The organism is Mycobacterium sp. Panama NTM2 (assembly GCF_054355555.1).
Map to the genome: position 1 here is coordinate 1,993,804 of NZ_CM135953.1, position 113,600 is coordinate 2,107,403.

Here is a 113,600-nt window from a genome sequence, read left to right on the forward strand (position 1 = left end):
AACGCCGGCGCCTTCTACGCCTACGTCACGCTGGGGTTGGGCCGGATCACCGGACTGGGCTCGGCCTCGCTGGCCATCTTCGCCTACAACGCCATTCAAGCCGGCTTGTACGGTGGATTCGGGTACTACGCGAGCGAGTTGCTCAATCCTGTTCTCGGCGTGACCATCCCGTGGTGGGTGTACGCATTCGTCGGACTGCTCGCGTGTCTCGGCCTGGGAGTACAAGGGGTGCACTCCGGTGCCAAGGTGCTCGGCGTGTTCATGACCCTCGAGGTCACGATGATCACCGTGCTGAGTGTGTGCAGCCTGTTCGGCGGCAATGAGCCGGTCTCGGAGTTCTCCCTGGAGCCCTTCGCGCCGAGTGCCGTGCTCGGCGGCGCACTCGGGGTGGCGTTGATGTTCGCCCACGCCTCGTTCATCGGTTTCGAGGGATCGGCCATCTACGGCGAGGAGGCGCGCGACCCCGCCCGCACGATTCCGCGAGCCACCTATCTGTCGATCGCGTTCATGGGCACCCTCTATGCGATCTCCGGCTGGCTCATCATGAACGCACTGGGTCTGGACAAGGTGGTCTCGATCGCGACCGACACCGGCGGCAACTTCATCTTCGCCGCCAGCGACACCATCATCGGCCACAACATCTCTCTTCTGTTCCAGATCCTCATCGTCACAGCGACATTCGCGGCGATCGTGACCTTCCACAACAACGTCTCGCGATACCTGTTCTCTCTGGGCCGCCAGGGTCTGGTGTGGAAACCGCTGGGCTGGACACTGCCGCGCCGCCAGACGCCGTGGGTCGCCTCGATCGTCCAGAGCGCGATGGTGGGCATCGTCATCGTCGCGTTCGCCGTCGCCGGCCTGGACCCGTTCGCCACCCTGTTCACCTGGGCGACGGGGATCGGCACCATCGGGGTGATCTTCTCCCAGCTGGTCGCCGGGGTCGCGATCTTCGTGTTCTTCCGGAAGTCCGACGTCGACAAGCGCCGGTGGAACACCGTGATCGCGCCGATCCTGGCGGTCATCGGGCTGGCCGCCTTCTTCGTCCTGACGCTCAACAGCCTCGACATTCTGCTGGGTGTGCAGGGCGCGATGGCGGCGGTCATGGTCTCGCTGGTGTTCGTCGCACTCTTCGCCGGGATGGCCTACGGCGCCTACCTGCGGTTCGTCGCACCCGAGCGGTATGAGCTCGTCGGCAAAGCCCTCAATGAACGTCAGTTGGACGAGCCGGCCCCCGAGGCGATGTAGGTCGAAGTTCTCGAAGGTGCGCGCGGCGGCGGATCGTTGGGTACGTTTGTCCTCATCGATACGTACACCTGTTCTTAACGGAAGGCGACCATGGCCACCGCAGCCCGCCGCGCACGTCGTCACGACCCGGACAGAAAGGAGCGCATCGTGGAGTCGGCATTGGCAGTCCTGGCCCGCGACGGTGTCGCCGGTATCACCCACCGCGCCATCGCCGAGGCTGCCGACGTCCCGCTCGGCTCCATCACCTACCACTTCGCGACGCTCGACGACATCGTCAACCAGGCCTTCCAGACCCATGTCGAGAAGCTGGCGACCCGGTTCGAGGATCGGCTGGCCTCCTGCGGGGCCGACGACGATCTCCTCGAGTGCATCGTCTCGGCCGTCACCGACGACCTGGCCGCCAACCCGAACGAGCTCGCCGTCACCTACGAGCTCTACGGCGACGCGGTGCGACGATCCGGCAACAAGCGCATCACCCAGCAGTGGATGGAGCGCGCAGAGGACGCCCTGTCGCAGCACTTCGACCGCGCCACCGCACGACTGCTCGACGTGGTCATCGAAGGCGTGATGGTGCACATGTCCATTGCCGCGCAGCCGATGTCCAAGGACGCGGTGCGTGCATTCCTCACCACGGCCGCCAACGCCGGCGCCGCTGACAACGACAATCCCCTTTCCCCAGAGAAGAATCGGAGTACGACATGACTTTTCACAGCACGATGTTCATCAACGGCGACTGGACTCCGTCGTCGAGCGGCGCGGTCGATCGGGTGCCTGCACCCGCTACCGGTGAGGCGTTCGCCGAGATCGCCCACGGAACCGTCGACGACGTCGATCGCGCGGTGGCCGCCGCCCATGCCGCGTTCGGGGACTGGGCCCGCACGCCTGCCGGTGAACGCGCCCGAGCCTTCCTCAAGCTCGCCGACCGCGTCGAAGAAGACGCCCGCACGCTCGCCGAGATCGAATCGCGCAACGTCGGCAAGCCGATCGGCCTGGCGTTGGAGGAGATGGAGATGATCCCCGATCACCTGCGGTTCTTCGCCGGGGCCGCCCGCACCATGGAGGGCCGTGCGGCGGGGGAGTTCGTGGCGGGTAAGACCAGCATCATCCGGCGGGACCCGCTGGGTGTGGTCGGCTCGGTCGCGCCCTGGAACTACCCGCTGCTGATGGCGATCTGGAAGATCTCCCCGGCGCTGCTGACAGGAAACACCCTGGTGCTCAGGCCTTCTGAGCACACCCCGTTCTCCGTGCTCCGCCTGGCCGAGCTGGCCGCCGACTTGTTCCCGGCCGGCGTGTTCAACGTCGTCACCGGTGACGGCGAGGATGTCGGGGCCCGGCTCGTCGCCCACCCGCTGGTGCGGATGTCATCGCTGACCGGTTCCGTCGACACCGGCCGGGCGCTCATGCGCGCCTCGGCGAACACCAACCTCAAGCGGCTCCACCTCGAGCTCGGCGGCAAGGCGCCGGTGCTGGTGTATCCCGACGCCGACATCCCGCTCACGGTCGCCAAGATCATGGAGGGCGCGTTCTGCAACTCCGGACAGGACTGCATGGCGGCCTCGCGGATCTACGTGCACGACTCGGTGCACGACGAACTGGTCTCAGGACTCGAAAAGGCGGTCAAGGCCCTCGATCTCGGTGACATCGCCGATGAGAACACCGCCATGGGACCGGTCATCACCGCCGAACACCGCGACCGCGTCGAGGGATTCGTCGAGCGCGCGAAGCAGACCGGACACACCGAGCTGATCCAGGGCGAGAACCCCGGCACCGGCTTCTACACCGCCCCCACCGTGGTCGTGGGTGCACGCCAGGACGACGAGATCGTACGTACCGAGGTCTTCGGCCCGGTCACCTCGGTGACCCGGTTCGGCGACAGCGACGACGTCATCGCACTCGCCAACGACACCGAATACGGGCTGGCCGCATCGGTGTTCACCCAGGACATCGGTCGCGCGATGAGCGCTTCCAGCGAGCTGCAGTTCGGCACCGTCTGGGTCAACGATCACCTGCCGGTGACGCCGGAGATGCCGCACGGCGGGTTCAAGCAGTCCGGTAACGGCAAGGACATGTCGGTCTACGCGCTCGAGGAGTACACCGAGATCAAGCACGTGATGATCAATCGCGAGAGTGCCTGACATGGCGGTCAGTGCGATCAACATGTTCCGCTTGCGCCCCGGCGTGACACTGGCCGACTTCGAGCGGTTCTCCGCCGAACTCGACCGCCCCGTCTGTCTCGCCTTCGACGTGGTGCTCTCCTTCGACGTCTACCTCGTCGATGACGCCGAACCCGACGGCGCCGATGTCATCGAGGTCATGACGGTGACGTCGTGGCCCGGGTGGCAACAGCTTCTCGCCGACGCACCCGAACTCAAACCCGTGCTGGCGCGGTTCGACGAACTCGTCGAGACGAGCAGCGTCACCACCGTCCTCACTCGACCCGCACAACCGCAGGAGCATTAGATGTCCACCACAACCGACTACGACGCCGTGATCATCGGCGCGGGCCACAACGGACTGGTCACCGCGAACTACCTGGCCCGCGCCGGCAAGCGCGTCCTGGTACTGGAAGCCCGCGAGATCGTCGGCGGCGCCTGCGTCACCGAAGAACTGATCCCGGGCTCGAAATGGTCGTCGTGTGCGTTCATCGCTGGTCTGCTGCGCCCGGAGATCATCGCCGAGCTGGAACTGGCCAAGTACGGTCTGGACCTGTATCAAGGAGATGCGCTGTCGTACAGCCTGTTCCGTGACGGTACGTGCTTCACGATGTGGAAGGAGACCGACCGCACGCTGCGCGAGCTCGAGAAGATCAACAAGAAGGACGCCCAGGCGTTCCTCGACTTCGGGGTGCGGCTACAACGGTTCGCGGGACTGGTCACCCCGTATCTGCTCCAGTCCCCGCCAGAGCGCTCCGAGGTGCTCGCCGCGTTCGAAGCCGCGGGGGAGCAGACGCTGTTCGACGAGTTCACCCTGCTGTCGGTGCGCGACCTGCTGGACCGGTACTTCGAGGACGAACGCCTCAAGAGCATGCTGACGTTCTTCGGGATGGTGTCCATCTTCGGCGGTCCCTCGACACCCGGCACCGCCTACACCTACGGGCACCACTCCTGGGGCGAGTTCAACGGCAATTTCGGGCAGTTCGGCCTCGCCCGGGGTGGCATGGGCGCGATCAGCGAGGCTCTCGCGGCGGGGGCACGCGCGCACGGCGCGACGATACGGACCTCCGCCCCGGTCGACACGATCATCGTCGAACGCGGGGTGGCCACCGGGGTGCGGCTGGCCGACGGGTCGACCGTGACGGCTTCGCAGGTGTTCTCCAACGCCGACCCGAAACGCTCGCTGCTGAAGCTTCTCGAACCCGGCGTGCTTCCGTCGCGGTTGGTGCGAGACGTCGAGAACATCGACACCCGCGGGTCCATGGCCCGAATCCACCTGCTGATCGACGAACTGCCGCAGTACCTTCCGTTCCCCGACGCTTCCGAGGGCCCGCAACACCACGGGCATCAGCTGCTCGGTCCCAGCCGGGAAGCCTTCGAGGAGGCCTACGAGGCGCAGCGACGCGGCACGTTCCCGAGCACCTTCGTCATCGAGGCCGTCACCCAGTCGGTCACCGACGATTCACTGGCACCGGCGGGGCTGCACACCATGACACTCGGCATCCAGCAGCTGCCGTCCGAACTCACCGGCACCACGTGGGCCGCGGAGAAGGAGAAGTGGGCCGACCTGGTGCTCGAGGATCTGTTCACCTATGCGCCGAACCTTCGCGACCACATCCTCGATCGGGTCATCATCACCCCCGACGACCTCGACAACGAGTACCTGATCACCGACGGCAACATCTTCCACGGGTCGATGATGCTGGATCAGCTGTTCGGTGCGCGTCCGTTGCCTGAGCTCGCGAATTACCGGACGCCGGTGCGAAATTACTACCTATGCGGCTCGGGCACGCACCCGGGCGGCGGGGTGATGGGCGCCAACGGCCACAACGCGGCCAAGGTGGCGCTCGCCGACGCCGCTGGTGTCCCGATCGCCACGGGCCGGGCCCCGGTCGGCGGAGCCCGGGTGCCCTGGCAGCAACGGATGGTGGGCACGCTGATGTCCACGCGGCCGGGCCGCTGGGTGGGATACCGGGCCGCGCGTCAACCCGCGCTGCGCAAGATCACCGCGTACGCCGCACGCGTCCGATGACTCTGCGCAGCGCCAAATGGTTCGCCGGCCAGAACGTCCCGGGCTTCGTCCACCGGTCGGCGATGCGCGCATCGGGATTCTCCCGGATGGCGTTCGAAGGCAGGCCGATCGTCGGGATCTGCAATTCGTGGTCTGAAGTCGTCAACTGCAACATGCACTTTCGCGGTCTCGCCGATTCGGTCCGGCGCGGGGTGCTCGCGGCCGGCGGCTTCCCTCTCGAGTTCCCGACGATGTCACTCGGCGAGCAGCTGATGAAGCCGACCACGATGCTGTTCCGCAACCTGATGGCGATGGACGTCGAAGAATCGATCCGGGCCTATCCCTTCGACGCGGTGGTGTTGCTGGGCGGATGCGACAAAACCGTGCCCGCTCAGCTGATGGGTGCGGCGAGCGCTGACGTGCCGGCCATCGCGCTGACCGGCGGGCCCGCCGCGCCCGCAGTGTTCGAGGGCAGGCAGCTCGGCGTGGGAACCGACCTGTGGGAGTACATCGACGACGTCCGGGCGGGACGGATGTCGATGACCGACTACGAGCGGTTGGAGGCGGCCGCCGGTCCGTCGCGCGGCCACTGCCCGGAGATGGGCACGGCATCGACGATGGCCACCATCGTCGAAGGGCTCGGCATGACCCTGCCGGGCACCGCGGCGGTGCCGGCGATGGACTCGCGGCGGATGCAGGTGGCCGAGGAGGTGGGCGCGCGAGCTGTCGGGCTGGCCACCGAGGGCGTGCGCCCGTCGCATGTCCTCACCGCGGAAGCTTTCGACAACGCCATCACGGTGATGTTGGCGGTCGGCGGCTCGACCAACGCGATCGTGCACCTGCTGGCGATCGCCGGGCGGGCCGGGGTGGCGCTGACGCTGGACCGCTTCCACGAATTGTCGGCGCGCACACCCTTGCTGGTGAACGTGCGACCGGCGGGCGAGCACCTCGTGGAACAGGTCTTCCACGCGGGCGGCATCCCGGCGGTGATGAAGTCGCTGGAGTCGTTGTTGCACACCGACGTGTTGACCGTGACCGGCAAGACGGTCGCCGACAACCTGCCCGCCCAGCCGGCCGCCGACACCGCGGTGATCACCTCGCTGGACCGGCCGTTCCAGCCGCCCCAGGGCCTTGCCGTCGTGCGTGGCAACCTCGCCCCGAACGGTGCGGTGATCAAGTGCGCGGCCGCGAGCCCCGAGCTGCTGGTCCACCGCGGCCCTGCGGTGGTGTTCGAGACCATGCGGGACATGTTGGCGCGCTTCGACGATCCCGACCTCGAGGTGACCGCGGACTCGGTGCTGGTGCTGCGCAATGCAGGGCCGCGCGGCGGTCCGGGTATGCCCGAATGGGGTCAGCTGCCGATCCCGAGCAAATTGCTCCGCCAAGGTGTCACGGACATGGTGCGGATCTCCGACGCCCGGATGAGTGGAACCGCGTACGGCACCTGCGTGTTGCACGTCAGCCCGGAGTCGGCGGCCGGCGGTCCGCTGGGGCTGGTCCGCGACGGCGACATCATCACTCTCGACGCGCACGCTGGTCTGCTGAACGTCGAGCTGACCGACGCGGATCTCGCCGAACGTCGCGCCGGCCTGGACTCGACGCCGCCGGTTCGGCATCGGCGCGGTTACGCGGCGATGTACGTCGACCGGGTGCTGCAAGCCGACCGCGGCTGCGATTTCGACTTCCTGGTGGGCCGCTCCGTCGATCTAGACGCCGAGCCGGACGCCGTCTTCGACGGTTGGGTGGGCGGCTGGTGACGCGCACCGGCGGCTAGCGCTCCGCCTCGTCCGGCGTCCACGCCTGTGGTAGGCCGGGCTGACCCGGGAACAGGAAGTCGACGAATGCTGCTGCGGTGGGCTGGGGTTCGTGATTGGCCAGCCCCGGCCGCTCGTTGGCCTCGATGAACACGTAGTCCGAGCGGGTCACGTCGGGTACGAGCAGATCGATGCCGGTGACGGGGATACCGATCGCCTCGGCCGCCGCGACGGCGACCCGGCACAGTTCCGGGTGCACGGTCGCGGTCACGTCGTGGATGGTGCCGCCCTGGTGCAGGTTCGCGGTGCGCCGCACCCGCAGCCGCTCACCTTCGGCCAGTACGTCGTCGAAGGAGTATCCGGCCTCCCGGACCGTGGTCTCGGTGACGACGTCCATCGGAATCCGGGACTCGCCGCCGGTGGCGGCAGCGCGCCTACGGCTCTGCGTCTCGATCAGTTCGCGGATGGTGTGCTTACCGGTGCCCGTCACCTCGGCCGGCAGCCTCAGCGCCGCCGCGACCACCTTCTTGTCGATGACGACCAGCCGCAGATCGTCACCCTCGGCACGCTGCTCGATCAGCACCTCGGGATGCTGCTCGCGCGCCCGGGCCAACGCGGCGTCCAGTTCCTCGTCCCCGTCGACCCCCACGGTGATGCCCTTACCCTGCTCACCGCGCGTCGGCTTCACCACCACGTCGCCGACCTCGGCGAGGAATTCGTGGTCGGCGGCGTCGAACGTCGCGAGGCGGCCCTTCGGCACGGAGATCCCGGCGTCCGACACGATTCTTCTGGTCAGTCGCTTGTCGTCGCAGCGGCTCATCGCCACCGCAGAGGTGTACTCCGACAACGACTCCCGGGTGACGACGCTGCGCCCGCCGTGCGACAGTCGCATCTCACCGGCCTCGGCATCGAGCACCTCGACCCAGATGCCGCGGCGCATCGCCTCGTCGGCGATGATGCGGGCATACGGGTTCAGGTCGTCGACCGTCTCCGGCGGATGGGTGAACAACGGCTCGTTGATGGCGTTCTTGCGTTTGACCGCCATCACCGGGACCCGGCTGAAGCCGAGCTTCTCGTACAGCGCGATCGCGGCGTTGTTGTCGTGGGTGACCGACAAGTCCATGTAGGCCCGCCCGCGATCGCGGTACAGCGAGGCGAGCGCGCGGGTGAGTGCCGCGCCGACGCCGGGGAGCGTTGCCGCCGGGTCGACCGCCAAGGTCCACAGGCTGGACCCGTCCTCGGGGTCGGCGAACAAGACAGCGTGGTCGACGCCGGTGACGGTGCCCAGCACGCTGCCGTCTTCGTCGCTGACCGCGACCAGGTAGTCGACCGACTCCTGGTCTTGATGGTTGGCCCAGATGACGTCGGTGGGGGCGGGCACCATGCCGCATCGCACGTACACCCGGTTGATCTCGTCGGCGTCGTCGCGGCTCTCCAACGTCCGCACGCGGAAACCGGTGGGCGCAGGCCCGTCGTCCTCCGCGTCGGAGAAACGCAGACGGTAGGTGTGGCTGGGATCGATGAACAATTCCGCAGGTGCTTTCGACACCAGCACGTGAGGTTCCCGCGCATAGATGCAGATGTCTCGCCGGCCGTGCGCCTCCGCCCGAAGCACATCGGCCAGCCGGGCGGGATCGCTGAATGTCTGTCCGAAGATCAGCCGGCCCCAACCCAGTTCGAGCACCACGTCGTCGGCCATCGCGTCGACCATGTCGGGCGGGGACGCTTCGTGTAGCGCGAGCGTGATGGCCTCGGAATGCTCCCCGGCCGGATCCGCCTTGTCGACGCTGGTCATGCGGCCGGTCCGTTGATCCCGTGCTTCTGCAGCCATAGTTCGAGAAGGGAGATCTGCCACAGTTCGTTGCCGCGCAGCGGGGTCAGTCTGCCGTTGGGGTCGGCCAGGAGACGTTCGACCGCCTCGGGCCGGAACAGGCCACGCTCCTTGGCTGCGGGTGCGTAGAGCGCATCGCGCACCAGATCCAGGTAGGGACCCTCCAGGTGAGTCAGCGCCGGCACCGGGAAGTAACCCTTCGGGCGGTCGATGACCTCGGACGGAATGACTTGGCGGGCAGCCTGTTTCAGGACGCCCTTACCCTCGTGGGCGGTCTTGAGCTGTGGCGGACAGGTGGCGGCCAGCTCCACCAGGTCGTGGTCGAGGAAAGGCACGCGTCCTTCCAACCCCCAGGCCATCGTCATGTTGTCGACCCGCTTGACCGGGTCGTCGACCAGCATCACGGTGGTGTCCAGACGCAGCGCGCGGTCCACACCCGTCGCGGCGCCGGCGCGCGCGAAGTGCTCGGTGACGAACTGCTCGCTCGGGTCGCCGTCGGCGAGGTAGGCCGCGGACACCAGCTCTGCGTAGCCGGCGCGGTCCCGATCGAAGAACGCGCCGCGGTAGCTCGCCACCGAGCCCTCCAGTGAGGCGGCGGCAGGTTCCCCCATCGGCGGATACCAGTGGTAGCCGGCGAAGACCTCGTCGGCGCCCTGCCCGGACTGCACCACCTTCACGTGCTTGGCCACTTCCTGACTGAGCAGGTAGAACGCCACGCAGTCGTGGCTGACCATCGGTTCGCTCATCGCGCCGATCGCGCCGTCGAGTGCGGGCAGCATGCGGGCGGTGTCGATGCGGATCTGGTGGTGGTCGGTGCCGAAGCGCTGGGCGATGATGTCGCTGTATTTGAACTCGTCGCCGGCGACGCCGTTGACCGATTCGAAACCGATCGAGAACGTCGCGAGGCCCTGCTGACCGGCTTCGGCGAGCAGGCCCACGATGAGGCTCGAGTCCACGCCGCCGGAGAGCAGGCAGCCGACGGGCACGTCGGCGACCAGTCGACGCTTGACCGCGGCCCGCAGCGACTCGAGAACCGCGTCCTCCCAGTCCTTCTCGGACCAATCGGCGCGATCGTCGCGGCGGCTGAAGTCGGGTTCCCAGTACGTGGTGGTGGTGCGGGTGCCGTCCGGTTCGATCGCCATCAGCGTGGCCGGCGGGAGTTTGGTGACCCCGCGCAGGATGGTGCGGGGCGAGGGCACCACCGAGTGGAACGTCATGTAGTGGTGCAGCGCGATCGGGTCGATGCGGGTGTCGACGTCGCCGCCGGCCAGCAGCGCGGGCAGTGAGGAGGCGAACCGGATCCGGTGGGCCGTCTCCGACAGATAGAGAGGTTTGATCCCGAGCCGGTCGCGGCCCAGCAGCACCCGCCCGCTGTCGCGTTCGGCGATCGCGAACGCGAACATGCCCTTGAGGCGGTCGACGAACCGGTCTCCCCAGTGGTGATAGGCCTTGATCAGCACCTCGGTGTCGCTGTGGGAGTAGAACCGGTATCCGTGGCCGGCCAGTTCGTCGCGCAGGCTCTCGTAGTTGTAGATGCAGCCGTTCCAGGCGATCGACAGCCCGAGCTCGCTGTCGACCATCGGCTGCGCGCCCGCTTCGGTGAGGTCGATGATCTTCAGTCGGCGATGACCGAGCGCGACCCGGCCCTGCGCCCAGACGCCTGCGGCGTCGGGACCTCGCGGGACCATGACCTCGGCCATCGCGGTGACAGCGCGGACATCTGGGTTGGTTCCGTCGAGGCGTACCTCGCCGGTGGCTCCACACACGTGTTCGACCCTACTCCGTGTCGGCGTTCCTCGTTCAGGCGATGCGGCCACGCTCCGGCGCGCGGCGATGTGAGGGTTTACCCGCGCGTCAGCGGGTCAAACGCCGTTTCACCGATCAAGATCGAGATCCGCGTCACAGGGAGCGCGGGGTTCAGGAGACGCCTTCGAGCTGGCCACCCGTCTCGTCGATCTGCCGGACCGGCCCGGTGAACCAGTTCTTCACCGAGGCGTGCCAGTAGATGAAGAGCAGCAGGAGGACGCCGCCGACGAGGATCGGCGTGTAGTTGACGAACTTCCACTCGAAGCTGCCGCCCCACGGCACGCCGCCGATCGAGGTGGGGAACATCGCGATGATCGAGGTGACGATGATTTCGATCAGCGCCAACGGCGCCATCCAGCGGTGGTGACCGCGCAGGTTCCAGGACCCGACCTCGAACGCGTCGCCCATCTTCCAGCGGTAGTAGATGGGCACCGCGAAGCACAGGTACAGGCCGACGACGCCGATCGACACCACCGCGTAGAACGCGATGGGGGCGGGCGCGCCGTTGACGTCGACCGGGACCAGGGCGGGCAGTGTGATGACCGCAGCCAGCACCGCGGTGACGAGTACCGCGTTGGCGGGCACGCGCTTGGCGTTGATCTTGGCCCACAGCTGATGGCCGGGCACCGCGCGATCGCGGCTGAACGCGAAGAGCATGCGGGAGGCGCTGGTCTGGCAGGCGGTGGTGCAGAAGAGCTGTCCCGCACACGAGATGAGCAGGACGATGCCCATCCACTTGGAGTCGAGCGCCTGGGCGAAGATCACCTGCACCAGGCCGCCGCCCGCGGTCACCTCGTCGACGTCCTGCACCGCGAACAGGAAGCTCAGCAGCAGGATCCAGCCGCCGATGGCCGAGTAGAAGATCGACCGCCAGATGCCCTTGGCGGCGGCGTCGGCCGCGCTGTGCGTCTCCTCGGACAGGTGTGCCGACGCGTCGTATCCGGTGATCGTGTACTGCGTGAGGATCGCCGCGATGGGCAGTACGAACAGCAGCCAGCCGATGCCCTTGTCGCCGTCGAACATCCCGGTGTTGTTCACCGTCGTGGCGAAGACGTCGGAGAGGCTCGCGTGCCGTTCCGGCAGCAGCCACAGGATCGCGACCACCGCGATCGCGCCGGCCACGTGCCACCACACCGAGATGTTGTTGATGACGGCCAGTAGGTGCGAGGAGAAGATGTTGATCACCGCGACGGCGACGAGGATCACCAGGAACATCACGAACACGCGGGTCAGGCTGTAACCGGCCGCCCAGCTCTCGCTGAACGTCGAGATCGTCAGGTCCAGGAACGTCGCGCTCCCGTAGGCGACCGAGGCGAGGATCGCGATCAGGCCGATCAGATTGAGCCAGCCGGTGTAGAAGCCCGCTTTCGGGCCGCCGAGACGGGCCGCCCACCAGTAGATCCCGCCGGAGGTCGGGAACGCCGACACCAGCTCGGACATGCACAAGCCGATGAGCAGGATGAACACCGCGACCACCGGCCAACCCCACGCGATCGACGCGGGCCCACCATTGTTCCAGCCCAGCCCGAACGAGGTGAAGCAGCCGGCCAGGATCGAGATGATCGAGAAGGAGATCGCGAAGTTGGAGAAACCGGACCAGGAACGCTGCAGTTCCTGGACGTAGCCGAGCTTGGCGAGATGTCGTTCGTCGTCGCTCAGATATTCATGACCCTCAGGCACTCCAGGACCTCCTGTGTGTGGGAATCGGCGCGGCGGCGGCGCCGAGCATGACAATAGATCGCCATTGGTCTGGTGTCCTACCTTTGAAGGCAGTTTTGTGCGACTGTGTTCGGGCGCGAGAAGCGCGGTGGGACACGAGGGCGCGACGAACGTAAGGACACCGATGGGCACACGAGGCATGCTGTCGCGATCAGAGTTGGACGCGTTGGTCGAGGCGGGGGAGATCGACACCGTGATCGTCGCGTTCTGCGACATGCAGGGCCGGCTGACCGGGAAACGCATCTCGGCGCGGCTGTTCGCCGACGATGTGGCCGAGCACGGCGCCGAGTGCTGCAACTATCTGCTGGCCGTCGACGTCGACAACAACACCGTCGACGGGTATGCCATCTCGAGCTGGGAGACCGGCTACGGCGACATGGTGATGACCCCGGACTTCGACACCTTGCGCGTGATCCCGTGGCAGCCGGGCACGGCGCTGGTCATGGCCGACCTGTCCTGGACCGACGGCCGGCCGGTCACCCAGGCGCCGCGCAGCATCCTCAACCGGCAGATCGACCGCCTCGCCGAGCGCGGCCTGGTGCCCTACGCCGCCACAGAACTCGAGTTCATGGTGTTCGACGACACCTTCCGCGACGCCTGGGCCGCCGGCTACAAGGGCCTCACTCCTGCCACCGACTACAACATCGACTACGCGATGCTCGCGTCGACGCGGATGGAACCGCTGCTGCGCGACATCCGGCTCGGCATGGACGGCGCCGGCATGTACTGCGAGGGCGTCAAAGGGGAGTGCAACCTGGGCCAGCAGGAGATCGGCTTCCGCTACGACCACGCCCGGTCCACCTGCGACAACCACACGATCTACCGCAACGGCGCCAAGGAGATCGCCGACCAGCACGGCAAGAGCCTGACGTTCATGGCCAAGTTCGACGAGCGCGAGGGCAACAGCTGCCACATCCACATCTCGCTGCGCGGCGACGATGGTGGTGCCGTGTTCGCCGACTCCGACGCCGCGGACGGGATGACGCCGCTGTTCCGCAGCTTCATCGCCGGCCAGCTCGCCACGATGCGGGAGCTGAGCCTGTGCTACGCGCCGAACATCAACTCCTACAAGCGCTTCGCCGAAGGCAGCTTCGCGCCGACGGCGATCGCGTGGGGATTCGACAACCGCACCTGCGCGCTGCGCGTGGTCGGCCACGGCGCCGGCATGCGGATGGAGAACAGGGCGCCCGGCGGTGACGTCAACCAGTACCTGGCGGTGTCGGCTCTGATCGCCGGCGGCCTGTACGGCATCGAGAACGAGCTCGAGCTGCCGGATCCGTTGGAGGGCAACGCTTACACCAGCGGCGCCGAACGGCTACCCACGACGCTCGCCGAGGCCGTCGAGCTGTTCGACAACTCGACGATCGCCCGCGAGGCGTTCGGCGACGACGTCGTCGACCACTACCTGAACTATGCGCGCGTCGAGCTGAAGGCCTTCAACGCCGCGGTGACCGATTGGGAAAGGGTGCGCGGCTTTGAACGCCTCTGAGGTCAGGCCGGTCATCGGGCTGACCACGTATCTGCAGCAGGCTCAGACCGGCGTGTGGGATGTCCGGGCGAGCTTTCTGCCCGCCATCTACTTCGAGGGCGTCGGGCTCGCCGGCGGCATCTCGACGCTGCTCCCGCCACAACCGGTCGACGATGCGATCGCCGACCGCATTCTCGACGGCCTGGACGGATTGATCATCACCGGCGGGCGCGACGTCGACCCCGCGGTCTACGGCAGCACCCGGCACCCGGCCACCGACGAGCCGACCGAGGACAGCCGCACCCGCGACGCGTTCGAGCTGGCCCTGCTGCATGCGGCCCTGCGCCGCGGCGTGCCGGTGCTGGGGATCTGCCGCGGGGCCCAGGTGCTCAACGTCGCGCTCGGCGGCTCGCTGCACCAGCACCTGCCCGATGTGCTCGGCCACCCCCGGCACCAGCAGGGCAACGCGGTGTTCTCGACATCGACGATCACCACCGTCCCCGGCACCCAGGTCGCCGCGCTCGTCGGTCCCAGCACGGAAGCGCAGTGCTACCACCACCAGGCCATCGACCGGCTCGGTGACGGCCTGATCGTCAGCGCATCGGACGCCGACGGCGTGATCGAGGCGATCGAGGTGGACCCGCGCCGCCATCCCGACCGGTGGCTGGTCGCGGTGCAGTGGCACCCGGAAGAGCGGCTGGACGATCTGCGCCTGTTCGGGGGCCTGGTCGGCGCCGCCGCAGACCATGCAGCCAAGAAAGCCTAGAAAGTGAGCGTATGAGCCAGACCAGTGACGTGATCAACCCGGCCACCGAGGAGGTGCTGCGCACCGTCACCCACACCGACGAGGCCGGCGTCGACGAGGCGGTGGCCCGGGCCGGCGCGGCGCAGCGGACGTGGGCGAAGCTGCCCCCGGCGGAGCGGGCGGCCGCGCTACGGGCGTTTGCCGCTGTGGTCGACGCCCACGTCGAGGAGTTGGCGCAGCTCGAGGTCGCCAACTCCGGTCATCCCATCGGCAACGCCCGATGGGAGGCAGGGCACGTCCGCGATGTGCTGCAGTACTACTCGGCCAGCCCGGAACGGTTGTCCGGCAAGCAGATTCCCGTCGCCGGTGGACTCGACGTCACGTTCAACGAACCGCTGGGCGTGGTCGGGGTGATCACGCCGTGGAACTTCCCGATGACGATCGCGTCGTGGGGATTCGCCCCAGCCCTCGCGGCCGGGAACGCGGTGCTGGTCAAGCCCGCCGAGTGGACGCCGCTCACCACGATCCGGCTCGGTGAACTCGCGCTGGAGGCGGGGCTGCCCGCGGATCTGTTCCAGGTGCTGCCGGGACGCGGATCGGTGGTGGGGGAGCGCTTCGTCAGCCATCCCGACGTGCGCAAGATCGTGTTCACCGGATCCACCGAGGTCGGTACCCGGGTGATGGCCGGTGCGGCCCGCCAGGTCAAGCGCGTCACGCTGGAACTGGGCGGCAAGAGCGCGAACATCGTGTTCGACGACTGCGACCTCGAGCGCGCGGCGGCGACCGCGCCCTACGGCGTCTTCGACAACTCGGGTCAGGACTGCTGCGCCCGCAGCCGGATCCTGGTCCAGCGCAGTGTGTTCGATCGCTTCATGGAGCTGCTCGAGCCCGCCGTCAAGGGTGTCGTCGTGGGCGATCCCCGTGCCGAGGGCACCGAGATGGGTCCGCTGGTGTCGAAGAAGCACTGGGAGTCGGTGGCCGGTTACGTACCCGACGACGCACCGGTGGCGTTCCGCGGCGACGCCCCGTCGGGCCCCGGATACTGGTTCCCGCCAACGGTTCTCACACCAACACGCGACGACCGCACGGTCACAGAGGAGATCTTCGGCCCCGTCGTGACCGTCCTGCCCTTCGACGACGAGGCCGACGCCATCACCCTCGCCAACGACAGTCCCTACGGGCTGTCCGGGTCGATCTGGACCGAGAATCTGTCGCGGGCACTGCGCGTGTCCCGCGCGGTGGAATCGGGCAACCTGTCGGTCAACTCGCACTCGTCGGTGCGTTACAGCACGCCGTTCGGCGGCTTCAAGCAATCCGGGCTGGGCCGTGAGCTCGGGCCGGACGCCCCCCTGTCGTTCACCGAAACCAAGAACGTCTTTATCGCTGTTCAGGAGGAGCACTGATGGATCTGTCCCAGCGTCTGGCGGGCAAGGTCGCCGTCATCACCGGCGGTGCCAGCGGCATCGGCCTGGCGACGGCCAAACGCATGCAGGCCGAGGGTGCCATCATCGTCATCGGCGATCTCGACGAGGCCACCGGCCGCAGCGTGGCCAACGACATGAACGTGACATTCGTGCAGGTCGACGTGTCCGACCAGGTGGCGGTGGACAAGCTCTTCGACACGGCGTTCGAGGTGCACGGCGGAGTCGACATCGCGTTCAACAACGCGGGCATCAGCCCGCCCGAGGACGACCTGATCGAGAACACCGGTATCGATGCCTGGCAGCGGGTGCAGGACATCAACCTCAAGTCGGTGTTCTTCTGTTGCAAAGCCGCACTGCGACACATGGTTCCGGCGCAGAAGGGCTCGATCATCAACACGGCGTCATTCGTCGCGGTGATGGGCTCGGCGACATCGCAGATCTCCTACACCGCGTCCAAGGGCGGGGTGCTGGCGATGTCGCGCGAGCTCGGGGTGCAGTACGCCCGGCAGGGAATCCGGGTCAATGCGCTGTGCCCCGGACCGGTGAACACCCCGCTGCTGCAGGAGCTGTTCGCCAAGGATCCCGAGCGGGCGGCACGCCGTCTCGTGCACGTGCCCGTCGGCCGCTTCGCCGAGCCCGAGGAACTGGCCGCGGCGGTGGCGTTCCTCGCCAGTGACGACGCCTCGTTCATCACCGCGTCGTCGTTCCTCGTCGACGGCGGGATCAGCGGCCACTACGTCACCCCGCTGTGATGCCCTAGAGGGCACCCGATGACGGCCGATGCGGACGACTCCGACCCGGGCGCAGCGCTGCTGCGCCCGGTGCGGCCCCTCAACGCGTTCGAGAACACGGTGGAGCGCCTGCTGCAGACGATCCGGCTGGGCGTGCTGGCGCCGGGGCAGTCGCTGCCCCCGGAGCGCGAGCTCGCCGCCCGGCTCGGCGTCAGCCGCGACACCGTCCGGGAGGCGATCAAATCCCTGGCCGACGCGGGGTACCTGGTGTCGCGCCGCGGCCGCTACGGCGGCACATTTCTCGCTGACGAGTTGCCGGCGCCGCACACCGAGGACGTAGAACTGCGCCGCGCCGACATCGACGACGCGCTGCGGTTGCGCGAGATCCTCGAAGTCGGCGCGGCACGCATGGCCGCCGAGCGCAGACTGGGCGCGGCCGAGCGAGAGGCGTTGCGCGGCAGGCTGATCGACGTGCGCGGCGCCGATCCCGCCGACTACCGGCGGCTCGACTCACGGCTGCACCTCGCGATCGCCGAGGCGGCCGGCGTGCCGTCGCTGGTGCCGTTGGTGGCGCAGAACCGGATGCGGCTCAACGAACTCCTCGACTGCATTCCGCTACTGGCACGCAACATCGCTCACTCCGACGAGCAGCACGAGGCGATCGTCGCGGCGATCCTCGCCGGTGACGTCGACACTGCCGCGCAGACGATGGCGGCCCATGTCTGGGGGTCGGCGGCCCTGCTGCACGGCTTCTTGGACTGAGCCCAAGAGCGCCGAAACCACCTACGGCCAGCGGGGAGGTGAAACCATCGGCACGGAGGTAGGGCGAGATGGCCGATGAGACGAACAGAGGCACAGACCGCGACGCCGTGGCGGACGACCCGGCTCTCAAGGCCAGACACCGCGCGCTGTGGGCCTCCGGCGACTATCCCGCCGTCGCCGCGGACATCATCCCCACGCTGGGTGCCGAGCTCGTCGCGGCCTGCGGCGTGGCCGCCGGCGACCGGGTGCTCGACGTCGCCGCCGGCTCCGGCAACGCCGCGATCCCGGCGGCGGCGACAGGCGCCATCGTCACCGCCGGCGACCTGACACCGGAGCTGTTCGAGGAGGGCCGGCGTATCGCGGGCGAGCGCGGCGTGACAGTCGAGTGGGTGGAAGCCGACGCCGAGGCGCTACCGTTCGCCGACGACAGCTTCGACATCGTGATGTCCTGTGTCGGTGCGATGTTCGCGCCCCATCATCAGGCGACTGCCGACGAACTGATTCGTGTGGTGCGCCCCGGCGGCCGGATCGGCCTGATCAATTGGACACCCGAGGGCTTCATCGGGCACCTGTTCGCGACGTTGAAACCGTACGCGCCACCGCCCCCGCCCGGGGCCGGCCCGCCGCCCCTGTGGGGCAGTGAAGACCACGTCCGCGCCCTGTTCGGTGATCGTGTCACCGATCTGTCGATGCGGCGGCGCAGCGTGCGGATGGACCACTGCTCGTCACCGCTGGAGTTCCGGGAGTACTGGAAGCGCAACTACGGCCCGACCATCGCGGCATACCGGTTCACCAGCGAGCACCCCGAGCGCGTGGACGCCCTCGACCGCGACTTCCTGGAGTTCCTGACGGCGTGGAATCGCAGTGACGAGGCCGGCCGCACCGCCTACGACGCGGAGTACCTGCTCGTCACCGCGACGAAGCGCTGAGGGCGTGGATGTCGGCCACCGGGGGTGTCCAGGACGCTAGATTGCACGTGTGGAGGATGCCGAACTCGTCGAACGCGCATCGTCGGCGCTGGCCGAGGTCGACACGGCGGGGTGGGCGCAGCGCTTCGATCTGGTGTCCGATCCGCACCGCCTCGAGATCCTGCTGTGCCTGCACCGATCGCCGGGGATCGTCGTCAGCGATCTGGCCGCCGCCCTGAAGCGCTCGGAGAACGCGGTGTCGCAAGCGCTTCGCGTGCTTCGTCAGCAGGGGTGGGTGAGCAACGAGCGCGTCGGGAGATCGGTGCGGTATCGGCTCGACGACGAGACCGTGCACGATCTGCTGCACTGGATCGGGGCCAGGCACGGGTGACGCGCGTCCTGAGCATCGACCAGCCGCCGCTGGCGCCGGGGCCGGTGCTCGGCGGCAAGAACGACGGGCCGGTGCACGCGCGCATCGCGGCCTGGCTGCAGGGGCTGATCGCGTCGGGACGGTTGGTGCCCGGGGACAAGCTGCCGCCGGAGGTGGAGATCGCCACCGCGCTCGGATGTAGTCGGATGACGTTGCGTCAGGCGCTCGGTGCTGTTGAGAGCAAGGGCTTGATCGACCGCCGCCGCGGCCGCTTCGGTGGCAACTTCGTCACCTCGCCGCGCATCGAATTCGACCACGCGAGCCTGCCCGGCTTCACCGAGCAGATGCGCCGCATCGAGGTCGAACCCGGTGCTCTGGTGCTGGGTGTGCACACGGGTCCGCCGCAGCCGGACGTGAGTCGGGCACTGGGACTGCGCCGAACCGATGAGGTCCACCAGATCCTGCGGGCCCGCACGGCCAACGGTGAGCCGATCGTCTACGAGGAGGCCTATCTGCCCGCCGCAGTGTTCCCCGACCTGCCGGGCCACGATCTGGACGGCTCGCTGTACGCGCTGATGCGCCGGTACGGTCACGGGCCGTCGTCGGCCGACGAACGTATCGAGGCGACGTCGGCGACGCCGGAGCAGGCCACGATCCTGGGCGTGGAACCGGCCAGCCCGCTGCTGCTCATCGTGCGAACATCGTTCGCCGACAACGGTGTTGCGGTCGAGTACTCCCGCGATTTCCACCGCTCGGACCGCACCACGATCCGGGTCAGGTCGCGCGCCGATACCACCTGACCTGCTTAGGTCTAGACCTTTGCATCGTCACGTCGTAGAGTGAAGCGATGTCGTCACCGCTGTCCGACGATCACCTGGACTGGCTGCTCGAGCAGCTTCCGGTGCTGGCCGGCCGGGCGCGGACGATCGAAGACCTCTCCGGGGGCCTGACCAATCGCAACGTCAAGATCACCACGGCCGACGGTATCTACGTGGCGCGCTGTGTCGACACCACCGGCAATCTGCTCGACATCGACCGCGACTGCGAGCACGCCAACAGTGTGGCCGCCCACCGCGCCGGGGTAGGCGCACCGGTGCTCGACTACCGGGCCGACCTCGGTGTCCTCCTCCTCGGGTACATCGACGGAAAAACCCTGTGCAACAACGATTTCCAACGCCCCGGCGTCATCGCCAAGGCGGCGCGCGCGGTTCGCGCGCTGCATGAGGGGCCTCGCTTCGTCAACCGGTTCGACATGTTCGAACGGCAGCCGGCCTACCTCGCGATCATCGGAAGGCACGGGTTCGCGATCCCCGCCGGCTACCACGACCACGCCGAGGCGTTCGCTGCTGCGCGGCGGGTCCTCGCCGCCGGCTCGGCCGGGGCGGACACGCTGGTGCCGTGCAACAACGACCTGCTGGCCGGCAACTTCATCGAGTGCGGCGACCGGATCCATCTGATCGACTACGAGTACTCGGGCAACAACGACCCGTGCTTCGAATTGGGCAACATCTGGAGCGAATGCGGGCTGTCTCTCGATCAGCTCGATGAGCTCGTCACCGAGTACTACGGCAGTCCGCGACCGGCGAAGACGGCGCGAGCCCACCTGCAGGGAATCGTCGCCAAGTACGGTTGGACGCTGTGGGGGTGCATTCAAAGTGGCTCCAGTGCAATCGAATTCGACTTCTGGGAGTGGGCGATGGAGCGCTATGAGGCGGCCGTCGCCGAGTTCTGCAGTCCCGGCTATCACGAGCTGCTCGACCAGGTAGCAGCCGACGACCCACGAGGATGACATGACCTCCGCGAAGTCCCTGCCCGCGCGCGCCCGCGCCGTGATCATCGGCGGGGGAGTGATCGGCACCAGCGTGGCCTACCACCTGACGAAGCTGGGCCTGACCGACGTGGTGCTGATCGAACAGGGTCAGCTCTCCAGCGGAACCACCTGGCACGCAGCGGGTTTGGTGGGGCAACTGCGCGCCTCGGAGGGGATGACGCGCCTCGTGCAGTACTCCACGGCGCTGTACGCCGAGCTCGAGGCCGAAACGGGCCTGTCCGCCGGCTACAAGCAGTGCGGAGGCGTGACGGTGGCGCGCACCGATAACCGGATGGAGCAGCTGCGCCGCACCGCAGCCAATGCGGCGGCATTCGATCTCGACTGTCAGCTCCTGTCTCCCGTGGAGGCCGCCGAGCGCTACCCGGTCATGCGGACCGATGACCTGGTCGGTGCGATCTGGCTGCCCGCCGACGGCAAGGCCAATCCCACCGACCTGACCTTCGCGTTGGCCAAGGGAGCGCGGATGCGCGGTGCCCGGATCGTGGAGAAGACCCGGGTGCTCGACGTGACGACCGCCGACGGCGCGGTGACCGGGGTGCGCACCGACGCCGGTGACGTCGAGGCCGAGATCGTCGTCAACTGTGCGGGGCAGTGGGCCAAACAGGTGGCGGCGATGGTCGGCGCCGATGTGCCGCTGCACTCGGCCGAGCACTTCTACGTCGTCTCCGAACCGATCGCGGGGGTGCACCCCGACCTGCCGATCCTGCGTGACCCGGACGGCTACACGTACTTCAAGGAGGAGGTCGGTGGTCTGGTCATCGGCGGGTTCGAACCCGAGGCCAAACCGTGGGTGTCGCCCGATGCGATCCCGTACCCGTTCGAGTTCCAGCTCCTCGACGAAGACTGGGAGCACTTCGAGATCCTGATGAACAGTGCGCTGCTGCGCATCCCGGCGCTCGAGACCACCGGCATCAAGAAGTTCTACAACGGGCCCGAGAGCTTCACCCCCGACAACCAGTTCATCCTCGGGGAAGCGCCGCAGTGCCGGAACTTCTTCGTCGGAGCCGGCTTCAATTCCGTCGGCATCGCGACCGCGGGCGGCGCCGGTCGCGCACTCGCGGAGTGGATCGTCGAGGGCAGCCCGACCACCGATCTCACCGGCGTCGACATCCGCCGTTTCGCCTCGTTCAACGGCAACAACCGCTGGCTGCACGACCGGGTCGCCGAGGTCCTCGGCATCCACTACGAGATCCCCTGGCCCAACCGGGAGATGACGACGGCCCGCCCGTTCCGGCGATCCCCGGTACACCACCTTCTTGAAGCTGCCGGAGCGAACTTCGGCAGCAAGATGGGCTGGGAGCGGGCCAATTTCTTCGCCTCGGACGGGCAGGCGCCGGTGATCGAATACACCTGGGGCATGCCGAATTGGCTGGCCTGGTCGGCCGCCGAGCAGCGCAGCACCCGCAATGCGGTGACGGTGTTCGACCAGACGTCGTTCTCGAAGTACCTCGTCGTCGGCCGTGACGCAGAGGCTGCGCTGCAGTGGCTGTGCACCGCCGATGTCGGCGTGCCGATCGGCAGGGCCGTCTACACCGGCATGCTCAACGCGCGCGGCACCTACGAGGCCGACGTCACGGTGACCCGCACCGGCGCCGAGGAGTTCCTCGTCGTCAGCGGTGCGGCCAGCACGGAGCGCGACAAGGACCACGTGCGCAGGAACCTGCCCGATACGGTCACCGACGCGCACATCGTCGACGTCACGTCGGCCTACGCGGTCTTCGGTGTCATGGGTCCGCGCTCGCGCGAGCTGCTCGCACAGCTCACCGACGCCGACCTGTCCGACGCCGCGTTCGTCTTCGGGACCAGCCGCACGCTGTCGCTGGGGTATGCGACCGTGCGCGCCACCCGCATCACCTACGTCGGCGAGCTCGGCTGGGAGCTGTACGTGCCGGCGGAGTTCGCCGTCGGTGTCTACGAGGACCTGATGAGGGTCGGCGCCGACGTCGAGGTCGCGCGAGGTGGGTACTACGCCCTCGAGTCGCTCCGTCTGGAAAAGGGATACCGCGCCTTCGGCCGGGAACTGTCGCCCAGCGAGAACCCCGTCGAGGCGGGCTTGCTGTTCGCCTGCAAGCTGGGCACCGACATCGACTTCCTGGGTCGGGCCGCCGTGGAAGAGGCGCGCCGCCGCGGTCCGACGCGCAAACTGGCCGGCTTCCGTGTGGAGTCCGACGAACCGATGCTGTGGGGTGGCGAGCTCATCCTGCGCGACGGGGTGGTCGCCGGGCAGGCCACCTCGGCGGCATGGGGCGAGACGACCGGTGCGTGCGTGGGGCTGGCGTACCTGCGCGCGGCGGACGGGTCCGTCGTCGATGCCGACTGGGTACGCGCCGGTGACTACGAGATCAGCGTCGGTTCCCGGCGCTACCCGGTCTCGGTGTCGCTGCGGCCGCTGCACGATCCCGCCGGGGACCGCATCCGGGGGTGATCACCTGCCCGTCCGGGCAGGTCGTCGAGCGCAAAGGCCTGCTCATCTGATCAGCTAGACAGATGATCAGATGGGTCATACGCTCGCCGATGTGACTGTCCACTATGAGGCGATGCACATGAGCGACGGCATCGTCAACGCCCCGGTCTCGGTGTTGTTCGGGGTGCTGGCCCTGATCGCCCTCGGCGTCTGTGCGTGGCGGGCCAGGGAAGAACTCGACGAGCGGACCGTACCGCTGGCCGGCCTGGTCGCCGCGTTCATCTTCGCCGTCCAGATGGTCAATTTCCCGATCCTGCCCGGCGTCAGCGGCCATCTCCTCGGGGGCGCGCTGGCAGCCATCCTCGTCGGCCCGTTCACCGGTGCGCTGTGCGTGGCGATCGTGCTCGTGGTGCAGAGCCTGCTGTTCGCCGATGGCGGCGTCACGGCGCTGGGTACGAACATCACGAACATGGCGCTGATCGGGGTCGCGGCCGGTTACGGCACCGCGGTGCTGACCTACCGGCTCGTGCGACGGCTGCGCTCGCAGGTCTCGGTACCGCTGGTGGGCGTGGTCGCCTTCGTCGCCGCGGTCGTGGGCACCGTGTGCGCCGCGATGGGCTTCGTGGTGGAGTACGCGCTGGGCGGGGCGGGGTCGTCCTCGCTCAGCACGGTGGCGACGTACATGTTCGGCACCCACGTCCTGATCGGTATCGGGGAGGGCATCATCACCGCCATGACGGTGATGGCCGTGGTGCGCGCCCGGCCGGACCTGGTCTACCTGCTGAGGTCCACTCGCACGCCTGCCACGGTGGCGGCATGAGCGGCGCGCGCGGATGGCGCTTCTGGGCTGCGTTCGCCGTGGCGACACTGCTGATCGCAGGCGGACTGTCCTACCTGGCCAGCTCGAGCCCCGACGGGCTGGATTCGGCCACCCTGCAAGGCTGTGAGGTCGTCGAGACCGCCGACGGGGAACAGTTGCAGGGCGACTGCATCGCCCAGCACGCCGGCGAGCACGGGCTCGCGCACTCGCCGCTGGCCGACTACTCAATCGGTGGACGCGACGGCACCGGCGGTGTCGCCGGTGTCGCCGGTGTCGCGGTGACGGTGCTCATCGCCTCCGGTGCGTTCTGGTTGATCGCGCGGTCGCGCCGGGCCTCGGCGCCCACCGCCGAAGACTGACGTCATGGGGGCCGGTCATGCGCATCCGCTGTACCGCGACGGCGACTCGCCGTTGCATCGGCTTCCCGCCGAGGTGAAGATCGTCGCGCTGGTCGCGTTCGTGCTCGCTGTCGTGGCCACCCCCCGAGAACTGTTCTGGCCCTTCGGGATTTACGTGCTGATCATGCTGGTGGTCTGGTGGGTCGCCAGAATCCCGCTGCGCTGGGTGCTGCCCCGGATGCTGATCGAGGCGCCGTTCGTCGTGCTGGCGGTGCTGTTGCCGTTCGCCGAGGGCGGAGAGCAGGTCAACGTCGGCGGACTGTCACTGTCGGTGGCCGGTCTGTATGCGGCGTGGGGGATCGTGATCAAGGGCACGCTCGGCGTCGCCGCCTCGTTGACCGTAGCGGCCACCACCACCGCGCGTGAGCTGCCGGTGGCGCTCAGCCGGCTGCGGGTTCCCGCGGTCATCGTGTCGATGCTGACGCTGATGATCCGCTACGTCGACGTGCTCGCCGCCGAGATCCGGCGCATGCGACTGGCCCGGGTGTCGCGCGGTGACTCACCGCGCATGCTGCATCAGATCGGCGCGACCGCCGCCGGGGTCGGGGCGTTGTTCCTGCGTTCCTACGAACGCGGTGAGCGGGTGTATCTGGCGATGCTGTCCCGAGGCTTCGACGGGCGGGTGCCGCCGCTGGCGCTGGGTGCCGGGTGCCCGGCCGCCGCGTCGTCGCGGCAGTGGGTGTTCGCGCTCATGCCCGCCATGGCCGCGGTGGCGGTCGCGACATCGGCATGGGTCATCCGGTGAACCGGTCTCCGTACACCGCCGCGGTTCACGTCGAGGACCTGCACTACACCTACCCCGACGGGCACGCCGCGTTGTCCGGTGTCGACCTCGACGTCGCCCCCGGGGAGAGGGTTGCACTGCTCGGACCGAACGGGGCCGGCAAGACCACGCTGATGCTGCACCTCAACGGAGTGCTGAGCGCATCGCAGGGACGCGTCGCGATCGGTGGAACGCCGGTGACGCGCAAGACGTTGCGCGAGATCCGGCGTCGTGTGGGGCTGGTGTTCCAGGACCCCGACGACCAGCTGTTCATGCCGACGCTCGCCCAGGACGTCGCCTTCGGCCCGGCGAACTTCGGGCTGCGCGGTGCCGAGCTCGAGGCGCGGGTGGCCGCGGCGCTGGAGGCGGTGTCGATGTCCGAGCTGGCAGCGCGCAGCCCGGCCCACATGTCGGGCGGGCAACGCCGGCGGGCTGCGCTGGCAACCGTATTGGCCTGTGAACCAGAAGTTCTGGTGCTCGACGAGCCGTCGGCGAACCTCGACCCGGTGGCGCGACGGGAGCTGGCACAGACGCTCGCCCGATTGCAGGCCACGATGATGATCGTCACGCACGACCTGCCGTATGCCGCGCAGCTGTGCAGCCGCGCGGTGATCATGGACCGAGGCGCGGTGGTGGCCGACGGTCCGATCGCGGACGTGCTCTCCGACACCGCACTCCTTGCCGCCCATCGACTGGAACTGCCCTGGGGCTTCGTCGTCCCGGCTCCCTGACTCGTTCTCGCGCAACGGTATTCGAGAACTGGCGCGGGGCCCCACCGCGGCAGGTGTGTGATGTGCTGCATCGACATCTGCCGCGGCCGGCCCCGCGCCGCGACCATAACACAGTTGTGCTCATCTGAACAGGTGGACAGATATAGTGGTGGTCGGCCAGCAGCTTCGTGCGTGTTTGGCCGAACGGCCGGCGGGTAAGGGCCGGCGCGCGAACCGAAACCGACGAGAGGATGCACATGGCGGAGTACACGCTGCCCGATCTGGACTACGACTACGGCGCGCTCGAGCCCCATATCTCCGGTGAGATCAACGAGATTCACCACAGCAAGCACCACGCGACCTACGTCAAGGGCGTCAACGACGCAGTCGCCGCACTCGAGGAGGCGCGGGCCGCCGGCGATCACGGCAAGATCTTCCTGCACGAGAAGAACCTCGCGTTCCACCTCGGTGGGCACGTCAATCACACGATCTGGTGGAAGAACCTGTCACCGGAGGGTGGCGACAAGCCGGACGGCGAACTGGCGGCGGCCCTCGACGACCAATTCGGCTCGTTCGATGCGTTCCGCGCCCAGTTCGCCGCTGCTGCCAACGGATTACAGGGTTCCGGGTGGGCGGTGCTGGGGTATGACACGCTCGGCGACAAGCTGCTGACGTTCCAGCTGTTCGACCAGCAGGCCAACGTGCCGCTCGGCGTCATCCCGCTACTGCAGGTCGACATGTGGGAGCACGCCTACTACCTGCAGTACCGAAACGTCAAAGCCGACTACGTCAAAGCATTCTGGAACGTCGTCAACTGGGCCGATGTCCAGCGGCGGTTCACCGCCGCGACGACGCAGGCGGCGGGCCTGATGTTCTGACCTCCTGCGCGTCCGCAGCGGCGATCGCGGCGGGCAGGCGGATGGTGAACGACGTTGTACGCGAGTCGGATTCGGCGCTGATCGTGCCGCCGTGTGATTCGACGATGGACGCAGCGATCGACAACCCCAACCCGAAACTTCCGGTCTCCCGGGATCGGGACTTGTCGGCCCGCACGAAGCGGCCGAACAGCTGTGGCAGCAGATCGGCGTCGATGCCGGGTCCGTCGTCGGCCACCGTCATCTCCGCGAACGACGCGTCGTTTCGGCCGGTCGTGATCGAGGTGCTGACGGTGGTGCCCGGCGGGGTGTGCACCCGGGCGTTGGACAGCAGGTTGGCCAACGCCTGATGCAGCTGGGCGCGATCGGCGCGTACCCACACCGGCTCGTCCGGCACCCCGGTCAGCCAACGGTGCGTCGGCGCCGACACCGCGTCGTCGTTGACCGCATCCACGACGAGCTCCGTCAGGTCGACGTCGGCGACCTGGAGATCGTGACCCTCGTCCAGCCGGGCGAGCAGCAGCAGATCGCTCACCAGATCGCTCATCCGCTGCGCCTCGGATTCGATGCGGGCCAGCGAGTACTCCGTGGTCTCGGGCAAGACTTCGCTGTCTTGCCGGGTGAGCTCGGCGTACCCGTGAATCGCCGCGAGCGGCGTGCGCAGCTCGTGACTGGCATCGGTGATGAACTGTCGCATCCGCCGATTGGATGCCGCGACGTCGCCCAGGGAACGTTCCACGTGATCGAGCAGACGGTTCAGAGTCACCCCCACCATCCCGACCTCGGTCCGCGGATCGGTCTCGGCGGCGGCCACACGCGGAGTGATGGTGTGGTTGTCACCGTCGAGTGGCATGTCGGCCACCGCGGCGGCGGTGGCGGCGACCCGGCGCAGCGGCCGCAGCGCCAGCCGCACGACGGCGACCGTGCACACGGCGGTGATCAACACGGCCACGGCCGTCAACCCGGACACCAGCGCGGTCTCGCGCACCATGGCGTCCCACGCCGGAGCACGCGACACCCCCGTCACCACGATCTCGTCGGGGCCCGTCGATCGACCCACCATGCGGTACCAGCCCAGCCCTGGCACCTCCACGGTGCGAGGTCGGGGATCGGCCCACGACCGATTCGTCACAGCCGCGGTGGCCTCGGCCGGTGCGGTTCGCGCGTCACCGTCGCCGAAGTACGCGGAATCCACGACCACGCCGTCGCGCATCAGGACCACGACGTTGCCGGGAGCCTGGCCGATGAGGCGGGTCACCGGTTTCATCGATCCGGGCGGTGGCAGGGCCCCGTCGGGGCCGGGCGTCGTACGGTATTTCTCCACCGATTGAACGGCGCCCTCGGCGGCCCCGGCCAGCTGTGCGTCGATGATGCCCAGCACCGAGGCGCGCAGGCTGAGTACCGACGCGGTGCCCACCGTCACCAGGACGGCCATCACGACCACACACACCCCGACCGCGAGTTGCCGGAGCAAGGTCCACCGCCGCCAGACGGTCATCACGGCGCGGGCCGCAGCAGATATCCGATACCCCGCACCGTGTGGATCATCGGTTCTCGATCCGCGTCGATCTTCTTGCGCAGATACGAGACATAGAGGTCGACGATGCTGGACCGGCCGCCGAAGTCGTAGTTCCATACCTGCTGCAGGATGTCGCTGCGCGACAACGCTTTCCGCGGATTGCGCATCAGCAGCCGGAGCAACTCGAACTCGGTGGAGGTCAAGCTCACCGGCTCCCCGGCACGGGTCACCTCCCGGCTGGCGGCGTCGAGAGTGAGGTCGCCGACCACCAGCGTCTCGTCGTCGGGCGGACTGAGATGGGCCGAGCGGCGCACCAGGCCGCGCAGGCGCGCGACGAGTTCCTCCAGCGAGAAGGGCTTGGTCATGTAGTCGTCGCCACCGGCGGTCAGGCCGGTGACGCGGTCGCGCACCGAATCGCGGGCCGTCAGGAACAGCGTCGGGATGTAGGGCCCGCTGCTGCGCAGTTCGACGAGCACGCTCACCCCGTCCATGTCCGGGAGCATGATGTCGAGCACCAGGAGGTCGGGGGAGTAGGTGCGGTATTTCTCGACCGCCTCCGCCGCGTCGTGAGCCACCTCGATGTCCCACCCCTCGTACTTCAGCGCCATGCGAACCAGGTTCGTCAGGGCACGTTCGTCGTCGACCAGGAGTACGCGAATCGGCGACCCGTCGGCTCGCGACAGGCGCGGCAACGTGCCCAGGATCGCGCGGCGCGGGCCGCTGCCCTCGAACGGCGCAGACGTCATCGCTCCATTGTCGCGGGGATCCGAGCGCGGGTCACCAGGCTTCATAGACACCTCATAACTTCGCCGGCGGCTGCGTCGCCGCCGCCTATGAATCGTCTATGAGTTCAGCGGTGCAGGTGCCAGAACCCGTCACGATGGGCGCACAACGGAGAAAGGACACGCTGACCATGAGCCTCAGCACGCTCGACAGCCGCATCGACAACCAATCCGCGGTAGCCCTGGGGGCGTTTCGGATCCTCGTAGCGCTCTTGTTCGCGATGCACGGACTGGCGAAGCTGTTCGGCTGGCCGCAAGGCGACCCGGTTCCGCTCGCCGCCTGGCCGGCGTGGTGGGCCGGCGTCCTCGAGGTGGTGCTCGGCAGCCTCATCGCGCTCGGACTGTTCGCCCGGGCAGCCGCATTCGTCGCCTCGGGCATGATGGCCGTCGCGTACTTCTGGATGCACTTTCCCGACGGTTTCTGGCCACTCGTCAATGGCGGTGAGACAGCAGTGCTCTATTGCTTCATCTTCCTGCTCTTCGTCGCCACCGGACCGGGCGCGCTGGCGGTGCAGCAGCGGCGTCATCCATCATCGCCGGAAAACTGAACCAGAAGAACGACTTTCATATCCGACACACATGTTGTGCGTTCGCTATGAAGACCGGGGCGACGGCGCCCCGGTCTTCTAGCGTGGATTCCACAGGGCCGGAAGATACTGGCCGACAACCGATGTGGAGGACGACCGTGAAGAGTGCAGATCCGCACCTGGACCGCTTCGAGCGAGACGCGCTGCCCCTGCTGGACACCCTCTACCGCGCGGCGCGCCGCTACACCGCCACTACCGCCGACGCCGAAGACCTCGTGCAGGAGACGATGCTGAAGGCGTACGCGGCATTCCACCGCTACGAGGACGGCACCAACATCCGCGCGTGGTTGTTGCGGATCCTCACCAACACGTGGATCACCTCGCATCGTCGTGCGCAGAGCCGGCCGGCCGAGCTGCTCTCCGAGGGTGTCACCGACGCTCAGCTCGCCGGGCAGGCCGCCCACTCGTCGACGGGGTTGCCGTCGACCGAACTCGCGGCACTGACCGCGCTCGGTGACGATGAGGTGCGAGACGCACTCGGCAGGCTCTGTGAAGAACAGCGGATCGCGGTCTACTACGCCGATGTGGAGGGGCTGCCGTACCGCGAAATCGCCGAGATCCTCGACATCCCTGTCGGCACCGTGATGTCGCGGGTGTACCGGGGGCGCAGTGCGCTGCGCCGGCTGCTGGTCGACGTCGCCGCCGATCGTGGCTATCTGCGCGCCGCCTGAGGTACCCCTAGTGCCTTCTCGACGGCGGCCAAGGCGGCTCCCCGCACAGCGCCAGCAGCGCGTTCTCGATCACTTCGGGTAGCGCCGGGTGTATCCAGTACTGGCTGCGCGCCACCTCCTGGGCGGGCAGGTCGAACGCCATCGCCTGAATGACCGGCTGGATGATCGAGGACGCCTGGTGCCCCATGATGTGGGCGCCGAGCAGCAGTCCGCTGTCGTCGTCGACGATGAGCTTGGCGAAGCCGGTGGTGTCCTCCATCGCCCACCCGTAGGCGACGTCGCTGTAGTCCTGCACCTTGGACCGGATGCGGTATCCCGCTGCGCGCGCGCCGTTTTCGGTCAGTCCGACACTGGCGATCTGCGGGTCGGTGAAGACCGCGGACGGCACGTGGCGATGGTTGGCGGGCATCAGGTTCTCGGTGTCGTCCCAGTCCTGCAGCAGGTTGTGCTTGACCACCCGGGCCTCGTGGTTGGCGACATGCTTGAGTTGGAAGGGCGAGCTGACATCGCCGAGGGCGAAGACGTTGCGCGCCGTGGTGCGCTGGAACTCGTCGACGGTGACGCGCCCGTCGACGACGTCCACGCCGGCGTGGTGGGCGTCGAGTAGATCGCCGTTGGGTACCCGGCCGGTGGCCACGAGCAAGATGTCGCCACGCACCGTGGCGCCGTCGTCGAGCGTCAGCGTCACGCCGGAGTCGTCGGACGAGCCACCCACGATGTTGCGGCGGCTGCGGATCTCCCACTTCTTGCCGGCGATGTCGGTGAAGCGTTCGCAGATCGTGTCGTCGCAGTGGGTCAGCATCGTGGTGCCGCGCAGCACGATCGTCACCCGTGACCCCAATGACGAGAAGATGTGGGCGAATTCGGCTGCGACATAACCGCCCCCGACGATGATGATGTGCTCGGGTAGTTCCGAGATCCGCATGATCGTGTCGCTGGTGTAATGGGCGACCCCACAATCGGCGATCGCCGGCGGGACCGTCGCCCGTGCGCCCGCCGCGATCACCACCTGCTCGGCGGTGAACTCGTCCCCGTCGTCGGTGCGCAGCCGGTAACCGCTCGTGCCTTTCGGTTCGGCGAAACGTGTGTGGCTGCCGAACACCTCGACGTTGGGGGAGGCCCGCCGGTACTGCTCGCCGCTGCTGGCCAACGGGTCGATGCGGCCGAACACGCGGGAGACGATGTCGGGCCAGCGCACCGCCTCGACGTGCGCGTCGATGCCGAACGTCGATGCCTGCCGGACCTGTTCGGCCACCCCGGCGGCGTAGACGAACATCTTGGTGGGGATGCAGCCCACGTTCAGGCACGTGCCGCCGAACAGGCTCTGCTCGCAGATCGCGACCTTCTTGTCGACGTAGCGCTCGTCGATGATGCTGTTGCCGGACCCGGTGCCGATGATCGCGATGTCGAAGTCAGCCATGGGTTTCCCCCTCTTCTGAGTGCCAGTCGAGCCAGCGGTCCAACTCGCGATAGGCCGCGCGCCGGGGTTCGGTGACCGACAGGAACACGTCGTGCTTGGCGTCGACGATCGGCACCACACTGGTGCGGTTGCCCACACAGCCGGCCCAGCGGGCGATCTGGGCGACGTCGAGCACCGCGTCCCCGCGTTGGATGAGCTCACTGTCGGCCACCTCGCGCACGCTGCGGTCCGAGCGCAGGATCAGGTTCGGCACTCCGACGTCGAGGCCGCGGTGCAGCTGAGCATGGCCCCGGCGGATCGCCCGGATCCAGCCGAGCGTCACGGGGAACCCGCCGACGGGTTTCCACGTCAGGTCGTAGTCGAAGTCGCCGGCGAAGTCGCGGTGCAGCGTGGCGCCGTAGCCGCCGGCGGTCGGGCGCCGGACCACGGTGCGGGTACGCCACCGACCCAGCGTGCGCAATGCCGCCGTGGTCGGCGGCGAGCGCAGGATCGCCGGACCCTGCAGGTCGAACCAGGGGCTGTTGAGCACCAGCCCCGACACGGGCGCCCGTGTGCTTCGCCGCCGACGGCGATCCAGCCACAGCGTGACCACCAGCCCGCCCGCCGAATGGCCGTAGACAAGCACCTCTGCCGCGGTCTCGGCGCCGATCGTCGCCAGCGCGCGCTCCAGCTCGGTGTCGTAGCGGGCCAGGTCGGTGGTGAAGTGCGGGGTCTGACCCTCGCGGTGTGAGCGCCCGCATTTGTGGAGGTCTATCGCGTACACCGCGACACCTCGGGCAGCCAGATGGTCGGCGAGCTCGGTGTTGAAGAAGTAGTCGGTGAAGCCGTGCACCAGCAGCACCGCGTGCCGAGCCGTCGGATCGGCGGGGCCCCGGCGCACCAGGGTGGCTTCCAGATCGCCTTCCCCGTCGGGGTCGGGCCCCAGCGCGAAGGTCATCTGCCAGTACCCGGACAGAACATCGGGCTGCCATCCGGACACGAGAGCCACCATAGTGGGCGAGGTGGTCGGAGGGTTGCGGCCGCGCGCGGCGGGATAACCTGAACACTGGTAAGCCGTGAGCAACGGGGACGCGACCACGAAGGGCCGATCGAGTTGGTGTCTGAAGCGGAGAAGACCGACGTCCTGCTGGTAGGGGCGGGCATCATGAGCGCGACCCTGTCGGCGCTGCTGCGGCTGGTGGAGCCGAACTGGTCGATGACGCTGGTCGAGCGTCTCGACGGCGCGGCCGCGGAGAGCAGCGACCCGTGGAACAACGCCGGCACGGGCCACTCGGCCCTGTGTGAACTCAATTACACCCCGGCACGTCCGGACGGCAGCATCGACATCGCCAAGGCCGTCAACGTCAACGAGCAGTTCCAGGTGTCGCGGCAGTTCTGGACCTACGCCGTGGAGAACGGCGTACTGCCCGATGTCCGCAGCTTCCTCAATCCGATCCCGCACGTGAGTTTCGTGCAGGGCGAGGACAACGTGAAGTACCTCAAAGCCCGCTACGACGCGCTGGTCACCAACCCGTTGTTCGCGACGATGGAGTTCATCGGCGACCGCGACGAGTTCGTGCGCCGGCTGCCGCTGATGGCCGAGCGGCGCGACTTCTCCGAGCCCGTCGGTCTGAACTGGACCCAGGACGGCACCGACGTCGACTTCGGCTCGCTGTCGCGACAGCTGATCGGGTTCGGCGCCAAGAAGGGGATGTCCACCCTGTTCGGTCACGACGTGACCGACCTCGATCAGGGTTCGGACGGACGGTGGACCGTCAAGGTCGTCAACCGTCGCACCGGTCAGAAGCGGAAGTTCAACGCCGGCTTCGTGTTCGTCGGCGCCGGCGGCGGCGCGCTGCCGCTGCTGCAGAAGGCGGGCATCAAGGAGGCGAAGGGCTTCGGCGGATTCCCGGTCGGCGGCCAGTGGCTGCGCAGCGGCAACCCGGATCTCACCGCGCGCCACCAGGCTAAGGTCTACGGGCTGCCGCCGCTGGGTGCGCCGCCGATGTCGGTGCCCCACCTGGACACCCGGGTGATCAACGGCCGTTCGTGGCTGCTGTTCGGGCCGTTCGCCGGGTGGTCCCCGAAGTTCCTCAAGCAGGGCAAGATCACCGATCTGCCGCTGTCGGTCAAGCCGAACAACCTGGTCTCGATGCTCGGTGTCGGGCTCACCGAGATGGGGCTGCTGCGCTACCTGATCGGCCAGCTGCTGCTCAGCGAATCGGCGCGGGTCGACGCGCTGCGGGAGTTCGCGCCGAGTGCGAGGAATTCGGATTGGGAGCTCGACATCGCCGGGCAGCGCGTGCAGGTGATCCGCAAGGCCAAAGGCAAGGGCGGGGTTCTCGAATTCGGCACCACCGTGCTCTCGGCGGCCGACGGCAGCATCGCCGGTTTGCTCGGTGCCTCACCGGGCGCCTCGACCGCGGTGCCCGCCATGCTCGAGGTGATGTCGCGGTGCTTCGACGACCGCTACCAGGGATGGCTGCCCACCATCAAGGCGATGATCCCCTCGCTGGGGACCAAGCTCTCGACCGAACCGAAGCTGTTCGAAGAGATCTGGGCACGTGGCACCGAGGTGCTCAAGCTCGACAAACCCGCAGGCGCGCTGCCCGACACGGCGCCCGAGGTGTCCTCGGCGGGTACCGGGCACACTCCGACGACGGCGACCGTTTGACGGTGTCGCTCCGATGACCGCGGCGTTGCGCCGCAGCTGGGCCAAGGATCTCGACGCCGCCACGCTCTACGAACTCCTCAAGTTGCGCGTCGAGGTGTTCGTCGTCGAGCAGGCGACGCCCTATCCCGAGCTCGACGGCCGGGACCTGCTCAGCGAGACTCGCCATTTCTGGCTGGAAAATGCTGAAGGACAAGTGATTTCGACGTTGCGTCTGATGGAGGAGCACCCGGCCGGGCACAAGGCGTTCCGCATCGGTCGGGTGTGCACCAAACGCTCCGACCGCGGGCACGGGCACACTGCCCGATTGCTGACCGCGGCGCTGGCCGAGGTCGGCGACTTCCCCTGCCACATCAACGCCCAGACGTATCTGGAGGAGATGTACGGCAGACACGGGTTCGTCCGCGACGGGGATGAATTCCTCGACGACGGGATTCCGCACGTACCGATGGTCAAGCCGTGACGGGACTGCAGCTCTACCCGTTCAGCGCTCTGGTCGGACACGATCGTCTCAAGCTGGCGCTGGTGCTGTGCGCGGTGCGGCCCGATATCGGTGGTGTGCTGATCCGCGGCGAGAAGGGCACCGCGAAATCGACTGCGGTGCGCGGCCTGGCGCAGGTGCTGACCGAGTCGTTCGCCATCACGGGCAACGACGGCGGGCACCTCGTCGAGCTGCCGATCGGCGCCACCGAGGACCGGGTCGTCGGCTCGCTGGACCTGCAGAAGGTGCTGCGCGACGGTGAACACGCCTTTTCGCCTGGTCTGCTGGCGCGGGCGCACCGCGGCGTGCTCTACGTCGACGAGGTCAACCTGCTGCACGACCACCTCGTCGACGTCCTGCTCGACGCGGCGGCGATGGGCCGGGTGCACGTCGAGCGCGACGGGGTCTCCCACAGCCACGAGGCACGGTTCGTGCTGATCGGCACCATGAATCCCGAAGAGGGAGAACTGCGTCCGCAATTGCTGGACCGCTTCGGGCTCACCGTGGACGTGGTCGCCTCCCGCGACGTCGATGTCCGCGCCGAGGTGATCCGCCAGCGGCTGGCCTACGAGGCCGATTCCGGGGAGTTCGCCGCACGCTACGCCGACGCCGACGCCGAGCTGGCCCGTCACATCGCCGACGCCCGCGCCAGGATCAGCGATGTGGTGTTGCCCGACAGTGAGTTACGGCGCATCGCCGCTCTGTGCGCGGCCTTCGACGTCGACGGGATGCGCGCCGACCTGGTCGTGGCCCGCACCGCGGTCGCCCATGCCGCGTGGCGCGGCGCCGCCGAGGTCGCCGAGCAGGATGTGCGGGTCGCCGCGGAATTGGCGTTGCCCCACCGCCGCCGGCGCGATCCGTTCGACGACCCGGGCCTCGACGAGGGCCGACTCGACGACGCGATGGCCCAGGCGGGCGAGGCGGCCGACGCCGGTTCGGATCCCCGACCGGACCCCGACCCGCCGGGTGGCGGCGCACCGTCGTCGGCTGACGGTGCCGACGACGCAGCGCCCCAGGCGGCGTCGCCGCCGCCGACACGGCCCAGCGCCGCACCCTCGGCGGCGTTTCGCACCAAGGCCCTGGTCGTGCCCGGCGTCGGCGACGGAGCGCCCGGCCGCCGTTCGCGGGCACGCAACCGCACGGGCACGGTGGTCGCCGCGACCACCGACACGCAGGCCGGTCACGGGATGCACGTGTTCGGCACGTTGCTCGCAGCCGCCGCCCGGGATGGCGGACGCGGCCGGCTGCGACCGGCCCCCGACGACCTTCGGCGGGCGGTGCGTGAGGGCCGCGAGGGCAACCTGGTGATCTTCGTCGTCGACGCGTCGGGGTCGATGGCCGCGCGAGACCGGATGTCCGCGGTCAGTGGAGCCACGCTGTCGCTGTTGCGTGATGCCTATCAGCGTCGAGACAAGGTCGCGGTCATCACGTTCCGCGGGCAGGACGCCCGGGTGCTGTTGCCGCCCACGTCGTCGGTCTACGTCGCCAGTACGCGGTTGGCACGGTTCGACACCGGCGGGCGGACTCCGCTCGCGCAGGGGCTGCTGGCCGCGCGCGACATGGTGGTCCGGGAACGGACGCGTGACCGGGCACGCCGCAGCCTGGTGGTGGTGCTCACCGACGGCCGGGTCACCGGTGGCCCCGATCCGCTGGGCCGCACTGCCGCCGCAGCGGCCCGGCTGGTCGCCGAGGGTGCCTCTGCCGTCGTCGTGGACTGCGAAACGTCCTATGTCCGTTTGGGTTTGGCGCAGGACCTGGCGCATCGCCTGATGGCGCCCGCGGTGCGGCTGGATCAGTTGCGCGCGGACGCGCTGACCGCCGTGGTCAAGACGCAGGCCGCGGCCTGAGAAGGGAGTGCGATGCCTCAGGGTCAGCCCGTGGCCGTCCCCCGCGACGGCTTGACCACGCGGGCTCGCCGCCATGCTCCGCTGCTCGCGGTGCACACCGGTGCGGGCAAGGGCAAGTCCACCGCGGCCTTCGGGATGGCTCTGCGGGCCTGGAACCAGGGCTTCGACATCGCGGTGTTCCAGTTCGTCAAGAGTGCGAAGTGGAAGGTGGGGGAGGAGACGGCGCTGCGTGAGCTCGGCCGGGCGCACTCCGAACGCGGCGTCGGCGGACCGGTCGAGTGGCACAAGATGGGCTCGGGCTGGTCCTGGTCCCGCAAGGCGGGCACCGAGGACGACCACGCCGCCGCCGCTGCCGAGGGCTGGGCCGAGATCTCCCGCCGACTCGCCGACGAGCGTCATGACTTCTACGTGCTCGACGAGTTCACCTATCCGCTCAAGTGGGGGTGGATCGACGTGGCCGAGGTCGTCGATGTGCTGGCGTCGCGGCCGGGCACCCAGCACGTGGTGATCACCGGTCGTGACGCCCCGGCCGCGTTGATGGACGCCGCCGATCTGGTCACCGAGATGACCAAGGTCAAGCACCCGATGGACGTGGGCCGCAAGGGCCAACGGGGCATCGAGTGGTAGCTCAGGGAACCGGGTCGTGAGCACGCCGGGGATCGTCATCGCCGCGCCGTCTTCGGGCAGCGGGAAGACGACGATCGCGACCGGGCTCATCGGTGCGCTGCGGCGGGCCGGACACGCGGTCGCGCCGTTCAAGGTCGGCCCGGACTTCATCGACCCGGGGTATCACGGGCTGGCCGCGGGGCGGCCGGGCCGCAACCTCGATCCCGTGCTCGTCGGTGACCACCTCATCGGCCCGCTCTACCGTCACGGCAGCGCCGACGCCGACATCGCGGTCGTCGAAGGCGTGATGGGCCTGTTCGACGGGCGCATCAGCGACGCCCCGGCCGCCGGGGCCGCCCGCGGCTCCACCGCTCACGTGGCGGGATTGCTCGGGACCCCGGTGATCCTCGTCGTCGACGCCCGCGGTCAGAGCCACAGCGTCGGCGCGCTGGTGCACGGCTTCGCCACCTTCGACAGTTCGGTGCGCCTGGTCGGCGTGATCCTGAACCGCGTGGGGTCGGCCCGCCATGAGGCGGTGCTGCGGCAGGGCTGCGAGCAGGCCAGGATCGCCGTGCTGGGCGCCGTCCCGCGGACCGACGAGCTCGCGGTCCCGTCGCGCCACCTCGGGCTGGTCACTGCGGTCGAACACGGCGGGCGGGCCCGGTCGGCCGTCGACGCGATGGCTGACCTGGTCGCTCGGCACGTCGACCTCGCCGCCGTCGTCTCGGCCGCCCGCAGCGACGTCGGGGGCGACCCGTGGACCCCGCACATCGGCGAACCCACCGGGGCGCCCGTGACCGTCGCCCTGGCCGCGGGCCGCGCCTTCACCTTCAACTACGCCGAACACACCGAACTGCTCAGCGCGGCAGGCGCAGACGTCGTCACCTTCGACCCCCTCACCGACCCGCTGCCCGCGCATACCGCGGCCGTCGTCATCCCCGGCGGTTTCCCGGAGGAGTGCGGCCCCGAGCTCTCCGCGAACCGCGCCGTGCGCGAGCAGATCGCCGCGCTGGCCCATTCGGGCACCCCAATCCAGGCCGAGTGCGCCGGACTGACCTACCTGGCCGACGACCTCGACGGGCATCCCATGTGCGGCGTGATCGGCGGTTCGGCGTCGTTCACGCCGTCACTCACCCTCGGATACCGCGACGCCGTGGCCGTCGCCGACTCCTCGCTTCATCACCTCGGCGATCGGATCGTCGGGCATGAATTCCACCGCACCGCAATGCATTACGGGCCCACGCGGCAGCCGGCCTGGCGGTACCGGGGGCGGGCGGGCGCGATGGTCGACGACGGCGTCGTCCGGGCCGGGGTGCACGCGGGCTATCTGCACACCCATCCGGCGGCCCACCCCGAAGCGATCGCCCGCTTCGTGCGTGCGGCGGCACACTCTAAGCTCGCCGGGTGACCGACAACGCCTATCTGGTGGGCCTGCGCCTGGCTGGCAAGAAGGTCGTCGTGGTGGGCGGCGGCGGGGTCGCCCAGCGCCGCCTGCCCCTCCTGGTGGCCTCCGGCGCCGACGTGCACGTCATCACCACGCAAGCCACCCCCGCGGTCGAAGCGATCGACGGAATCACGCTGACGCTGCGGCCTTTTCGTGACGGGGATCTCGACGGCGCGTGGTATGTGATCGCGGCCACCGATGATCCCGACGTCAATGCCGCCATCGTCGAGGAGGCCGAAAGCCGCCGCGTGTTCTGCGTGCGCGCCGACATCGCAGTGGAGGGCACCGCCGTCACCCCGGCGACGTTCGAGTACGAGGGCCTCTCGGTGGGTGTGCTGGCCGGCGGTGAGCACCGCCGGTCGGCGGCCATCCGCTCGGCGATCCACGAGGCGTTGCAGCAAGGTGTGATCACCGCCGACGCACCCGGTGTGGTCGCCGGCGGGGTGGCACTCGTCGGCGGAGGCCCGGGCGACCCGGAGCTGATCACCGTGCGCGGTCGCCGGTTGCTCGCGCATGCCGACGTCGTGGTGGCCGATCGGCTCGCGCCGCAGGACCTGCTCGCCGAGCTGTCCCCGGACGTCGAGGTCATCGACGCCGCCAAGATCCCGTACGGCCGTGCGATGGCCCAGGACGCGATCAACGACGTCCTCGTCGACCGGGCGAAGCAGGGCAAGTTCGTGGTCCGCCTCAAGGGGGGCGACCCGTTCGTGTTCGCGCGCGGCTACGAAGAGGTGATCGCGTGTGCCGATGCCGGCATTCCGGTGACGATCGTGCCCGGTGTGACCAGTGCCATAGCAGTGCCCGCGCTGGCGGGTGTTCCGGTCACCCACCGGGCGATGACGCACGAATTCGTGGTGGTCAGCGGCCATGTGGCGCCGGATCACCCCGAATCGTTAGTGAATTGGGATGCGCTCGCCGCGCTGCACGGCACGATTGTTTTGCTGATGGCCGTCGAACGCATCGAGCTTTTCGCGAAGGTGCTCCTCGAAGGCGGCCGACCTGCGGATACACCGGTGCTTGTGGTGCAGCACGGGACGACGTCGGCGCAGCGGAGTTTGCGGTCGACCCTCGCCGAGGCGCCCGAGCGCATCCGATCGGAGGGGATTCGACCCCCTGCGATCATCGTGATCGGTGCTGTGGCGGCCTTCGCGGCTTAAAGAGATATTAAGAGTACTGTAAGGTAACTCGTTATGACGGCTCTCAATGACGCAGAGCGTGCCGCCATCTCTCGGGATGCTGAAGGCAAGGGACAGCGGGGCGCCAATCGGGCCGCGCCGGCCCGGATCAGGGCGGCTGCGGACGGAGCCGCCGGCTCGCGATTCCCCAAGACTCCGGCCTGGATGCCGTCGAGGCGGTTCATCGCCGCCGTCGTCGCCATCGGCGGTATGCAACTGCTCGCCACGATGGACAGCACGGTCGCGATCGTCGCCCTGCCCAAGATCCAGGACGAGCTGAGCCTCTCCGACGCCGGTCGCAGCTGGGTGATCACCGCCTACGTGCTGACCTTCGGCGGCCTGATGCTCCTGGGTGGCCGCCTCGGCGACACCATCGGCCGCAAGCGGACGTTCATCGTGGGCGTGGCGCTGTTCACCATCGCCTCGATCCTCTGCGGTATCGCCTGGGACGAGGCCACGCTGGTGATCGCCCGCCTGCTGCAGGGTGTCGGCGCCGCGATCGCCTCACCGACCGCGCTCGCATTGATCGCCACGACGTTCCCGAAGGGCCCGGCCCGCAACGCCGCGACCGCGGTGTTCGCCGCGATGACCGGTGTCGGCTCGGTGACGGGCCTGGTGGTCGGCGGAGCCCTGACCGAGGTCTCGTGGCGGTTGGCGTTCCTGGTCAACGTGCCGGTGGGGCTGCTGATGATCTACCTGGCCCGCACCACACTGCGCGAAACCAACCGTGAGCGCCTCAAGCTCGACGCCACCGGCGCGCTGCTGGCGACGCTGGGGTGCACCGCCGCGGTGTTCGCGTTCTCGATGGGCCCCGAGGCCGGCTGGGTGTCACCCATCACGATCGGCTCCGGCATCGTGGCCATGGGCTGCGGACTGGCCTTCCTGTGGGTCGAGCGCACCGCGGAGAACCCCGTCGTGCCGTTCGAGTTGTTCCGCGAGAGCAACCGCGTCGCCACCTTCGCCGCGGTCTTCCTCGCCGGTGGCGTGATGTTCACCCTGACCGTCCTCATCGGGCTCTACGTGCAGGACATCATGGGCTACAGCGCGCTGCGGGCGGGCATCGGCTTCATCCCGTTCGTCATCGCGCTGGGCATCGGCCTGGGGGTCTCCTCGGCGCTGGTGTCGAAGTTCCAGCCGCGCATCCTGGTCATCGGCGGCGGCGTGCTGGTCCTGGCCGCGATGATTTACGGCTCGACCCTGGACGCCAACATCCCGTACTTCCCGAACCTGGTGCTGCCGATCACCGTCGGCGGTTTCGGGATCGGCATGATCGTGGTCCCGCTGATGATCTCGGCGATCGCCGGGGTCGGCTTCGACCAGATCGGTCCGGTGTCGGCGATCGCTCTGATGCTGCAGAACCTGGGCGGACCCGTCGTGCTCGCGATCATCCAGGCCGTCATCACCTCGCGCACGCTGTACCTGGGCGGCACCAACGGCCCGGTCAAGGACATGAACCCCGCGCAGCTGCACGCTCTCGACCAGGGCTACACCTACGGCCTGCTGTGGGTGGCCGCCGTCGCGGTGGTGGTCGGTGCGGTGGCGCTGTTCATCCGGTACACGGCCGAGCAGGTGGCGCACGCGCAGGAAGTCAAGGACGCGATCGACGCCGGAGAGCTCTAGCTCGACATCGGGCAGTAGAGAGCTTTAGCTCGACACCGGTTTCGGCGTGATCGTCTGCGCCCAGCGACGATGAGCACGCCGAAATCGCCCACCGGTAGGGTGGCGAACCATGTCCTCCCGGGCCCCGCTGGCGTCCTCGTTGGGCATCGCGATCGTCGCGATCACCGGCATGCAGCTGATGGCCACCCTCGACGGGACCATCGTGATCGTGGCGCTGCCGCGCATGCAGGCCGACCTCGGTCTCTCCGATGCGGGCAAGAGCTGGGTGATCACCGCCTACGTGCTCGCCTTCGGCGGGCTGCTCCTGCTCGGCGGCCGCATCGGTGACGCCATCGGCCACAAACGGGCGTTCCTGTCCGGGGTCGGGGTGTTCACGATCGCCTCGCTGATCTGCGGGCTGGCCAATGACGAAGCCACGCTGGTCATCGCCCGCGCGCTGCAGGGCATCGGCGCGGCGGTGGCGGCCCCGACGGGTCTGGCGCTCATCGCCACCACCTACGCCGTCGGAGAGCCGCGCAACCGGGCCCTGGCCGTCTCCGCCGCCATGCAGGGGCTGGGCTCTGTGCTCGGGTTGGTCCTCGGTGGTGCGGTCACGGGTATCTCGTGGCGCCTGGCGTTCCTGGTCAACGTGCCGATCGGGCTGGTGATCATCGCGATCACGGTGTTCCGGCTCGCCGAGACCCACCTCGAGCGGATCAAGCTCGACATCACCGGCGCGCTGCTGGCCACACTCGCCTGCACGTCGGCGGTGCTGGTGTTCACGCAGGGCCCGGCTCTGGGTTGGGCCGACCCGTGGGTGATCGGCGCCGCGGTGGCCGCCGTGGTGTTCTCCATCGCTTTCGTGCTGGACGAGCGCGGCGCCGACAATCCGCTCGTACCGCTGTCGATCTTCGACAACCGGCACCGCGTCGCCTCGTTCGTGGCGTACTTCCTGGCCGGCGGCGTCATGCTGACGCTGTCGGTGATGATCGGGCTCCTCGTCCAGGACGTCCTCGGTTACTCGCCGTTGCGGGCGGGCATCAGCTTCCTGCCCTTCGCGGCGGCCTTCGTCGTCGGAAACGTGATCGCCACCTATGTCGCACCCCGCATCGCGCCGCGCTGGGTGATCCTCGGCGGCGGCGTGCTGGTGCTGCTGGCCATGCTCTACGGGTCCACGCTGGACCGGTCGGTGCCGTACTTCCCGGATCTGTTCGTGCCCGTGGTGGTCGGCGGTCTCGGCATCGGCGTGATCTCGGTGATCCTGCCGCTGTGCCTGCTGGCCAACGTGCCGGCCCGCCGGATCGGCTCGCTGTCGTCGGTCACGCTGATGGTGTTCAACCTCGGTGGCCCACTGGTTCTCGTGGTGGTCCAGGCCGTGCAGGTGTCCCGGACCCTGTACCTGGGTGGCACCACGGGCCCGGTGAAGAACATGACGCCCGCGCAGCTCGACGCGCTGGGCCACGGCTACACGTATGCGCTGCTGTGGGTGGCCGCGATCGCGATCCTCGTCGGTGTCGCGGCGCTGTTCATCGGCTACTCCGCGCGCGACATCGCCCGGGCCCGCGAGACCAGGGAAGCTGTGGAGGCGGGGGAGCTCTAGGCATCGCATAAGGTGGTCGGCTGTGATCACCCGCATGTCCGAGCTGTTCCTGCGCACCCTGCGCGACGACCCGGCCGACGCCGAAGTGCCGAGCCACAAGCTGCTGATCAGGGCCGGCTATGTGCGGCCCGTCGGCCCCGGGCTGTACAGCTGGCTGCCCCTCGGACTCAGAGTGCTCCGCAAGATCGAGGCGATCGTCCGCGAGGAGATGAACGCCATTGGGGGACAGGAGATCCTGTTCCCCGCGCTGCTGCCGCGGGCGCCGTACGAAACGACCAACCGCTGGACCGAATACGGCGACACGCTGTTCCGGCTGCAGGATCGGCGCGACAACGATTACCTGCTCGGCCCCACCCATGAGGAGATGTTCACCCTCACGGTCAAGGGTGAGTACTCGTCGTACAAGGACTTCCCGCTCATCCTGTTCCAGATCCAGAACAAGTACCGCGACGAGGCGCGCCCGCGTGCCGGCATCCTGCGCGGGCGCGAGTTCCTGATGAAGGACTCGTACTCGTTCGACATCGACGACGACGGACTCAAGAACGCCTACCACGCCCACCGCGAGGCGTATCAGCGGATCTTCGCCCGTCTCGCCGTGCGCTACGTGATCGTCTCCGCGGTCTCGGGCGCCATGGGCGGCAGCGCGTCGGAGGAGTTCCTGGCCGAAAGTGAGGTCGGCGAGGACACCTACGTGCGCTGTCGGGAATCCGGTTACGCCGCCAACGTGGAGGCCGTCATCACCGCTGTCCCGGAGTCGATCCCGTTCGACGGGCTGCCGGAGGCGACCGTCTACGAGACCGGAGAGACCCCGACGATCGCCACGCTGGTGGACTGGGCCAACAGCGCCGATCTGGGCCGCACGGTCACCGCGGCGGACACGTTGAAGAACGTGCTGATGAAAACCCGTGTGCCCGGCGGTGACTGGGAGCTACTGGCCGTCGGCGTGCCCGGTGACCGCGAGGTCGACGAGAAGCGCCTCGGCGCGGCGCTGGAGCCGGCCGAGTTCGCGATGCTCGACGACGCGGACTTCGCGAAGTATCCCTTCTTGAAGAAGGGCTACATCGGCCCGAAAGGCCTGCTGGCCAACGGAGTTCGCTACCTCGTCGATCCCCGTGTGGTGGACGGCACCGCATGGATCACCGGCGCGGACGAGACGGGCAAGCACGTCGTCGATCTGGTCGCGGGCCGGGATTTCGTCGCCGACGGCACGATCGAGGCCGCCGAAGTGCGCGAAGGGGATCCCTCGCCCGATGGCGCGGGCCCGCTGGTGGCGGCCCGCGGGATCGAGATCGGCCACGTCTTCCAGCTCGGCCGCAAGTACGCCGACGCGTTCACCGCCGACGTGCTCGGCGAGGACGGCAAGCCGGTGCGCCTGACGATGGGCAGCTACGGGATCGGGGTGTCGCGGCTGGTGGCGGTGATCGCCGAGCAGCAGCACGACGAGCTCGGGCTGCGGTGGCCGTCATCGGTGTCGCCTTTCGACGTGCACGTGGTGATCGCCAACAAGGACGCCGAGGCGCGCGCCGGGGCGACCGAGCTGGCCGCCGATCTCGATCGGCTCGGCGTCGACGTGCTCCTCGACGACCGCACCGCGTCGCCGGGGGTGAAGTTCAAGGACGCCGAGTTGCTGGGCGTGCCGTGGATCGTCGTGGTGGGCCGCGGCTGGGCCGACGGCGTCGTGGAACTGCGGGACCGGTTCAGCGGCGACAAGCGCGACGTCCCCGCGGCGTCGGCGACCGAGGAGATCCTCGGCGCGATCCGCTAGTGGCTCACTCGGTACCGCCGGGAAACGGCACCGTGACCGGTGTCGTCCCGGCGACGCCGCGCCACCGCGCGGCGGTGACCGCGGTTTCCAGCATCGCGGCCACGCCGAACGCGCGCACCGTCTCGTCGGTCGCCTGCTCGACGACCGCCCGCCACGCGGTCGCCGCGTCCTGCTCCATGCGCACCGCGAGCTTCGCGGCCTGGATGGGAGTGTCGACCTCCGACGGCATCGAATACCCCGCCGCCGGCAGCGGGACGGCGCCCCCGGCGTCTTCGAGCAGCGTCATCGCGGCTTCGCGCCGCGCGCGGTGTTCGGCCATCGCATCGGCGACCAGGCTGTTGTCCTCCGGGGTGGAGTGCGCCGAGACCAGGCCGTATCCGTAGATCGTCGCGTGTTCGACGGCGACGGCGTCGAACAACGCGCCCAGCGCGGGATCGGTGGGGCGGGTGGTCGGAGCCGGCGTGGGAGAGGTCACCGGTCACCGCCGGGGGAGGCCAGGGCCACGGTGTAGGCGGCCGTGCAGGCTGCGGCGATCGAGGCCAGCAACCCGGCGCGGTAGCCGGACAGCGCGGCCGCGGAGTGCGAGGCGCTGTCGGCCGACGCGCGCAACGCACCGACGACGTCGTCGGCGTTCGGCGGCGGTGGCTCGGGGGCGCCCGCGGCCGGGCTCGCCGACGTCGTCACCGTCACGCCCGGCCCGGGCGCCTCCTGGCCGGTGAGGCGAACGATCTCGTCGGACAACGCCTGAGCATGCGCGGTGCGCAGAGCGGCGATCTCGGTCAGGGTCGCCGCGGATCGGCCGCGCACCGCGGCGGAGGCCTGCTCGGCAAGTCGGCTGTCCGCCCGCGCCCGGTCGAGCGCGGTGGTCAGGTCGTCGAGCTCCGGCGGAGGCGGCGGTGCGCCGCAGGCGGCCGCCGCGACGGCGGGCAGCAGGACGAGTCCGGCCAGCACCTCACGACGGCGCAGGGTCGGCGGGCGGCTCGGCACGTGCCACATCCTGCCATCGAGGCCGGGGTCGACCGGGATCGACATGGCGGCGAGTGCAGCAGATACGGCCCGCGTAAGCGGCGCTTTCGTTATTCGGATCGCCCGCCTGGCGTATCGTAGGGTGCCGTTCGACCAGTTCGAGAGACAACTCAAGACGAGGAGCTCACCGTGGCGGAGCGGTACGCAGGATTGCCGTCGCAGCGACAGGTGATCGATCTGCTCGCCGAGGAGTTCGCGCGCGCCGGGTACGACATCGAGGACGTCGTCATAGATGCAGCGGCACGCCCGCCCCGGGTGACGGTGGTCGCCGACGGCGACGAGGGGCTCGACCTCGACGCCATCGCCGAACTGTCCCGGACCGCCTCGGGGATTCTCGACGATCTCGACACGCAGGCCTACGTGCTGGAGGTCACCTCGCCAGGGGTGGACCGACCGCTGAGCACCGACACGCACTACCGCCGCGCCCAGGGCCGCATGGTGGAGCTGACCCTGTCCGACGGCTCCACGCTCACCGGCCGGCTGGGCGAGCTGCACGGCGCGACCGTCGACGTCGTGATGCGAGAAGGGCCCCGCCGCGCGCTGTCGGTACGTCAGGTCGCACGCGAGCAGATCACCAAAGCTGTTGTGCAGGTCGAATTCTCACCACCGAGTCCGCGCGAGCTGGAGCTGGCGGGGCAGACCGGAAGGCACAGTGAACCATGAACATCGACATGGCCGCGCTGCACGCGATCGAGGCCGACAAGGGGATCTCTGTCGATGTGGTCGTCGAGACCATCAAATCGGCACTGCTGACGGCCTACCGGCACACCGAGGGGCACGAGGCCGACGCCCGCATCGACGTCGACCGCAAGACCGGTGTGGTCAAGGTGATGGCCCGGCAGACCGACGCCGACGGCAACGTGCTCCACGAATGGGACGACACGCCCGAGGGTTTCGGCCGGATCGCGGCGACCACGGCCCGGCAGGTGATCCTGCAGCGACTGCGTGACGCCGAGAACGAGAAGAACTACGGCGAGTTCTCTGCGCGCGAGGGCGACATCGTGGCCGGCGTGATCCAACGCGACGCCAGAGCCAACGCCCGCGGATTGGTCGTCGTGCGGATCGGCAGCGAGACCAAGGGCTCCGAGGGCGTGATCCCCGCCGCCGAGCAGGTGCCCGGCGAGAGCTACGAACACGGCGACCGGCTGCGGTGCTACGTCGTCGGGGTGTCTCGCGGGGCGCGGGAACCGGTGATCACGCTCTCACGTACCCACCCGAACCTGGTCCGCAAGCTGTTCTCCCTGGAGGTTCCCGAGATCGCCGACGGCTCGGTGGACATCGTGGCCGTGGCACGCGAGGCGGGTCACCGCAGCAAGATCGCGGTGGCGTCTCGGACGCCCGGACTCAACGCCAAGGGCGCCTGCATCGGGCCGATGGGCCAGCGGGTGCGCAACGTGATGAGCGAACTGTCCGGCGAGAAGATCGACATCATCGACTACGACGCGGACCCGGCGAAATTCGTCGCCAACGCGCTGTCACCGGCCAAGGTCGTGTCGGTGACGGTGATCGACGAAGCGGCCAAGGCGGCGCGCGTCATCGTGCCGGACTTCCAACTCTCGCTGGCCATCGGCAAGGAAGGCCAGAACGCACGATTGGCGGCGCGGCTGACCGGGTGGCGCATCGACATCCGCAGCGACGACGCGGCATCCGACACCGGTCGCGCCGACCGGCGGCCCGACGCGGCCCGCGCGGACGGTCAGCAGTAGCGGCCGCCCCGCGCGCTGCAGCGGACCGATTTTCTTTTCGACGACGTCGTGACGGTAGACTCAGCTGTGATCCAGCGCGAGACGTCGGCTCGGATGCGGAAAAGCAGCGACACCCCCTCCGGGGGACCGGTGCGGACCTGCATCGGATGCCGACGACGAGAGTTGGCCGTCGATCTGCTTCGGATCGTCGCCGTTCACGGCGGGCAGGGTTCTGGGAATGACACCAGGGCTGTGACCGTTGACGCGGCGAAGAGTCTTCCGGGGCGGGGTGCATGGCTGCATCCCGATCCAGGATGTCTACGCGAGGCGGTTCGCCGGCGGGCCTTCGGCCGAGCGCTCCGGATCGCCGGTTCACCGGACATCACCGCGGTGGTCGAGCGTTTCGCCGAATTCGAGACGCTCGAGACGCCCCGGGCAAGAGAACAGGTAGCGAAGAACATGAGCACACCGTGAAGTCCCGATGACCATGCGTCATAGCTAACCCGAGGCGCGGCGCCTACCACCGCTGTCGCCTCTCAGACAGGAGATGTAGTGGCAGGTAAGGCCCGCGTGCACGAGTTGGCGAAGGAACTCGGTGTCACCAGTAAGCAAGTTCTGGCTCGGCTGAGCGAACAAGGTGAGTTCGTCAAGTCGGCATCGTCCACGGTGGAGGCGCCCGTCGCCCGCCGATTGAGGGAGTCGTTCGGCGGCTCCAAGTCCACCTCCGGAGCGGCGAGCAGCGGTAGCAGCGCCGGCAACGGTAGTGCCGGCAACGGCGCAGCTGCACCGGCCAAGCCCGGTCCGAAACCCGGTCCCCGGCCATCGGCGCCCGCCGCTGCGCAGCCGCCCACCCCCGCCGCCCCTGCGGCGCCCTCGGCCCCCGCCCCGAGCGCGCCCCCGGCCGCTGCGCAGCCGACGCAGGCTCCGCCGGCGGCGGCCTCTGCAGCGTCTTCAGCATCGGGGCCGTCTGCGCCCCCGCGCCCCGGCCCGACACCCGGACCCACGCCGGGCCCGCGGCCGGGCCCCGGTGGCCCGCGCCCCGGCGCCCCCAAGCCCGCCGCGCGCACGCCGCGTGTCGGCAACAACCCCTTCTCGTCCCAGCAGCCGGTCGAACGGCCCGCACCCCGGCCCCAGGCCGGTCCCGGCGGTCCTCGGCCGGGTCCCGGCGCCGGCGGTCCTCGCCCCGGTGGCGGCCCCCGGCCCGGCGCATCGCCCGGCAACATGCCTCCCCGTCCGCAGGGCCCGCGCCCTGGTGGCGGACCCCGACCCGGCGGCGGTCCCCGCCCCGGCGGTGGCCCGCGCCCGGCGCCCGGTGGCGTCGGTCGTCCCGGTGGCGGCGGTGGCGGCGGTAACTACCGCGGCGGCGGCCCCGGCGGTGGCGGCGGTGCCGGTGGCGGCTTCCGCGGACGCCCCGGCGGCGGTGGCGGACGCCCCGGCCAGCGCGGAGGCGCGGCAGGTGCGTTCGGTCGTCCCGGCGGTGCCCCCAAGCGCGGTCGCAAGAGCAAGCGCGCGAAGAGGGCCGAATACGAGAACATGCAGGCCCCCGTCGTCGGCGGCGTGCGGTTGCCGCACGGCAACGGCGAGACCATCCGGTTGGCGCGCGGCGCATCGCTGAGCGACTTCGCCGACAAGATCAACGCCAACCCGGCGTCGCTGGTGCAGGCGCTGTTCAACCTCGGCGAGATGGTCACGGCCACGCAGTCGGTGGACGACTCGACGCTCGAACTGCTGGGCGGCGAGATGAACTACGTCGTTCAGGTCGTCTCCCCGGAGGACGAGGACCGCGAGTTGCTCGAGTCGTTCGACCTCACCTATGGCGAGGACGAGGGTGGCGAGGAGGACCTCGAGGTCCGGCCGCCGGTGGTCACCGTCATGGGTCACGTCGACCACGGCAAGACGCGACTGCTCGACACGATCCGAGACGCGACGGTGCGCGAGGGCGAGGCCGGCGGCATCACCCAGCACATCGGTGCCTACCAGGTGACCGTCGATCTCGACGGCTCCGAGCGGCCGATCACGTTCATCGACACCCCGGGTCACGAGGCGTTCACCGCCATGCGTGCCCGCGGTGCCAAGGCCACCGACATCGCGATCCTCGTGGTCGCGGCCGACGACGGCGTCATGCCGCAGACGGTGGAGGCGGTCAACCACGCGCAGGCGGCCGACGTGCCGATCGTCGTGGCGGTCAACAAGATCGACAAGGAAGGCGCCGACCCGGCCAAGATCCGCGGTCAGCTGACCGAGTACGGCCTGGTGCCGGAGGAGTACGGCGGCGACACGATGTTCGTCGACATCTCCGCCAAGGCGGGCACGAACATCGAGGCGCTGCTGGAAGCGGTCATCCTGACCGCCGACGCGTCGCTGGACCTGCGGGCCAATCCGGACATGGAAGCCCAGGGTGTGGCGATCGAGGCTCACCTGGACCGCGGTCGAGGACCGGTGGCGACCGTGCTCATCCAGCGCGGCACCTTGCACGTCGGTGACTCGGTGGTGGCCGGCGACGCCTACGGTCGTGTGCGCCGGATGGTCGACGAGCACGGCGAGGACGTCGAGGCGGCGCTGCCGTCGCGACCGGTCCAGGTCATCGGCTTCACGTCGGTGCCCGGTGCCGGCGACAACTTCCTCGTCGTCGACGAAGACCGCATCGCCCGACAGATCGCCGACCGGCGCAGCGCGCGCAAGCGCAACGCGTTGGCGGCCCGCTCTCGCAAGCGGATCAGCCTGGAAGATCTGGATTCGGCGCTGAAGGAAACCAGCCAGCTGAACCTGATCCTCAAGGGCGACAACTCCGGCACCGTGGAGGCGCTGGAGGAGGCCCTGCTCGGTATCCAGGTCGACGACGAGGTGGAGCTGCGCGTCATCGACCGCGGCGTCGGTGGCGTCACCGAGACCAACGTCAACCTGGCGTCGGCGTCGGACGCGATCATCATCGGGTTCAACGTCCGGGCCGAGGGCAAAGCGACCGAGCTGGCCAACCGCGAAGGTGTGGAGATCCGGTACTACTCGGTGATCTACCAGGCCATCGACGAGATCGAGAGCGCGCTCAAGGGCATGCTCAAGCCGATCTACGAGGAGAAGGAACTCGGCCGCGCCGAGATCCGGGCGATCTTCCGGTCGTCGAAGGTGGGCAACATCGCGGGCTGCCTCGTGCAGTCGGGCATCATGCGCCGCAACGCCAAGGCGCGGCTGCTGCGCGACAACGTCGTGGTCGCCGAGAACCTCACGATCTCGTCGCTCAAGCGGGAGAAGGACGACGCCACCGAGGTCCGCGAAGGCTACGAGTGCGGTCTGACGCTGACCTACTCCGACATCAAGGAAGGCGACGTCATCGAGACCTACGAACTGGTCGAGAAGGCACGCACGTAATGGCTGATCCCGCACGGGCGAAGCGGCTGGCCAAACGCATCTCCACGGTGGTCGCCTCGGCGATCGAATACGAGATCAAGGATCCCCGGCTCGCCGGGGTGACCATCACCGATGCCAAGGTCACCAACGACCTGCACGACGCCACGCTGTACTACACGGTCATCGGGCGTTCGCTGGACGAGGAACCCGACTACGGCGGTGCGGCCGCGGCGCTGGACAGCGCCAGGGGCGTGCTCCGCACCAAGGTCGGGGCCTCGCTCGGGGTGCGCTTCACCCCGACGCTGGCGTTCGAACGGGACACCGTTCCCGACGCGGCCCACCGGATGGAGGAGCTGCTGGCTCGGGCGCGCGCCGCGGATGAGGATTTGGCGAGAGTTCGCGAAGGTGCCAAGCACGCAGGCGATGTCGACCCGTACCGTGTAACCGGGGCGGAGGACGAGGGCCGGGGGCCAGACGAGGCGGACGCTGAGGACACCGGTGACTTCGACACGCTCGATGACAGACACGACCACTGACGCGTTGATGACCGGTGCCCGGGTCGACGCCCGAGGCGCCGCGGAATTGCTCTCGGCGGCCGGCTCGGTCAGCGTGCTCTGCCACGTCCATCCGGATGCCGACACGGTGGGTGCGGGTCTGGCGCTGGCCCTGGTGCTCGACCGGGCCGGTACCAGCGTGCAGGTGACCTTCGCCGAACCGGAGGACCTTCCCGACTCGCTGCGGTCGCTACCCGGTTGCGGGCTCCTCGTGGCGCCCGACGAACTGCGCCACGACGTCGACCTGGTCGTCACCGTCGATGTGCCCAGTGTCAACCGGCTCGGGGCACTGTCGGATCTGGTGGCCGGCGACCGACCGGTGCTGGTCATCGATCATCACGCCAGCAACCAGCTGTTCGGTACCGCCAATTTCGTCGACGAGACCGCGGATTCGACCACCATGCTGGTCGCGGATCTGCTCGACGCCTGGGGTCGACCGATCGACGAGGCCGTCGCGCACTGCGTCTACGCGGGCCTGACCACCGACACCGGATCGTTCCGCTGGGCCAGTGCCCGGGCGTTGCGGCTGGCCGCGCGGCTGGTCGAGCTCGGTGTCGACAACGTTTCGGTGAGTCGCGCGTTGATGGACACGCACCCGTTCGCGTGGCTGCCGATGCTGTCGCGCGTGCTGGGCACTGCGCAGCTGGTTCCCGAGGCCTGCGACGGGCTCGGCTTCGTCTACGCCGTGGTGTCGCATCAGGAATGGAACGACGCCCGGCCCGAAGAGGTGGAGAGCATCGTCGACATCGTGCGCACCACGCAGGAGGCCGAGGTGGCAGCGGTGTTCAAGGAGATCCGGCCGGCGCAGTGGTCGGTGTCGATGCGGTCGAAGGCACGCGATGTCGCGACCGTCGCCGCCACGTTCGGCGGCGGCGGTCACCGGTTGGCCGCGGGTTTCTCGGCGACGGGCAGCGCCGAGGATGTCGTGGCGGCGCTGCGCAGGGTTCTTGGCTGACTTTTCTTGTCTGACACCGACGGGGCCGTGGCGCCCGCCACCAGCCGGCGGATCGCCGCTCTGGCTTTCCCGGCACTCGGCGTGCTCGCCGCTGAACCTCTCTATCTTCTGTTCGACCTGGCCGTGGTCGGGCGTCTCGGCGCTCTGAGCCTGGCCGGGTTGGCGATCGGTGCACTGATCATGGGTGTGCTGAGCTCGCAGCTGACGTTCCTGTCCTACGGCACCACTGCGCGTGCGGCGCGATCCTACGGCCGCGGTGACCGTGCGGCCGCGGTCGCCGAGGGTGTGCAGGCGACGTGGCTGGCCGGTGCGATCGGGGCGGTCATCGTGGTCGCCGTGCAGATCTTCGCGGTTCCGCTGGTCACGGCGCTCGCCGCCGGCGGCGACATCGCGGCCGCGGCGCTGCCGTGGTTACGCATCGCGTCTCTGGCGGTCCCGGCCATCCTGGTGGCGGCCGCAGGCAACGGCTGGATGCGCGGCGTGCAGGACACTGCCCGCCCGCTGCGCTATGTCGTGATCGGGTTCGCGATCGCGGCGGTCCTGTGCCCGACACTCGTCTACGGGTGGTTCGGCGCACCGGCTCTCGGTCTCGCCGGCTCCGCGGTGGCCAACGTCGTCGGTCAGTGGCTCGCGGCGGCGCTGTTCCTGCGCGCGCTGCGTGTCGAGCGCGTGCCGATCCGTCCGCGCCGGGCGGTGCTCCGCGCCCAATTGGTGATGGGCCGCGACCTGGTGATCAGGACGATGGCGTTCCAGGCGTGCTTCATCTCGGCGGGCGCGGTGGCGGCGCGCTTCGGCGCTGCGGCCGTGGCAGCCCACCAGGTGGTGCTGCAGCTGTGGAGTTTCCTTGCGCTGGTGCTCGATTCGTTGGCGATCGCGGCGCAGTCGCTGGTGGGTGCCGCGCTGGGCGCGGGCAAGCTGCGGCACGCGCAATCGGTGGCCTGGCGGGTGACGGCGTTCTCCGCTCTGGCGGCCGGGGTGCTCGCCGCGCTCTTCGCGTTCGGCGCCTCGGCGCTGCCTGCTGTGTTCACTGACGATCGCGCGGTGCTCGACGAGATCAGCGTGCCTTGGTGGTTCTTGGTTGCACAGCTGCCGGTGGCTGGGCTGGTGTTCGCGCTCGACGGTGTACTGCTCGGCGCGGGCGATGCCCGGTTCATGCGCACGGCGACGGTGGCCAGCGCGCTGCTGGGGTTCTTGCCGCTGATCTGGTTGTCGCTGGTGTTCGGGTGGGGGTTGCTCGGGATCTGGTCGGGGCTGAGCACGTTCATGGTGTTGCGGCTGGTGTTCGTCGGCTGGCGCACGCTGTCGGGCCGCTGGCTGGTCCCCGGCTGACCTCCTGTTGTCCCGCGAGCGCGCGCGTCTGCACAGCGACGCGCCGCCTGCTCCGTACATCTGCGTGCGCTCGTCGAGCCGCGAGCGCTCGCGTACTTCCGGCTGCACCCGCGTGTCGGCGTACAGACCCGCGCTCTCGCCGAAGGACCGTCAGCGCACCTGGCTGCGGCCGCGCTCGATCACCGTCGCGCGGCTCGCCGCGATGTCGTCGCCGGACGCGCTCTTCATCCACTCCCGCGCCGACGCCGCCTCCAACCACAGCGGCCCGCTGGTCTGCGTGTCGTCGATCAGGTGGTAGGACCGCATCAACGCGCGCACGGCTTTCTGGTTGTTGCCGACGATCGACGTCGCGACCTGGCGTGCGGTCTCGAGAAGCTGATCGTGCGGCACGACCTGAGTGACCAGGCCGGTGCGCAGCGCCTCGTCGGCCGACAGGTAATCCCCGGTCATGCTCATCCGCCGCGCCATCCCGACACCCACCTTCTGCGGCAGCCGCACCGACAGCCCCCACGTCGGCAGCAGCCCGACACGGGCATGGGTGTCGGCGAAGCGTGCGTGCTCCGACGCGATCAGGATGTCGCAGTACAGCGCGATCTCCAGACCCCCGGTGACGGCCGCGCCGTTGATCGCCCCGATCACCGGCTTGGACATCGGCGGCCATTTGGGAGAGATGTCGGGCAGCTCGGTGGTGTCGCCGAGTTCCTTGAGGTCGAGCCCCGCGCAGAACACCGGGTCGGCGCCGGTGACGATCACGACGTCGACGTTGTCGTCGTTCTCCGCCTCGCGCAGCGCCGCGTAGAACCGGCTGCGCAGCTCCGCGGACAGCGCGTTGCGTGCCTCCGGCCGGTTGAGCGTCAGCGTGCGGATTCGGTCGCGCGTGTCGATGAGCAGAACGTCGGAGGCGTTGGTCATTCGCTCACCGTATCGGCACGTCGGCGTGCGCCTATGGTGGAGGGCATGTGCCGAAACATCACCGAACTACGCGGTCTGGAACCGGCGGCGACCGATGAGGAGGTCGAAGCTGCTGCGCGCCAGTACGTCCGCAAGGTCAGCGGCATCACCCGGCCGTCCGGCGCGAACGCCGAGGCATTCGAGTCCGCTGTGGCGGAGGTGACGGCGACCACGCGGCGTCTGCTCGCCGGGTTGCAGCCGCGCCGGCAACCGCCGAAAACCGTTCCACCGCTTCGCCGTCCCGAGGTGCGGGCCCGGCTCGCGCAGACGTGACAGCCACCCTGACCAGTCCTGCGCTCAAGGAGTGGAGCGCGGCGGTGCATGCTCTGCTCGACGGCAGGCAGACGGTCTTGCTGCGCAAAGGCGGCATTCACGAGAAGCGCTTCGACGTCGCCGCGGAGCGCTTCCTGCTCTTTCCGACGGTCGCACACAGCCACCTCGAACGGGTGCGTCCCGAACACCGCGATCTGCTCGAGCCGGCTGCCGCGGACAGCACCGAGGACGAGATCGTGGTGCGCGCCGGTGCCCACGTGGTCGCCGCGATCGAGGTCGTCCACCCGGAACACCTGAATGCCATTGCCACCGAACATATCTGGACGGCAGACTCCGTGCGCGAGGACCGTCTCGACTTCCGGCCGAGACATCGGCTGACCGTGCTCGTCGTGTCCGCCGCGGCGCTGGCCGAACCCGTGACGTTGCAGCGCACCCCCGACTACCGCGGCTGCACCAGCTGGGTGAATCTGCCGATCACGCCGCAGTGGGGCCCACCGGTTCACGACGACGCAACCTTGAACGACATCGCCGCACGCGTGCGCCGCTCAGTCGGCTGACGGCAGCACCAGCCGGGATCGGCCGTCCAGCGTCACCGTGTGCTTGGCTGTCGCCAATGACGTTGCCGTTGAGAGGCTTTCGCCGGTTCCCAGGTTGCGGACGAAGCGTGGATGCGATCCGCCGGCGATCAGGACCCGGATGCGTGAACCTGCCGGGAACACATGAGCCATCGCGTCGAGAGCGATTCGGACGCAGTCCACGTCGGGCACCGATGCGAGGTATCCGTCGCTGACATTGCGCGAACGACCCTGCGCGTCCACCTCGCTGATGCGCACGAACACGTCGTTGTAGGGGTTCGTACATCGGTGACCGAGCTCCACGAACGGCTCACCGATGACGCGAAGGTCCGCGGCCAGGGGAGTGCTGGTGAACGTGAGCACGTCGGCACGACGGGCCAGCGCGCTGTCGTCGCGGTAGCCGGCGGCGGGGGAGAGCAGCCGCCCGCCGATCGTCGGGGTGGGGTCGGAGGGGTTGAAGACGAAGGTGGCCTCCTCGCCCGGCGCAGGTGGCTGGTCGGCGAGGCGGTGGACCGGATGCAGATAGAACACCTGCTCGGTCGACGCGGGCGGCCAGTCCGGCAGGTCGTGCCAGCCCACCCCGTCGCCGGCGCCGCCGACATGGATGCGCACTGGTGATTCGCGGCGCAGTGGGGCGCCATCTGAATCGGCACCGAGGTGCGCGGCGAGCCAGTCCAACGATTCCCGCAGAGCGGTCGGCGCCGCGCTGGTCATCATGTGCGAATGGGTCCACGGGCCCACCGTCAGGCCGGTCGTCACGCGGCGCGAGCTCAGCTGTCGGTACTGCTCGAGCGTCTGCTCGAGGAACAGGTCCTGCCAGCCGCTGAACAGCAGCACCGGCACGTCGCTGCGCTTCAGCGCGCCGCCGAGGTGCAGACCCGTCCAGAACGGGTCCGTGCTCTCGGGGTGGTCGAGCCAGGATTCGAACCACCTCGCCCCGTCACCGAGCAGCGCCCTGCTGGACTCGCCGAGCGGAACGCCGAGCGACGCGGCGGTGACCTGCCGCTGCGCGCGGGCCTGCCGCACCAGCTGCCGCAGCCGATGACCGTCTTCCTGACGGCCGACGAGATCGCTCCAGCCCAGGAAGTCGTTGAGCGCGAACGATCCGGTGCCCCAGCGTGGCCCGGTGACGTCGTGCGGGCCGACGGTGATCACGGCGGCCTTCAGTTCGGGTGGCGGGTCGGCGAGCAGAGCCCACTGGGTCCACCCCAGATAGGACAGCCCGATGGTGCCGAACGTGCCGGTGAACCACGGTTGTTGGCGCAGCCAGACCACGGTGTCCGCGCCGTCGTCGACCTCGTGGACGAACGGGTCGAAGACGCCGCCGGAACCGAAGGTGCCGCGCACACTCTGCAGCAGCACGTGGTAGCCGCGCGCGGCGTACACCCGCCCGTAGAGCGCGGCGAACGGCCAGGCCCGGCCATACGGGCCGCGCACCAGCAGCGTGCCCGCGGGCGCGCCGGTGCGCGGGACATAGTGGTCGGCGACGAGTTCGACCCCGTCGCGCATCGGCACCCGCAGTCCGTGCTCGACGTCGACTTCGGTGCTCGGCGGGGGAAGGTGGAGCAGGCTGGACAGCCGGCTCGTCACGGCATGCTTGACGCTCACCTGCGCCAGGTTACGGAGTGCTCAGAACTTGTAGAACGGAGCCAGCTCGTGCGCCCGCTGCAGGTTGGTCTGCATGCAGTCCGGATCGGGCTCGGAGTAGATGGGCGAGTAGAACAGCGACTGCTGGATCACGCCATAGCTGGTCTTGAACGCGATCATGCAGGTGATCCACCACCGGTTGTTCCAGTCGGTGGGCTTCATGATCCAGTACTGCGCAGCGCGGTGGCCGTCGATGTCGAGCTCGACCGCGTCGGGCGGCAGCGTCTGCTCATAGGTGCGCCAGACGAACGCCTCGACGGCCATCTGATAGTTGCCGGCGTCGTAATGGCAGCGCAGAGCGTCCTCCGGGTCGGGCGGGGTGTAGGCGAGCCCGATGCGCTGGACGACGTCGAGTGGGATGTCCCGGCACGGATCGAACGGATCGGGGTTCACCGTCTCGATCACCGGCGATTTGATCGTCGTCATCGGGATGTCGGTGGAGCGCAGCTGAACCGCGCCCGGACCGGCCGTCGGATCCGGCTGTGCCTGCCACACCACCACCACGGCGGCGACGAGAGCACACAGTGCCGACAGCAGTCGCGCCTTCGCGAGCATCGCACCCCTCATGTCCTGATCCGGCCCCGTCCCTGCCCGGAGTGTAACGGCCGGCGACCGGCCGCACGGCAAGACCTTAGAACCTGTTCTAGTTGCCGGGCGGCGGGGGTGCGCGGGCCACCAGTAGGCTGACGGGTTGTGAACTCCGAGGATCGCCGCCCGACGCTGTGGGCGGTCAGCGATCTTCACACGGGGCACACCGGGAACAAGCCGGTCACCGAGTCCCTGCACCCCGCCTCGCCGGATGACTGGCTGATCGTCGCAGGTGACGTGGCTGAGCGCACCGACGAGATCCGGTGGGCGCTCGACCTGCTGCGCAAGCGGTTCGCGAAGGTGATCTGGGTGCCGGGGAATCACGAATTGTGGACCACGACGCGTGATCCGATGCAGATCTTCGGCAAGTCCCGCTACGACTACCTCGTCAGCATGTGCGACGAGATGGGTGTGATCACCCCCGAGCACCCGTTCCCGGTGTGGACCGACGAGGGCGGGCCGGCGACGATCGTGCCGATGTTCCTGCTCTACGACTACTCCTACCTACCGCAGGGGGCAGGCACGAAGGCCGAAGGTCTGGCGATCGCCAAGGACCGCAACGTCGTGGCCACCGACGAGTACCTGTTGTCGGCCGAGCCGTACTCCACGCGCGACGCGTGGTGCCGAGAGCGGGTCGCCTACACGCGTAAGCGGCTCGAGGACCTGGACTGGATGGACCAGACCGTGCAGGTCAACCACTTCCCGATGGTGCGTGAACCCTGCGACGCACTGTTCTATCCCGAATTCGCGATGTGGTGTGGCACCACCGCGACCGCCGACTGGCACACCCGCTACAACGCGGTGTGCTCGGTGTACGGGCACCTGCACATCCCGCGCACCACCTGGTACGACGGAGTGCGCTTCGAGGAGGTGTCGGTCGGTTACCCCCGCGAATGGCGGCGCCGCAGGCCGTACCGCTGGCTGCGTCAGATCCTGCCCGATCCGCAGTACAGCCCCGGTTATCTCAACGAGTTCGGTGGGCATTTCCAGATCACCCAGGAGATGCGAGATCATGCCGAGAAGATGCAGCAGCGCATCCGGGACCGGGCATGATCGCCGCACAGCTGCTCGCCGGGGTGCTGCCCGGCGACGTCGACGGCCTCGCGGCGGCCGAATTGTATTCGGACCCGCAGGAATTGGCTCCGCTGCCCGAGGAGGAGCCGCTGATCGCCAAGTCGGTGCCGAAGCGCCGCCGGGAGTTCATCAGCGCGCGCTACTGCGCTCGGCAGGCGCTCGTCGAGCTCGGCGCGGACCCCGCCCCGATCCTGAAGGGGGAGAAGGGCGAACCGCGCTGGCCCGACGGCTTCGTCGGCAGCCTCACCCACTGTGAGGGATTTCGCGGCGCCGCCGTCGGCCGCAGCGAGCAGGTCCGTTCGGTGGGTATCGACGCCGAACCCAACGGCGTGCTACCCGACGGTGTCTTCGACGCGATCAGCATCCCGGCCGAGCGTTCGGAACTGGGCGCTCTGCCCTCTGGTGTGCATTGGGACCGAGTGTTGTTCTGCGCCAAGGAGGCAACGTACAAGGCCTGGTTCCCGCTGACCCGGCGCTGGCTGGGTTTCGAGGACGCCCACATCACGTTCGACGTCGACGGATCGGGCGAGGCCGGCACGTTCACATCGGAGATCCTGATCGATCCCGAGGCGCTGAACGGTCCGCCGCTGACCTCGCTCACCGGTCGCTGGGCGGTGCAGAGCGGCATCACGCTGACCGCGATCGTGCTGTGAGTGCGCCGGGCCTGGTCATCGTCGACAAGCCGGCCGGGATGACGAGCCATGACGTGGTCGGCCGGTGTCGCCGGTTGTTCGGCACCCGCAAGGTGGGCCATGCGGGGACGCTCGATCCGATGGCGACCGGCGTGCTCGTCGTCGGTGTCGACCGGGCCACCAAGATCCTCGGCCTGCTGACTGCGGCCGACAAGTCCTACGACGCGACGATCCGACTGGGCCAGGCGACCACCACCGAAGACGCCGAAGGCGAACTGCTGCAATCGGTTTCGGCGGCCGAGGTGACCGACGAGCAGATCGAGGCGGCGATCGCGCCGCTGCGGGGCGCCATCGAGCAGATCCCGTCGGCGGTCAGCGCGATCAAGGTGGCCGGCAAGCGGGCGTATCAGATGGTGCGCGAGGGCGAGACGGTGGAGTTGGCGGCCCGCCCGGTCCTCATCGACCGCTTCGATGTGCGCGACGTCCGGCGGCAGGGCGACTTCGTCGACGTGGACGTGGTCGCGGACTGCTCCAGCGGCACGTACATCCGGGCGCTGGCGCGTGACGTCGGGACCGCGCTCGGGGTGGGCGGTCATCTCACTGCACTGCGGCGCACCCGGGTGGGGCGGTTCGGTCTCGACCACGCGCGCACGCTCGAGCAGCTCGCCGAGACGCCCTCGCTGAGTTACACCCTCGACGAGGCATGCCTACAGGCGTTCCCGCGCCGCGATCTCACCGAGGAGGAGGCGATCGACACCGGCCACGGCCGCCCGCTGGCAGCCGCCGGGATCGACGGCATCTATGCGGCGACGGCGCCGGACGGCCGGGTCATGGCTCTGCTGCGCGACGCCGGGCAGAAAACCGCATCGGTCGTCGTGATCCGGCCGGCCACGCTGTAGAACTGCTTCCCGTGAAGGACGACATCCTGTACTCGCCGGAGACGAGCGCGCTGCTGCTGGCGATGACGGCGCTGCAGTGCGTGCACGGCGCCGAACCGCGTGCAGCACTCGACCGGGCCTACGACATCTGGCGCCACCACGACCGCCGGTCGTACGAGTTCTCCGAACTGGTTGCGCTGGTGGAGGAGCTGTCGAGCCGATGATGCGAAATCACCTCAGGACCTGAACTTCTCAGGCGTAGAGCTTCTCGAACTTCTTCACCGAGGCGTCGATGTCGCCCTTGACCGCACGCGCGGCCGCAGCGCCGATCGGACCGAACAGCGGAGCGCCGCCGAGATCCATCCGCATCGTGAACGTGCAGCCGTCCGTGGTGTCGGCGACGCTCATCGCCAGCTTGTAGCGCGTGCCGCCGACGCCCTCGCCGCTGATCGCCAGCTTTTTCGGCGGATCGAATTCGCGGATCGTCCACGTCACCCGGTTGCGCATCCCCTTGGCGCCGGCGACCCCCACGATCGTCGTGCCGACCGCGAGCTCGTCCGGCAGATCCGAGCGCCAGCCCTGATGCATCACCATCCAGTCGCCGAGCGACGACAGGTCGGACACGTGGTGCCACGCCCTCTCGGCCGACATCGGCAACGACCGGGACAGTTCGAGTTTGGCCATCTGTTGTGCGCTCCTATGCAGTGACTGCAGTCACCCAGATCGCGTCCGCGGCTGGGCTCCCCAAATCGACGGTCATCTCATCCGGTCCGTCGCCGTCGTGCGGATTGTGCACGGCGACCGAGATCATTCCGGCGAAATCCCGGCGTGCCACCACGCGGATCTGCGAATCCAGGTTGATGCCGACGGAGTCGAAGTAACGCAGCATCTCCGGATCGGCGTCGGAGATCCGGGCGATCGTGCCCGCCTCACCGTTCTGGCACGCCGACAGCTGGCGGGCCGGTGGGGTCGGTACGCGGCCGTCGGCGGCGGGAATCGGGTCCCCGTGCGGGTCTCGCGTGGGGTATCCGAGCTTGGCGTCGATGCGGTCCAGCATCCGGTCGGAGACGGCGTGCTCGAGTACCTCGGCCTCGTCGTGCACTTCATCCCAGCCGTAGCCGAGCTCGCGCACCAGGAACGTCTCCATCAGCCGGTGCCGGCGGACCATGGCCAGCGCGGCCAGGCGTCCCGCGTCGGTGAGCGTCACCGCGCCGTACTTCTCGTGGTCGACCAGACCCTGGTCGGCGAGTTTGCGGATCGACTCCGACGCGGTACTCGCCGACACACCGATCCGCTCCGCGAGCAGCTTGGTGCTGACCTTCTCGTGGGACCACTCCTGGGCCGTCCAGATGACCTTCAGATAGTCCTGGGCCACCGTCGTCAACTCCGGCGGCTTGGCGTCAGGACTCATAAGTCCAAGAGTTTAGGCAAACATCACCTGATCCGGTGACGTCGCTTCGCCACTGTTCGAGCCTGCGTCGCCGGCACACCGTAGGCTTGCGGCGTGCAACGCTGGCGGGGTCAAGACGACATCCCCACCGATTGGGGCCGGTGCGTCGTCACCATCGGGGTGTTCGACGGTGTTCACCGGGGTCACCAGGAGTTGATCAACGGCGCGGTCAAGGCCGGCCGTGCCCGTGGGGTGCCCACGGTGCTGATGACATTCGATCCGCATCCGATGGAGGTCGTGTTCCCGGGCAGCCATCCCGCTCAGTTGACGACGCTGACCCGACGTGCCGAGCTCGTCGAGGAGATGGGCATCGACGTGTTCCTCGTCGTGCCGTTCACCGCCGACTTCATGAAGCTCACGCCTGAGCGCTACATCCACGAATTGCTGGTCGAGCGTCTTCACGTTGTCGAGGTCGTGGTGGGGGAGAACTTCACGTTCGGCAAGAAGGCCGCCGGCAACGTGGAGCTGCTCCGCAAGGCCGGTGAGCGGTTCGGGTTCGCGGTGGATTCGCTGAGCCTGGTCGCCGAACATCACCGCGACGAGACCGTCACCTTCTCCTCGACCTACATCCGGTCCTGCGTGGACGCCGGCGACATGGTGGCCGCAGCAGAGGCGCTGGGCCGCCCGCATCGCGTGGAAGGCGTGGTGGTGCGCGGCGACGGCCGGGGCCGGGGACTGGGCTTCCCGACCGCCAACGTCGCCCCACCCATGTATTCGGCCATTCCCGCCGACGGCGTCTACGCCGCCTGGTTCACCGTGCTGGGGCACGGGCCGGTCGTCGGCACCGTGACGCCGGGTGAGCGCTACCAGGCCGCGGTGTCGGTGGGCACCAACCCGACGTTCTCCGGGCGCACCCGCACGGTCGAGGCGTTCGTGCTCGACACCAGTGCCGATCTGTACGGGCAGCACGTCGCCGTCGACTTCGTCGCGCGGCTGCGGGGTCAGGAGAGGTTCGATTCAGTCGACGAGCTGATCACCGCGATGAACGCCGACACCGACCGCGCCCGCACGATCCTGTCCGCGCGCTGAGCGGATCGCGCGAGTTGGCGACTGCGTCCCTCGCGAATTGGCGACTGCGTCCCTGCGCGAATTGGCGACTGCGTCGCGGGCGCTGCTAGACTCCTCGCCGACCTGGCGCGCGCTGCAGTTCGCGGTGGCCGCGCCCTAGATTCTCACTCGCGGACCGAATCGATGGAGTTGTTTCGTGGCGCTCACTGCCGAACAGAAGAAGGAAATCCTGGGCCAGTACGGCCTGCACGACACCGACACGGGGTCGCCGGAAGCCCAGGTCGCTCTGCTGACCAAGCGGATCTCCGATCTCACCGAGCATCTCAAGCAGCACAAGCACGACCACCACTCGCGCCGCGGCCTGCTGCTGCTCGTCGGCCGTCGTCGCCGGCTGCTCAAGTACGTGGCCCAGGTCGACGTCGCGCGCTACCGCTCGTTGATCGAGCGCCTCGGCCTGCGTCGCTGACGCGCTAACGTCACACGGGTGGCGACACCCGATTACGTCCTGGGAAGCGACGACGCCGAGATCGAACGCCTGCAGGGGCAGGCCGCGATCATCGCCGAGCCGACCGAGGTGCTGTTCCGGCGCGGCGGCCTGCGCGCAGGCATGCGCGTTCTCGATCTCGGCAGCGGTCCCGGTGACGTGTCGTTCCTCGTCGCCGGCATCGTCGGCAGCGAGGGTTCCGTCGTGGGCCTCGAACAGGATCCGGCCCAGCTCGCGGTCGCCGAGCGGCGTCGCGACCAGCTCGGCCTGCACAACGTCACCTTCGCTCAGGGCGACGCCCGCACCTTCGCCGGCGACGAACCGTTCGACGCGGTGGTCTGCCGGCTGCTGCTGATGCACCTGCCCGATGCCGCCGACGTGCTGGCCCACCACCGGCGCAATCTGCGTCCCGGCGGGGTGTTCGTCGCCGTCGACTACGACATGACCGGCGCCCGCGCGCTGCCCGAGGTCGACCTGTTCACCCGCGTCGGAGGCTGGATACACGCAGGTTTCGGCCACGCCCAGGCCGATCCGAGCGTCGGCATGCGGTTCCCGATCCTGTTCGACCAGGCCGGTTACGCCGATGTCGGCACGCTGGGCCTGCAGGTGTACTTCCCGCCGCAGGCCCGTCAGGCGGCCGGTCATGTCGTCGGCGTCGTGCGAGCCCTCGAAGACGCGATCATCGCCTCCGGCGTCGTGACCGCGGACGAATTGGACGTCACGACGCTGGAGGAACGCCTGGCCGCAGCGATCGAGGACCGGGGCGCGGTCTGGACCATGCCGACCATCGTGGGTGGCTGGGGCAGGCGCGCCTGATCGCGTCGTTTTTCTTCCGACAGCGGCCGCAGAGTACGATGGCCTGGTTCGGCCCTGGTTTCATCGAGTCGGACACCTGGGTGCGGTCATCGCAGACCCGCGAGTGCCGTTCCCGCACGTCGCATCGCCGACCCGCTCGATCGCGCGGTCTTCGGTAGTGGCTGCCGGATACGAAAGCCGGCAGCTTCGATCGATGGCCGTAGCCGCATCGAAAGCGGTGGTTGACGCGCTGTGACGACGCAAAACAGCGAATTGACCCAGAGAGGCCGTACGGACGTCCATGTCTGTAGTTGAAATCGAAGACGGTGTGTTCGAATCCACCGCCACCATCGACAACGGGAGCTTCGGCACCCGCACCATCCGGTTCGAGACCGGTCGGCTGGCCCAGCAGGCCGCCGGCGCCGTCGTCGCCTACCTCGACGACGAGACCATGCTGCTCAGTGCCACCACCGCCAGCAAGGCGCCCAAGGAGCACTTCGACTTCTTCCCGCTCACCATCGACGTCGAGGAGCGGATGTATGCCGCGGGTCGCATCCCCGGCTCGTTCTTCCGCCGTGAGGGTCGTCCGTCGACCGACGCGATCCTGACCTGCCGTCTGATCGACCGGCCGCTGCGCCCGTCGTTCGTCAGCGGACTGCGCAACGAGATCCAGGTCGTGGTCACGGTGCTGAGCCTGGATCCCAAGGACCTGTACGACGTGTTGGCGATCAACGCCGCGTCGGCATCGACGCAGATCTCCGGTCTGCCGTTCTCCGGCCCGGTCGGCGGCGTGCGCGTCGCGCTGATCGACGGCCAGTGGGTGGCGTTCCCGACCGTCGAGCAACTCGAGCGCGCCGTGTTCGACATGGTGGTCGCGGGGCGCAAGGTCGAGGATGACGTCGCGATCATGATGGTCGAGGCCGAAGCGACCGAGAACGTCATCGAGCTGGTCGCCGGCGGTGCAGGTGCACCGACCGAGACCGTCGTGGCCGAGGGCCTCGAGGCGGCCAAGCCGTTCATCGCGGTGCTGTGCGACGCGCAGGCCGAGCTGGCCGGCTCGGCCGGCAAGGAGACCGCCGAGTACCCGCTGTTCCCCGACTACGGCGACGACGTGTACTACTCGGTCGCCTCGGTTGCCACCGACGCCCTCTCCGAGGCGCTGACCATCGCCGGGAAGAACGAGCGCAACGACCGCACCGACGAGATCAAGGTCGAGGTGCTGCAGCGGCTGGCCGAGCAGTACGCCGGCCGCGAGAAGGAGATCGGCGCCGCGTTCCGCTCGCTCACCAAAAAGCTTGTGCGCCAGCGCATCCTGACCGATCACTTCCGCATCGACGGCCGCGGTGTCACCGACATCCGTGCGCTCTCGGCCGAGGTCGCGGTCATCCCGCGCGCCCACGGCAGCGCGCTGTTCGAGCGCGGCGAAACCCAGATCATGGGTGTCACCACGCTGGACATGGTCAAGATGGCCCAGCAGATCGACTCGCTGGGGCCCGAGACCTCCAAGCGCTACATGCACCACTACAACTTCCCGCCGTTCTCGACCGGTGAGACCGGCCGCGTCGGCTCGCCCAAGCGCCGCGAGATCGGCCACGGTGCGCTCGCCGAGCGTGCCCTGGTGCCGGTGCTGCCGAGCGTCGAGGAGTTCCCCTACGCGATCCGCCAGGTGTCGGAAGCGTTGGGCTCCAACGGGTCCACCTCGATGGGCTCGGTGTGTGCCTCGACCCTGTCGCTGCTCAACGCCGGTGTGCCGCTGAAGGCGCCGGTCGCGGGTATCGCGATGGGCCTCGTCTCCGACGACGTCGAAGTGGACGGCAAGACCGAACGCCGCTTCGTCACGCTGACCGACATCCTCGGCGCCGAAGACGCGTTCGGCGACATGGACTTCAAGTGCGCAGGCACCAAGGACTTCGTCACCGCTCTGCAGCTCGACACCAAGCTCGACGGCATCCCGTCGCAGGTGCTGGCCGGTGCCCTGGCCCAGGCCAAGGACGCCCGGATCACGATTCTCGAGGTGATGGCCGAGGCCATCGACGCCCCCGACGAGATGAGCCCGTACGCCCCGCGGATCACCACGATCAAGGTGCCGGTCGACAAGATCGGTGAGGTCATCGGACCCAAGGGCAAGATGATCAACTCGATCACCGAGGAGACCGGCGCATCGATCTCCATCGAGGACGACGGCACGGTGTTCGTGGGCGCGTCCAACGGCGAGGCGGCGCAGGCGGCGATCGACAAGATCAATGCCATTGCCAACCCGCAGTTGCCCAAGATCGGCGAGCGGTTCCTCGGAACCGTGGTCAAGACAACCGATTTCGGTGCGTTCGTGTCGCTGCTGCCGGGCCGTGACGGGCTGGTGCACATCAGCAAGCTCGGCCGCGGCAAGCGGATCAACAAGGTCGAGGATGTCGTCAAGGTCGGCGACAAGCTGCGCGTGGAGATCGCCGACATCGACAACCGCGGCAAGATCTCGCTGGTTCTCGTCGCTGAGGAGACCACCGAAGCTGCCGGTACGGAAGCGCCGGAGGCCGCACCCGCCGATGCCGCGACCGCCAGCAGCTAGCACGCCGGCACTGCGCCGGGGGCACGGCAGCGGCGACGCGGTCGACAAGTCGACGGCGATCCGTCGGACGGATCTGCCCGGTGGCCTGCGTGTGGTCACCGAGCACATCCCGCACGTGCACTCGGCGTCGGTCGGTGTCTGGGTCAACGTCGGATCGCGTGACGAGGGCCGCAGCGTGGCCGGTGCCGCGCACTTCCTCGAGCACCTGCTGTTCAAGGCGACCCCGACCCGCACCGCCGTACAGATCGCGCAGGCCGTCGACGCCGTCGGGGGGGAGCTGAACGCGTTCACCTCGCGCGAGCACACGTGCTACTACGCACACGTGCTCGACACCGATCTCGCGCTGGCTGTCGACCTGGTCGCGGACGTGGTGCTGCGGGGGCAGTGCTTCGCCGACGACGTGGAAGTCGAACGCGACGTCGTGCTGGAAGAGATCGCGATGCGCGACGACGATCCCGAGGACACCCTCGGCGACGTCTTCTTGTCGGCGATGTTCGGCGATCATCCGGTGGGCCGGCCTGTGATCGGCAGCGTCGAGTCGATCTCGACGATGACTCGTGCGCAGCTGCACTCCTTCCACCTCCGCCGTTACACGCCCGACCGCATGGTGGTGGCGGTGGCCGGGAACATCGATCACCGCGAGGTGGTCGCGCTGGTGCGTGAGCATTTCGGCGGCCGGCTGGTGCGTGGCCGCTCGCCGGTGCAACCTCGTAAAGGCGCGGGACGCGTCGGCGGCCGGCCGACACTGCAGGTGATCAAGCGAGACGCCGAACAGACCCACCTGTCGCTGGGGGTGCGCACGCCGGGCCGGCACTGGGATCACCGCTGGGCGTTGTCGGTGCTCAACACCGCACTCGGCGGTGGGCTCAGTTCCCGTCTCTTTCAACAGATTCGGGAGACCCGGGGGCTCGCGTACTCGGTGTACTCGACGGTGGACACGTTCGCCGACACCGGCGCGCTGTCGATCTATGCGGGGTGCCTGCCCGAGCGATTCGACGAAGTCGTGCGGGTGACCACCGACGTACTCGACGAGGTCGCACGCGACGGCATCACCGCCGACGAGTGTCGCATCGCCAAGGGTTCCCTGCGCGGCGGACTGGTGCTGGGACTGGAGGACTCGGGTTCGCGCATGAACCGGCTGGGACGCAGCGAGCTGAACTACGGGCAACATCGCACCATCGCCGAGACGTTGGCCCGCATCGACGAGGTCACCCTGGACGACGTCAATTCCGTTGCCCGACAACTACTCACCCGTCCCTTCGGGGCGGCCGTACTGGGTCCGGTACGGGGCCGTCGGTCGCTGCCGCGGCCACTGCAGACGATTCCGAGATGAGCGTCTCGCGGCGCGGACTCCTGATCGGCGGGCTGTCGCTGGCCGGTCTCCTCGGCTGCTCGCGGCCGACCGTGTCGGCTGACCCCGCCGAGCCGCTGCCGCCGGTCGGGGACCGGATTGCCGCGCTCGGTCGCCGACACAACGCCCGGATCGGCGTGTATGCCGCCGATCTCGGCTCGGATCGCACCGTGGAGCTCGGTGCCGACGACACGTTCGCGATGTGTTCCACGTTCAAGGCGTATGCATCAGCGGCGGTGCTGCAGCGCGCACAGCAGGGTCGGCTGCAGCTGACCGATGCGATCGCGGTGCAACGCGGCGATATTCGCGAGCATTCGCCGGTGACCGAGCCGCGCGTGGGCTCGACGATGACACTGGCGGAACTGTGTCAGGCGGCGCTGCAGCAGAGCGACAACGCCGCAGGCAATCTGCTGTTGCGCACCTTGGGCGGGCCGCCGGCGATCACCGCGTTCGCTCGCAGCGTCGGCGACGAGCGCACGCGGCTGGATCGCTGGGAGACCGAGCTGAACACCGCGATACCCGGCGATCCACGCGACACCAGCACGCCTCGCGCACTGGGCGTCGGCTTCCGGGCCGTACTGATCGGTGACGTTCTCGACGCGGCGCACCGTCAGATGCTCGAGGACTGGATGCGGGCCAACCAGACGTCGAGCATGCGGGCGGGCCTGCCGGACGGGTGGGCGACCGCGGACAAGACCGGTAGCGGGGGATACGGCACCACCAATGACGTGGGCGTCGCCTATGGGACGCAGGGGCAGCGGTGGCTGCTGTCGATCATGACCCGTTCCGCCACCGACGATCCCGACGCCGAGAGCCTGCGGCCGCTCGTCGGGGAGATCGCCGCGGCAGTGGCGCCGGAGCTATCCCAGCCGGCGTGAATTGTCGCGGTGCAGCACGAAGAAGTACGGCCTGCGGATGCCGCGCAGATCCATGGCGCCCAGCACGCTCTCCTCGCCGAGCCGCCGGAACACGTCGTTGATGGGCAACTGGTCGTAGATCATCGTCGCGGTGTCCACTCCTCGGTAGCGCGTGGTGCGCAGCCGCGCCTTCGGTCCCCGCGCGGCGAGCACCGGTCGCAACGCGGCGATGACACCGGAGAGGTTGCGCTGCTTGAGCGCCGGGATCTTAATGGCGATGCCGAGCCCGGCGAATGCGGGCAGCGGGTTCAGCGGCCACAACCCGGCGCCGTCGCGGGTGGGGAACAGCAGTGGGTGCACCGTTTCGCTGTCGGTGTACTGCTTGCCCCACCAGCCGCTGGCCTCGAGCATGCCGTCGAGGGGGTGGCCGGTCGGGACCTCGGCGCCGTGCCAGGTGCCGAGCATGAATTCGGTCTCGACGGCAGGCAGTGAGTCGAACAGCGCGAGCGCGTCGGACGTGGTCGTCGGGGCGCCGGGGAGGACGTCGGACAGAACAGACATGCCGGCATTCTACTTGACACCCGTCAAGTAGGGCAGACTGTGGGCATGTCCGAGTGCCCGTGCGGGCGCGGCGTGGCCGCGCAGCAGTGCTGCCTGCCGTTGCTCAAGGGTGAGCGGCAGGCGCAGACGGCGGAGGAGTTGATGCGCTCGCGCTACACGGCGTTCGCCGTCGGGGATGCCGAGTACCTCTGGCGTACCTAGCATCCGCGGACGCGGCCGGAGCGGGTGACGATCGATCCGGCCGTGCAGTGGACCGGACTCCAGATCCTGGACACCGGTACCGATACCGACACCGACACCGTCGAGTTCCGAGCGACCTACCGGGAAGGCCAACGAACCGGGACGCTGCATGAGCGGTCCCGGTTCGCTGTGAGAGCCCGTCGCTGGTTCTACATCGACGGGGAGGTGTCGTGACGGAGCGTCAGGCCAGCAGGCCGGCCGGATCGGTGAACGGCAGACCCAGATCGGTGGCGACCTGCTCGGAGAGCAGCGCCCCGTCGTGCGTCGAGAGTCCCTTGGCCAGAGCGGCATCGGAGCGGCACGCCTCGCGCCAACCCTTGCCGGCCAGCTTGAGCACATACGGCATGGTCGCGTTGGTGAGCGCGTAGGTCGAGGTGCGCGGCACCGCACCGGGCATGTTGGCCACGCAGTAGAACACGGTGTCATGCACCGCGAACGTGGGATCGTCATGTGTGGTGGGCCGCGAATCCTCGAAGCAGCCGCCCTGGTCGATGGCGATGTCCACCAGTACCGCACCCGACTTCATCGCTGCCACAGTCGAATTCGTGACGAGCTTGGGCGCCTTCGCGCCGGGGATCAGCACGGCGCCGATCACCAGATCGGCCTCGGTGACCGCGGCCTCGAGGTCGAGGCTCGAGGAGTAGCGGGTCTCGATCGCGCCGCCGTACTCCGCATCGATCTTGCGCAGGATGTTGATGTTCAGGTCGAACACCGTCACGTGAGCGCCCATGCCCCAGGCCACGGCTGCGGCGTTGTCACCGGCCATGCCGCCGCCGATCACGACGACCTTGGCCGGAGCCACGCCGGGAACGCCGCCCATCAGAACGCCGCGCCCACCTTGCGTGCGCATCAGGTGGTACGCGCCGACCTGCGCCGAGAGCCGGCCGGCAACCTCGCTCATCGGGGCCAGCAGGGGCAGAGCGCCGTCGGCGGTCTGCACGGTCTCGTAGGCGATGGAGGTGGTCTTGGACGCGAGGAGGGCGTCGGTGCACGGCTTGGAGGCGGCCAGGTGCAGGTAGGTGAAGAGCGTCTGCCCGGCCCGCATCTTGGCGTACTCCGGCTCGATGGGTTCTTTGACCTTCAGGAGCAGTTCCGCTTCACCCCAGACCGTGTCCGCATCGGCGACGATCTGCGCGCCGGCGGCCTTGAAGTCGCCGTCGGTGATCGCCGAGCCGTCGCCGGCGCCGGACTGGACCATGACCTCGTGGCCACGCTGGGTCAGCTCGGCCACTCCTGCCGGCGTGATCGCGACCCGGTACTCGTTGTTCTTGATCTCGGTCGGCACACCGACGCGCATTTTCGCTCCTGAAATCGGGGGGAAGTTCCCTCAAGTGTGAAGAAGCCTCGATACAGACACAATATTTATGACGAAAATTCGCTACGCTACGGTCATGGCGGAAGAATCGGCGACGACGTCGGCATCAGTACAGGCCTCCTCGAAGAATGTTCGGGCCGTGATCGACGACGTCGACCGCCGAATCCTCACCGCCCTGCACGCCGACGCACGGCTGCCCAACAGCGCGCTGGCCGATCTCGTCGGCATCGCGCCGTCCACGTGTCACGGACGGGTGCGTCGGCTCACCGAACTCGGTGTCATCCGGGGCTTCTACGCCGATGTCGATCCTGCCGCGATCGGGCTCACGCTGCAGGCGATGATCTCGGTCAGCCTGCAAGCCAACGCTCGCGGCAAGATCCGCAACTTCATCGGCCAGATCCGGCGCAAGCCTCAGGTGATGGATGTCTACTTCCTCGCCGGCGCCGACGACTTCCTCCTGCACGTCGCCGCCCGCGACACCGACGACCTGCGAAAGTTCGTGGTGGAGAACCTCAACGCCGACGCGGATGTGGCCGGCACGCAGACGTCGCTGATCTTCGAGCACCTGCGCGGCGCCTCGCCGCTGTAGCGGGATCAGGCGCCTGCGAAGCGGCGTACCCACGAGAACCACTGCGCCATGCCCTCGCCGGTCTTCGCGCTGACCGGCAGCACCTCGGCGGTCGGGTTGACCTGACGGATCCGCTCGGTGTAGGTCGCCACGTCGGCATCCAGGTAGGGGGCGAGGTCGATCTTGTTGAGCAGCACCACATCCACGGCCCGGAACATCACCGGATACTTCAGCGGCTTGTCCTCGCCCTCGGTCAGCGAATAGACCATCGCCTTGGCGTGCTCGCCCACGTCGAACTCCGCCGGGCAGACCAGGTTTCCGACGTTCTCGATGATCACCAGGTCCAGCGCATCCAGGTCCAGTCCGGCCAGCGCCCGATTCACCATCGGGGCGTCGAGATGGCATTCGCCGCCGAAACCGTTGTCGGTGTTGAGCAGTGAGATCTGCGCGCCGCGCCCGGCCAGGCGCGCAGCGTCGAGATCGGTGGCGATGTCGCCTTCGACGATGCCCACCGACAGCTCACCGGCCAGTTCGTCGAGCGTCGCGCTCAGCACCGCGGTCTTGCCGGAGCCCGGTGAGCTCATCATGTTCAGCGCGCGAATTGCGTTGCTTGCGAAGATCTCCCGATTCTGCGCAGCGCGAAGATCGTTCTCGGAGAATATCGCCTCGAGCACATCGATACGCTGACCCGCGGTCTGGTAGCCGCTGTGATCGCCGTGATCGTGATCGTGATCGTGACTGTGCACGGTGCCGTCATCGTGGCGGTGGAACCTACCCACGGCGCTGCCCCGCCGCTGTTTCGGTGGCGACATCGATCGACGTCACCAGGAACTCCTCGCCGCGGATCACGCTCACCTCGGCGCTGTGGCAGGCCGGGCAGCACACCGACCACCGCGAGCTGATCTCCGATTCCCGTCCACACGCACGGCAACTCACGGCCGCCGGCACCTGCTCGAGTTCCAGCGCCGCTCCGGCCAACCCGTCGTGTTCGGCCACGATCGACCAGCAGAACATCAGCGAATCGGCGACCACCTGCCGCAGGGCCCCGACGCGCACTCGCACCACCTCGACCGGCCGGCCCTCGGCGTGGGTGCGCACCACGCCGGCGATGGCGTGGCACAGCGACAACTCGTGCACACCGCTCAGCGTAATCCCGACCGGGGGTCGGAAATGCGCAGAAGTCTGTGCCGGATTTCGATAGTTGGTCATGCCGTGCGGAGTTAGCCTGGGGCGTCTGACGGTTCGAGGAGTCCGCGCCATGAGCGCATGCACGCGTGTCCGGGTGAGCATCACCGGCGTGGTTCAGGGCGTCGGATTCCGCCCGACGGTGGCCCGCGTCGCGGCGGCGCATCGGTTGACCGGGTTCGTGCTCAACGATGCCGGTTCGGTGCAGTGCGAATTCGAGGGTCCGAGCCCGCAGGTCGACGCGGCCGTCGACGCGCTGCGGACGGCTCCGCCGCCGCTCGCCCGCATCGAGACCTTCGTCGTCACAGCAAGACCGCTCCGCGACGACGGAGCGTTCCGCATCCTGGACAGCGCACGCCGAGGCGATGGGGGACATCGCACGTTGGTTCCTCCCGACATCGCGACCTGTCCGGACTGTCGCCGTGAGCTGTTCGATCCCGCCGATCGGCGCCACGGCCATCCGTTCATCACCTGCACCAATTGCGGGCCCCGCTACACGGTGATCACCGACCTTCCCTATGACCGGCCGGCCACCACGATGGCCGGCTTTCCCCTGTGCGCTCGCTGCGCCGTGGAGTATGCCGATCCGGCCGACCGGCGCTATCACGCCCAGACCATCTCCTGTCATGACTGTGGGCCGCAGTTGACGTGGGACGGACCCGTTCTCGGGCGATCTGCTCTCGAATCCGCGGCTGCGGCGCTGCGAGCCGGCATGGTGGTCGCGATCAAGGGAGTCGGCGGCTACCACCTCGCCTGCCGCGCCGACGACGACGCCGCCGTCGCGCTGTTGCGCCGGCGAAAGAACCGGCCCGCCAAGCCGTTCGCGGTGATGGTCGCCGATGTGGATGCTGCGCGGCGGATCTGTGTGGTCGACGCTGCCGCCGAGCGGGCCCTCACCTCACCGGCCGCGCCGATCGTGCTGCTGCCGGCACGCCGAGGCCGCGTCAGCGCGGACGTGGCGCCCGGCCTGGGCGATCTCGGAGTGATGCTGGCCTACACGCCGGTTCACCATCTCCTGCTCGCCGGGTTGGACGTTCCTGCGCTGGTGATGACGTCGGCCAATCAGGGCGGTTCCCCGATCGTCCATCGTGACGAGAACCTCGACTGGATCGACGGTCTGGCCGACGCCGTGCTCGGCCATGACCGCCCGATCCACGTGCCGTGTGAAGACTCGGTGGTGGGGATCGCCGACGACGGGCACGAGATTCCGTTGCGGCGGTCGCGTGGCTACGCGCCGCTGCCCGTCGCGCTGGACGTGCCTGCGGGGGCGATCCTGGCGACCGGCGGTGATCTCAAGACCACCTTCGCGCTCACCGATGAGCGCGGTCGCGTGCACCTGTCCTCACACCTGGGGGACATGGCCGACCCGCGCACCCAGGACTGCTTCACCGCGGCGGTCGATCATCTGATGTTCTTGACTGCCACGGTGCCCACCGTCGTGGCACACGACATGCACCCGCGGTACGCGACGACGGGGTGGGCACGGCGGCACGCCGATCGGCTGGAGGCCGTGCAGCACCACCACGCCCATGCGGTCTCGCTGTTGGCCGAGCACCGGAGGCTCGACCAGCCGATGATCGCGATCGTTTACGACGGAACGGGTTTCGGCACCGACGGCACCATCTGGGGCGGCGAACTGCTCGCTCTCACCGGGACCGCTGGGTTCACCCGGGTCGCACACCTGGCACCGTTCTGGTTGCCGGGCGGCGAGGCGGCCGTCCGGCAACCGGCGCGCATCGCACTGGACCTGCTGCGGCGCGCAGGCATCGACCCGACCGACGACCTTCCTCCGGTCGCGGCGCTGGGGCCCCAGGGGCTTCATGTACTCACCCAGCAGTTCGCGCGCGGGGTGGCGTGTGTGCCCACCACCAGCATGGGACGGCTCTTCGACGCGGTCGCCAGCCTGCTGGGGGTCTGCCAGCAGGTGACCTACGAGGGTCAGGCCGCGGTGGAACTCGAGCATCTCGCACGCGGCGGGCGCGACCGCCGTGTGATGCGCTTCGACGTCGCCGGCGGTCTGCTCGATCCCGCACCGGTCGTCACGGCGGTCGTCGACGGCCTGCGCGCCGGCGCGGCGCGCGAGGACCTGGCGCGGTCGTTCCACGACGCGGTGATCGACGCGACGGTGCGGGCGGCCGTCGCTGCCGCAGCCGACGCCGGAATCCCGACGGTGGGTCTGACCGGTGGTGTGTTCGCCAATCGGCTACTGCTCGAGGGAATCTCGGCGGGCCTGCGCGCTCGCGGACTGGAGGTGCTCACCCACCGGGTGGTGCCGTGCAACGACGGTGGTCTGGCACTGGGGCAGGCCGCGATCGCGGCCCTGCGCCGCTCGACCCATCGAGAGAGGAGTGAGCCATGTGCCTCGGTATCCCCGGCAGGGTGACCGCGATCTGGGACGAAGCGGGGACGCGGATGTCCACGGTCGACTTCGGCGGGACCACCAAGACGGTCTGCCTCGCGTATCTGCCGGACATGACGATCGGTGAGTACACCATCGTCCACGCCGGTTTCGCGATCACCCGACTCGACGAGGCATCGGCACAGCAGACGTTGCGCATGTTCGCCGAACTGGGTGTGCTGGACGAGGAGCTGGCAGGCGAGCAACCGGCGGGGCGAAGGGGCACGGCGTGAAGTACCTCGACGAGTTCCGCGACCCGACCGCCGCACGAGCACTGGTCGACGCGATCCGCCGCCGGGCTACGAGAACCTGGACGGTGATGGAAGTCTGTGGTGGACAGACTCATTCGATCATCCGCAACGGGCTGGACCAGTTGCTCGACGGCGCGGTCGAATTCATTCACGGGCCGGGCTGCCCGGTCTGCGTCACACCGCTGGAGATGATCGACCGCGCGCTGGAGATCGCCTCGCGCGACGACGTCATCTTCTGCTCGTTCGGCGACATGCTCCGGGTGCCGGGTAGCACCCGGGATCTGTTCTCGGTGCGGGCCCGCGGTGGGGACGTCCGCGTCGTGTACTCGCCGCTGGACGCCACGCGCGTCGCCGCCGACAACCCCGACAAGCAGGTGGTGTTCTTCGGTGTCGGCTTCGAGACCACCGCGCCGGCCAACGCGATGGCGGTGCTGCACGCACAGCGTCTGGGCCTGACGAACTTCTCGGTGCTGATCTCCCATGTGTTGGTGCCACCCGCGATGACGGCGATCCTGTCCTCGCCCACCAACCGCGTCCAGGGGTTCCTGGCCGCCGGGCACGTCTGCTCGGTGATGGGCACCTCGGAATACCAGCCGCTCGTCGACCGGTTCGGTGTCCCGATCGTGGTGACCGGGTTCGAACCGCTCGATCTGCTCGAGGGTGTGCGCCAGGTGGTCGACCTCCTCGAGGACGGCACACCGGAGCTCCGCAACGCCTACCCCAGGGCCGTCTGCCCGCAGGGAAATCCGGCGGCCCGCCAGACACTCGCCGAGGTCTTCGCCGTCACCGACCGGCAGTGGCGCGGTATCGGGATGATCCCGCAGTCCGGCTGGACGCTGTCGCCGCGCTACGCCGAGTTCGACGCTGAGCGCCGTTTCGGCGTCGGTCATCTGCAGGTCGCCGAGTCCGCCGAATGCCATGCCGGTGAGGTGCTGCAGGGCCTGCTCAAACCGCACGAGTGCCCGGAGTTCGGCCGCACGTGCACGCCGCGTACCCCGCTGGGGGCCACGATGGTCTCCAGCGAAGGCGCGTGTGCGGCGTACTACCAGTTCCGGCGCCTGGCCAATGTCTGAGGCGCCGCCGTCCGTCGACCCCTCGGACTGGGTGTGCCCGCTGCCGCTGCGGGAAACGGCGCGGGTGGTACTCGGCCACGGTGGGGGCGGAGTGCTGTCCGAGGAACTCATCGAGAATCTGTTCCTGCCCGCATTCGGGGGACGGTCCGGACCGTCGCGGGACTCGGCGGTGCTGCGCACCGGCGCCGGCCGCATCGCGATGACCACCGATTCCTATGTGGTGCAACCGCTGTTCTTTCCCGGCGGCAACATCGGGGACCTCGCGGTCAACGGCACCATCAACGACTTGGCGTGCAGCGGTGCCCGGCCGATCGGCCTCACGGCGGGCTTCATCCTGGAGGAGGGTTTGGAGCTCGACGTGCTCGGCGCGGTGGCCACCGCGATGGGTGCCGCCGCCGCGGCGGCCGGCGTGCCGATCGTCACCGGCGACACCAAGGTCGTCGGAAAGGGCAGCGCCGACCAGCTTTTCGTCAACACCGCAGGTGTCGGCGTCGTGCCACCCGGGGTGGACGTCGGACCGGAACGCGTGAGGCCCGGCGATGTGGTGATCGTCTCCGGTGCCCTCGGCGAGCACGGCGTGGCGATCATGAGCGTGCGCGAGGGCATCGACTTCGGCACCGAGGTCCGTACCGACAGCACCCCGCTGCACCGGCTGGTGGACTCGATGTTGGCCGCGGGCGGTGCCGGGGTGCACGCGCTGCGCGACCCGACCCGGGGCGGACTGGTCGCCTCGGTGGTCGAGATCGCGCGTGCCGCGTCCGTCGGCGTCGAGCTCGACGAGGCAGCGATTCCCGTCCCCGAAGCCGTCGCGTCGGCCTGCTCGTTTCTGGGCCTGGACCCGCTGCAGGTCGCCAATGAGGGCAAGATGGTGGCGTTCGTCGCCGCCGAGGAGGCCGAGGCCGTGCTCGCCGCGATGCGCGCCCGACCCGAGGGAGCCGAAGCGGCGGTGATCGGGCGGGTGGTCGCCCAACATCCCGGTATGGCGATCACGCGGACACCGTTCGGCACCACGCGGGTCGTGGAACGTGAACTCGGAGAACAGCTCCCGCGAATCTGCTGACGATCAGCGCCGCAAGGTCTCCGACGGCGCCTCGCCCCACCGTTTCCGGTACTCGACCGAGAAACTGCCGAGGTGGTGGAAGCCCCAGCGCTCGGCGACGGCGGTCACCGTGACACCGTCGGAGGGGATCGCATCGGTCAGCTCCTCGTGGACTCGTTCGAGGCGGCGCTCCCTCACGAACGCCATCGGCGACAGACCCAACTCGGAGCGGAAGCCCTGCTGGATCGACCGGACGCTCATGTGGACCGCCGACGCCAGCGAATCCATCGTGATCCGTTCGGCCAGGTGGTCTTCGATGAAATCCATCGCCTGCTGGATCACGGTGCGCCGCGGGTCGGGAGACGACGGCTGGGTGATGTCGGCGTGATAGTTCGACGGCTGCAGGTAGAGCAGGCTGCTCATGACCAGTTCCTCGACGGGCCCGATCGCGCGGCCCTTCTGGATCAGCGAGCCGGCGTGGTAGACCTCGGTGTGCACGAGCTGCACCGCGGCGTGCCACCGCATGGCCGCTTCTGTCGCGAGATCGAACTCCGGCTCGAAGACCAACGGCCGCATCAGGTTACGGCCCAGAAGCCGCGTCACGTGAGCTGTCATCGCCTGGGACTCGATCCGGATCAGCAGCTGCGGGGTGTCGACGCCGAGCTCCAGCCGCAGCGGTACTCCGGGGCTGGACACCAGGGACCGCATGGTGTTGGCCTGGAACGTCGCCGACGGATGGACCACGGTGGCGACGCCGTTCATGGGCATGTGCACGCCGTAGTAGCGGCCCGACTCCGGGATCTCGATGGTGGCGGGTACGTGCAGGTCCAGATACAGCATGCTCACGTTGCGCAATCGCACGCCGTGCATCGTCGCAGCGAATCCGTGCGCCTCCGCGGGATCCACCGTCAGGCTCAGCGGGGACAGGGCGCGGCCCATCAATCGCGCCGCCTTGGCGATGTCCTCGGTATAGAAGATCTCGTGTCCGGTCAGCGCCGGCGGGACGCCGCGGGAGCGCACCTTGCGGCGTACCGGGTCGCTGGTGCGGCGGATGTCGATGTAACCGAGACGGGTCAGGCGGGACATCAGGCGTGGGGTGCGCGGGCTGCAAAGGCAAGGCTAACTTCGCACTCTGCGAAGAGGTTTCGGTTCCGCACGGCAATACTCCTAAACATCGGCCTCGTTTCAGCGTAGCCATCTGTGCGCAATCCTGATAGGAGTCGGCTTGACTCACGAAAAGTGCCCGCGAAACGCCCTCGGTGCCTCACGTAAGAATGCCCGCGAAATGGTGATCGTCGTGGAGCATGGGAAGTGGGTTGTCGATGGCGTCTCGTGCCGAGGTCACCGCCAGGTACGCCAAGGCGTATGTGAGGGCTTCGAAGAAGGACCGGGGCCGGATTCTGGATCAGGTGGTCGAGGTGACCGGCTGGTCGCGTGATAACGCCCGCCGGCGGCTCACGGTAGCGGCCAGGCGCCCGCCGGGTGCGGGCCGCAGTGTCGCAAAACGGCCGCGCAAACCGCGCTCGCCGAAGTACAGCTATGACACCCGTAAGGTGCTGCAGAAGGTCTGGGCCGCCTCGGGTGGGCAGTGCGGCAAGTACCTGGCTGCTTCGATGGCCCTGCAGCTCGACGGGTTGGAGCGCCACGGCGAGTTGGTCTTTGGCCGTGACCGTTACAGCCCGACGGTGCGCGAGGAGCTGTTGGCGATGAGCGCGGCGTCAATCGACCGCTATCTGGCGCCGGTGAAAGCCAAAGACCAGATCAAGGGCAAGTCCACCACCAAGCCCTCGCCGCTGTTGCGCTCGTCGGTCAAGATTCGCAAGGCCACCGACGAAATCGAAGCTGCGCCAGGCTTTTTCGAAGGAGACACCGTCGCGCACTGCGGGCCGACGTTGAAGGGCGAGTTCGCCCGCACCCTCAACCTCACCGATGTGCACACCGGCTGGACTTTCACGCGGACCGTGCGCAACAACGCCCACACCCACATCCTGGCCGCCCTGAAAGCAGGTGTGCATGAAATACCGTATGAGGTAACTGGTTTGGACTTCGACAACGGCACCGAGTTCCTCAACAAAGCCGTCATCAAATGGGCCGGGCAGATGGAGATCTTCTTCACCCGCTCCCGGCCGTACAAGAAGAACGACCAGGCCACCATCGAGTCCAAGAACAACCATCTCGTCCGCAAGTACGGGTTCTACTACCGCTACGACACCGACGAGGAACGTGCGGTGCTCAACCGGCTCTGGCCTCTGGTCAACGACCGGCTCAACTACCTGACCCCCACCATCAAACCCATCGGCTACGCCAGCAGCGGTGACGGCCGGCGCCGCCGTCTCTACGACCAGCCCAAGACCCCACTGGACCGGCTACTGGCGGCCGGCGTCCTCTCACCAGCCCAAGAATCGGAGCTCCTGACCTACCGCGACAGCCTGAACCCGGCCGCGATGGGACGCCAGATCGCCGACCTGCAGAACCGACTTCTCCAGCTGGCCAAGGAGAAAACCGAACAGCTCTACCTCGCCAGCATCCCCACCGCCCTACCCGACACCCGCAAAGGCATCCGGATCAAGGCCTCCTGACCCAACGCCGTTTCGCGGGCATTCTTACCTGAGGCATGGATCAGATTTCGCGGGCATCTTGATCTGAGGCATCACGGGAGTTGCGCGAAAGCGATAGGCAGCGCGGGGTCGGCTGAGTACCTTTGGGGAGCAGTGAGCTTCCCTCGCACGGGGGAGCCCTTGTGGGAGGTTCAGCATGGGAGCCAACGGAGAAGCCGGAATCCCCGTCCTGGATCCGCCGGTTCCGGCCGGACCGTCGGCCGCGGTGCGCGACCGTCTCGACGATCCCCGCGTGGCCGACGCCCTCACCACGTTGCTCGAGCACGCCGACCTGCTCGCCGTGCTCGTCTCCGGGCTCGACGCCTTCGTGCGCCGCGGCGACGACATCACGGCGAACCTCACCTCGGCTCTCGGCGAGTTCAAGGGCCAGTCGGTGCCGCTGAGCCAGTTGTCGGCGAGCCTGAGTGAACTCTCCGGCGGGCTCGTCCACGCCGCGCCGGCGCTGACCACGCTGTTGCGATCACCACTGGCCGACCCGGCCGGAGCGGAGGTGATCGCCGCGCTCGGCGAGGCCATGGTGTCGGCGCGCCGGTCCGCCCCGCCGGCGCCCCGCGGAGTGCGCGGCCTGTGGAAGACGGTGCGCGGTGCGGCCAAGGACCCCGACGTGACACGCGGCGTGGTCTATCTGCTCGAGATGGCCCGCGTCTTCGGTCGACGAGTCTGACAAGAGCACAACAGAATTCGCTCCGCAGGGCAGGCCCTGCGGTGATCGAGAGGAGTACTCATGGCATCGGTGCTGTGGTTCCAGGGTGGTGCGTGTAGCGGTAACACCATGTCCTTCCTCAATGCCGAGGAACCGAACGTCGTCGACCTGATCGTCGACTTCGGTCTGGACCTGCTGTGGCATCCATCGCTGGGGCTCGAGCTGGGCCAGAACGCGCAGAAGTTGTTCTCCGACTGCGCAACCGGTGAGCGACCTCTCGACATCTTCGTGTTCGAGGGAACCGTCATGGAGGCCTATGGCGGCCGCGCGGACATGTTCGCCGACCGTCCGATGAAGGACTGGGTCACCGACCTCGCCGGCGCCGCGCAGATCGTGGTCGCCATCGGGGATTGCGCCTGCTGGGGCGGCATTCCGGCGATGGAGCCGAACCCGTCGGGGTCCACCGGACTGCAATTCCACAAGCGGGAGAAGGGCGGCTTCCTCGGCCCGGACTTCCGGTCCAAGATGGGTCTGCCGGTGATCAACGTGCCCGGGTGTCCCGCTCACCCGGACTGGATCACCCAGATACTGGTCGCACTCGCCACCGGGCGCGCCGGCGACATCACCCTCGACGACCTGCACAGGCCGGAGACGTTCTTCAAGACGTTCACCCAGACAGGGTGCACACGCGTGCAGTTCTTCGAATACAAGCAATCGACGATGTCATTCGGCGAAGGAACCCGAACCGGTTGCCTGTTCTACGAATTCGGCTGCCGCGGCCCGATGACGCATTCGCCGTGCAACCGCATCCTGTGGAACCGGCAGTCCTCGAAGACGCGGGCCGGCATGCCGTGCCTGGGCTGCACCGAGCCGGAGTTCCCGCATTTCGATCTCGCGCCGGGGACGCTGTTCAAGACCCAGAAGGTCAGCGGCATGATCCCCAGGGAAGTGCCCGAGGGAACCGATCACCTGACGTACATGGGCCTGGCCGCGGCCGCGCGCATCGCTGCGCCGCAGTGGTCCAAAGAAGACATGTTCGTGGTCTAGGGCCACTGAAAGGACTCGTGATGACGTCACAACTGGATCTGTTCGTCAGCCCGCTGGGCCGCGTGGAGGGTGACCTCGACGTTCGCGTCACGATCGACGACGGAGTCGTCACGTCGGCGTGGACCGAGGCCGCGATGTTCCGCGGCTTCGAGATCATCCTGCGCGGCAAGGACCCGCAATCCGGACTGGTGGTCTGTCCGCGCATCTGCGGCATCTGCGGCGGCAGCCATCTGTACAAGTCGGCCTACGCCCTGGACACGGCCTGGCGCACGCACATGCCCCACAACGCGACGCTGATCCGCAACATCTGTCAGGCATGCGAGACGTTGCAATCGATTCCGCGCTATTTCTACGCGCTGTTCGCGATCGACCTGACCAACAAGAACTATGCGAAGTCGTCGCTGTACTCCGAAGCCGTCCGCCGCTTCGCACCCTACGTGGGTACCAGCTACCAGCCGGGCGTCGTGCTGAGCGCCAAACCCGTTGAGGTGTACGCGATCTTCGGTGGCCAGTGGCCGCATTCGAGTTTCATGGTGCCCGGCGGGGTGATGTGCGCCCCCACGTTGAGCGACGTCACCCGCTCGATCGCGATCCTGGAGCACTGGAACGACAACTGGCTGGAGAAGCAGTGGCTCGGCTGTTCTGTGGAGCGCTGGCTGGAGAACAAGACCTGGGAGGACGTGCTGGCCTGGGTCGACGAGAACGAGGCGCAGTACAACAGTGACTGCGGATTCTTCATCCGCTACTGCCTGGATGTCGGCCTCGACAAGTACGGCCAGGGAGTCGGCAACTACATCGCCACCGGAACCTATTTCGATCCGACGCTCTACGAGAACCCGACCATCGACGGACGAAACGCCGCGCTGATCGGTCGATCGGGCATCTACGCCGGGGGCCAATGGCACGAGTTCGACCAGGCCAACGTCCGCGAGGACGTGACGCACTCCTTCTACCAAGGGGATCAGCCCCTGCACCCGTTCGACGGAGAGACCATCCCGATCGATCCGGAGCTCGGTCGCAAGCAGGGCAAGTACAGCTGGGCCAAGTCGCCGCGCTACGCCGTGGGCGATCTCGGCAACATCCCGCTCGAGGCGGGGCCCCTGGCGCGGCGGCTCGCTGCGGCGGGCCCCAACGCGGCTGCCCATCAAGACGACGATCCGTTGTTCCTGGACATCATGAACAAGATCGGCCCGTCGGTGATGGTGCGCCAGCTCGCTCGTATGCACGAGGCGCCCAAGTACTACCAGTGGGTTCGGCAGTGGTTGGACAACCTGGAGCTGAAGGAGAGCTTCTACTCGAAGCCGACCGAGTACGCCGAGGGCAAGGGGTTCGGCTCCACCGAGGCCGCGCGCGGATCGCTGTCGGACTGGATCGTCATCGAGGACAACAAGATCAAGAACTATCAGGTGGTGACGCCGACCGCGTGGAACATCGGGCCGCGGGACGGTTCGGATGTCCTCGGCCCGATCGAACGGGCGCTGGTCGGTTCTCCGATCGTCGACGCCGAGGACCCGGTGGAACTCGGTCACGTGGCCCGCAGTTTCGACTCGTGTCTGGTGTGCACCGTGCACGCCTACGACGGCAAGAGCGGCCGCGAGTTGAGCAAGTTCGTCATCAACGGGATGGTGTGACCTGTCTTCAGCAGAGGGGGTCGACACTCCGGAGGCGCTGCTCGAGCCGCCGGGATGCGACGTGCTCGTCGTGGGGTGCGGGAATCTGCTGCGCGGCGACGACGGAGTCGGCCCGGTCCTGGTTCGGCACCTGTGGGAGCGCGGCGTACCCGACGGGGCGAAGTTGGTCGACGGCGGCACGGCGGGAATGGACGTCGCCTTCCAGATGCGGGGTGCCGGTCGGGTCGTCATCGTCGATGCGGCGGCGACGGGATCGGCGCCCGGCACCCTGTTCCGGGTGCCCGGCTCCGAACTCGCCGAGCTGCCCCTGCAGGGTCTGCACACCCATTCGTTCCGGTGGGACCACGCCATCGCGTTCGCGCGCTGGGCTCTTGGTTCCGACTGCCCGACCGACATCACCGTGTTCCTCATCGAGGTCGCCGGTGTGGAGATGGGCGCCGAGCTGTCGGCACCGGTGACCGCGGCCATGGAGCAGGTGATCGACATGATCGACCGGGAGTTCCTGGCACCGTTGCGGCCGGATTCCGGGCGCGAGGTCACCGTCGAGTTCACCGCCGACGGTTATCTGCGGCTGGACGCCGCCACCGCAGCCGCCCGCTTCCCCTCCGACGCGGTCGCCGCGGTGCTGCGCGACGACGAGTTCTGGTTGATACCGCTGCGGGGACCGCGCAGCGGCGGACTGCTGCTCAAGCAACGCACTCCCGCCGGTGACCGTTGCGTCCTGGTGAGCGAAGTGCTGCGACACGCTCCGCTGCAGGGCGTGTTCCGTGGATGCTGGGACGATGAGAACACCGCGCTGCGGATCCCGGTCGCGCCTAGCCGGGAGCGGGACGGGTGATCGGGTTGGCTGAGCCCTCCGAGGTCGCACGCACCGTCGACACCGTGGTGGTGCCCGAACGGGGCCATTGGGCGGTCGAGATCGTGGTCGTGTTCGACGACGGGGTGGTGCGCAAACGGATCAGCACTCACCGCAGCCGCCGGCGGGCCGAACTGGCGGCCGATCTCATCAAGCGGGCCGCGGAGCGTGAGGTGTGAAGCTGCAGGGAAGCGCCGTGACCGACGCCGCCGTGGTGACGCGGCCGCAACCGCTCGGTGTCTTCGGCCTGCCGCTGGCGTATCTGCTCGTTCCCGCGGGTGCAGACACCGAGGAGGCTCGCCGTGCGCTGCTCTCCGGGCGGCTGCCGGACGTGTGGCCGGAGCGCCTGACCGCCCATCGGCACGCCCATGAGGGAGATCGAGAGGCCGCGCTCGCCGCGCTCGACGGAGATGATCCGGTCACGCGGTACAACCGCTTCGTACTCGACCCCGACGCTGCTGACCCGGCGGTGGTGCGGGAAGGTCTCGGGACTCTCGGTGTGCTCGTCGACGTCGTCCAGTTCGTCCTCGGTCGCAGCGACACCGTGCCCGACGCGACCGGTCTGGACGGTGAAGTGTCGGCCGCCGTCCTCGCGGTGGCCGCGTCGGCGGCCATCGACGAGGGGCGGCACAGCGACGCGGTCGCGCTGCTCGACACCGCCGCCGAGGCTGCGACGTCGGTGAGCCGTGCGCTTGCCGGTGTCCTGGTGGGCGCGGGCGCGGTGCTGTGCAGCGACCTCGGGGAGCCGATGGCGCTGCCCCGCCTGCAGCGCGCGCTCGCCCTGCTCGACGAGGCCGACGGGCTCGCGGTGGCCCGAGCCGAACTGCACCTCACCGCGGCCGGCATCCTGCACGAGCAGGCCGGGGAGCACCCCGAGATGATGCCGGCGGCCATCCCGCACTATCACTCTGCGCTGCAACTGATCCGGCGGGACGACGCCCCCGTGCTGTGGGCCTCCGCGCACGCCGACCTCGCCATCGCCTACCTGACGATGCCGATGGTGGAGGCATCCAGCCAGTTGCGGCTCGGCATCGCCGCGCAGTCGTTGCGCCAGGCGCTGACCGTGTTCACCCGTGAGGACCACCCGCAGCGGTGGGCCAGCGTGCAGCTCAACCTCGCGAACTCGTTGGTGTACAGCCCTTCTCGGCACCGGCAGGAGAACCTGGTGGAAGCGGTCGAGATCTACGAGGCCGTGCTGGCGACCCGGGATCGCGACCGCGATCCGCAGGGCCGCGCCCGGGTACTGGCGAACCAGGGCAACGTACTCGCCCATCTCGGCGTGTTCGATCAGGCCAAGGCGAAGCTGTACGAGGCGAGGTTCCTGTTCGAGGAAGCGGGTGACACCGATTCGGTGCGGTCGGTCCGCGGCGTGCTCGACGAGATCTCCCGGGAGGGTGCGCGATGACCGTCACCGACGGTGTGGGTCTCGAGGAGCTGGCCGCGCGCGTCGACGCGGCGGTCGCGGCGGTGGCCGAGTTGGAACCGGGGGCGCGGGCCGCTGCTGAGGAATTGAAGGCGGCGCTGGAAGAGATCCATCGTGTCGGGCTGACGACCATCGTGGCGCGCATGCGTGCCGACGACGGGGCGCGTCCGCTGCTGTTCGACCTCGTCGACGACCCGGTGCTCCGCATGCTGCTGACGCTGCACGGCATCCTGCGGCCCGATCCGGTGACGCTGGCCGAGCGTGCGTTGGCCGCGGTGCGTCCCCAGCTGCACAGTCACGGCGGCGACGTGGCGTTGGTGCGCGTCGATGCGCTCGACGGCGGGTACGTGGCCGTCGTTCGGCTGGAGGGTGCCTGCAACGGCTGCTCGATGTCATCGGTGACGCTGAGGGAACTGGTCGAAGACGCCCTGCGCCAGGGTCTTCCGGGTCTTCGGGCAGTCGAGGTGGCGCCGGCCGAGCCTTCCCCTGCGCTGATTCCGGTCGAATCGCTGCGCATGCCGGCGCGGCCGGTCGAGGACGGCTGGACACAGGTCGCGCGCGTCGAGGACATTCCGGTCGACGAGATCGCGGCACCCTGCGACGGAGTGATCGTGGTCAACGTCGGGCAGCGGCTCGCCGCCTACCGCAACGAGTGTGCGCATGAGGCGCTGCCGTTGGACGACGCGATCATCGATGCGACGGCCGGAACGCTGATGTGTCCGTGGCACGGGTTCTGCTTCGACGCCGCGTCGGGGGAGTGCGTTTCGGTTCCCGGCGTGCAACTGGAGCAGTTACCTCTGCGGATCGACGGGGGAGTGATCTGGGTTCGGACCGGCCGATGAGTCGCTACACGGTGCGGCACACCGTCTCCGGCCGCCCCGCCGGGCAGTCGCCCACTGCGGTGCTGGCCGACGACCACACCGGCGGCTGGCATCCGACGACCTGGTTGGGTGCACCCGCACCGGGTGGGCTGGCACTACCGCAGGCGGCGCCGAGTATGTCGTGGATGTACTCGCCCCGAGGCGTTTTCGTCGACGACTCTCACCTCGTCGTCGCGGATTCCGGCAACCATCGGGTGCTCGTCTGGCACGGTGTGCCGAGCATCGACGAGCAACCCGCCGACGTGGTGCTGGGGCAGGCGGATGGGTGCACGGAGGGCCGTGCGGCGGCGGGCCGAGGCCCGGAGCGCGGCATGAACCTGCCCACCGGCGTCGCGATTGTCGACGGGCGGTTGATCGTCGCCGACGCGTGGCATCACCGCATCCTGATCTGGAATGCGGTGCCGCAGAGCGACGATGTCGCGCCCGATGTCGTGCTGGGGCAGCGCGACGCCGTGTCGGTGGAGCCGAACGCCGGCGGCGAGTGCTCGGCCGCGACGTTCTATTGGCCGTTCGGCTTCGCAGTGCTCGGTGGTCGGTTCTGGGTCGCCGACACCGGCAACCGGCGCGTGCTGGGTTTCGAGGGCGGCGTTCCTGAGTCCGGGCGCCCGGCTGACATCGTGCTCGGGCAGCCATCGCCGAATGCGCGGGAAGAGAACCGGGGCGAGGCGCCCGGCCCGGCGAGCTTCCGCTGGCCGCACGCCATCGCCGGCACCGACGAGCTGATGCTGGTGGCCGATGCGGGCGATCACCGGGTGCTCGGCTGGTCGCCGCACCCTGCGTCCGATCGCGCAGCGAATTCAGTTCTCGGGGAACATGATTTCTGCTCGGCGGAGGAATGGCCGTACGGGCCGCACTCCGGGGACCGGTTCCGCTTTCCCTACGCGGTGGATCTCGCTGGTGACACGCTGGTGGTGGCCGACACGGCCAACAATCGGGTGCTGGTGTGGGACGGGGTACCGACGGAGCCGCTGGGTGGCCGGCCCGCCGACCATGTGTTGGCCCAACCCGACTTCGCGTCGAACGGGGAGAACCGCTGGGCGCTGGTCGGACGCGACACCCTGTGCTGGCCGTACGGGCTGAGCCTGCACGGTGACGTGATGGCGATCGCCGATTCCGGCAACAACCGGGTCATGCTGTGGCGGCGGTCGTGAGGCCGCGCATCGTGCAGGGCGACGATCAGATCGGGTTCGCGTGGACGCGAGCCGACGGGTCGGCGACCACGCTCGCCGAGCTGGTCGCCGACGACGACGAACCGGAGCGCCTGCCCGCCACGCATCTCGCCGCTCTCGACGACGCGATGATCGACGCCGCCCGCCGCTTCGGTGAGCTGCTGGGGGCCGGCCGGCGCCCGACGGCCCCTGAGCGGGACGAGCTCGCCGAGCTGTACCGCTGTCTCGATGAGGCCTGCGTGGACTACGCCCGAGCGGCTGAACGTCTCAGCATGACGCCCGACGGGCGGGCGGGTCGGATCGTGGGGACGGCCATGCTGATGTCGATCCTGGCCCGGCAGGCGATCGACATGCTGGGCCCGGCGCCGCTGGACGGGGAGCTGGACGAGCCGGCGCTCGGCGTGGTCGGCGGATACGGGGAGATGGTGCAGGTCGATCCCGATCGCCCGTGGAAGGGCGGCCGGTGGGTGGTGCGCACGGAGGCCGGTGCGCGGCTGCCGCTGACACTGTCGATGATCCTGTTCGACAGCTCGGGAACCAACGCCAATGCGGCTCGAGATGAGCACTGCGAGGCGCTGCGGACGGTGACATCAGCTGTGGGACAGCCGAATTCGGACTGCTTCGATGCGGCCTGTGCGCTGGACTGGCTGCTCTACGACTACCTGATGGCCCACCGTGACGGGCCCGACAGTGCCGAGATCGTGTTCGCCAAGGGTCGCGACGGTGACGCCGCCGTGGTGGTAGCGGCCGCGGCAGCGTCGGTGCGGGCCCGGACGACGTTCGACCCGGCGCTCGCGCTCAGGCGGGGGTGAGCGTCACGTTGTGCAGGGAGACCGCGACGTCGGTCGGCAGGATGTCGACGAACGTCGGCGCATCGCGCAGCGCATCGCCCGTGGCGATGATGTTGCCGCCCACACACGGGAAGTCGCGGCACCGGAACCAGGACCCCGGCGGGCTCTGGTACGGCTGCATGCTGGGCGACTGATCCACTCGGTAGCGGCCCGGCGGGATGAACGACGTCGACCAGCCGTCGCGCGGCTGCGTCGTCACGCCGAAGACACCGTTGCTGCCGTAGCTCGGTGCGGCACTCGCGGTCGCGGCAAGAACGCACCCCGCGGCGACGATGCCGATGGCAGCGGTTCCGACGACAGGGGCGACCTTCATACGGTCGACAGTAACTTCCGCCACTACGGTCCGTGGTCGTCTTCGGGCAGGAGGTGGCGTTCGGGGTGGTGGTAGCCGTTCACGCGCCGTCGGCCGGTATCCAGGTCTGGCGGAGGGGAGCCATTCGGTCTGGCCGCGGTCGTTGACGCGGGTTGTCCAGCCGGTCTGCTCGACCATCCGATTGTCCGTCCCACAGGCGAGGGTGAGGTTGGTGATGTCGGTGGCTCCGCCGCGCTTCCAGTCCTCGATGTGGTGGACCTGGGTCCAGTAGCCGGGCACCGTGCAGCCGGGTCGGGTGCAGCCCCGCGCGGAGGAGTGCAGCACGATTCGTTGTGCCGGGGAGGCGAGTCGTTTGGTGCGGCCGAGGTAGAGCGGCTGGTTGGTGTGCTGGTCGAACACCGCCAGATAGTGGTGCGCGTGGGCGGACATCCGGATCAGGTCGGCCATCGGCAACAAGCTGCCGCCGCCGGTGACCGCTGCCCCCGCGGACTTCTCCAGTTCCTGCAGTGTTGTGGAGACGATCACCGTCACCGGTAACCCATTGTGAGAACCGAGATCTCCGGAACTCAGCGCCATCCGCCCCACGGCCAGCCACGCGTCATGGTTGCGTTGTGCCGCACTCCGGGTGTCCGAGCGCGCTTGTTCGGGCGCGGGTTCTGCGTCGACGCAGGGTGTCTCGTCGTCGGGGTTGCACATGCCGGGGGCGGCGAGTTTGGCTTGGATGGCCTCGTAGGTGGCGCGTGCTTCGGGGGTGATCCAGCCGGTGAGCCTGCTCATGCCGTCGGCCTGCTGCTCGCCGAGGGTGATGCCGCGCTTGCGGGCGCGGTCGGCGTCGGTGGGTTCGGGGCCGTCTTGGTCGATCATCGCCGCCAACCGATCCGCCGATTTCTTCAGATCCTCGGGCGTGAGCCCGGCCCCCAGCGAGGCCAACTGGCGGTCGGCGGCGGCGCGGGTGTCGACGTCGACCCACCCGGGCAGGTCCTTGTGGAACGTCGCGATCACCGCGACGTGTTCGGCGTCCAACGCCCCGGCGGCTTGCGCGGCCGCTGTTGCCTCCCAGGCCGGTGGCAGCGGTTCGCCGGTCAGCGCTTGCCGCGGCCCCAACGCGGCGGCGTCAGCCAGGCGGCGCTTGGCGTCGCGCTCGGAGACCCGCAGCGCAGTGGTCAGCACCTTCTTCCATGACGCTTCCCCGAGCCGATGGGGCTCGGTCTCGGTGGTCAGACGGGACAGGATCTGATGTTCCAGCGATGGGACAGACCGGATCACTGACGTGACCTCCGACATCAACGCCACCAGCTCGCGGTGGGTCAGGGTGTCGCAGGCCTGCGACAGGATCGCGAGCTGAGCCCGCATCCCCGCCACCGCATCCGCGACCACATCCACATATAGAACACTAGTTCGACCCACCGACAGAAATTAATCACCGTGTGACTGCAGGGGTCAACGGTGCGGACGAGGCCAACGAGTTTCGACGAAGGGCGCGACGGCCGACACGTTAGGCTCGGCGCATGCGAGTCGGAGTGCTGGGCGCCAAGGGCAAGGTCGGTGCCGCGATGGTGGCGGGCGTCGAGGCCGCCGATGACCTGACGTTCACCACGGGCGTCGACGCCGGGGATCCGCTGTCGTCGCTCGTCGACGCCGACACCGAGGTCGTCATCGACTTCACCCACCCCAGCGTCGTCATGCACAACCTGAAGTTCCTCATCGACAACGGAATTCACGCTGTCATCGGCACCACAGGCTTCACCGACGAACGCCTCGACCAGGTGCGTGCCTGGCTTGACGGCAAGCCTGACGTGTCGGTGCTGATCGCCCCGAACTTCGCGATCGGCGCCGTGCTGTCGATGCACTTCGCCCAGCAAGCCGCCAAGTATTTCGAGTCGGTCGAGGTCATCGAACTGCACCATCCCCACAAGGCCGATGCGCCATCGGGGACCGCAGCTCGCACCGCGAAGCTCATCGCCGAAGCGCGAAAACGCATGCCGCCCAACCCCGATGCCACCAGCACCGGTCTCGACGGGGCGCGCGGCGCTGACGTCGACGGAATCCCGGTGCACTCCATCCGCCTCGCGGGCCTGGTGGCCCACCAAGAAGTCCTCTTCGGTACCGAGGGCGAGACGCTCACCATCCGGCACGACAGCATCGACCGCACCTCGTTCGTCCCCGGCGTGCTGTTGGCCGTCCGCAAGATCCGCGACCGTCCCGGGCTGACCGTCGGTCTGGAACCGCTGCTCGACCTGGCATGAACGAGGGCCGCCGCGCGCTGCGCACCCAGCTTCTGATCGGCTTCATGAGCGTCGCGCTCGTGGTGTACTTCGTGCTGCTCGGCCGAGCCGCGGTCATCCTGATCACCTCCGGCGAGGCAGCTCCCATCGGCCTCGGTGTGGCAATCCTGATCCTGCCCATAGTGGGCGCCTGGGCGTTGATCGCCACGCTGCGTGCGGGTCTCGCGCATCAGCGCCTGGCCCGGCTCGCCCGCGAACAGGGCATGGAGCTCGACATCAGCGACCTGCCCCGCCGCCCGTCGGGGCGCATCCAGCGGGACGCCGCCGACGCGCTGTTCGCTTCTGTGCGAGAGGAAGTCGAGGCACGACCGGACGACTGGCGGCTCTGGTACCGATTGGCTCGCGCCTACGACTACGCCGGCGACCGCAGCCGTGCCCGCGAGACCATGAAGAAGGCGATGCAGATGGAGGAGGCTGGGCGATGAGCAGGACGCTGCTCGTCGTGCACCACACGCCGTCGCCGGCCACCCGCGAGCTCGTGGACGCGGTGCTTGCCGGCGCCCGCGACCCCGACATCGACGGGGTCGAGGTCACGGTCAAACCGGCACTGGCCGCGACGCTGCCCGACATGCTCGACGCCGATGGGTATCTGTTCGGTACCACCGCCAACTTCGGCTACATGGCGGGCGCCCTCAAACACTTCTTCGACAGCGTCTACTACCCAAGCCTCGATCACGTGGCCGGCCGCCCCTATGGCCTGTGGGTGCACGGCAACGACGACACCGTGGGCGCGGTCGCGTCCGTGGAGAAGATCGCCGCGGGGCTCGAGCTGCGGGCTGTCGCCGCGCCGCTGACGGTCACCGGGCCGATCGATCGCGCCGTTCGCGAGCGGGCCGTGGAACTGGGCGGCACACTGGCTGCGACATTGATGGACTGACGAAGGAGCGTCCCGCCAGGTCTTGCCGAAATCGCGCTCGCCGGCGCGCCGATCGCCGGTGGCGCCCTGCTCGGCGTCGCCGCCGGCAACCTGCGGCCGCCCGACGTCCGCGCGCTGATCGCGAAGGACATGGACCTGCTGGATCGGATACCAGCCGAGCAGGTGGAGCGGCGAGCAGAACTGCAGCGCGTCATCGACCAGCGGATCGATGATCTGATCGGCGCTGTCGACAAGAACAGGGAACTGCGCCAGCTCGCCGCGTCCTACGAGGGGAACTGGCGCGACATCGTCGTGTTCGTCTGTGCAGTGCTCTTCACGATCGTGTGGTGGAACGTCGACCACGGCCGGACGAACTGGGTGCTGATGTTCGTCGTGATGATCCTGCTGTCGATCCTGGCGGGCGTCTACGCCGCCCGCGGCATCTTCCGCGGCCTGGCCACATTCCTCAAGGGCCGCCGTCGAACTCAGTAGTGGTAGGTATCTGACGGCGCCGGGATGTGCACCGGATCGTCGACGTCGTCGAAATCCGAGGGCTCGATGCCGTAGGCGCGCGCCAGGTCGAGGATCTTGTTCGCGCGCGCCATCCTCGGAAGGTCCGAGCCGTTGCGGATCTCACCGCCGTCGCGTTCGAATTCGACGAGAAACTCCTTGGCCCAGCTGATTTCCTCGACCGACGGAGACAACCCCTCGTTGACCGTCGGGCACTGATCCGGGGTCAGGCAGATCTTGCCGGTCATTCCGAACTCGGCCGACACCGCCGTCGCCTCGCTCAACCGCAGAGCCGAAGAACCGACGGTCGGTCCGTCGATCGCCCCCGGCAGATGCGCGGCCTTGGCTGCGATCGTGAAGCGCGACCGCGCATAGGCCAAAGTGGTGGGATTGTCGCCGAAGCCGGTGTCGCGGCGAAAGTCGCCGATGCCGAAAGCCAACCGGAAAGTGCCCTTGGCCGAGGCGATCTCGGTGATGCGCTCCAGCCCGCGCGCCGTCTCGACCAGCGCGACCACCGGCACGTTCGGGAGCCTCTTGGCGGTCTCGGTGACGTGATCGACCGACTCCACCATCGCGAGCATCACCCCACCCACCGAGGTGCCGCCCAGCATGTCGAGGTCACCGGCCCACCACTCGGTGCCGAAGCCGTTCACCCGCACCCAGTCGTCATGGCCGTCGGCGAGCCAGCGGATGACGTTGTCGCGCGCGCGGGCCTTGTCCTTCGGCGCGACGGCATCTTCGATGTCCAGTACCACGATGTCCGCCCGCGACTGCTCCGCCGGCGCGAACCGTTCGTACTGCGCACCGTTGACGAGCAGCCAGCTACGCGCCAGCACCGGATCTATGCGGAAGCCGCGTTCGCCGGACTCCGATTCGCTGAAGGTCTGGTCATACACGCCGCTCACCCTAGGTGAGAGCCGAAAAACGACTGCATCGCCTCCCAGTGTCGCCGCGCTGCGGGCTCGTCATACGGTCCGTTGTCGGGCACGGCGAAGCCGTGGAACGCGTCGTAGAACTCGACGGTGTGCTCGATTCCGGCCGCGGTGAGTGCCTTGTCCAGGGTCTCGCCGTCGTCGACCGTGAACGACCGGTCGTTCTTGGCCGCGCCGACGTACACCGCTGCCCGCATCCGATCGGCCAGCCGGTGCGGGCTGTTCGGTTCGTCGGTGACCAACCCCCCACCGTGAAAGGACATCGCTGTGGCCACCCGTTCGGGCACCAGACCGGCCACCGTCAACGACGTGCGCCCACCCATGCAGTAGCCCGTGGTCCCGAACGCGTCGCCGCGCACCTCCGGACGGGCGGCCAGATAGTCGAAGAAGGCGGCAGCGTCAGACGCCATGACCTCGGGAGTCACCTTGCCCATCATCGCGAACAGCCGCGTGCGCTCGGCCTCGTCCTCGAACACGGTCGCCATCGTGAACGGCGCCCAGTCCCCGTCGCGGTAGTAGACGTCGGGCACCAGCACCGCATAGCCGTGGTCGGCCAGCTTGTCCGCCATCGCCCGGAAGGTCGCCCGGACACCGCCGGCATCGGGGTACATCACGACGCCCGGCCAGGGGCCGTCGCCGTCGGGCGTGTGCAGGCTGACGGGGCAGGAGCCGTCAGCGGTGGTGACAGTGTCGGTGATCCTCGGCATGGGTTCCGTTCTACTCCCGGTCCCGGCCCGTAAGCTATGGACCGTGCCGATCCCGACGCCCTACGAGGACCTCCTGCGTCTGGTGCTGGACCACGGAACCGCGAAATCGGACCGCACCGGCACCGGCACCCGCAGCGTGTTCGGCCACCAACTGCGGTACGACCTGAGTGCGGGGTTCCCGCTGATCACCACCAAGAAGGTGCACACCAAGTCGATCGTCTACGAATTGCTGTGGTTCCTGCGCGGCGATTCGAACGTGCGCTGGCTGCAAGAGCACGGTGTCACCATCTGGGACGAATGGGCCTCGCCCACAGGCGATCTCGGCCCTGTCTACGGTGTCCAATGGCGGTCCTGGCCGACGCCGTCGGGGGAGCACATCGACCAGATCAGCGCGGCCCTGGAACTGCTCAAGCGCGACCCCGACAGTCGGCGCAACATCGTCTCGGCATGGAACGTCGGAGAGATCCCGCAGATGGCGCTACCACCGTGCCACGCGTTCTTCCAGTTCTACGTCGCCGACGGCCGCCTGAGCTGCCAGCTCTACCAGCGCAGCGCCGATCTGTTCCTCGGCGTGCCGTTCAACATCGCCAGCTATGCGCTGCTCACCCACATGATGGCTGCCCAGGCGGGCCTGGACGTCGGCGACTTCGTCTGGACGGGCGGGGACTGCCACATCTACGACAACCACGTCGAGCAGGTCACCGAACAGCTCTCCCGGGACCCGCGGCCGTATCCTGAACTCGTTCTGGCGCAACGTGATTCGATCTTCGACTACACCTATGAGGACGTGGTCGTCAAAAACTACGATCCGCACCCGGCGATCAAAGCGCCGGTGGCCGTCTAGTGGGCCTGAATCTGATCTGGGCGCAGTCCAGCTCCGGGGTGATCGGCCGCGACAACGGCATCCCGTGGCAGCTGCCCGAGGACATGGCCCGCTTCAAGGAGCTGACCATGGGCCACACGGTGATCATGGGCCGCCGGACCTGGGAATCGCTGCCGACGCGGTTCCGGCCGTTGCCGGGGCGCAGGAATGTCGTACTCACCCGGCATGCTGACTACGTGGCTGACGGGGCAGAGACGTTGACCGACCTCGGGGGAATCCCGCTCGAGGACGCCTGGGTGATCGGTGGGTCGGAGATCTACGGGCTGACGCTGCCGCAGGCGACGCGGTGCGAGGTCACCGAGATCGACATCGACCTGCGACGAGAAGACGAGGACGCCCTCGCTCCGGTCCTCGACGAGGGCTGGTTGGGCACGGTGGGTGCGTGGCAGGACAGCTCATCGGGCCTGCGCTACCGGTTCGCCACCTACCGGCGGGCATGATCACCGCCGCGCAGGCCCGGCGGGTGGCCGTCGCGGCGCAGGGGTTCGGCGAGGCGAAACCATCCGGCGCGGTCACCCGCGCACACCTCAAGCGGCTGATCGCCCGGATCCAGGTGCTGCAACTCGACTCCGTCTCGGTGGCGGTGCGGGCTCATTACGCCCCGGTCTTCAGCCGCCTCGGCCCATACGACCGCGACCTTCTCGACCGCGCGGCGTGGAGTCATTCGGCACGGTCGCCGCGGCTGCTCGTCGAGTACTGGGCTCACGAGGCCGCACTGATGGCCGTCGACGACTGGCCGTTGATGCGCTGGCGAATGGCCGAGTATGCCCACGGCCGATGGGGCGTCGAGATCGTCAAACGCAACGCGAAACTCGCCGAGGACATCGTCGCCGCGATCGCCGAGCTCGGGCCGGCGACCGCAGGCCAGATCGAGGCTCACCTGGAGTCCGAGCCGCGGGGCCGCAAAGGCCCGTGGTGGGACCGCAGCGACACCAAGTGGGTCGCCGAAGCTCTCTGGTCCGCCGGTGTGCTGACGACAGCCACGCGCATCGGGTTCGCCCGGCACTACGACCTGACCGAGCGGGTCCTGCCGGCCGACGTGGTGGCCCGGCAGGTCAGTGAGCCGGACGCGGTTCGCGAGCTCGCGCTGCGGGCGGCCACCGCGCTGGGGATCGCCACGGAGGCCGACATCCGGGATTATTTTCGGCTCAGCGCCCGGCAGGTGAAGCCGGCGCTCGCCGCGCTGGTGGCGGACGGTGAGCTGGAGCCCGTCGAGGTCGACGGCTGGACCGCGCCCGGCTACCTGCGCGCCGGCCAGATCATCCCGCGGCGTGACCGCGGCACCGCGCTGCTCTGCCCGTTCGATCCGCTGATCTTCTTCCGGCCTCGTGTCGAGCGGCTGTTCGGCTTCCATTACCGCATCGAGATCTACACCCCGGCCCCCAAGCGGCAGTTCGGCTATTACGTGTGGCCGTTCCTGCTGGACGGGCGGCTGGTGGGGCGGGTCGACCTCAAGGCGGACCGGACCGCGGGGGCTTTACAGGTGGTGGGAGCGTTCACCGAGGACGGCGAAACGCCGACGCGCGTGGCGCGCCCGCTGGCCGATGAGCTGACGACGATGGCGCGGTGGCTGGGGCTCGACGAGGTCGTCGTCGGGGAGACGGGTGATCTCGCTTCCGCTCTGCGGATTGCTCTGCTTGGCTGACTCCATGGACATCCTGCGCACCCCCGATGAGCGTTTCGCCGATCTGCCCGACTTCCCGTTCGCGCCCCACTACGTCGATGTCGCGGGGATACGCATGCACTACCTCGACGAGGGGCCCCGCGACGCGGAGGTGGTGCTGCTGCTGCACGGAGAGCCGTCGTGGAGCTACCTGTATCGCTCGATGATCCCGGTGCTCACCGGCGCCGGCCTGCGCGCGGTCGCGATCGATCTGGTGGGCTTCGGCCGCAGCGACAAACCGGCACGGCGTGAGGACTACACCTATCAGGCGCACGTCGACTGGACCTGGGCTGCCATCGAGGCGATCGGCCTGACCGGCATCACGCTGGTGTGCCAGGACTGGGGCGGGCTCATCGGGCTGCGTCTGGTGGGAGAGCATCCCGACCGCTTCGCCCGGGTCGTCGCCGCCAACACCGCGTTGCCCACCGGAGATCAGCATCCCGGCGAGGCGTTCCTCGCGTGGCAGCGATTCAGCCAGGAGAGCCCCGACTTCCCGGTCGGAGGAATCATCGACGGCGGCTGTGTGTCGACACTGCCGGCCGATGTCATCGCCGCCTACGACGCTCCGTTCCCCGACGACCCGTTCAAGGCCGGGGCGCGGCAGTTTCCGACGCTCGTACCCACGAGCCCGGACGACCCGGCCGCACCCGCGAACCGGGCGGCCTGGGAGGCGTTGCGGCGTTTCGAGAAGCCGTTCCTGTGCGCCTTCTCCGACTCTGACCCGATCACGCGGGGTGGCGACGCCGCGCTGCGGAAACTGATTCCGGGGGCGCACGGCCAACCCGAGGTGACCATCGCCGGTGGCGGGCATTTCCTGCAGGAGGACAAGGGCCCCGAATTGGCGACGGTCGTCGTCGACTTCATCGCCGCCAACCCTGGCTGAACCGGCCTAGTTCAGCGGTATGTCGTTGTCGCTCTTGCTCTTCTGATACTGCCGCGACAGGGAGTCATACCGGGCGCGGATGCTTTCACGCTGATTCAGCAGCGTCGAGCGCAGCGGCTCGTTCTCGTTCTCGATCAGCTCGACGATGGAGTGCGCGGTCCAGAACGCGTTGCTGCGCCGGTAGCCACCGGGTTCGAGGCCGAACACCTCGCGCAGGATCACCAGGTCGTGGGGGATCGCGAAGCTGTCGCGGGAATCCTCGTGGCTGTAGAAGTAGTAGTAGATGTCGAAGCCTGCCCACGTGATCGCCGACATGCACAGCGTGCACGGTTCGTGCGTGGTCAGAAAGATCAGGTCCGTCGTCGAGGGGCGATCGGGGCGCTCGTAGAACTGTCGGAGTGTGTTGATCTCGCCATGCCACAGCGGGTTCGCCGTCTCGGCGTTGGTCCCCGCGATCACCAGGGACAGATCCGATTTCGACAGCAGCGCGGCCCCGAAGACCTTGTTGCCGCCGGCCACGCCATGTTCGGTCAGCGGCAGGATGTCGGAGTCGATGACGTCCAGGAGGCGCGAGGCGATCGTGGAGGCGCCCTCGGGCATGAAAGACACGTCCAACACTAACGTCGCTGCGGCGGGTTCGCTGACCACGACAAGGCGCGCACAGGCCTGCCGGGAGCGGGCACAATGAATCCGTTAGCACGACGAACAGAACACGACGGGACCCATGCATGTCCGGATGGCGCGACGCCGGTCGATTCGACGCGTTGAGCGCATACCTGCGCCGACGCGGCCTCGAGAAGCGATGGCGCATGGCCATATTCGCGTTCACCTGCGTCCTCGGCACGCTGCCGCTGATCCTGCTGACCAGCCCCGTCGGCCCGTCGACTCCCGTCGGGCGGGCGGTGGCGATCGCCGCCGGCGCCGGCGCGATCGCTGTCTCCACCGTGTGGCTACCCGGCTGGCCGACCCACACACGATCCCTGATCTACAACCTGGTGTGCTGTGCGTGCATCGCCGCGGGCTCCCTGTCGATGTCGTATGCCTATGCGGGTCTGATGGGCTGTGTGATGTTCGCCGTGCTCGGCGGATTCCTGGCGTACTTCCACCGGCTGGCCGACGTCCTGGTCAACGGCGCGGTGGCTGCCGTGTGCGCGGTGATCACCGCGACCCGACTCATCGTGGACACCGGCGACGTCTCGGTGACGATCAGCGCGGCGGTCACCGTGGTGGCGCTCAACGTCGGCGTACCTTTCGGCATCTACTCCCTGGTGCACTCCCTGCATGCCGACCTGGTGGAATCCGGCCGCGACTCGCTCACCGGTCTGCTGACCCGGCGCTCCTTTTATCAGGCGCTCCGGGAACTGGTCGGGCGTCAGGGCAGTGGCGGTGCGGTGAATGTCACGATGATCGACCTCGACGACTTCAAGGGCCTCAACGATTCCCGTGGACATGCGGCGGGCGACCGGGCGCTCGCCGACGTGGGCGACGTGCTCAGGCACACCTGCGGTGAGACCGCCGTCCTCGGCCGCCTCGGTGGGGAAGAGTTCGTCGTCGCCGACACCGACGCGCCGTCAGGTCACGCAGAGACCACCAACGCCGTCCGCGCGAACATCGCGGCGCTGCCGTTCGACATCACCGCCAGCCTCGGCAGTTGCACAGCGCTGCTCACCGACCACGACACCACCGCCCCGGACTTCCTCGACCGGATGATCGCCACCGCCGACGCCGCCATGTACCGGGCCAAACGGGCGGGCGGCGATCGCGTGGAGCACCGGCGCCTCACCACGTCGAGCCGGCAGGACTGAACTCAGCCCGTCGCCGCGGGCGACTCCACGGCGTGATCCGCCGACGGACCCGCGCCGATTCCGCGCATCCGGTTGACGACGTAGACGATCGCGCCGATCGCGAGCCACACGATGCCGCCGATCTTGGCCAACGAGTCGGCGTTGATGAGCACGTAGGCGATGATCACGAAGCCGAGCGCCGGCACCACCAGGTGCAGCAGGTAGTTCGTCGACTTCTTGCGGCCCAGGTAGTACCAGGCCACCGAGATGTGCAGCAGGCAGAACGCGAACAGGGCGCCGAAGTTGACCAGCGAGGAGATCAAGCCGATCTGGCCGACGAAGAACAACACGAGCACGATCGACAGCGCACTGACGGTCAGGATCGCCGCGATCGGCACCTGGCGCGCGCTGATCCTCGACAGGAAGTGGGGAAGTTGACGATCGCGGCTCATCGAGAACAGCAGCCGGCTGGTCGCGGCCTGGGCGGCCATCGCGTTGGCGAAGCCGACGGCCAGCACGTTGACGACGAAGAACGCGTCCATCCAGCCGGTGGACGACGCAGCCTGCACGAGATTGAAGAAGGCGTTGCCCACCTCGTCGTCTCCGAACGCCTCGCGACCACCGCCGAGCAGACTGGCCAGCCACGTCTGCACGATGAACAGGAACGCCACGATGAACAGTGCACCGACCATCGCCTTGCCGGCCGGATTGCGCGTGCCCGTGGACTCTTCGGCGAGCGTCGAGATCCCGTCGAAGCCGAGGAAGCTCAGGACCGCGATCGACAGCGCAGCAGCCAGCAGAGGTGCGCTGACGGTGTCCGAGTTCCAGATCGGGGTCGTGCTCCATCCGACGTCGGGCAGGCTGCCACCGCTGATCGCACGCACCGCGATCACGACGAACACCACCACGAACACCAGCTCGATCGCGAGGAACACCCGGTTGGCCATCTTCAGCGAGTCGACGCCCAACAGATTGATCGCGGTGTTGACGAGAACGAACAGGATCGCCCACATCCACCGCGGTGTGTCCGGGAACAATCCGATCATCGACTCCGCAGCGAAGACATACAGCAGCGTGGGCACCAGAAGGTAGTCCAGGAGCATCGCCCAGCCGGCGAAAAACCCTGCCCCGGAATGTATTCCGCGACCCACATAGGAGAACACCGAGCCGGCGAGCGGGAACGATTTCGCCATCTGGGCGTAGGCGAGAGCGGTGAAGATCATCGCGACCAGCCCGATCACGTAGACCAGGGGCACCATGCCCGACGAGCTGTTGTAGACGGTGCCGAAGATCGCCCACGGGGCGATCGGCACCATGAACACCAGCCCGTAGACCAGCAGGTCGAAGGTCGACACCGAGCGGTGCAGTTCCTGCTTGTAGCCGAACGATTCCAGCGTGCGCTGGGCGGCGGGTTCGTTGTCGGTCATGGGGTGTCCTCGTGTTCGGTGAGGAAGCTCGCGACCACGGCGCGGAACTCCTCGGGTTTCTCCAGATGGCTGCAATGGCTGCAGCCGGCGAAGACGTGACCGCGCGCGTCGGGGATGTGCTCGACGTAGGGCCGCCAGGTGGCGGGTGTGGCCTCGTCGAATTCACCTGCGACGACCAGGGTCGGCGCCTCGATGTCGGGCAGGCGATCGATGATCGACCAGTCCCGAAGGGTGCCCACGACGTGAAACTCGTTGGGCCCGTTCATGGTGTGATAGACCGTCGGTTCGGCCTCCATCTGCGCCTCGGAGTCGAGGAAGTCCTGGGGGAACGGGTCCATCCGCGCGACGTGGCGGCGGTAGAACTCCATCGTCGCGGCCAGATACTCCGGATCGGTGACGGTGCCGGCCGCCTCGTGCCGCTCGAGCGCATCCTGAGTCTGCGACGGCAGCTGCGCGCGCAGTTCTGCCGCGCCCTGCACCCACAGCTCCATCGACGCCGGTGAATTGCAGATCGCCAGCGAGACCAGGCCGGCGGGGCGGCGCACGGCGATCTCGGCGCCCAGCATGCCGCCCCAGGACTGTCCGAGCAGGTGATAGTTCTCGATACCGAGAGTGCCTGCGACGGTGTGGAATTCGTCGACGAACAGAGCGGGCGTCCAGAAGTCGGTGGGCGCGTCGGGTAGGTGGGTGGAGTTGCCACACCCGAGCTGGTCGTAGTGGATCACTGTCCGGCCCGTCTGGTCGGCCAGCTCGGCGATGTTGGCCACGTAGTTGTGTGCCATGCCGGGTCCGCCGTGCAGGACGAACAACGGCAACGCCCCGGGTTTCGGGCGATCCGGCGTGGTGATCTGTACCCAGGTCTGGTACTCGCGGAAGGCGACCAGACGGGTCTCGCGCTGCATCGCATCAGCATGAACCCCTAAAGGTCTCCCTGCAAGACCAATCAAACGATTTAACATGTCGGTGACTCGAAGGGGACTGGCGCTGATGGGGCACAACGGATCACCCATGGGTGAAGCACCGTCCGGCGTGCTGCACCGACAGCTGGACTCCTCCTCGCGGGTCGACGAGGTGACCGACCGGTTGATCACCGCGATCGCGATCGGCGAGTACCTCCCGGGCGCGCGCCTGCCCGGCGAGCGCGACCTGGCGGCCTACCTCGGCGCCGGCCGGATGACCGTGCGTGCGGCGCTGGCGCGGTTGGTCGATCGCGGGCTGCTCGAGACGCGCCGGGGACGGGGCGGGGGATCGTTCGTGCGCCAGCAGTGGCCGGATTCGTCGACCGAAGCCGTCGGGCGCACGTTGGCCGGCCGCCTCGACGAGCTGCGGGTCCAGTGCGACGCGGTGTGTCGCCTGCAGGGGGCGGTGTGCCGGGCAGCCGCTGAAGCCCGCACCGACACCGACATCGCGGTACTGAGGCAGCGGCTCGAGGAATATCGCACCGCTGCGACCGGCCTGGCGGCTCAGCAGGCGGACAGCCGGTTGCATGCGGCCATCTCCGACGCGGCCCACAACGACGTGCTCGCCGGCGTGCTCAACGATCTCAAGGCGCGGGTGAGTATCGGCGCGCCGGCTCACCTGTGGGGGGAACCCGACTCCATGCGGACCGTCGAGGCGCGGGCCCTGCGTGAGCACGAACTCATCGTCGAAGCGATCGCCGAAGGCCGGGCCGACGACGCCGACGCACTGGCCCGCGCGCACGGCACGATCGACTTCGGACACATCATGACCGCGATGCGTCGCGCCGGCGTGCCCGCCGAGTGAGAGCAGCTAGGCTGCGCCGGTGGCCGAGATCGCGCCGCTGCGCGTGCAGCTGATCGCCAAGACGGAATTCACCGCGCCCCCCGACGTCGACTGGAGCACCGATGCCGACGGCGGTGCGGCGCTGGTCGAATTCGCCGGCCGGGCGTGCTATCAGAGCTGGTCCAAACCCAACCCAAAGACGGCGACAAACGCCGCCTACCTGCAGCACATCATCGACGTCGGACATTTCTCGGTGCTCGAACACGCTACGGTGTCGTTCTACATCACCGGGATCTCCCGCTCGTGCACCCACGAGCTGATCCGACACCGGCACTTCTCCTACTCACAGCTCTCGCAGCGCTACGTACCCGAAGGAGACGTTGCGGTGGTGGCGCCCCCGGGTGTCGACGGCGACCCCGAGCTGACCCGCATCGTCGCCGACGCGGCCGACGCCAGCCGGGCCGCCTACGTCGAGCTGCTGGCCCGGCTCGAAGAGAGGTTCGCCGACGTGCCGAACGCCACGCTGCGGCGTAAGCAGGCCCGACAGGCCGCCCGCGCGGTGCTGCCCAATGCGACCGAGACCCGGATCGTCGTCACCGGCAACTACCGGGCGTGGCGACATTTCATCGCGATGCGGGCCAGCGAACACGCCGACGTCGAGATCAGACGGCTCGCCGTGGAATGCCTGCGCCAGCTCGCCGACACGGCGCCCGCCGTGTTCGCCGACTTCGAGATCACCGTGCTGGCCGACGGCAGTGAGGTCGCCACCAGCCCGTTGGCCACGGAAGGCTGAGGGTCACCGGGTAATCTTGGTGCCCGTGAGCACCAGCGCCTTCGACGTCACCGCCCGGCTGGGCACCCTGTTGACGGCCATGGTCACCCCGTTCAAGCCCGACGGTTCGCTGGACATCGAGACCGCGGCGCGCCTGGCGGGTCACCTCGTCGACGCCGGCTGCGACGGCCTCGTGGTCTCCGGCACCACCGGCGAATCACCGACCACCACCGATGCCGAGAAGCTGGCCCTGCTGCGCGCTGTGCTCGAAGCGGTCGGGGACCGCGCGCGCGTCGTCGCCGGCGCGGGCACCTACGACACCGCGCACAGCGTCGGCCTCGCCCGAGCGGCCGCCGCGGAGGGGGCGCACGGACTGCTCGTGGTGACCCCGTACTACTCGCGTCCGCCGCAGGAGGGCCTGCTCGCGCACTTCCGCGCCGTCGCCGATGCGACCGAGCTGCCGAACATCCTCTACGACATCCCGCCGCGCTCGGTCGTGCCGATCGAATGGGACACGATCCGGACCCTGGCCCAGCACCCCAACATCGTCGCGATCAAAGACGCCAAGGCGGATCTGCCCGGAGCCGGCCAGATCATGGCCGAGACGGGACTGGCCTATTACTCCGGTGACGATGCGCTGAACCTGCCGTGGCTGGCGATGGGCGCGACGGGCTTCATCAGCGTGTGGGGTCACGTCGCGGCCGGGCAACTTCGAGACATGCTGTCCGCCTTCGCCTCCGGTGATGTGGCGACCGCGCGCAAGATCAACGTGTCGTTGGCGCCCCTGATGGCGGCGCAGGCGCGCCTGGGCGGCGTGACGCTGTCGAAGGCGGCGCTCCGGCTGAAGGGCTTCGAGGTCGGCGACCCGAGGCTGCCGCAGGTACCGGCCACAGACGACCAACTCGAGGCACTGGCAGCGGACCTGCGGGCCGCCGCGGTGCTTCGGTAACGGGATCGCCGGTGGAATCCGAACTCGTCGCACCCGGCCCGTTGGCCGCCGGAGCACTGCGGGTGACCGCTCTCGGCGGCATCAACGAAATCGGCCGCAACATGACGACATTCGAGCATCTCGGTCGGCTGCTGATCGTCGACTGCGGCGTGCTGTTCCCCACGCACGACGAACCGGGCGTCGACCTGATCCTGCCCGACCTGCGCCATGTCCAGGGCCGGCTCGACGACATCGAGGCGCTCGTCGTCACCCACGGCCACGAGGACCACATCGGGGGCATTCCCTACCTCTTGAAGATGCGCGCCGACATCCCGGTCGTCGGCTCCAAGTTCACCCTCGCTCTGGTCGCCGCGAAGTGTCGCGAGCACCGGCTCTCGCCGACACTGGTCGAGGTCGCCGAAGGGCAGCGGTCCACCCACGGCGTGTTCGAGTGTCAGTACTTCGCGGTCAACCACTCGGTTCCCGGATGTCTGGCCGTGGCCATCCACACCGGCGCGGGCACGGTGTTGCACACCGGTGACATCAAGCTCGACCAGCTTCCGCTCGACGGGCGGCCGACGGACCTGCCCGGGATGTCCCGCCTCGGCGACGCCGGCGTCGATCTGTTCCTGTGTGACTCCACCAACGCCGAGATTCCCGGGGTGGGGCCGTCGGAGAGTGAGATCGGGCCGGCGCTGCACCGTCTGATCCGCGGTGCGGACGGGCGCGTCATCGTCGCGTGCTTCGCCTCCAACGTCGACCGCGTCCAGCAGATCATCGACGCCGCGGTCTCGCTCGGCCGGAAGGTCTCGTTCGTCGGCCGGTCGATGGTGCGCAACATGGGGATCGCCCGCGAACTCGGTTACCTCACCGTCGCCGATTCCGACGTCCTCGACATCGGCGCCGCCGAGATGATGCCGGCCGACCGCGTCGTGCTGATCACCACCGGCACCCAGGGGGAGCCGATGGCGGCCTTGTCGCGGATGTCGCGCGGCGAGCATCGCAGCATCACGTTGACCGCGGGTGATCTGGTGATCCTGTCCTCGTCGCTGATCCCCGGCAACGAGGAGGCGGTGTACGGGGTGATCGACTCGCTGGCCAAGGTCGGCGCCCGCGTGGTCACGAACCGTCAAGCGCGCGTGCATGTCTCGGGACATGCTTACGCGGGCGAACTGCTGTTCCTCTACAACGGGGTGCGCCCGCGCAACGTGATGCCCGTGCACGGCACCTGGCGGATGCTTCGCGCCAACGCCGCCCTGGCGGCCAGCACCGGCGTCGACGAGGAGAACATCGTGATCGCCGAGAACGGCGTCAGCGTCGATCTGGCGGCCGGTCGCGTCGCCGTCGCCGGGGCGGTCGCGGTGGGCAAGATGTTCGTCGACGGGCTCGTCACCGGCGACGTCGGGGATGCGACCCTGGGTGAGCGGCTCATCCTCTCGTCCGGCTTCATCGCGGTGACGATCGTGGTGCGCCGCGGTACCGGTCAGGCGGTGGCGCCGGCGCACCTGAGCTCACGCGGCTTCTCCGAGGATCCCAAAGCGCTCGAGCCGGTCGCGCGTCGCGTCGAGGCCGAGCTGGACAACCTCGCAGCCCAACACGTCACCGACCCGGCGCGCATCGCCCAGGCGGTGCGGCGCATCGTGGGCAAATGGGTGGGGGAGACGTACCGGCGTCAGCCGATGATCGTGCCGACCGTCATCGAGGTCTAGCAGGCCTGGAGCCGGTACCCCACACCGCGTGCGGTGGCGAACCAGTGCGCGCCGAGCTTGCGTCGCAGGTAGCGGACGTAGACGTCGACGACGTTCGACTCCGGTTCGTCGTGACCCCACACCTGTCGCAGCAGGTACTCGCGGCTGAGGACCTGTCCCGGATGGCGCAGGAACGTCGCAGCCAGATCGCACTCGCGTGCGGACAGGTCGACGCAGTAGTCCCCGACGTGTGCCCGCCGGCTCGCGAGATCCACCCGCAGGCCGCCGTAGCGGAGCTCCGGGGTGCGGGCGATGCGGCGGTGCGACAGCAGGCTTCGCACCGCCTCGGTGAGTTCGGCGGCGCGCAACGGGGCGACGGAGACGAACTCCTCGCGCGAGGTGCTGCGTGTCGCGCAGGCTCGCGCAGCGCGGCTGCGGGTCGTCAGCAGGATGGCCGGCAGCCGCAGACCGTCGGCGCGTAGGCGGCGCACGACATCGAGACCGTCCATGCCCGGCATACGTGCGCCCACGATCAGAAGATCGAAATTGCCGTGGCGTGCGTCGTGGTAGGCGCACCGTCCATCGGCCACCAGGGTCACCGAGAAGCCCTGAGCGCGCAGTTGACGGCGAATCGTCGTCGCGATCCGTGGATCGGACTCGGCGATGAGAAGTCTGGTCACGTCGATTCCCCCTGCTCGGCGCCGGTGCATCTCGTCGGCGTCGTCATCGACGATCGCCGATCCGGGCGCTCGCCGGTTAGGGCCACAGGGAACCGCGGAAGTGACAAAAGTCCTTCGCCGGTGTCGTCAGCGCTGGGCCACCGCGGTCCACTCGATCGGGGAGGCCGCCACAGCGCGACCGGTGGGGCGGATGTAGAGGTCGCGGTAGTAGCTGGGGCCGGCCTGCTCGACCAGCTGCCAGCCCAGCTCGGCCAGCCACTCGCCGAGCCGCTCGGGTATCAATCCGGTGTGCCAGATCGGGCGTCGTCCGCGGAATCGCCGGTGCACAGATGCCGCGCCGTACAGGTTGGTCCCGTCCAGGAAGTCCTGCCGGATGTAGCTGAACACCAACCGGCTGCCTGCGGCGGCTGTGCCGAGCGCGGCCAACGTGGTGCGCGCGGCGTCGGGGGAGAGGTACTGCGTGACCCCTTCGACGATGAAGAACGTACGCCGCGACGCGTCGTAGCCCGCCGATTGCAGGGCCGCCAGCAGATCGTCGCGTTCGAGGTCGGCGGCCACCAGATGCACCGAGGCCGGGATGCCGCCGAACACCCGGTGCAGGACCGCAGCCTTGCGCTCGATGGTGACCGCCTGATCGACCTCGTACACCGGCATGTCGCTGTGTCGGGCGATGCGACACCCGCGGGTGTCGAAACCGGCGCCGACGACGACGACGGCATCGGTCTCGTTGAGGGGGTCGGAGAGGCGCTCGTCGATGAGGCGTTTGCGACAGGCGATGCTCGACCACAGGCCCGGCCCGCTGCGCTGCGCTGCCGCCATGACGGTCCGGCGCACCGGTGCCACGCGGGTGGCCGCCACCAGCGCGCGCAGCCGGGCCGGTAGGAACGCCTCGGCCAGATCGTCGTCCACGAGCCGCCGGTGCGGCGCTTCGTTGTGCTCGATCGCCGCGAGCACCATCGGTCCGAACGCTGTCTGCGCGACGGGGTTGCGGCCCGTCATCGCTTGTTGACGAACCCGGCGTCGACGGGCAGTGCCACGCCGGTGACGTACCGCGCGGCGTCGGAGACCAGCCAGTACACCGCGTTGGCGATGTCCTCGGCCTCCAACGCCCGCACCGGCAGCGCGTTGCTCATGTCCGGCCCGCTCTCGGCGGCCATGCCGTCGAGCCAGGATCGGGTGAACTCGTTGTCGATCATCGGGGTGTTCACCCCGGCGGGGTGCACGGAGTTGACCCGGATGCTGTATGGCGCAAGGAAATTCGCATAGGCCCGCATCAGTCCCACCATGCCGTGCTTGGCGGCGGTGTACCCGACCGCGCCCGCGATGGGCGCGCCGACACCCACCAGGCCGGCGACAGAGCTCGTCAGCACGATCGCGCCGCCGTTGCCGTACTTGATCATCGGCTTCATCGCGACGTCGATGGTGTGATAGGCCCCGGTGAGGTTGACGTCGATGACGTCCTGCCACGCCTGCGGCGCCGTCATCGGCGCGATACCCGCGTTGGCGATCACGATGTCGAGCCGTTCGCCGAGGCGCTCGGTGCCCTCTCGGACGGCCGCCTTGAGCGCGTCGCGATCTCGCACGTCGGCTTCGGATGCCACGATCCGCGCGCCCGCCTTCTCGACCAGTGCCACCGTCTCGGCCAGGTCGTCGCGCGTGGCCAACGGGTAGGGCACCGAATCGATCTGCGCACACAGATCGATCGCGATGACATCGGCACCCGCCGAGGCGAGGGTGACCGCGTGCGCCCGGCCCTGTCCGCGCGCGGCGCCGGTGATCAGGGCCACCTTGCCGCTGAGTTCACCCATCGTCAGGGACGGAGCTGACCCTTGGCCGGGTCGCCGGCGACCACGGGGGCGAGCATCTTGATGTCGGGGGCGCCGTCGAGGAGCTCGCCGATGGTGCCGAACAGCGTGCCGACCGCCGGTGCGGAACCATGGGCCTCGAGGGCGTCCGCATCGGCCCACTGCTCCACGAACACGAACGTGCCGTCCGCCTCGTGCAGGGCGTAGAGCTCGCAACCGGGCTCGTCGTGCACGGCCTCGATCGCCTTCTTGCAGGCATCGCGGACGGCGTCTACGGACTCGGGTTTGGCGATCATGGTCGCGACGACGACGACAGGCATGGGGGACTCCTCTTCGAGCGGGACTGAACAGGGCTCACCGTACTGTCTGCTGCCGGCGGTGTCGGCGGGCCACACCCGATCGTCGCCCGAGGCCTGCCGAGACCTATCTGTGACCTGTGTGGCAGATGGTGCATCTGGGGCCTGTGCGACTAGGCTTACCGGCATGGCGAGTAAGACCGCGTCCCGCGCTGGCGCCCGTTCGACCAGGTCGAAGACCAGTTCTCGGGGCTCTGCGCGGTCGTCGCGCCCGGCGCCGCCCCGTCGCAAACCCACGCGTCGGGGCCCGTCGCCGGTGGCCGCCGCCGGAACCGCCGTCGGCCGCGGCGCCCGCGCCGGGTGGCTGATGCTGGCCAAGGGTGCCGGCAGCACTGCCCGCTCGGTCGGTCGCGCCCGCGATCTCGACCCGGGCCATCGCCGCGACGGCATCGCCCTGGGTCTGCTTGCGCTCGCGGTGGTGGTGGCCGCGAGTTCCTGGTTCGACGCGGCACGCCCGGTGGGAGAGTGGATCGACACCTTCCTGCGCATGCTCGTCGGCGGCGCCGTCGTCCTCGTGCCGCTCGCGTTGGCGGTCATCGGTGTCGCATTGATGCGCTCCGAGCCGGATCCGGAGTCGCGCCCACGCTTCATCCTGGGTGCGGCGATGATCGCGCTGCCGGCTCTCGGACTGCTGCACCTGTGGTCGGGATCGCCGCAGGACCCCGTGGAACGCCAACACGCGGCCGGCTTCGTCGGCTTCGCGATCGGTGGGCCCCTGGCCGACGGCTTGACGGCGTGGATCGCCGCGCCGCTGCTCGTCATCGGCGCGCTCTTCGGCGTCCTCCTGATCACCGGCACCACGATCCGCGAGGTGCCGGCGACGCTGCACGACATGTTCTCGACGCGTTGGCGCGGTGCTGACGACGATGACGTCGACGAGGACGAGGAATGGTTCGACGACGACGAACCGGCCCCCGCCCGTACCGCCGAGGACTTCTCCGACGGGTACTACGACGAGGATCCGACCACTCCGGAGGAGTCCGCATCCTGGCCCTCGGCCACTCAACCCACCGTGCCGCTGGCGAAGCCCGCGGGCACCCCGATGGAGAACTATCCGCTCGACGAGGACGTGGCCGACCCGCCCCCGTCGGTCAAGACCCGCAAGAAGACGCGGAAGGAGCCGACGCTCACGCTGGACCGTGTCGTCGAGGGTCCCTACACGCTGCCGTCGCTGGAGTTGCTGATCGCCGGTGACCCGCCGAAACGGCTCACCGCGGCCAACCAGCACATGACGGACGCCATCACCTCGGTGCTCGAGCAGTTCAAGGTCGACGCCGCCGTGACCGGCTGCACGCGCGGCCCGACCGTGACCCGCTACGAGGTCGAACTCGGCCCGGGTGTGAAGGTCGAGAAGATCACCGCGCTGCACCGCAACATCGCCTACGCCGTGGCCACCGAGAGCGTCCGCATGCTCGCGCCGATCCCCGGCAAATCGGCGGTCGGCATCGAGGTGCCCAACACCGATCGCGAGATGGTGCGGCTGGCCGATGTGCTGACCGACCCGGTGGTGCGCTCCGACCACCATCCGCTGGTGATCGGCCTGGGCAAGGACATCGAAGGCGAGATGATCTCGGCCAACCTGGCCAAGATGCCGCACCTGCTGGTCGCCGGCTCCACCGGTTCCGGTAAGTCGAGCTTCGTCAACTCGATGCTGGTGTCGTTGCTCGCGCGTGCCACCCCGGAAGAGGTCAGGATGATCCTGATCGACCCCAAGATGGTGGAACTGACGCCGTATGAAGGCATTCCGCACCTGATCACGCCGATCATCACCGAACCGAAGAAGGCCGCCGCCGCGCTGGCCTGGCTGGTCGAGGAGATGGAGCAGCGCTACCAGGACATGCAGGCCTCCCGCGTGCGCCACATCGACGTCTTCAACGAGAAGGTGCGCACCGGGGAGATCACGGCGCCGCTCGGCAGCAATCGCGAATACAAGCCCTACCCCTACATCCTCGCGATCGTCGACGAGCTCGCCGACCTGATGATGACCGCGCCCCGCGACGTCGAGGATGCGATCGTGCGGATCACCCAGAAGGCCCGCGCCGCCGGCATCCATCTCGTGTTGGCCACCCAGCGGCCGTCGGTCGACGTCGTCACCGGTCTGATCAAGACCAACGTGCCGTCGCGGCTCGCATTCGCGACGTCGTCGCTGACCGACAGCCGCGTCATCCTGGACCAGCCCGGCGCCGAGAAGCTGATCGGCATGGGCGACGGGCTCTTCCTGCCGATGGGGGCCAACAAGCCGATCCGACTGCAGGGCGCATTCATCACCGACGAAGAGATCTCCGCCGTCGTCAACGCCACCAAGGATCAGGCCGAGCCGGAGTTCGTCGAAGGCGTCACCGCGGTCAAGGCCGGCGAACGCAAGGACGTCGACCCCGACATCGGCGACGACATGGACGTGTTCCTGCAGGCGGTGGAACTCGTGGTGTCGTCGCAGTTCGGCTCCACCTCGATGCTTCAGCGCAAGCTGCGGGTGGGCTTCGCCAAGGCGGGCCGGCTGATGGACCTGATGGAGACGCGCGGCATCGTCGGGCCGTCGGAGGGCTCCAAGGCGCGCGAGGTGCTGGTCAAGCCCGACGATCTGGCCGGCACGCTGGCGTTGATCCGCGGCGGCAGCGACGCGGTGGGTGGCGACGGAGATTCAGGCGACGAGCCGGACTTCTGAGCGAGGCGCGCCCTATGGCGTGCCGAGATCGACAAAAGGCGCAACGCACTCGCACTTTCGCGCCCGAATGTCGGGTTGGGCGTCAGAGGGTGAGGAGCATTCGGGTGTTGCCCAGAATGTTGGGCTTGACGTAGCTCAGGTCCAGGAACTCGGCCACGCCCGTGTCATAGGACCGGCACATCTCCTCGTAGACCTCCGCGGTCACCGGGGTGCCTTCGATCTCGGCGAAACCGTGCCTGCCGAAGAACTCCGTCTCGAACGTCAGCACGAAGATCCGCTGCAGCCGCAACTCCTTGGCGACGGCCAACAACTGATCGACGATTGCGTGCCCCACGCCGCGGCCCCGCACCTTCGGATGGACGGCCACGGTGCGCACCTCACCCAGATCGGACCACAGCACGTGCAGCGCGCCGCACCCGATGACCTCGCCCGCCGCTTCGGCCACCCAGAACTCCTGTACCGACTCGTAGAGCGTGACCAGGTTCTTCTCGAGAAGGATGCGACCGGCATAGACGTCGACGAGAGCCTTGATGGCCGGCACGTCGGACGTCCTGGCCCGACGCACGACCACCTCATCCGGATCTGAGCTCACACGGGGAAGGGTATCGGTTCGGGCAACCAGTATTCTGTGTCGGTGCCGGGCCAACCACAGACCGATCCTGTGGTCCCGCGCGCTCGGGTGGCGAACCTGGCCAATGCCCTGACCGGGGTTCGTCTGATCCTGGTTCCGGTGTTCCTGGCCTTCCTCTTCGTCGGTGACGGTCACGAATTTTTCTGGCGGACAATGGCTTTCACCGTTTTCACGGTGGCCGTCATCACCGACCGGCTCGATGGGGCGCTGGCCCGCAGCTACGGCATGGTGACCGAGTTCGGCACGCTCATCGATCCGCTCGCCGACAAGGCCCTCATCGGAGCGGCGCTGATCGGACTCTCGATACTCGGCGACCTGCCGTGGTGGGTGACCGCGGTGATACTGGCCCGCGAACTCGGAGTGACCCTGCTACGCCTGGTGGTCCTGCGTCACGGCGTCATCCCGGCCAGCCGCGGGGGCAAGCTCAAGACATCGGTGCAAGCCGTCGCGATCGGGTTGTTCATCCTGCCGCTGTCCGGGGCCTGGTCCACGGGTGCGTGGATCGTCATGCTCGCCGCCGTGGTGCTCACCGTCCTCACCGGCGCCGACTACTTCATTTCGGCGGTGAGGGACTCCCGTGGCCGACCCGCTCGTCAGTGACCCGCTCGTCAGCGACGACGCCCGCTCCCTCGTCGCCGATCTGACGGTGCGCCGCCAGACCGTGGCCACGGCGGAGTCGCTGACGGCCGGACTGGTCGCGGCGACGCTCGCGGGCGTGCCGGGAGCGAGCGCGGTGTTGCGCGGCGGCCTCATCACCTACACCGTCGACACCAAGATCAAGCTCGCCGGCGTCGCCCCCGAACTCCTCGCCGACGTCGGTCCGGTGGCCGAGCCGACCGCACGGGCCATGGCCGTCGGCGCGCAGCAGCGCTGCGGCGTCACGTGGGGAGTGGGACTGACCGGTGTCGCCGGCCCGGAACCGCACGGCGGGCATCCCGTCGGCACGGTGTTCGTCGGGTTCGCGGGACCCGTCGGTGCCGAGGTGCTGGCTCTGCACCTCGACGGCAGCCGCTGGCAGATCCGGATCGCCGCGGTGCACGCAGCGCTGCAGCGGCTGCGCACACTCATCGAAAACCAGTGAGAGAACCAGCGCGCCGGATTCCCGGGAACCATCCGGGGTCCGTCGTGCGTTGGCACGGATAGCACGCCACGATGGGGCTGCAAGTGTTGCGGCCCCGAAGCTGACGAAGGAGAGCGCGATGACGACACTGCTGCGCGAAGTGATCGGCGACGTGTTGCGGCGCGTGCGCGTCGAGCAGGGGCGCACCCTGCGCGAAGTTTCCGACACCGCGCGGGTCAGCCTGGGCTACCTCTCCGAAGTGGAGCGCGGCCGTAAAGAAGCCTCCAGCGAGCTGCTCAGCGCCATCTGCGGAGCCCTCGACGTCCCGCTGTCCCGCGTGCTGTCCGAAGCCGGCGACGACATGGCGCTCGAGGAGTCGCGCGCCG

113 protein-coding genes and 2 pseudogenes (2 of these 115 only partly in view) are annotated in these 113,600 nt (G+C 68.6%); 84 read left to right on the forward strand and 31 right to left on the reverse strand.

The window, feature by feature from the left end; genetic code table 11:
• From ACXYX3_RS09455 to ACXYX3_RS09480, 6 genes are all read left to right on the forward strand, one after another.
• On the forward strand, positions 1–1,245 hold the 3' portion of the coding sequence (locus ACXYX3_RS09455) for an APC family permease (protein ID WP_458611519.1). The gene continues 333 nt to the left of window position 1, outside the view; 1,245 of the gene's 1,578 nt are visible here — the last part of the coding sequence; the start codon falls outside the window, past its left edge; it ends in the stop codon at positions 1,243–1,245.
• A 90-nt stretch (positions 1,246–1,335) separates the two neighbouring features.
• Complete coding sequence (locus ACXYX3_RS09460; protein ID WP_255730103.1) at positions 1,336–1,947, forward strand: TetR/AcrR family transcriptional regulator; 612 nt, start codon at positions 1,336–1,338, stop codon at positions 1,945–1,947.
• Entirely contained in the window at positions 1,944–3,380 is a 1,437-nt protein-coding gene (locus tag ACXYX3_RS09465; protein WP_458611520.1) for an aminobutyraldehyde dehydrogenase, read from the forward strand. Before ACXYX3_RS09460 ends, ACXYX3_RS09465 begins: the two co-directional genes overlap by 4 nt.
• Position 3,381: 1 nt before the next feature.
• Entirely contained in the window at positions 3,382–3,705 is a 324-nt protein-coding gene (locus tag ACXYX3_RS09470; protein WP_458611521.1) for a hypothetical protein, read from the forward strand.
• Complete coding sequence (locus tag ACXYX3_RS09475) at positions 3,706–5,430, forward strand: phytoene desaturase family protein (protein WP_458611522.1); 1,725 nt, start codon at positions 3,706–3,708, stop codon at positions 5,428–5,430. It begins immediately after the preceding gene.
• On the forward strand, positions 5,427–7,166 hold the full coding sequence (locus ACXYX3_RS09480; protein ID WP_458611523.1) for a dihydroxy-acid dehydratase: 1,740 nt from the start codon (positions 5,427–5,429) through the stop codon (positions 7,164–7,166). The genes ACXYX3_RS09475 and ACXYX3_RS09480 overlap by 4 nt, the downstream gene beginning before the upstream one ends.
• A 13-nt stretch (positions 7,167–7,179) precedes the next feature.
• Here the strand turns inward: ACXYX3_RS09480 and ngg are convergent, their stop codons facing one another.
• From ngg to ACXYX3_RS09495, 3 genes are all read right to left on the reverse strand, one after another.
• Complete coding sequence (ngg, locus tag ACXYX3_RS09485) at positions 7,180–8,958, reverse strand: N-acetylglutaminylglutamine synthetase (RefSeq protein WP_458611524.1); 1,779 nt, start codon at positions 8,956–8,958, stop codon at positions 7,180–7,182.
• The gene (locus tag ACXYX3_RS09490) at positions 8,955–10,760 is read right to left on the reverse strand and encodes an N-acetylglutaminylglutamine amidotransferase (RefSeq protein ID WP_241204164.1); all 1,806 of its coding nucleotides are present in this window, start codon (positions 10,758–10,760) and stop codon (positions 8,955–8,957) included. The genes ngg and ACXYX3_RS09490 overlap by 4 nt, the downstream gene beginning before the upstream one ends.
• A 151-nt stretch (positions 10,761–10,911) precedes the next feature.
• The gene (locus ACXYX3_RS09495) at positions 10,912–12,480 is read right to left on the reverse strand and encodes an amino acid permease (protein WP_241204165.1); all 1,569 of its coding nucleotides are present in this window, start codon (positions 12,478–12,480) and stop codon (positions 10,912–10,914) included.
• A gap of 163 nt (positions 12,481–12,643) precedes the next feature.
• On the opposite strand from ACXYX3_RS09495, the gene ACXYX3_RS09500 reads away from it, so the two are divergent.
• The 15 genes from ACXYX3_RS09500 (at position 12,644) to ACXYX3_RS09570 (ending at position 26,731) form a co-directional block, all read left to right on the forward strand.
• Positions 12,644–14,008, forward strand: a complete 1,365-nt coding sequence (locus ACXYX3_RS09500; RefSeq protein ID WP_241204166.1) for a glutamine synthetase family protein — start codon at positions 12,644–12,646, stop codon at positions 14,006–14,008.
• Positions 13,995–14,753 (forward strand): gamma-glutamyl-gamma-aminobutyrate hydrolase family protein, encoded by a 759-nt coding sequence (locus ACXYX3_RS09505; protein ID WP_458611525.1) that lies wholly within the window; start codon positions 13,995–13,997, stop codon positions 14,751–14,753. The genes ACXYX3_RS09500 and ACXYX3_RS09505 overlap by 14 nt, the downstream gene beginning before the upstream one ends.
• 11 nt (positions 14,754–14,764) lie before the next feature.
• The gene (locus tag ACXYX3_RS09510) at positions 14,765–16,135 is read left to right on the forward strand and encodes an aldehyde dehydrogenase family protein (protein WP_241204168.1); all 1,371 of its coding nucleotides are present in this window, start codon (positions 14,765–14,767) and stop codon (positions 16,133–16,135) included.
• The gene (locus ACXYX3_RS09515) at positions 16,132–16,908 is read left to right on the forward strand and encodes a 3-oxoacyl-ACP reductase (protein ID WP_241204221.1); all 777 of its coding nucleotides are present in this window, start codon (positions 16,132–16,134) and stop codon (positions 16,906–16,908) included. Before ACXYX3_RS09510 ends, ACXYX3_RS09515 begins: the two co-directional genes overlap by 4 nt.
• A gap of 18 nt (positions 16,909–16,926) precedes the next feature.
• Complete coding sequence (locus tag ACXYX3_RS09520) at positions 16,927–17,649, forward strand: FadR/GntR family transcriptional regulator (protein ID WP_241204169.1); 723 nt, start codon at positions 16,927–16,929, stop codon at positions 17,647–17,649.
• A gap of 68 nt (positions 17,650–17,717) precedes the next feature.
• Positions 17,718–18,578: a class I SAM-dependent methyltransferase gene (locus ACXYX3_RS09525; RefSeq protein ID WP_458611526.1), complete on the forward strand. Its 861-nt coding sequence runs from the start codon at positions 17,718–17,720 to the stop codon at positions 18,576–18,578.
• A gap of 49 nt (positions 18,579–18,627) precedes the next feature.
• The gene (locus tag ACXYX3_RS09530) at positions 18,628–18,948 is read left to right on the forward strand and encodes an ArsR/SmtB family transcription factor (protein ID WP_241204171.1); all 321 of its coding nucleotides are present in this window, start codon (positions 18,628–18,630) and stop codon (positions 18,946–18,948) included.
• Positions 18,945–19,727: a GntR family transcriptional regulator gene (locus ACXYX3_RS09535; protein WP_458611527.1), complete on the forward strand. Its 783-nt coding sequence runs from the start codon at positions 18,945–18,947 to the stop codon at positions 19,725–19,727. Before ACXYX3_RS09530 ends, ACXYX3_RS09535 begins: the two co-directional genes overlap by 4 nt.
• A 47-nt stretch (positions 19,728–19,774) precedes the next feature.
• Positions 19,775–20,716, forward strand: a complete 942-nt coding sequence (locus tag ACXYX3_RS09540; protein ID WP_241204173.1) for a phosphotransferase — start codon at positions 19,775–19,777, stop codon at positions 20,714–20,716.
• Position 20,717: 1 nt separating this feature from the next.
• The gene (locus tag ACXYX3_RS09545) at positions 20,718–23,183 is read left to right on the forward strand and encodes a GcvT family protein (RefSeq protein WP_458611528.1); all 2,466 of its coding nucleotides are present in this window, start codon (positions 20,718–20,720) and stop codon (positions 23,181–23,183) included.
• Between the two features lie 112 nt (positions 23,184–23,295).
• Positions 23,296–23,982, forward strand: a complete 687-nt coding sequence (locus ACXYX3_RS09550; protein WP_458612030.1) for an energy-coupling factor ABC transporter permease — start codon at positions 23,296–23,298, stop codon at positions 23,980–23,982.
• Positions 23,979–24,341: a PDGLE domain-containing protein gene (locus ACXYX3_RS09555; RefSeq protein ID WP_241204176.1), complete on the forward strand. Its 363-nt coding sequence runs from the start codon at positions 23,979–23,981 to the stop codon at positions 24,339–24,341. The genes ACXYX3_RS09550 and ACXYX3_RS09555 overlap by 4 nt, the downstream gene beginning before the upstream one ends.
• Positions 24,342–24,345: 4 nt before the next feature.
• The gene (cbiQ, locus tag ACXYX3_RS09560; protein WP_458611529.1) at positions 24,346–25,125 is read left to right on the forward strand and encodes a cobalt ECF transporter T component CbiQ; all 780 of its coding nucleotides are present in this window, start codon (positions 24,346–24,348) and stop codon (positions 25,123–25,125) included.
• Positions 25,122–25,874: an energy-coupling factor ABC transporter ATP-binding protein gene (locus tag ACXYX3_RS09565; protein WP_458611530.1), complete on the forward strand. Its 753-nt coding sequence runs from the start codon at positions 25,122–25,124 to the stop codon at positions 25,872–25,874. Before cbiQ ends, ACXYX3_RS09565 begins: the two co-directional genes overlap by 4 nt.
• Before the next feature lie 236 nt (positions 25,875–26,110).
• The gene (locus tag ACXYX3_RS09570) at positions 26,111–26,731 is read left to right on the forward strand and encodes a superoxide dismutase (protein ID WP_458611531.1); all 621 of its coding nucleotides are present in this window, start codon (positions 26,111–26,113) and stop codon (positions 26,729–26,731) included.
• Here the strand turns inward: ACXYX3_RS09570 and ACXYX3_RS09575 are convergent.
• On the reverse strand, positions 26,691–28,226 hold the full coding sequence (locus ACXYX3_RS09575; protein WP_458612031.1) for a sensor histidine kinase: 1,536 nt from the start codon (positions 28,224–28,226) through the stop codon (positions 26,691–26,693). The two genes, ACXYX3_RS09570 and ACXYX3_RS09575, sit on opposite strands and share 41 nt — an antisense overlap.
• Entirely contained in the window at positions 28,226–28,993 is a 768-nt protein-coding gene (locus tag ACXYX3_RS09580; protein ID WP_458611532.1) for a response regulator transcription factor, read from the reverse strand. The genes ACXYX3_RS09575 and ACXYX3_RS09580 overlap by 1 nt, the downstream gene beginning before the upstream one ends.
• A gap of 134 nt (positions 28,994–29,127) precedes the next feature.
• Here ACXYX3_RS09580 and ACXYX3_RS09585 point away from each other — a divergent pair, with 134 nt between their 5' ends.
• The gene (locus ACXYX3_RS09585; RefSeq protein WP_458611533.1) at positions 29,128–29,577 is read left to right on the forward strand and encodes a DoxX family protein; all 450 of its coding nucleotides are present in this window, start codon (positions 29,128–29,130) and stop codon (positions 29,575–29,577) included.
• Between the two features lie 122 nt (positions 29,578–29,699).
• Complete coding sequence (locus tag ACXYX3_RS09590) at positions 29,700–30,287, forward strand: sigma-70 family RNA polymerase sigma factor (protein ID WP_458611534.1); 588 nt, start codon at positions 29,700–29,702, stop codon at positions 30,285–30,287.
• Positions 30,288–30,294: 7 nt separating this feature from the next.
• Here ACXYX3_RS09590 and mtr read toward each other — a convergent pair whose 3' ends face one another.
• Together mtr and ACXYX3_RS09600 are read right to left on the reverse strand one after the other, a co-directional pair.
• A complete protein-coding gene (gene mtr, locus ACXYX3_RS09595; RefSeq protein WP_458611535.1) occupies positions 30,295–31,707 on the reverse strand; it encodes a mycothione reductase in 1,413 nt (470 codons plus the stop codon).
• Complete coding sequence (locus tag ACXYX3_RS09600) at positions 31,700–32,686, reverse strand: alpha/beta hydrolase (RefSeq protein ID WP_458611536.1); 987 nt, start codon at positions 32,684–32,686, stop codon at positions 31,700–31,702. Before ACXYX3_RS09600 ends, mtr begins: the two co-directional genes overlap by 8 nt.
• Positions 32,687–32,803: 117 nt before the next feature.
• On the opposite strand from ACXYX3_RS09600, the gene mqo reads away from it, so the two are divergent.
• From mqo to ACXYX3_RS09645, 9 genes are all read left to right on the forward strand, one after another.
• Complete coding sequence (gene mqo / locus ACXYX3_RS09605) at positions 32,804–34,360, forward strand: malate dehydrogenase (quinone) (protein WP_241204185.1); 1,557 nt, start codon at positions 32,804–32,806, stop codon at positions 34,358–34,360.
• Positions 34,361–34,373: 13 nt separating this feature from the next.
• Entirely contained in the window at positions 34,374–34,820 is a 447-nt protein-coding gene (locus ACXYX3_RS09610) for a GNAT family N-acetyltransferase (protein ID WP_241204186.1), read from the forward strand.
• A gap of 5 nt (positions 34,821–34,825) precedes the next feature.
• Positions 34,826–36,685, forward strand: coding sequence for a magnesium chelatase subunit D family protein (locus tag ACXYX3_RS09615; RefSeq protein ID WP_458612032.1), 1,860 nt, complete (start codon positions 34,826–34,828; stop codon positions 36,683–36,685).
• Positions 36,686–36,697: 12 nt separating this feature from the next.
• The gene (cobO, locus tag ACXYX3_RS09620) at positions 36,698–37,312 is read left to right on the forward strand and encodes a cob(I)yrinic acid a,c-diamide adenosyltransferase (protein WP_241204187.1); all 615 of its coding nucleotides are present in this window, start codon (positions 36,698–36,700) and stop codon (positions 37,310–37,312) included.
• A gap of 16 nt (positions 37,313–37,328) precedes the next feature.
• Positions 37,329–38,699, forward strand: coding sequence for a cobyrinate a,c-diamide synthase (locus ACXYX3_RS09625; RefSeq protein WP_458611537.1), 1,371 nt, complete (start codon positions 37,329–37,331; stop codon positions 38,697–38,699).
• Complete coding sequence (gene cobA / locus ACXYX3_RS09630; protein ID WP_458611538.1) at positions 38,696–39,892, forward strand: uroporphyrinogen-III C-methyltransferase; 1,197 nt, start codon at positions 38,696–38,698, stop codon at positions 39,890–39,892. The genes ACXYX3_RS09625 and cobA overlap by 4 nt, the downstream gene beginning before the upstream one ends.
• A 183-nt stretch (positions 39,893–40,075) precedes the next feature.
• Positions 40,076–41,530, forward strand: a complete 1,455-nt coding sequence (locus tag ACXYX3_RS09635) for an MFS transporter (protein WP_374238343.1) — start codon at positions 40,076–40,078, stop codon at positions 41,528–41,530.
• Between the two features lie 109 nt (positions 41,531–41,639).
• On the forward strand, positions 41,640–43,109 hold the full coding sequence (locus ACXYX3_RS09640; protein WP_241204191.1) for an MFS transporter: 1,470 nt from the start codon (positions 41,640–41,642) through the stop codon (positions 43,107–43,109).
• Between the two features lie 22 nt (positions 43,110–43,131).
• Positions 43,132–44,874 carry a proline--tRNA ligase gene (locus ACXYX3_RS09645; protein ID WP_458611539.1) on the forward strand — a complete coding sequence of 581 codons (1,743 nt, stop codon included), beginning with the start codon at positions 43,132–43,134 and terminating at the stop codon, positions 44,872–44,874.
• A gap of 4 nt (positions 44,875–44,878) precedes the next feature.
• On the opposite strand, the gene ACXYX3_RS09650 is transcribed toward ACXYX3_RS09645, so the two are convergent.
• Together ACXYX3_RS09650 and ACXYX3_RS09655 are read right to left on the reverse strand one after the other, a co-directional pair.
• Positions 44,879–45,349, reverse strand: coding sequence for a ferritin-like domain-containing protein (locus ACXYX3_RS09650; protein ID WP_458611540.1), 471 nt, complete (start codon positions 45,347–45,349; stop codon positions 44,879–44,881).
• Positions 45,346–45,906 (reverse strand): hypothetical protein, encoded by a 561-nt coding sequence (locus tag ACXYX3_RS09655; RefSeq protein ID WP_458611541.1) that lies wholly within the window; start codon positions 45,904–45,906, stop codon positions 45,346–45,348. The genes ACXYX3_RS09650 and ACXYX3_RS09655 overlap by 4 nt, the downstream gene beginning before the upstream one ends.
• A 123-nt stretch (positions 45,907–46,029) precedes the next feature.
• On the opposite strand from ACXYX3_RS09655, the gene rimP reads away from it, so the two are divergent.
• From rimP to ACXYX3_RS09690, 7 genes are all read left to right on the forward strand, one after another.
• Positions 46,030–46,563, forward strand: coding sequence for a ribosome maturation factor RimP (rimP, locus tag ACXYX3_RS09660; protein ID WP_458611542.1), 534 nt, complete (start codon positions 46,030–46,032; stop codon positions 46,561–46,563).
• Complete coding sequence (gene nusA, locus ACXYX3_RS09665; RefSeq protein ID WP_241207985.1) at positions 46,560–47,606, forward strand: transcription termination factor NusA; 1,047 nt, start codon at positions 46,560–46,562, stop codon at positions 47,604–47,606. Before rimP ends, nusA begins: the two co-directional genes overlap by 4 nt.
• A gap of 162 nt (positions 47,607–47,768) precedes the next feature.
• Positions 47,769–48,059, forward strand: a complete 291-nt coding sequence (locus ACXYX3_RS09670) for a YlxR family protein (RefSeq protein ID WP_241207986.1) — start codon at positions 47,769–47,771, stop codon at positions 48,057–48,059.
• A gap of 78 nt (positions 48,060–48,137) precedes the next feature.
• The gene (gene infB, locus ACXYX3_RS09675) at positions 48,138–50,951 is read left to right on the forward strand and encodes a translation initiation factor IF-2 (RefSeq protein ID WP_458611543.1); all 2,814 of its coding nucleotides are present in this window, start codon (positions 48,138–48,140) and stop codon (positions 50,949–50,951) included.
• Positions 50,951–51,466, forward strand: coding sequence for a 30S ribosome-binding factor RbfA (gene rbfA, locus ACXYX3_RS09680; RefSeq protein ID WP_241207119.1), 516 nt, complete (start codon positions 50,951–50,953; stop codon positions 51,464–51,466). Before infB ends, rbfA begins: the two co-directional genes overlap by 1 nt.
• Positions 51,447–52,439: a DHH family phosphoesterase gene (locus ACXYX3_RS09685; RefSeq protein ID WP_458611544.1), complete on the forward strand. Its 993-nt coding sequence runs from the start codon at positions 51,447–51,449 to the stop codon at positions 52,437–52,439. Before rbfA ends, ACXYX3_RS09685 begins: the two co-directional genes overlap by 20 nt.
• Positions 52,440–52,445: 6 nt before the next feature.
• Positions 52,446–53,768 (forward strand): MATE family efflux transporter, encoded by a 1,323-nt coding sequence (locus tag ACXYX3_RS09690; RefSeq protein ID WP_458611545.1) that lies wholly within the window; start codon positions 52,446–52,448, stop codon positions 53,766–53,768.
• A 150-nt stretch (positions 53,769–53,918) separates the two neighbouring features.
• Here the strand turns inward: ACXYX3_RS09690 and ACXYX3_RS09695 are convergent, their stop codons facing one another.
• Positions 53,919–54,680 carry an enoyl-CoA hydratase gene (locus ACXYX3_RS09695; protein WP_458611546.1) on the reverse strand — a complete coding sequence of 254 codons (762 nt, stop codon included), beginning with the start codon at positions 54,678–54,680 and terminating at the stop codon, positions 53,919–53,921.
• A gap of 45 nt (positions 54,681–54,725) precedes the next feature.
• On the opposite strand from ACXYX3_RS09695, the gene ACXYX3_RS09700 reads away from it, so the two are divergent.
• Positions 54,726–54,992 (forward strand): DUF2277 domain-containing protein, encoded by a 267-nt coding sequence (locus tag ACXYX3_RS09700; RefSeq protein WP_241207123.1) that lies wholly within the window; start codon positions 54,726–54,728, stop codon positions 54,990–54,992.
• A complete protein-coding gene (locus tag ACXYX3_RS09705) occupies positions 54,989–55,549 on the forward strand; it encodes a DUF1802 family protein (RefSeq protein ID WP_458611547.1) in 561 nt (186 codons plus the stop codon). Before ACXYX3_RS09700 ends, ACXYX3_RS09705 begins: the two co-directional genes overlap by 4 nt.
• On the opposite strand, the gene ACXYX3_RS09710 is transcribed toward ACXYX3_RS09705, so the two are convergent.
• The gene (locus tag ACXYX3_RS09710) at positions 55,538–57,175 is read right to left on the reverse strand and encodes a CocE/NonD family hydrolase (RefSeq protein WP_458611548.1); all 1,638 of its coding nucleotides are present in this window, start codon (positions 57,173–57,175) and stop codon (positions 55,538–55,540) included. The two genes, ACXYX3_RS09705 and ACXYX3_RS09710, sit on opposite strands and share 12 nt — an antisense overlap.
• 21 nt (positions 57,176–57,196) lie before the next feature.
• Positions 57,197–57,769 (reverse strand): DUF3558 domain-containing protein, encoded by a 573-nt coding sequence (locus tag ACXYX3_RS09715; RefSeq protein ID WP_241207219.1) that lies wholly within the window; start codon positions 57,767–57,769, stop codon positions 57,197–57,199.
• Between the two features lie 138 nt (positions 57,770–57,907).
• Between ACXYX3_RS09715 and ACXYX3_RS09720 the strand changes: the two genes are divergently transcribed.
• The 4 genes from ACXYX3_RS09720 to ACXYX3_RS09735 are packed head-to-tail and all read left to right on the forward strand — an operon-like array spanning position 57,908 to position 60,610.
• A complete protein-coding gene (locus tag ACXYX3_RS09720) occupies positions 57,908–58,855 on the forward strand; it encodes a metallophosphoesterase family protein (protein WP_241207126.1) in 948 nt (315 codons plus the stop codon).
• Positions 58,852–59,529: a 4'-phosphopantetheinyl transferase PptT gene (pptT, locus tag ACXYX3_RS09725; protein WP_458611549.1), complete on the forward strand. Its 678-nt coding sequence runs from the start codon at positions 58,852–58,854 to the stop codon at positions 59,527–59,529. The genes ACXYX3_RS09720 and pptT overlap by 4 nt, the downstream gene beginning before the upstream one ends.
• The gene (gene truB / locus ACXYX3_RS09730) at positions 59,526–60,407 is read left to right on the forward strand and encodes a tRNA pseudouridine(55) synthase TruB (protein WP_458611550.1); all 882 of its coding nucleotides are present in this window, start codon (positions 59,526–59,528) and stop codon (positions 60,405–60,407) included. The genes pptT and truB overlap by 4 nt, the downstream gene beginning before the upstream one ends.
• Positions 60,408–60,418: 11 nt before the next feature.
• Positions 60,419–60,610, forward strand: a complete 192-nt coding sequence (locus tag ACXYX3_RS09735) for a hypothetical protein (RefSeq protein WP_458611551.1) — start codon at positions 60,419–60,421, stop codon at positions 60,608–60,610.
• A 28-nt stretch (positions 60,611–60,638) separates the two neighbouring features.
• Here ACXYX3_RS09735 and ACXYX3_RS09740 read toward each other — a convergent pair whose 3' ends face one another.
• Positions 60,639–61,070, reverse strand: coding sequence for a type II toxin-antitoxin system Rv0910 family toxin (locus ACXYX3_RS09740; RefSeq protein WP_458611552.1), 432 nt, complete (start codon positions 61,068–61,070; stop codon positions 60,639–60,641).
• A 13-nt stretch (positions 61,071–61,083) separates the two neighbouring features.
• A complete protein-coding gene (gene mntR / locus ACXYX3_RS09745; protein ID WP_458611553.1) occupies positions 61,084–61,797 on the reverse strand; it encodes a manganese-binding transcriptional regulator MntR in 714 nt (237 codons plus the stop codon).
• 93 nt (positions 61,798–61,890) lie between these two features.
• Here mntR and ACXYX3_RS09750 point away from each other — a divergent pair, with 93 nt between their 5' ends.
• From ACXYX3_RS09750 to bla, 6 genes are all read left to right on the forward strand, one after another.
• Positions 61,891–62,865, forward strand: a complete 975-nt coding sequence (locus tag ACXYX3_RS09750; protein WP_241207132.1) for a bifunctional riboflavin kinase/FAD synthetase — start codon at positions 61,891–61,893, stop codon at positions 62,863–62,865.
• A 175-nt stretch (positions 62,866–63,040) separates the two neighbouring features.
• Positions 63,041–63,310 (forward strand): 30S ribosomal protein S15, encoded by a 270-nt coding sequence (gene rpsO, locus ACXYX3_RS09755; RefSeq protein ID WP_060999682.1) that lies wholly within the window; start codon positions 63,041–63,043, stop codon positions 63,308–63,310.
• Positions 63,311–63,328: 18 nt separating this feature from the next.
• Positions 63,329–64,144 carry a class I SAM-dependent methyltransferase gene (locus ACXYX3_RS09760; RefSeq protein ID WP_241207133.1) on the forward strand — a complete coding sequence of 272 codons (816 nt, stop codon included), beginning with the start codon at positions 63,329–63,331 and terminating at the stop codon, positions 64,142–64,144.
• Between the two features lie 280 nt (positions 64,145–64,424).
• Positions 64,425–66,686, forward strand: coding sequence for a polyribonucleotide nucleotidyltransferase (locus ACXYX3_RS09765; protein WP_241207134.1), 2,262 nt, complete (start codon positions 64,425–64,427; stop codon positions 66,684–66,686).
• A complete protein-coding gene (locus tag ACXYX3_RS09770) occupies positions 66,664–68,019 on the forward strand; it encodes a M16 family metallopeptidase (protein ID WP_458611554.1) in 1,356 nt (451 codons plus the stop codon). The genes ACXYX3_RS09765 and ACXYX3_RS09770 overlap by 23 nt, the downstream gene beginning before the upstream one ends.
• Positions 68,016–68,915 carry a class A beta-lactamase gene (gene bla / locus ACXYX3_RS09775; RefSeq protein ID WP_458611555.1) on the forward strand — a complete coding sequence of 300 codons (900 nt, stop codon included), beginning with the start codon at positions 68,016–68,018 and terminating at the stop codon, positions 68,913–68,915. Before ACXYX3_RS09770 ends, bla begins: the two co-directional genes overlap by 4 nt.
• Here the strand turns inward: bla and ACXYX3_RS09780 are convergent.
• Positions 68,898–69,455 (reverse strand): DUF4334 domain-containing protein, encoded by a 558-nt coding sequence (locus ACXYX3_RS09780; protein ID WP_458611556.1) that lies wholly within the window; start codon positions 69,453–69,455, stop codon positions 68,898–68,900. The genes bla and ACXYX3_RS09780 overlap by 18 nt on opposite strands.
• A gap of 45 nt (positions 69,456–69,500) precedes the next feature.
• On the opposite strand from ACXYX3_RS09780, the pseudogene ACXYX3_RS09785 reads away from it, so the two are divergent.
• A pseudogene (locus tag ACXYX3_RS09785) lies at positions 69,501–69,869 on the forward strand (YchJ family protein).
• 7 nt (positions 69,870–69,876) lie between these two features.
• On the opposite strand, the gene ald reads toward ACXYX3_RS09785, so the two are convergent.
• Positions 69,877–70,992 (reverse strand): alanine dehydrogenase, encoded by a 1,116-nt coding sequence (gene ald, locus ACXYX3_RS09790; protein WP_241207139.1) that lies wholly within the window; start codon positions 70,990–70,992, stop codon positions 69,877–69,879.
• Between the two features lie 94 nt (positions 70,993–71,086).
• On the opposite strand from ald, the gene aldR reads away from it, so the two are divergent.
• Positions 71,087–71,599: an HTH-type transcriptional regulator AldR gene (gene aldR, locus ACXYX3_RS09795; protein ID WP_458611557.1), complete on the forward strand. Its 513-nt coding sequence runs from the start codon at positions 71,087–71,089 to the stop codon at positions 71,597–71,599.
• 5 nt (positions 71,600–71,604) lie between these two features.
• Here the strand turns inward: aldR and hypB are convergent, their stop codons facing one another.
• Together hypB and ACXYX3_RS09805 are read right to left on the reverse strand one after the other, a co-directional pair.
• Positions 71,605–72,357: a hydrogenase nickel incorporation protein HypB gene (hypB, locus tag ACXYX3_RS09800; RefSeq protein WP_241207141.1), complete on the reverse strand. Its 753-nt coding sequence runs from the start codon at positions 72,355–72,357 to the stop codon at positions 71,605–71,607.
• Positions 72,350–72,715, reverse strand: a complete 366-nt coding sequence (locus ACXYX3_RS09805; RefSeq protein WP_241207142.1) for a hydrogenase maturation nickel metallochaperone HypA — start codon at positions 72,713–72,715, stop codon at positions 72,350–72,352. Before ACXYX3_RS09805 ends, hypB begins: the two co-directional genes overlap by 8 nt.
• Positions 72,716–72,836: 121 nt before the next feature.
• On the opposite strand from ACXYX3_RS09805, the gene hypF reads away from it, so the two are divergent.
• The 4 genes from hypF to hypE are packed head-to-tail and all read left to right on the forward strand — an operon-like array spanning position 72,837 to position 77,545.
• A complete protein-coding gene (gene hypF, locus ACXYX3_RS09810; protein WP_458611558.1) occupies positions 72,837–75,146 on the forward strand; it encodes a carbamoyltransferase HypF in 2,310 nt (769 codons plus the stop codon).
• Entirely contained in the window at positions 75,119–75,394 is a 276-nt protein-coding gene (locus ACXYX3_RS09815; RefSeq protein WP_241207144.1) for a HypC/HybG/HupF family hydrogenase formation chaperone, read from the forward strand. Before hypF ends, ACXYX3_RS09815 begins: the two co-directional genes overlap by 28 nt.
• Positions 75,391–76,485, forward strand: a complete 1,095-nt coding sequence (gene hypD, locus ACXYX3_RS09820; protein ID WP_458611559.1) for a hydrogenase formation protein HypD — start codon at positions 75,391–75,393, stop codon at positions 76,483–76,485. Before ACXYX3_RS09815 ends, hypD begins: the two co-directional genes overlap by 4 nt.
• Positions 76,478–77,545 (forward strand): hydrogenase expression/formation protein HypE, encoded by a 1,068-nt coding sequence (gene hypE / locus ACXYX3_RS09825; protein WP_458611560.1) that lies wholly within the window; start codon positions 76,478–76,480, stop codon positions 77,543–77,545. The genes hypD and hypE overlap by 8 nt, the downstream gene beginning before the upstream one ends.
• A 3-nt stretch (positions 77,546–77,548) precedes the next feature.
• Here hypE and ACXYX3_RS09830 read toward each other — a convergent pair whose 3' ends face one another.
• Positions 77,549–78,610 (reverse strand): AraC family transcriptional regulator, encoded by a 1,062-nt coding sequence (locus ACXYX3_RS09830; protein ID WP_458611561.1) that lies wholly within the window; start codon positions 78,608–78,610, stop codon positions 77,549–77,551.
• Between the two features lie 236 nt (positions 78,611–78,846).
• Here ACXYX3_RS09830 and ACXYX3_RS09835 point away from each other — a divergent pair, with 236 nt between their 5' ends.
• The 10 genes from ACXYX3_RS09835 (at position 78,847) to ACXYX3_RS09880 (ending at position 88,604) form a co-directional block, all read left to right on the forward strand.
• Positions 78,847–80,103, forward strand: a complete 1,257-nt coding sequence (locus ACXYX3_RS09835) for an integrase catalytic domain-containing protein (RefSeq protein WP_176215952.1) — start codon at positions 78,847–78,849, stop codon at positions 80,101–80,103.
• Positions 80,104–80,278: 175 nt separating this feature from the next.
• Positions 80,279–80,806: a DUF1641 domain-containing protein gene (locus ACXYX3_RS09840; protein WP_241207148.1), complete on the forward strand. Its 528-nt coding sequence runs from the start codon at positions 80,279–80,281 to the stop codon at positions 80,804–80,806.
• A gap of 60 nt (positions 80,807–80,866) precedes the next feature.
• Complete coding sequence (locus ACXYX3_RS09845; RefSeq protein WP_241207149.1) at positions 80,867–81,832, forward strand: NADH-quinone oxidoreductase subunit B family protein; 966 nt, start codon at positions 80,867–80,869, stop codon at positions 81,830–81,832.
• Between the two features lie 20 nt (positions 81,833–81,852).
• A complete protein-coding gene (locus ACXYX3_RS09850) occupies positions 81,853–83,463 on the forward strand; it encodes a nickel-dependent hydrogenase large subunit (RefSeq protein WP_458611562.1) in 1,611 nt (536 codons plus the stop codon).
• Positions 83,464–83,524: 61 nt separating this feature from the next.
• Positions 83,525–84,301, forward strand: a complete 777-nt coding sequence (locus tag ACXYX3_RS09855) for a hydrogenase maturation protease (protein ID WP_458611563.1) — start codon at positions 83,525–83,527, stop codon at positions 84,299–84,301.
• A 5-nt stretch (positions 84,302–84,306) separates the two neighbouring features.
• Complete coding sequence (locus ACXYX3_RS09860) at positions 84,307–84,498, forward strand: hypothetical protein (protein WP_255730905.1); 192 nt, start codon at positions 84,307–84,309, stop codon at positions 84,496–84,498.
• Between the two features lie 17 nt (positions 84,499–84,515).
• Complete coding sequence (locus tag ACXYX3_RS09865; protein ID WP_458611564.1) at positions 84,516–85,724, forward strand: tetratricopeptide repeat protein; 1,209 nt, start codon at positions 84,516–84,518, stop codon at positions 85,722–85,724.
• The gene (locus ACXYX3_RS09870; protein ID WP_241207154.1) at positions 85,721–86,584 is read left to right on the forward strand and encodes a NifU family protein; all 864 of its coding nucleotides are present in this window, start codon (positions 85,721–85,723) and stop codon (positions 86,582–86,584) included. Before ACXYX3_RS09865 ends, ACXYX3_RS09870 begins: the two co-directional genes overlap by 4 nt.
• The gene (locus ACXYX3_RS09875; RefSeq protein ID WP_458611565.1) at positions 86,581–87,774 is read left to right on the forward strand and encodes an NHL repeat-containing protein; all 1,194 of its coding nucleotides are present in this window, start codon (positions 86,581–86,583) and stop codon (positions 87,772–87,774) included. Before ACXYX3_RS09870 ends, ACXYX3_RS09875 begins: the two co-directional genes overlap by 4 nt.
• The gene (locus ACXYX3_RS09880) at positions 87,771–88,604 is read left to right on the forward strand and encodes a hypothetical protein (protein ID WP_458612033.1); all 834 of its coding nucleotides are present in this window, start codon (positions 87,771–87,773) and stop codon (positions 88,602–88,604) included. The genes ACXYX3_RS09875 and ACXYX3_RS09880 overlap by 4 nt, the downstream gene beginning before the upstream one ends.
• Here the strand turns inward: ACXYX3_RS09880 and ACXYX3_RS09885 are convergent.
• Positions 88,591–88,956, reverse strand: coding sequence for a hypothetical protein (locus ACXYX3_RS09885; RefSeq protein ID WP_458611566.1), 366 nt, complete (start codon positions 88,954–88,956; stop codon positions 88,591–88,593). The genes ACXYX3_RS09880 and ACXYX3_RS09885 overlap by 14 nt on opposite strands.
• 23 nt (positions 88,957–88,979) lie before the next feature.
• Positions 88,980–90,339 (reverse strand): annotated as a pseudogene (locus ACXYX3_RS09890) (HNH endonuclease signature motif containing protein).
• Positions 90,340–90,464: 125 nt separating this feature from the next.
• On the opposite strand from ACXYX3_RS09890, the gene dapB reads away from it, so the two are divergent.
• Genes dapB through ACXYX3_RS09910 form a run of 4 tightly spaced genes read left to right on the forward strand, consistent with a single transcriptional unit; the run spans position 90,465 to position 92,589 of the window.
• Positions 90,465–91,202: a 4-hydroxy-tetrahydrodipicolinate reductase gene (gene dapB, locus ACXYX3_RS09895; protein WP_458611567.1), complete on the forward strand. Its 738-nt coding sequence runs from the start codon at positions 90,465–90,467 to the stop codon at positions 91,200–91,202.
• A complete protein-coding gene (locus ACXYX3_RS09900; RefSeq protein WP_458611568.1) occupies positions 91,199–91,666 on the forward strand; it encodes a hypothetical protein in 468 nt (155 codons plus the stop codon). Before dapB ends, ACXYX3_RS09900 begins: the two co-directional genes overlap by 4 nt.
• Positions 91,663–92,118 (forward strand): flavodoxin family protein, encoded by a 456-nt coding sequence (locus ACXYX3_RS09905; RefSeq protein ID WP_241207161.1) that lies wholly within the window; start codon positions 91,663–91,665, stop codon positions 92,116–92,118. Before ACXYX3_RS09900 ends, ACXYX3_RS09905 begins: the two co-directional genes overlap by 4 nt.
• Before the next feature lie 30 nt (positions 92,119–92,148).
• Positions 92,149–92,589 carry a hypothetical protein gene (locus tag ACXYX3_RS09910; RefSeq protein WP_458612034.1) on the forward strand — a complete coding sequence of 147 codons (441 nt, stop codon included), beginning with the start codon at positions 92,149–92,151 and terminating at the stop codon, positions 92,587–92,589.
• Here ACXYX3_RS09910 and ACXYX3_RS09915 read toward each other — a convergent pair.
• The gene (locus tag ACXYX3_RS09915) at positions 92,583–93,503 is read right to left on the reverse strand and encodes an HpcH/HpaI aldolase/citrate lyase family protein (RefSeq protein WP_458611569.1); all 921 of its coding nucleotides are present in this window, start codon (positions 93,501–93,503) and stop codon (positions 92,583–92,585) included. The genes ACXYX3_RS09910 and ACXYX3_RS09915 overlap by 7 nt on opposite strands.
• A 5-nt stretch (positions 93,504–93,508) precedes the next feature.
• Entirely contained in the window at positions 93,509–94,246 is a 738-nt protein-coding gene (locus tag ACXYX3_RS09920; RefSeq protein WP_458611570.1) for a dienelactone hydrolase family protein, read from the reverse strand.
• 43 nt (positions 94,247–94,289) lie between these two features.
• Here ACXYX3_RS09920 and ACXYX3_RS09925 point away from each other — a divergent pair, with 43 nt between their 5' ends.
• From ACXYX3_RS09925 to ACXYX3_RS09940, 4 genes are read left to right on the forward strand one after another with little or no spacing between them, the layout of a single operon-like run.
• A complete protein-coding gene (locus ACXYX3_RS09925; RefSeq protein WP_458611571.1) occupies positions 94,290–95,090 on the forward strand; it encodes a thymidylate synthase in 801 nt (266 codons plus the stop codon).
• Complete coding sequence (locus tag ACXYX3_RS09930) at positions 95,090–95,569, forward strand: dihydrofolate reductase (RefSeq protein ID WP_458611572.1); 480 nt, start codon at positions 95,090–95,092, stop codon at positions 95,567–95,569. Before ACXYX3_RS09925 ends, ACXYX3_RS09930 begins: the two co-directional genes overlap by 1 nt.
• The gene (locus ACXYX3_RS09935; protein WP_458612035.1) at positions 95,566–96,774 is read left to right on the forward strand and encodes a winged helix-turn-helix domain-containing protein; all 1,209 of its coding nucleotides are present in this window, start codon (positions 95,566–95,568) and stop codon (positions 96,772–96,774) included. Before ACXYX3_RS09930 ends, ACXYX3_RS09935 begins: the two co-directional genes overlap by 4 nt.
• Positions 96,775–96,778: 4 nt before the next feature.
• Complete coding sequence (locus ACXYX3_RS09940) at positions 96,779–97,675, forward strand: haloalkane dehalogenase (protein WP_458612036.1); 897 nt, start codon at positions 96,779–96,781, stop codon at positions 97,673–97,675.
• 6 nt (positions 97,676–97,681) lie between these two features.
• Here the strand turns inward: ACXYX3_RS09940 and ACXYX3_RS09945 are convergent, their stop codons facing one another.
• The gene (locus ACXYX3_RS09945) at positions 97,682–98,275 is read right to left on the reverse strand and encodes a tRNA-specific adenosine deaminase (RefSeq protein ID WP_458611573.1); all 594 of its coding nucleotides are present in this window, start codon (positions 98,273–98,275) and stop codon (positions 97,682–97,684) included.
• Between the two features lie 128 nt (positions 98,276–98,403).
• Between ACXYX3_RS09945 and ACXYX3_RS09950 the strand changes: the two genes are divergently transcribed.
• Positions 98,404–99,480 (forward strand): GGDEF domain-containing protein, encoded by a 1,077-nt coding sequence (locus ACXYX3_RS09950; RefSeq protein WP_458611574.1) that lies wholly within the window; start codon positions 98,404–98,406, stop codon positions 99,478–99,480.
• Positions 99,481–99,482: 2 nt separating this feature from the next.
• Here the strand turns inward: ACXYX3_RS09950 and ACXYX3_RS09955 are convergent, their stop codons facing one another.
• Together ACXYX3_RS09955 and ACXYX3_RS09960 are read right to left on the reverse strand one after the other, a co-directional pair.
• The gene (locus ACXYX3_RS09955; protein ID WP_458611575.1) at positions 99,483–100,886 is read right to left on the reverse strand and encodes an APC family permease; all 1,404 of its coding nucleotides are present in this window, start codon (positions 100,884–100,886) and stop codon (positions 99,483–99,485) included.
• Complete coding sequence (locus tag ACXYX3_RS09960) at positions 100,883–101,788, reverse strand: proline iminopeptidase-family hydrolase (protein WP_458611576.1); 906 nt, start codon at positions 101,786–101,788, stop codon at positions 100,883–100,885. Before ACXYX3_RS09960 ends, ACXYX3_RS09955 begins: the two co-directional genes overlap by 4 nt.
• Before the next feature lie 106 nt (positions 101,789–101,894).
• Between ACXYX3_RS09960 and ACXYX3_RS09965 the strand changes: the two genes are divergently transcribed.
• Genes ACXYX3_RS09965 through ACXYX3_RS09980 form a run of 4 tightly spaced genes read left to right on the forward strand, consistent with a single transcriptional unit; the run spans position 101,895 to position 106,038 of the window.
• Complete coding sequence (locus ACXYX3_RS09965) at positions 101,895–102,650, forward strand: FadR/GntR family transcriptional regulator (RefSeq protein WP_458611577.1); 756 nt, start codon at positions 101,895–101,897, stop codon at positions 102,648–102,650.
• 19 nt (positions 102,651–102,669) lie between these two features.
• Entirely contained in the window at positions 102,670–103,422 is a 753-nt protein-coding gene (gene thyX / locus ACXYX3_RS09970) for an FAD-dependent thymidylate synthase (RefSeq protein WP_458611578.1), read from the forward strand.
• A gap of 25 nt (positions 103,423–103,447) precedes the next feature.
• Positions 103,448–104,350 (forward strand): 4-hydroxy-tetrahydrodipicolinate synthase, encoded by a 903-nt coding sequence (dapA, locus tag ACXYX3_RS09975; RefSeq protein WP_458611579.1) that lies wholly within the window; start codon positions 103,448–103,450, stop codon positions 104,348–104,350.
• 11 nt (positions 104,351–104,361) lie between these two features.
• Complete coding sequence (locus tag ACXYX3_RS09980; protein WP_458611580.1) at positions 104,362–106,038, forward strand: ribonuclease J; 1,677 nt, start codon at positions 104,362–104,364, stop codon at positions 106,036–106,038.
• On the opposite strand, the gene ACXYX3_RS09985 is transcribed toward ACXYX3_RS09980, so the two are convergent.
• From ACXYX3_RS09985 to ACXYX3_RS10000, 4 genes are all read right to left on the reverse strand, one after another.
• Positions 106,035–106,697: a response regulator transcription factor gene (locus ACXYX3_RS09985; RefSeq protein WP_458611581.1), complete on the reverse strand. Its 663-nt coding sequence runs from the start codon at positions 106,695–106,697 to the stop codon at positions 106,035–106,037. The genes ACXYX3_RS09980 and ACXYX3_RS09985 overlap by 4 nt on opposite strands.
• Positions 106,698–106,823: 126 nt before the next feature.
• Positions 106,824–107,696 (reverse strand): SAM-dependent methyltransferase, encoded by an 873-nt coding sequence (locus ACXYX3_RS09990; protein ID WP_241207178.1) that lies wholly within the window; start codon positions 107,694–107,696, stop codon positions 106,824–106,826.
• Positions 107,693–108,505, reverse strand: a complete 813-nt coding sequence (locus ACXYX3_RS09995; RefSeq protein ID WP_241207179.1) for a mycofactocin-coupled SDR family oxidoreductase — start codon at positions 108,503–108,505, stop codon at positions 107,693–107,695. Before ACXYX3_RS09995 ends, ACXYX3_RS09990 begins: the two co-directional genes overlap by 4 nt.
• Before the next feature lie 2 nt (positions 108,506–108,507).
• The gene (locus ACXYX3_RS10000) at positions 108,508–108,822 is read right to left on the reverse strand and encodes a putative quinol monooxygenase (RefSeq protein WP_458611582.1); all 315 of its coding nucleotides are present in this window, start codon (positions 108,820–108,822) and stop codon (positions 108,508–108,510) included.
• A 163-nt stretch (positions 108,823–108,985) separates the two neighbouring features.
• Between ACXYX3_RS10000 and ACXYX3_RS10005 the strand changes: the two genes are divergently transcribed.
• On the forward strand, positions 108,986–111,523 hold the full coding sequence (locus ACXYX3_RS10005) for an FtsK/SpoIIIE family DNA translocase (protein ID WP_458611583.1): 2,538 nt from the start codon (positions 108,986–108,988) through the stop codon (positions 111,521–111,523).
• A gap of 82 nt (positions 111,524–111,605) precedes the next feature.
• Here ACXYX3_RS10005 and ACXYX3_RS10010 read toward each other — a convergent pair whose 3' ends face one another.
• Positions 111,606–112,115, reverse strand: a complete 510-nt coding sequence (locus ACXYX3_RS10010) for an amino-acid N-acetyltransferase (protein ID WP_241207181.1) — start codon at positions 112,113–112,115, stop codon at positions 111,606–111,608.
• Positions 112,116–112,157: 42 nt separating this feature from the next.
• Between ACXYX3_RS10010 and pgsA the strand changes: the two genes are divergently transcribed.
• From pgsA to clgR, 3 genes are all read left to right on the forward strand, one after another.
• Positions 112,158–112,754, forward strand: coding sequence for a CDP-diacylglycerol--glycerol-3-phosphate 3-phosphatidyltransferase (gene pgsA, locus ACXYX3_RS10015; RefSeq protein ID WP_458611584.1), 597 nt, complete (start codon positions 112,158–112,160; stop codon positions 112,752–112,754).
• Complete coding sequence (locus ACXYX3_RS10020; RefSeq protein ID WP_458611585.1) at positions 112,732–113,235, forward strand: CinA family protein; 504 nt, start codon at positions 112,732–112,734, stop codon at positions 113,233–113,235. The genes pgsA and ACXYX3_RS10020 overlap by 23 nt, the downstream gene beginning before the upstream one ends.
• A 118-nt stretch (positions 113,236–113,353) precedes the next feature.
• Positions 113,354–113,600, forward strand: the 5' portion of a protein-coding gene (clgR, locus tag ACXYX3_RS10025) for a transcriptional regulator ClgR (RefSeq protein WP_241207184.1). Its footprint extends 71 nt past the window's final position; only the first 247 of its 318 coding nucleotides appear in the window; it begins with the start codon at positions 113,354–113,356; the stop codon falls past the right edge of the window.

Excerpts from the sequence above, each read along its gene's own strand:
- ACXYX3_RS09460 (WP_255730103.1), top strand. The coding sequence starts at position 1,336 with ATGGCCACCGCAGCCCGCCGCGCACGTCGTCACGACCCGGACAGAAAG.
- ACXYX3_RS09465 (WP_458611520.1), top strand. The coding sequence starts at position 1,944 with ATGACTTTTCACAGCACGATGTTCATCAACGGCGACTGGACTCCGTCG.
- ACXYX3_RS09470 (WP_458611521.1), top strand. The coding sequence starts at position 3,382 with ATGGCGGTCAGTGCGATCAACATGTTCCGCTTGCGCCCCGGCGTGACA.
- ACXYX3_RS09475 (WP_458611522.1), top strand. The coding sequence starts at position 3,706 with ATGTCCACCACAACCGACTACGACGCCGTGATCATCGGCGCGGGCCAC.
- ACXYX3_RS09480 (WP_458611523.1), top strand. The coding sequence starts at position 5,427 with ATGACTCTGCGCAGCGCCAAATGGTTCGCCGGCCAGAACGTCCCGGGC.
- ngg (WP_458611524.1), bottom strand. The coding sequence starts at position 8,958 with ATGACCAGCGTCGACAAGGCGGATCCGGCCGGGGAGCATTCCGAGGCC.
- ACXYX3_RS09500 (WP_241204166.1), top strand. The coding sequence starts at position 12,644 with ATGGGCACACGAGGCATGCTGTCGCGATCAGAGTTGGACGCGTTGGTC.
- ACXYX3_RS09510 (WP_241204168.1), top strand. The coding sequence starts at position 14,765 with ATGAGCCAGACCAGTGACGTGATCAACCCGGCCACCGAGGAGGTGCTG.
- ACXYX3_RS09520 (WP_241204169.1), top strand. The coding sequence starts at position 16,927 with ATGACGGCCGATGCGGACGACTCCGACCCGGGCGCAGCGCTGCTGCGC.
- ACXYX3_RS09525 (WP_458611526.1), top strand. The coding sequence starts at position 17,718 with ATGGCCGATGAGACGAACAGAGGCACAGACCGCGACGCCGTGGCGGAC.
- ACXYX3_RS09540 (WP_241204173.1), top strand. The coding sequence starts at position 19,775 with ATGTCGTCACCGCTGTCCGACGATCACCTGGACTGGCTGCTCGAGCAG.
- ACXYX3_RS09545 (WP_458611528.1), top strand. The coding sequence starts at position 20,718 with ATGACCTCCGCGAAGTCCCTGCCCGCGCGCGCCCGCGCCGTGATCATC.
- ACXYX3_RS09550 (WP_458612030.1), top strand. The coding sequence starts at position 23,296 with ATGCACATGAGCGACGGCATCGTCAACGCCCCGGTCTCGGTGTTGTTC.
- ACXYX3_RS09555 (WP_241204176.1), top strand. The coding sequence starts at position 23,979 with ATGAGCGGCGCGCGCGGATGGCGCTTCTGGGCTGCGTTCGCCGTGGCG.
- cbiQ (WP_458611529.1), top strand. The coding sequence starts at position 24,346 with ATGGGGGCCGGTCATGCGCATCCGCTGTACCGCGACGGCGACTCGCCG.
- ACXYX3_RS09570 (WP_458611531.1), top strand. The coding sequence starts at position 26,111 with ATGGCGGAGTACACGCTGCCCGATCTGGACTACGACTACGGCGCGCTC.
- ACXYX3_RS09575 (WP_458612031.1), bottom strand. The coding sequence starts at position 28,226 with ATGACCGTCTGGCGGCGGTGGACCTTGCTCCGGCAACTCGCGGTCGGG.
- ACXYX3_RS09580 (WP_458611532.1), bottom strand. The coding sequence starts at position 28,993 with ATGACGTCTGCGCCGTTCGAGGGCAGCGGCCCGCGCCGCGCGATCCTG.
- ACXYX3_RS09585 (WP_458611533.1), top strand. The coding sequence starts at position 29,128 with ATGGGCGCACAACGGAGAAAGGACACGCTGACCATGAGCCTCAGCACG.
- ACXYX3_RS09590 (WP_458611534.1), top strand. The coding sequence starts at position 29,700 with ATGTGGAGGACGACCGTGAAGAGTGCAGATCCGCACCTGGACCGCTTC.
- mtr (WP_458611535.1), bottom strand. The coding sequence starts at position 31,707 with ATGGCTGACTTCGACATCGCGATCATCGGCACCGGGTCCGGCAACAGC.
- ACXYX3_RS09610 (WP_241204186.1), top strand. The coding sequence starts at position 34,374 with ATGACCGCGGCGTTGCGCCGCAGCTGGGCCAAGGATCTCGACGCCGCC.
- cobO (WP_241204187.1), top strand. The coding sequence starts at position 36,698 with ATGCCTCAGGGTCAGCCCGTGGCCGTCCCCCGCGACGGCTTGACCACG.
- ACXYX3_RS09635 (WP_374238343.1), top strand. The coding sequence starts at position 40,076 with ATGCCGTCGAGGCGGTTCATCGCCGCCGTCGTCGCCATCGGCGGTATG.
- ACXYX3_RS09640 (WP_241204191.1), top strand. The coding sequence starts at position 41,640 with ATGTCCTCCCGGGCCCCGCTGGCGTCCTCGTTGGGCATCGCGATCGTC.
- ACXYX3_RS09655 (WP_458611541.1), bottom strand. The coding sequence starts at position 45,906 with ATGTCGATCCCGGTCGACCCCGGCCTCGATGGCAGGATGTGGCACGTG.
- nusA (WP_241207985.1), top strand. The coding sequence starts at position 46,560 with ATGAACATCGACATGGCCGCGCTGCACGCGATCGAGGCCGACAAGGGG.
- rbfA (WP_241207119.1), top strand. The coding sequence starts at position 50,951 with ATGGCTGATCCCGCACGGGCGAAGCGGCTGGCCAAACGCATCTCCACG.
- ACXYX3_RS09685 (WP_458611544.1), top strand. The coding sequence starts at position 51,447 with ATGACAGACACGACCACTGACGCGTTGATGACCGGTGCCCGGGTCGAC.
- ACXYX3_RS09695 (WP_458611546.1), bottom strand. The coding sequence starts at position 54,680 with ATGACCAACGCCTCCGACGTTCTGCTCATCGACACGCGCGACCGAATC.
- ACXYX3_RS09700 (WP_241207123.1), top strand. The coding sequence starts at position 54,726 with ATGTGCCGAAACATCACCGAACTACGCGGTCTGGAACCGGCGGCGACC.
- ACXYX3_RS09715 (WP_241207219.1), bottom strand. The coding sequence starts at position 57,769 with ATGCTCGCGAAGGCGCGACTGCTGTCGGCACTGTGTGCTCTCGTCGCC.
- pptT (WP_458611549.1), top strand. The coding sequence starts at position 58,852 with ATGATCGCCGCACAGCTGCTCGCCGGGGTGCTGCCCGGCGACGTCGAC.
- ACXYX3_RS09740 (WP_458611552.1), bottom strand. The coding sequence starts at position 61,070 with ATGGCCAAACTCGAACTGTCCCGGTCGTTGCCGATGTCGGCCGAGAGG.
- mntR (WP_458611553.1), bottom strand. The coding sequence starts at position 61,797 with ATGAGTCCTGACGCCAAGCCGCCGGAGTTGACGACGGTGGCCCAGGAC.
- ACXYX3_RS09765 (WP_241207134.1), top strand. The coding sequence starts at position 64,425 with ATGTCTGTAGTTGAAATCGAAGACGGTGTGTTCGAATCCACCGCCACC.
- ACXYX3_RS09770 (WP_458611554.1), top strand. The coding sequence starts at position 66,664 with ATGCCGCGACCGCCAGCAGCTAGCACGCCGGCACTGCGCCGGGGGCAC.
- bla (WP_458611555.1), top strand. The coding sequence starts at position 68,016 with ATGAGCGTCTCGCGGCGCGGACTCCTGATCGGCGGGCTGTCGCTGGCC.
- ACXYX3_RS09780 (WP_458611556.1), bottom strand. The coding sequence starts at position 69,455 with ATGTCTGTTCTGTCCGACGTCCTCCCCGGCGCCCCGACGACCACGTCC.
- ald (WP_241207139.1), bottom strand. The coding sequence starts at position 70,992 with ATGCGCGTCGGTGTGCCGACCGAGATCAAGAACAACGAGTACCGGGTC.
- aldR (WP_458611557.1), top strand. The coding sequence starts at position 71,087 with ATGGCGGAAGAATCGGCGACGACGTCGGCATCAGTACAGGCCTCCTCG.
- hypF (WP_458611558.1), top strand. The coding sequence starts at position 72,837 with ATGAGCGCATGCACGCGTGTCCGGGTGAGCATCACCGGCGTGGTTCAG.
- ACXYX3_RS09815 (WP_241207144.1), top strand. The coding sequence starts at position 75,119 with ATGTGCCTCGGTATCCCCGGCAGGGTGACCGCGATCTGGGACGAAGCG.
- hypE (WP_458611560.1), top strand. The coding sequence starts at position 76,478 with ATGTCTGAGGCGCCGCCGTCCGTCGACCCCTCGGACTGGGTGTGCCCG.
- ACXYX3_RS09830 (WP_458611561.1), bottom strand. The coding sequence starts at position 78,610 with ATGTCCCGCCTGACCCGTCTCGGTTACATCGACATCCGCCGCACCAGC.
- ACXYX3_RS09835 (WP_176215952.1), top strand. The coding sequence starts at position 78,847 with ATGGCGTCTCGTGCCGAGGTCACCGCCAGGTACGCCAAGGCGTATGTG.
- ACXYX3_RS09840 (WP_241207148.1), top strand. The coding sequence starts at position 80,279 with ATGGGAGCCAACGGAGAAGCCGGAATCCCCGTCCTGGATCCGCCGGTT.
- ACXYX3_RS09845 (WP_241207149.1), top strand. The coding sequence starts at position 80,867 with ATGGCATCGGTGCTGTGGTTCCAGGGTGGTGCGTGTAGCGGTAACACC.
- ACXYX3_RS09850 (WP_458611562.1), top strand. The coding sequence starts at position 81,853 with ATGACGTCACAACTGGATCTGTTCGTCAGCCCGCTGGGCCGCGTGGAG.
- ACXYX3_RS09870 (WP_241207154.1), top strand. The coding sequence starts at position 85,721 with ATGACCGTCACCGACGGTGTGGGTCTCGAGGAGCTGGCCGCGCGCGTC.
- ACXYX3_RS09875 (WP_458611565.1), top strand. The coding sequence starts at position 86,581 with ATGAGTCGCTACACGGTGCGGCACACCGTCTCCGGCCGCCCCGCCGGG.
- ACXYX3_RS09885 (WP_458611566.1), bottom strand. The coding sequence starts at position 88,956 with ATGAAGGTCGCCCCTGTCGTCGGAACCGCTGCCATCGGCATCGTCGCC.
- dapB (WP_458611567.1), top strand. The coding sequence starts at position 90,465 with ATGCGAGTCGGAGTGCTGGGCGCCAAGGGCAAGGTCGGTGCCGCGATG.
- ACXYX3_RS09900 (WP_458611568.1), top strand. The coding sequence starts at position 91,199 with ATGAACGAGGGCCGCCGCGCGCTGCGCACCCAGCTTCTGATCGGCTTC.
- ACXYX3_RS09905 (WP_241207161.1), top strand. The coding sequence starts at position 91,663 with ATGAGCAGGACGCTGCTCGTCGTGCACCACACGCCGTCGCCGGCCACC.
- ACXYX3_RS09920 (WP_458611570.1), bottom strand. The coding sequence starts at position 94,246 with ATGCCGAGGATCACCGACACTGTCACCACCGCTGACGGCTCCTGCCCC.
- ACXYX3_RS09935 (WP_458612035.1), top strand. The coding sequence starts at position 95,566 with ATGATCACCGCCGCGCAGGCCCGGCGGGTGGCCGTCGCGGCGCAGGGG.
- ACXYX3_RS09940 (WP_458612036.1), top strand. The coding sequence starts at position 96,779 with ATGGACATCCTGCGCACCCCCGATGAGCGTTTCGCCGATCTGCCCGAC.
- ACXYX3_RS09945 (WP_458611573.1), bottom strand. The coding sequence starts at position 98,275 with ATGCCCGAGGGCGCCTCCACGATCGCCTCGCGCCTCCTGGACGTCATC.
- ACXYX3_RS09950 (WP_458611574.1), top strand. The coding sequence starts at position 98,404 with ATGTCCGGATGGCGCGACGCCGGTCGATTCGACGCGTTGAGCGCATAC.
- ACXYX3_RS09955 (WP_458611575.1), bottom strand. The coding sequence starts at position 100,886 with ATGACCGACAACGAACCCGCCGCCCAGCGCACGCTGGAATCGTTCGGC.
- ACXYX3_RS09960 (WP_458611576.1), bottom strand. The coding sequence starts at position 101,788 with ATGCAGCGCGAGACCCGTCTGGTCGCCTTCCGCGAGTACCAGACCTGG.
- ACXYX3_RS09965 (WP_458611577.1), top strand. The coding sequence starts at position 101,895 with ATGGGTGAAGCACCGTCCGGCGTGCTGCACCGACAGCTGGACTCCTCC.
- ACXYX3_RS09990 (WP_241207178.1), bottom strand. The coding sequence starts at position 107,696 with ATGACGGGCCGCAACCCCGTCGCGCAGACAGCGTTCGGACCGATGGTG.
- ACXYX3_RS09995 (WP_241207179.1), bottom strand. The coding sequence starts at position 108,505 with ATGGGTGAACTCAGCGGCAAGGTGGCCCTGATCACCGGCGCCGCGCGC.
- ACXYX3_RS10000 (WP_458611582.1), bottom strand. The coding sequence starts at position 108,822 with ATGCCTGTCGTCGTCGTCGCGACCATGATCGCCAAACCCGAGTCCGTA.
- ACXYX3_RS10005 (WP_458611583.1), top strand. The coding sequence starts at position 108,986 with ATGGCGAGTAAGACCGCGTCCCGCGCTGGCGCCCGTTCGACCAGGTCG.